The 115,343-nt window shown below is 65.9% G+C and carries 101 protein-coding genes, 10 tRNA genes and 1 pseudogene (2 of these 112 only partly in view); 29 read left to right on the forward strand and 83 right to left on the reverse strand.

The window, feature by feature from the left end; genetic code table 11:
* The 9 genes from clpP to BKE09_RS06745 form a co-directional block, all read right to left on the reverse strand.
* On the reverse strand, positions 1-273 hold the beginning of the coding sequence (gene clpP, locus BKE09_RS06705; protein WP_004146318.1) for an ATP-dependent Clp endopeptidase proteolytic subunit ClpP. 354 nt of this gene lie to the left of the window's left edge; 273 of the gene's 627 nt are visible here — the first part of the coding sequence; it begins with the start codon at positions 271-273; its stop codon lies off the left edge, out of view.
* 76 nt (positions 274-349) lie between these two features.
* Positions 350-1,645, reverse strand: a complete 1,296-nt coding sequence (tig, locus tag BKE09_RS06710) for a trigger factor (RefSeq protein WP_014036145.1) — start codon at positions 1,643-1,645, stop codon at positions 350-352.
* 189 nt (positions 1,646-1,834) lie between these two features.
* A tRNA-Leu gene (locus tag BKE09_RS06715) sits at positions 1,835-1,919 on the reverse strand.
* Between the two features lie 139 nt (positions 1,920-2,058).
* Positions 2,059-2,427 (reverse strand): hypothetical protein, encoded by a 369-nt coding sequence (locus tag BKE09_RS06720; protein ID WP_075675246.1) that lies wholly within the window; start codon positions 2,425-2,427, stop codon positions 2,059-2,061.
* A 415-nt stretch (positions 2,428-2,842) separates the two neighbouring features.
* Positions 2,843-2,918 (reverse strand) — tRNA-Lys (locus tag BKE09_RS06725).
* Between the two features lie 195 nt (positions 2,919-3,113).
* Positions 3,114-3,189, reverse strand: a tRNA-Lys gene (locus BKE09_RS06730).
* A 79-nt stretch (positions 3,190-3,268) separates the two neighbouring features.
* Positions 3,269-3,345 (reverse strand) — tRNA-His (locus tag BKE09_RS06735).
* A 173-nt stretch (positions 3,346-3,518) separates the two neighbouring features.
* A tRNA-Arg gene (locus tag BKE09_RS06740) sits at positions 3,519-3,595 on the reverse strand.
* A gap of 39 nt (positions 3,596-3,634) precedes the next feature.
* A tRNA-Pro gene (locus BKE09_RS06745) sits at positions 3,635-3,711 on the reverse strand.
* Between the two features lie 180 nt (positions 3,712-3,891).
* Here BKE09_RS06745 and BKE09_RS06750 point away from each other — a divergent pair.
* Positions 3,892-4,650: a Bax inhibitor-1/YccA family protein gene (locus tag BKE09_RS06750; protein ID WP_049446684.1), complete on the forward strand. Its 759-nt coding sequence runs from the start codon at positions 3,892-3,894 to the stop codon at positions 4,648-4,650.
* Between the two features lie 126 nt (positions 4,651-4,776).
* On the forward strand, positions 4,777-5,397 hold the full coding sequence (locus tag BKE09_RS06755) for a flavin reductase family protein (protein WP_075675247.1): 621 nt from the start codon (positions 4,777-4,779) through the stop codon (positions 5,395-5,397).
* Positions 5,398-5,414: 17 nt separating this feature from the next.
* On the opposite strand, the gene BKE09_RS06760 is transcribed toward BKE09_RS06755, so the two are convergent.
* The 6 genes from BKE09_RS06760 to grxC all read right to left on the reverse strand — a co-directional run bounded on the left by BKE09_RS06760 (position 5,415) and on the right by grxC (position 10,149).
* The gene (locus tag BKE09_RS06760) at positions 5,415-6,161 is read right to left on the reverse strand and encodes a sulfite exporter TauE/SafE family protein (protein ID WP_075675248.1); all 747 of its coding nucleotides are present in this window, start codon (positions 6,159-6,161) and stop codon (positions 5,415-5,417) included.
* Between the two features lie 25 nt (positions 6,162-6,186).
* A complete protein-coding gene (locus tag BKE09_RS06765) occupies positions 6,187-7,095 on the reverse strand; it encodes a LysR family transcriptional regulator (protein ID WP_075675249.1) in 909 nt (302 codons plus the stop codon).
* Between the two features lie 52 nt (positions 7,096-7,147).
* A complete protein-coding gene (locus BKE09_RS06770; protein ID WP_075675250.1) occupies positions 7,148-7,891 on the reverse strand; it encodes a cysteine hydrolase in 744 nt (247 codons plus the stop codon).
* Positions 7,892-8,145: 254 nt separating this feature from the next.
* Entirely contained in the window at positions 8,146-9,150 is a 1,005-nt protein-coding gene (locus BKE09_RS06775) for an isocitrate dehydrogenase (protein ID WP_014036138.1), read from the reverse strand.
* A 319-nt stretch (positions 9,151-9,469) separates the two neighbouring features.
* Positions 9,470-9,862, reverse strand: coding sequence for a carboxymuconolactone decarboxylase family protein (locus BKE09_RS06780; protein ID WP_075675251.1), 393 nt, complete (start codon positions 9,860-9,862; stop codon positions 9,470-9,472).
* Positions 9,859-10,149 (reverse strand): glutaredoxin 3, encoded by a 291-nt coding sequence (gene grxC, locus BKE09_RS06785; protein ID WP_004154541.1) that lies wholly within the window; start codon positions 10,147-10,149, stop codon positions 9,859-9,861. Before grxC ends, BKE09_RS06780 begins: the two co-directional genes overlap by 4 nt.
* Before the next feature lie 88 nt (positions 10,150-10,237).
* On the opposite strand from grxC, the gene BKE09_RS06790 reads away from it, so the two are divergent.
* The 9 genes from BKE09_RS06790 to lpxH all read left to right on the forward strand — a co-directional run bounded on the left by BKE09_RS06790 (position 10,238) and on the right by lpxH (position 24,061).
* Positions 10,238-11,938, forward strand: a complete 1,701-nt coding sequence (locus BKE09_RS06790) for a M48 family metalloprotease (protein ID WP_170871731.1) — start codon at positions 10,238-10,240, stop codon at positions 11,936-11,938.
* Between the two features lie 116 nt (positions 11,939-12,054).
* Positions 12,055-12,744: a phosphate regulon transcriptional regulator PhoB gene (gene phoB / locus BKE09_RS06795; protein ID WP_005408258.1), complete on the forward strand. Its 690-nt coding sequence runs from the start codon at positions 12,055-12,057 to the stop codon at positions 12,742-12,744.
* Positions 12,745-12,850: 106 nt separating this feature from the next.
* Complete coding sequence (gene phoR / locus BKE09_RS06800; RefSeq protein ID WP_005415460.1) at positions 12,851-14,182, forward strand: phosphate regulon sensor histidine kinase PhoR; 1,332 nt, start codon at positions 12,851-12,853, stop codon at positions 14,180-14,182.
* A 4-nt stretch (positions 14,183-14,186) separates the two neighbouring features.
* The gene (ppk1, locus tag BKE09_RS06805; RefSeq protein ID WP_075675253.1) at positions 14,187-16,274 is read left to right on the forward strand and encodes a polyphosphate kinase 1; all 2,088 of its coding nucleotides are present in this window, start codon (positions 14,187-14,189) and stop codon (positions 16,272-16,274) included.
* A 321-nt stretch (positions 16,275-16,595) separates the two neighbouring features.
* Positions 16,596-18,122, forward strand: coding sequence for an exopolyphosphatase (ppx, locus tag BKE09_RS06810; RefSeq protein WP_075675254.1), 1,527 nt, complete (start codon positions 16,596-16,598; stop codon positions 18,120-18,122).
* Positions 18,123-18,441: 319 nt separating this feature from the next.
* Positions 18,442-21,384 carry a TonB-dependent receptor gene (locus BKE09_RS06815; RefSeq protein WP_075675255.1) on the forward strand — a complete coding sequence of 981 codons (2,943 nt, stop codon included), beginning with the start codon at positions 18,442-18,444 and terminating at the stop codon, positions 21,382-21,384.
* A 171-nt stretch (positions 21,385-21,555) separates the two neighbouring features.
* Positions 21,556-22,701: a glycosyltransferase family 1 protein gene (locus BKE09_RS06820; RefSeq protein WP_075675256.1), complete on the forward strand. Its 1,146-nt coding sequence runs from the start codon at positions 21,556-21,558 to the stop codon at positions 22,699-22,701.
* Complete coding sequence (locus tag BKE09_RS06825) at positions 22,682-23,221, forward strand: phosphatase PAP2 family protein (RefSeq protein ID WP_075675257.1); 540 nt, start codon at positions 22,682-22,684, stop codon at positions 23,219-23,221. Before BKE09_RS06820 ends, BKE09_RS06825 begins: the two co-directional genes overlap by 20 nt.
* A gap of 93 nt (positions 23,222-23,314) precedes the next feature.
* On the forward strand, positions 23,315-24,061 hold the full coding sequence (lpxH, locus tag BKE09_RS06830) for a UDP-2,3-diacylglucosamine diphosphatase (protein ID WP_075675258.1): 747 nt from the start codon (positions 23,315-23,317) through the stop codon (positions 24,059-24,061).
* Between the two features lie 87 nt (positions 24,062-24,148).
* Here lpxH and BKE09_RS06835 read toward each other — a convergent pair whose 3' ends face one another.
* Positions 24,149-25,402, reverse strand: a complete 1,254-nt coding sequence (locus BKE09_RS06835) for a M12 family metallo-peptidase (RefSeq protein WP_075675259.1) — start codon at positions 25,400-25,402, stop codon at positions 24,149-24,151.
* A gap of 225 nt (positions 25,403-25,627) precedes the next feature.
* Between BKE09_RS06835 and BKE09_RS06840 the strand changes: the two genes are divergently transcribed.
* Entirely contained in the window at positions 25,628-27,085 is a 1,458-nt protein-coding gene (locus BKE09_RS06840) for a DUF2235 domain-containing protein (RefSeq protein WP_075675260.1), read from the forward strand.
* A gap of 69 nt (positions 27,086-27,154) precedes the next feature.
* Here BKE09_RS06840 and BKE09_RS06845 read toward each other — a convergent pair whose 3' ends face one another.
* From BKE09_RS06845 to BKE09_RS06875, 7 genes are all read right to left on the reverse strand, one after another.
* Positions 27,155-27,979 carry a ferritin-like domain-containing protein gene (locus BKE09_RS06845; RefSeq protein WP_075675261.1) on the reverse strand — a complete coding sequence of 275 codons (825 nt, stop codon included), beginning with the start codon at positions 27,977-27,979 and terminating at the stop codon, positions 27,155-27,157.
* Positions 27,980-27,988: 9 nt separating this feature from the next.
* Complete coding sequence (gene purF / locus BKE09_RS06850; protein WP_005408246.1) at positions 27,989-29,455, reverse strand: amidophosphoribosyltransferase; 1,467 nt, start codon at positions 29,453-29,455, stop codon at positions 27,989-27,991.
* A gap of 30 nt (positions 29,456-29,485) precedes the next feature.
* A complete protein-coding gene (locus BKE09_RS06855; RefSeq protein WP_049446716.1) occupies positions 29,486-30,265 on the reverse strand; it encodes a CvpA family protein in 780 nt (259 codons plus the stop codon).
* Positions 30,266-30,311: 46 nt separating this feature from the next.
* Positions 30,312-31,346 (reverse strand): SPOR domain-containing protein, encoded by a 1,035-nt coding sequence (locus tag BKE09_RS06860; protein WP_075675262.1) that lies wholly within the window; start codon positions 31,344-31,346, stop codon positions 30,312-30,314.
* Positions 31,347-31,426: 80 nt separating this feature from the next.
* Entirely contained in the window at positions 31,427-32,698 is a 1,272-nt protein-coding gene (gene folC, locus BKE09_RS06865) for a bifunctional tetrahydrofolate synthase/dihydrofolate synthase (RefSeq protein ID WP_075675263.1), read from the reverse strand.
* 41 nt (positions 32,699-32,739) lie between these two features.
* On the reverse strand, positions 32,740-33,384 hold the full coding sequence (locus tag BKE09_RS06870; RefSeq protein WP_010483945.1) for a histidine phosphatase family protein: 645 nt from the start codon (positions 33,382-33,384) through the stop codon (positions 32,740-32,742).
* Positions 33,385-33,584: 200 nt separating this feature from the next.
* Positions 33,585-35,750, reverse strand: coding sequence for a S46 family peptidase (locus BKE09_RS06875; protein WP_075675264.1), 2,166 nt, complete (start codon positions 35,748-35,750; stop codon positions 33,585-33,587).
* A gap of 399 nt (positions 35,751-36,149) precedes the next feature.
* Between BKE09_RS06875 and tdh the strand changes: the two genes are divergently transcribed.
* On the forward strand, positions 36,150-37,172 hold the full coding sequence (gene tdh, locus BKE09_RS06880) for an L-threonine 3-dehydrogenase (protein WP_032955954.1): 1,023 nt from the start codon (positions 36,150-36,152) through the stop codon (positions 37,170-37,172).
* A gap of 160 nt (positions 37,173-37,332) precedes the next feature.
* On the opposite strand, the pseudogene BKE09_RS23885 reads toward tdh, so the two are convergent.
* Positions 37,333-38,042: pseudogene (locus tag BKE09_RS23885) on the reverse strand (TorF family putative porin).
* Positions 38,043-38,242: 200 nt separating this feature from the next.
* Here BKE09_RS23885 and kbl point away from each other — a divergent pair.
* Entirely contained in the window at positions 38,243-39,451 is a 1,209-nt protein-coding gene (gene kbl, locus BKE09_RS06890; RefSeq protein WP_075675265.1) for a glycine C-acetyltransferase, read from the forward strand.
* Between the two features lie 84 nt (positions 39,452-39,535).
* On the opposite strand, the gene BKE09_RS06895 is transcribed toward kbl, so the two are convergent.
* The 4 genes from BKE09_RS06895 to BKE09_RS06910 form a co-directional block, all read right to left on the reverse strand.
* Positions 39,536-39,871: a hypothetical protein gene (locus BKE09_RS06895; RefSeq protein ID WP_049446728.1), complete on the reverse strand. Its 336-nt coding sequence runs from the start codon at positions 39,869-39,871 to the stop codon at positions 39,536-39,538.
* Between the two features lie 84 nt (positions 39,872-39,955).
* Entirely contained in the window at positions 39,956-40,762 is an 807-nt protein-coding gene (locus tag BKE09_RS06900; protein WP_310648430.1) for a pseudouridine synthase, read from the reverse strand.
* A 20-nt stretch (positions 40,763-40,782) separates the two neighbouring features.
* Positions 40,783-41,289, reverse strand: coding sequence for a hypothetical protein (locus tag BKE09_RS06905; protein WP_049468334.1), 507 nt, complete (start codon positions 41,287-41,289; stop codon positions 40,783-40,785).
* A gap of 218 nt (positions 41,290-41,507) precedes the next feature.
* The gene (locus BKE09_RS06910) at positions 41,508-42,599 is read right to left on the reverse strand and encodes an OmpA family protein (RefSeq protein WP_014036117.1); all 1,092 of its coding nucleotides are present in this window, start codon (positions 42,597-42,599) and stop codon (positions 41,508-41,510) included.
* Between the two features lie 357 nt (positions 42,600-42,956).
* Between BKE09_RS06910 and BKE09_RS06915 the strand changes: the two genes are divergently transcribed.
* From BKE09_RS06915 to BKE09_RS06935, 5 genes are all read left to right on the forward strand, one after another.
* Positions 42,957-43,976, forward strand: coding sequence for a zinc-binding alcohol dehydrogenase family protein (locus tag BKE09_RS06915; protein ID WP_075675266.1), 1,020 nt, complete (start codon positions 42,957-42,959; stop codon positions 43,974-43,976).
* A gap of 127 nt (positions 43,977-44,103) precedes the next feature.
* Positions 44,104-44,733, forward strand: coding sequence for a hypothetical protein (locus tag BKE09_RS06920; RefSeq protein ID WP_075675267.1), 630 nt, complete (start codon positions 44,104-44,106; stop codon positions 44,731-44,733).
* Positions 44,734-44,873: 140 nt separating this feature from the next.
* On the forward strand, positions 44,874-46,904 hold the full coding sequence (locus tag BKE09_RS06925; RefSeq protein WP_075675268.1) for an NADPH-dependent 2,4-dienoyl-CoA reductase: 2,031 nt from the start codon (positions 44,874-44,876) through the stop codon (positions 46,902-46,904).
* A gap of 297 nt (positions 46,905-47,201) precedes the next feature.
* The gene (locus BKE09_RS06930; protein ID WP_004154513.1) at positions 47,202-47,660 is read left to right on the forward strand and encodes a cell wall hydrolase; all 459 of its coding nucleotides are present in this window, start codon (positions 47,202-47,204) and stop codon (positions 47,658-47,660) included.
* An 84-nt stretch (positions 47,661-47,744) separates the two neighbouring features.
* The gene (locus BKE09_RS06935; protein ID WP_057497652.1) at positions 47,745-48,356 is read left to right on the forward strand and encodes a glutathione S-transferase N-terminal domain-containing protein; all 612 of its coding nucleotides are present in this window, start codon (positions 47,745-47,747) and stop codon (positions 48,354-48,356) included.
* Positions 48,357-48,478: 122 nt separating this feature from the next.
* On the opposite strand, the gene BKE09_RS06940 is transcribed toward BKE09_RS06935, so the two are convergent.
* The 6 genes from BKE09_RS06940 to BKE09_RS06970 all read right to left on the reverse strand — a co-directional run bounded on the left by BKE09_RS06940 (position 48,479) and on the right by BKE09_RS06970 (position 55,206).
* The gene (locus BKE09_RS06940) at positions 48,479-49,534 is read right to left on the reverse strand and encodes a suppressor of fused domain protein (RefSeq protein ID WP_075675269.1); all 1,056 of its coding nucleotides are present in this window, start codon (positions 49,532-49,534) and stop codon (positions 48,479-48,481) included.
* 46 nt (positions 49,535-49,580) lie between these two features.
* The gene (locus tag BKE09_RS06945) at positions 49,581-50,084 is read right to left on the reverse strand and encodes a hypothetical protein (protein ID WP_075675270.1); all 504 of its coding nucleotides are present in this window, start codon (positions 50,082-50,084) and stop codon (positions 49,581-49,583) included.
* A gap of 215 nt (positions 50,085-50,299) precedes the next feature.
* Complete coding sequence (gene prpE, locus BKE09_RS06950) at positions 50,300-52,180, reverse strand: propionate--CoA ligase (RefSeq protein WP_075675271.1); 1,881 nt, start codon at positions 52,178-52,180, stop codon at positions 50,300-50,302.
* A gap of 692 nt (positions 52,181-52,872) precedes the next feature.
* Entirely contained in the window at positions 52,873-53,487 is a 615-nt protein-coding gene (locus BKE09_RS06960) for an RluA family pseudouridine synthase (RefSeq protein WP_075675273.1), read from the reverse strand.
* Between the two features lie 123 nt (positions 53,488-53,610).
* Positions 53,611-54,597, reverse strand: coding sequence for a malate dehydrogenase (locus tag BKE09_RS06965; protein ID WP_004153634.1), 987 nt, complete (start codon positions 54,595-54,597; stop codon positions 53,611-53,613).
* Positions 54,598-54,714: 117 nt separating this feature from the next.
* Positions 54,715-55,206 (reverse strand): peptidylprolyl isomerase, encoded by a 492-nt coding sequence (locus BKE09_RS06970; RefSeq protein WP_004153629.1) that lies wholly within the window; start codon positions 55,204-55,206, stop codon positions 54,715-54,717.
* Positions 55,207-55,478: 272 nt separating this feature from the next.
* Here BKE09_RS06970 and typA point away from each other — a divergent pair, with 272 nt between their 5' ends.
* From typA to BKE09_RS06985, 3 genes are read left to right on the forward strand one after another with little or no spacing between them, the layout of a single operon-like run.
* Complete coding sequence (typA, locus tag BKE09_RS06975) at positions 55,479-57,326, forward strand: translational GTPase TypA (protein WP_042358544.1); 1,848 nt, start codon at positions 55,479-55,481, stop codon at positions 57,324-57,326.
* An 11-nt stretch (positions 57,327-57,337) separates the two neighbouring features.
* Positions 57,338-57,805, forward strand: a complete 468-nt coding sequence (locus BKE09_RS06980) for a DUF2127 domain-containing protein (RefSeq protein WP_005415426.1) — start codon at positions 57,338-57,340, stop codon at positions 57,803-57,805.
* A gap of 41 nt (positions 57,806-57,846) precedes the next feature.
* Positions 57,847-59,469, forward strand: a complete 1,623-nt coding sequence (locus tag BKE09_RS06985; protein ID WP_075675274.1) for an amidase — start codon at positions 57,847-57,849, stop codon at positions 59,467-59,469.
* A gap of 56 nt (positions 59,470-59,525) precedes the next feature.
* Here BKE09_RS06985 and BKE09_RS06990 read toward each other — a convergent pair whose 3' ends face one another.
* Positions 59,526-60,713, reverse strand: coding sequence for a mechanosensitive ion channel family protein (locus BKE09_RS06990; RefSeq protein WP_240502882.1), 1,188 nt, complete (start codon positions 60,711-60,713; stop codon positions 59,526-59,528).
* Positions 60,714-61,263: 550 nt separating this feature from the next.
* The gene (locus tag BKE09_RS06995) at positions 61,264-62,655 is read right to left on the reverse strand and encodes a 3-deoxy-7-phosphoheptulonate synthase class II (RefSeq protein WP_075675275.1); all 1,392 of its coding nucleotides are present in this window, start codon (positions 62,653-62,655) and stop codon (positions 61,264-61,266) included.
* 217 nt (positions 62,656-62,872) lie between these two features.
* Here BKE09_RS06995 and BKE09_RS07000 point away from each other — a divergent pair, with 217 nt between their 5' ends.
* The gene (locus BKE09_RS07000; RefSeq protein ID WP_075675276.1) at positions 62,873-64,993 is read left to right on the forward strand and encodes a TonB-dependent receptor; all 2,121 of its coding nucleotides are present in this window, start codon (positions 62,873-62,875) and stop codon (positions 64,991-64,993) included.
* A gap of 55 nt (positions 64,994-65,048) precedes the next feature.
* Here the strand turns inward: BKE09_RS07000 and BKE09_RS07005 are convergent, their stop codons facing one another.
* The 47 genes from BKE09_RS07005 to BKE09_RS07240 all read right to left on the reverse strand — a co-directional run bounded on the left by BKE09_RS07005 (position 65,049) and on the right by BKE09_RS07240 (position 101,648).
* Positions 65,049-65,555 (reverse strand): disulfide bond formation protein B, encoded by a 507-nt coding sequence (locus BKE09_RS07005; RefSeq protein ID WP_005415421.1) that lies wholly within the window; start codon positions 65,553-65,555, stop codon positions 65,049-65,051.
* Positions 65,556-65,796: 241 nt separating this feature from the next.
* A complete protein-coding gene (gene rplQ / locus BKE09_RS07010; protein ID WP_005408217.1) occupies positions 65,797-66,180 on the reverse strand; it encodes a 50S ribosomal protein L17 in 384 nt (127 codons plus the stop codon).
* Positions 66,181-66,371: 191 nt separating this feature from the next.
* Positions 66,372-67,370 carry a DNA-directed RNA polymerase subunit alpha gene (gene rpoA, locus BKE09_RS07015; protein WP_005408216.1) on the reverse strand — a complete coding sequence of 333 codons (999 nt, stop codon included), beginning with the start codon at positions 67,368-67,370 and terminating at the stop codon, positions 66,372-66,374.
* A 56-nt stretch (positions 67,371-67,426) separates the two neighbouring features.
* Complete coding sequence (gene rpsD / locus BKE09_RS07020) at positions 67,427-68,056, reverse strand: 30S ribosomal protein S4 (protein ID WP_004145446.1); 630 nt, start codon at positions 68,054-68,056, stop codon at positions 67,427-67,429.
* A gap of 15 nt (positions 68,057-68,071) precedes the next feature.
* Complete coding sequence (rpsK, locus tag BKE09_RS07025; RefSeq protein WP_004145443.1) at positions 68,072-68,461, reverse strand: 30S ribosomal protein S11; 390 nt, start codon at positions 68,459-68,461, stop codon at positions 68,072-68,074.
* 11 nt (positions 68,462-68,472) lie between these two features.
* Positions 68,473-68,829, reverse strand: coding sequence for a 30S ribosomal protein S13 (gene rpsM, locus BKE09_RS07030; RefSeq protein WP_004154500.1), 357 nt, complete (start codon positions 68,827-68,829; stop codon positions 68,473-68,475).
* 347 nt (positions 68,830-69,176) lie between these two features.
* The gene (secY, locus tag BKE09_RS07035) at positions 69,177-70,544 is read right to left on the reverse strand and encodes a preprotein translocase subunit SecY (protein WP_049446762.1); all 1,368 of its coding nucleotides are present in this window, start codon (positions 70,542-70,544) and stop codon (positions 69,177-69,179) included.
* Between the two features lie 7 nt (positions 70,545-70,551).
* Positions 70,552-70,995 carry a 50S ribosomal protein L15 gene (gene rplO, locus BKE09_RS07040; protein WP_004154498.1) on the reverse strand — a complete coding sequence of 148 codons (444 nt, stop codon included), beginning with the start codon at positions 70,993-70,995 and terminating at the stop codon, positions 70,552-70,554.
* Between the two features lie 6 nt (positions 70,996-71,001).
* Positions 71,002-71,193, reverse strand: a complete 192-nt coding sequence (rpmD, locus tag BKE09_RS07045; RefSeq protein ID WP_004154497.1) for a 50S ribosomal protein L30 — start codon at positions 71,191-71,193, stop codon at positions 71,002-71,004.
* Complete coding sequence (gene rpsE / locus BKE09_RS07050) at positions 71,186-71,728, reverse strand: 30S ribosomal protein S5 (protein ID WP_004154496.1); 543 nt, start codon at positions 71,726-71,728, stop codon at positions 71,186-71,188. Before rpsE ends, rpmD begins: the two co-directional genes overlap by 8 nt.
* Before the next feature lie 161 nt (positions 71,729-71,889).
* Positions 71,890-72,243 carry a 50S ribosomal protein L18 gene (rplR, locus tag BKE09_RS07055; protein ID WP_005408212.1) on the reverse strand — a complete coding sequence of 118 codons (354 nt, stop codon included), beginning with the start codon at positions 72,241-72,243 and terminating at the stop codon, positions 71,890-71,892.
* Between the two features lie 31 nt (positions 72,244-72,274).
* The gene (gene rplF / locus BKE09_RS07060; RefSeq protein WP_075675277.1) at positions 72,275-72,799 is read right to left on the reverse strand and encodes a 50S ribosomal protein L6; all 525 of its coding nucleotides are present in this window, start codon (positions 72,797-72,799) and stop codon (positions 72,275-72,277) included.
* 18 nt (positions 72,800-72,817) lie between these two features.
* Positions 72,818-73,216 carry a 30S ribosomal protein S8 gene (gene rpsH, locus BKE09_RS07065; protein ID WP_005408210.1) on the reverse strand — a complete coding sequence of 133 codons (399 nt, stop codon included), beginning with the start codon at positions 73,214-73,216 and terminating at the stop codon, positions 72,818-72,820.
* A 258-nt stretch (positions 73,217-73,474) separates the two neighbouring features.
* Entirely contained in the window at positions 73,475-73,780 is a 306-nt protein-coding gene (gene rpsN / locus BKE09_RS07070) for a 30S ribosomal protein S14 (RefSeq protein ID WP_075675278.1), read from the reverse strand.
* An 18-nt stretch (positions 73,781-73,798) separates the two neighbouring features.
* Complete coding sequence (rplE, locus tag BKE09_RS07075; RefSeq protein ID WP_004154491.1) at positions 73,799-74,341, reverse strand: 50S ribosomal protein L5; 543 nt, start codon at positions 74,339-74,341, stop codon at positions 73,799-73,801.
* An 11-nt stretch (positions 74,342-74,352) separates the two neighbouring features.
* Positions 74,353-74,670: a 50S ribosomal protein L24 gene (rplX, locus tag BKE09_RS07080; RefSeq protein WP_004154490.1), complete on the reverse strand. Its 318-nt coding sequence runs from the start codon at positions 74,668-74,670 to the stop codon at positions 74,353-74,355.
* A 16-nt stretch (positions 74,671-74,686) separates the two neighbouring features.
* Positions 74,687-75,055 (reverse strand): 50S ribosomal protein L14, encoded by a 369-nt coding sequence (gene rplN / locus BKE09_RS07085; protein ID WP_010483978.1) that lies wholly within the window; start codon positions 75,053-75,055, stop codon positions 74,687-74,689.
* 12 nt (positions 75,056-75,067) lie between these two features.
* Complete coding sequence (rpsQ, locus tag BKE09_RS07090) at positions 75,068-75,337, reverse strand: 30S ribosomal protein S17 (protein WP_004154489.1); 270 nt, start codon at positions 75,335-75,337, stop codon at positions 75,068-75,070.
* Between the two features lie 11 nt (positions 75,338-75,348).
* Complete coding sequence (rpmC, locus tag BKE09_RS07095; protein WP_004154487.1) at positions 75,349-75,534, reverse strand: 50S ribosomal protein L29; 186 nt, start codon at positions 75,532-75,534, stop codon at positions 75,349-75,351.
* Positions 75,534-75,947 carry a 50S ribosomal protein L16 gene (gene rplP, locus BKE09_RS07100; protein WP_004154486.1) on the reverse strand — a complete coding sequence of 138 codons (414 nt, stop codon included), beginning with the start codon at positions 75,945-75,947 and terminating at the stop codon, positions 75,534-75,536. The genes rpmC and rplP overlap by 1 nt, the downstream gene beginning before the upstream one ends.
* A gap of 5 nt (positions 75,948-75,952) precedes the next feature.
* On the reverse strand, positions 75,953-76,687 hold the full coding sequence (gene rpsC / locus BKE09_RS07105) for a 30S ribosomal protein S3 (protein WP_075675279.1): 735 nt from the start codon (positions 76,685-76,687) through the stop codon (positions 75,953-75,955).
* An 18-nt stretch (positions 76,688-76,705) separates the two neighbouring features.
* Positions 76,706-77,041, reverse strand: a complete 336-nt coding sequence (rplV, locus tag BKE09_RS07110) for a 50S ribosomal protein L22 (protein ID WP_004145348.1) — start codon at positions 77,039-77,041, stop codon at positions 76,706-76,708.
* A 12-nt stretch (positions 77,042-77,053) separates the two neighbouring features.
* The gene (gene rpsS, locus BKE09_RS07115) at positions 77,054-77,323 is read right to left on the reverse strand and encodes a 30S ribosomal protein S19 (protein WP_004154485.1); all 270 of its coding nucleotides are present in this window, start codon (positions 77,321-77,323) and stop codon (positions 77,054-77,056) included.
* 6 nt (positions 77,324-77,329) lie between these two features.
* Positions 77,330-78,157 (reverse strand): 50S ribosomal protein L2, encoded by an 828-nt coding sequence (gene rplB, locus BKE09_RS07120; protein WP_004145339.1) that lies wholly within the window; start codon positions 78,155-78,157, stop codon positions 77,330-77,332.
* A 10-nt stretch (positions 78,158-78,167) separates the two neighbouring features.
* Positions 78,168-78,467 carry a 50S ribosomal protein L23 gene (gene rplW / locus BKE09_RS07125; protein WP_004145338.1) on the reverse strand — a complete coding sequence of 100 codons (300 nt, stop codon included), beginning with the start codon at positions 78,465-78,467 and terminating at the stop codon, positions 78,168-78,170.
* Entirely contained in the window at positions 78,464-79,069 is a 606-nt protein-coding gene (rplD, locus tag BKE09_RS07130) for a 50S ribosomal protein L4 (RefSeq protein ID WP_004145337.1), read from the reverse strand. The genes rplW and rplD overlap by 4 nt, the downstream gene beginning before the upstream one ends.
* A 12-nt stretch (positions 79,070-79,081) precedes the next feature.
* On the reverse strand, positions 79,082-79,732 hold the full coding sequence (rplC, locus tag BKE09_RS07135; RefSeq protein WP_004145336.1) for a 50S ribosomal protein L3: 651 nt from the start codon (positions 79,730-79,732) through the stop codon (positions 79,082-79,084).
* Positions 79,733-79,743: 11 nt separating this feature from the next.
* A complete protein-coding gene (gene rpsJ / locus BKE09_RS07140) occupies positions 79,744-80,055 on the reverse strand; it encodes a 30S ribosomal protein S10 (protein ID WP_005408208.1) in 312 nt (103 codons plus the stop codon).
* Positions 80,056-80,387: 332 nt separating this feature from the next.
* Positions 80,388-81,578 (reverse strand): elongation factor Tu, encoded by a 1,191-nt coding sequence (gene tuf / locus BKE09_RS07145; RefSeq protein ID WP_004154360.1) that lies wholly within the window; start codon positions 81,576-81,578, stop codon positions 80,388-80,390.
* A 51-nt stretch (positions 81,579-81,629) separates the two neighbouring features.
* Positions 81,630-83,771, reverse strand: coding sequence for an elongation factor G (gene fusA / locus BKE09_RS07150; RefSeq protein ID WP_075675280.1), 2,142 nt, complete (start codon positions 83,769-83,771; stop codon positions 81,630-81,632).
* A gap of 141 nt (positions 83,772-83,912) precedes the next feature.
* Positions 83,913-84,386 carry a 30S ribosomal protein S7 gene (rpsG, locus tag BKE09_RS07155; protein ID WP_004145321.1) on the reverse strand — a complete coding sequence of 158 codons (474 nt, stop codon included), beginning with the start codon at positions 84,384-84,386 and terminating at the stop codon, positions 83,913-83,915.
* A 12-nt stretch (positions 84,387-84,398) separates the two neighbouring features.
* Complete coding sequence (rpsL, locus tag BKE09_RS07160) at positions 84,399-84,773, reverse strand: 30S ribosomal protein S12 (protein WP_004145320.1); 375 nt, start codon at positions 84,771-84,773, stop codon at positions 84,399-84,401.
* A gap of 284 nt (positions 84,774-85,057) precedes the next feature.
* Positions 85,058-89,281 (reverse strand): DNA-directed RNA polymerase subunit beta', encoded by a 4,224-nt coding sequence (gene rpoC / locus BKE09_RS07165; RefSeq protein WP_004154358.1) that lies wholly within the window; start codon positions 89,279-89,281, stop codon positions 85,058-85,060.
* A gap of 89 nt (positions 89,282-89,370) precedes the next feature.
* Entirely contained in the window at positions 89,371-93,525 is a 4,155-nt protein-coding gene (gene rpoB, locus BKE09_RS07170; RefSeq protein ID WP_075675281.1) for a DNA-directed RNA polymerase subunit beta, read from the reverse strand.
* Between the two features lie 329 nt (positions 93,526-93,854).
* Complete coding sequence (rplL, locus tag BKE09_RS07175; RefSeq protein WP_014036098.1) at positions 93,855-94,223, reverse strand: 50S ribosomal protein L7/L12; 369 nt, start codon at positions 94,221-94,223, stop codon at positions 93,855-93,857.
* 63 nt (positions 94,224-94,286) lie between these two features.
* The gene (rplJ, locus tag BKE09_RS07180) at positions 94,287-94,823 is read right to left on the reverse strand and encodes a 50S ribosomal protein L10 (protein WP_005408203.1); all 537 of its coding nucleotides are present in this window, start codon (positions 94,821-94,823) and stop codon (positions 94,287-94,289) included.
* A 386-nt stretch (positions 94,824-95,209) separates the two neighbouring features.
* Positions 95,210-95,908 (reverse strand): 50S ribosomal protein L1, encoded by a 699-nt coding sequence (rplA, locus tag BKE09_RS07190; protein ID WP_004154350.1) that lies wholly within the window; start codon positions 95,906-95,908, stop codon positions 95,210-95,212.
* Positions 95,909-95,912: 4 nt separating this feature from the next.
* Complete coding sequence (gene rplK / locus BKE09_RS07195) at positions 95,913-96,341, reverse strand: 50S ribosomal protein L11 (RefSeq protein WP_004145248.1); 429 nt, start codon at positions 96,339-96,341, stop codon at positions 95,913-95,915.
* Between the two features lie 258 nt (positions 96,342-96,599).
* The gene (nusG, locus tag BKE09_RS07200) at positions 96,600-97,160 is read right to left on the reverse strand and encodes a transcription termination/antitermination protein NusG (protein ID WP_004154362.1); all 561 of its coding nucleotides are present in this window, start codon (positions 97,158-97,160) and stop codon (positions 96,600-96,602) included.
* Between the two features lie 10 nt (positions 97,161-97,170).
* Complete coding sequence (gene secE / locus BKE09_RS07205; protein WP_075675282.1) at positions 97,171-97,584, reverse strand: preprotein translocase subunit SecE; 414 nt, start codon at positions 97,582-97,584, stop codon at positions 97,171-97,173.
* A 49-nt stretch (positions 97,585-97,633) separates the two neighbouring features.
* Positions 97,634-97,709: transfer RNA gene (locus BKE09_RS07210), tRNA-Trp, on the reverse strand.
* Positions 97,710-97,811: 102 nt separating this feature from the next.
* Entirely contained in the window at positions 97,812-99,002 is a 1,191-nt protein-coding gene (tuf, locus tag BKE09_RS07215) for an elongation factor Tu (protein WP_004154360.1), read from the reverse strand.
* Between the two features lie 41 nt (positions 99,003-99,043).
* A tRNA-Thr gene (locus BKE09_RS07220) sits at positions 99,044-99,119 on the reverse strand.
* Positions 99,120-99,168: 49 nt separating this feature from the next.
* Positions 99,169-99,242 (reverse strand) — tRNA-Gly (locus BKE09_RS07225).
* A gap of 24 nt (positions 99,243-99,266) precedes the next feature.
* Positions 99,267-99,352, reverse strand: a tRNA-Tyr gene (locus tag BKE09_RS07230).
* Positions 99,353-99,489: 137 nt separating this feature from the next.
* Positions 99,490-100,506 carry an isoaspartyl peptidase/L-asparaginase gene (locus tag BKE09_RS07235; protein WP_075675283.1) on the reverse strand — a complete coding sequence of 339 codons (1,017 nt, stop codon included), beginning with the start codon at positions 100,504-100,506 and terminating at the stop codon, positions 99,490-99,492.
* 122 nt (positions 100,507-100,628) lie between these two features.
* Positions 100,629-101,648, reverse strand: coding sequence for a cyanophycinase (locus BKE09_RS07240; RefSeq protein WP_075676618.1), 1,020 nt, complete (start codon positions 101,646-101,648; stop codon positions 100,629-100,631).
* 170 nt (positions 101,649-101,818) lie between these two features.
* On the opposite strand from BKE09_RS07240, the gene BKE09_RS07245 reads away from it, so the two are divergent.
* The 6 genes from BKE09_RS07245 to BKE09_RS07270 form a co-directional block, all read left to right on the forward strand.
* A complete protein-coding gene (locus tag BKE09_RS07245) occupies positions 101,819-104,557 on the forward strand; it encodes a TonB-dependent receptor (protein WP_075675284.1) in 2,739 nt (912 codons plus the stop codon).
* A 164-nt stretch (positions 104,558-104,721) separates the two neighbouring features.
* Positions 104,722-107,493, forward strand: a complete 2,772-nt coding sequence (locus BKE09_RS07250; protein ID WP_075675285.1) for a response regulator — start codon at positions 104,722-104,724, stop codon at positions 107,491-107,493.
* A complete protein-coding gene (locus tag BKE09_RS07255; protein WP_075675286.1) occupies positions 107,490-108,710 on the forward strand; it encodes an EAL domain-containing response regulator in 1,221 nt (406 codons plus the stop codon). The genes BKE09_RS07250 and BKE09_RS07255 overlap by 4 nt, the downstream gene beginning before the upstream one ends.
* A 124-nt stretch (positions 108,711-108,834) precedes the next feature.
* On the forward strand, positions 108,835-112,062 hold the full coding sequence (locus BKE09_RS07260) for a hybrid sensor histidine kinase/response regulator (RefSeq protein ID WP_075675287.1): 3,228 nt from the start codon (positions 108,835-108,837) through the stop codon (positions 112,060-112,062).
* Positions 112,059-112,700 (forward strand): response regulator, encoded by a 642-nt coding sequence (locus tag BKE09_RS07265; RefSeq protein ID WP_075675288.1) that lies wholly within the window; start codon positions 112,059-112,061, stop codon positions 112,698-112,700. The genes BKE09_RS07260 and BKE09_RS07265 overlap by 4 nt, the downstream gene beginning before the upstream one ends.
* A gap of 262 nt (positions 112,701-112,962) precedes the next feature.
* Positions 112,963-115,343, forward strand: the 5' portion of a protein-coding gene (locus BKE09_RS07270) for an autotransporter outer membrane beta-barrel domain-containing protein (protein WP_075675289.1). It continues 877 nt past the right edge of the window; the window shows 2,381 of its 3,258 coding nt (coding positions 1-2,381); the start codon lies at positions 112,963-112,965; the stop codon falls past the right edge of the window.

Raw genomic sequence — 115,343 nt, forward strand, 5'->3', positions numbered from 1 at the left:
GATGTACTGCATGGTGTCGTAGATCGCCATGCCGGCGGTGACCACGCCACCCGGCGAGTTGATGTAGATGTTGATGTCCTTTTCCGGGTTTTCCGATTCCAGGAACAGCAACTGCGCCACCACCACGTTGGCCATGTGATCGTCGATCGGGCCCACGAGGAAGATCAGGCGCTCCTTCAACAGGCGCGAATAGATGTCGTAGGCACGCTCGCCGCGGCTGGTCTGCTCGACCACCATCGGAACCAGGTTCAGGGCTTTGGTTCGGTTGTCCATTACGTGAGGTACCTATCTTGGGGGGCAACAACCCCGCGCCGGCAAAGGCGCGGGGCATCCGGTGATCCGCCCGGGATTACTGGCGGATCGCGTCCTGGAACGACAGCTTCTCTTCGGTGTGCTGGGCACGCTCGGCGATCCAGTCGATCACCTGCTCTTCCATCACGCGGTTCTGCAGGCCAGACATCAGCTGGGGGTCGTTGCGGTACATCTCAATGACCTGTTCCGGCTCTTCGTAGGTCGAAGCGATCAGACGCATCGTTTCGTTCAGGCGCTTGGCTTCCAGGCGCAGGTCGTTGATGCGGGCCACTTCACCGACCAGCAGGCCGACCAGCACGCGCTTGGCGGCGGCGTCCTTGAAGCCTTCATGGGCATCTGCCGGGATTTCGCCGACGTTCTGGCCATTGCGGCGGATCTGCTCGACCTGCTGGGCCAGCATGGCGCGGGCTTCGTTCTCGACCAGGCGCGGCGGCATTTCCACCGAGGCGTAGGCGGCGATCAGCTGCTCGCCCACTTCACGGCGCAGGCGGTTCATCAGCGCGCCCTTCAGCTCGCGCTCCAGGTTGGCGCGGATGTCGCTGCGGAACTGCTCGACGTCGCCGCCCTTCACGCCGAAGCTCTTGATGAAGGCTTCGTCGACCGCCGGCACGACCGGCTCGGACACTTCGGCGACCTTGACGGTGACCTGCACGGTCTTGCCGGCCAGCACCGGCACGCGCCAGTCAGCCGGGAACTCGACGTCCAGGGTCTTTTCTTCGCCCTTGGCCAGGCCGACCAGGCCCTTTTCGATGGTGTCGAACATCATGCCCTGGCCGAGCACGATCGACCCCTTCTCGGTGCCTTCGGCCGGCAGGCGCTCTTCGCCGGCCTGCGACCAGGTTTCCACCGCGACCAGGTCACCGTCCTGCGCGCCACGGCTGACCGGGGCCCAGGTACGACGCTGGTTCTGCAGGTTCTCGATCATCTGGTCGATGTCGGCGTCGGTGATCTCGGCGCTGTGGCGCACGACGGTCAGCTTGCTGACGTCGATGTCGCCGAAGTCCGGCACCACTTCCACGGTGGCCACGAAGGAGAACTCACCCTCGTCGCCCTTGTCGATGCGCGGGCTGCCGACGATGCGCAGGTCGTGCTCGCGCACGGCGGCATCGAAGGTCTCGCGCAGCAGTCCGTCCAGCGCCTCGCCACGGACCTGCGCGCCGAAGCGCTGCTCGATCACCTTGGCCGGCACCTTGCCCGGACGGAAACCCTTGATGCGGGTGGTGCGGGCGATTTCGCCCAGGCGGCCGACGATGTGGCTCTGCAGACGCTCTTCCGGCAGCGAGAAGCTCAGGCGGCGTTCCAGGTTGCCGGTGGATTCGATCGAAGCTTGCATGTTGACTCCTGCCACCGGTGGCCCAGGCCCCCGGCTCGATGATTGGGATGAAACGGTTGTAAGGACACGACGTCTGGGACGCGCCTGCTTGCCGCAGCCCTTTAGTTTCGCCCAATTCGGTCTGCACTGCCAGCGCGTGCCGGTCAAGGGGGCGCCGATGGCCCGATCAGGGCGGGGACAGGCCGGCACTGGTGCGAAAGGGGGGACTCGAACCCCCACGCCTTGCGGCACTGGAACCTAAATCCAGGGCGTCTACCAATTCCGCCACTTTCGCGTGGCCGGCACAGGTGTTCATTGTCGCAGGCGGCGACTGGAATCGGAAGGCCTGCACAAAGCTGAATCCACGACGCTCCGCGCCATCGCTGCGTCGCAGCCACCCCGGCGGGCGCGCGGCCCGCCGGGGCGGTTGCGGCTCACTGCTGCGGGACGGCGCGGGCCGGTGCCACGCCTGCGCCTGAGTCGACGGCCGCATCCACCTTCCGGACCTCCACGCCCCCATCGTCGGTACGACGCAGGGCCACCGACTCCGGCGCAGCCTTGCGCACATCCACCGAACCGTCCGCATTGCGCTGCATGTCCACCGCGTCGGGCAGAACCTCCCCCTCCGCGGGCTGGGCCGGCTTCATCTGCATGGCGTCACCGACCGGGCGCGCCGGAATGCTCTCCACGCCCGCATCGCGCTCGACGGTCTGCGCGGGATCATCGCCCGGCGTGCAGGCCGCCAGTGCCATCAACGCGAAGGGAACCCACAGCGTGCGGTGCAATCGAGTGATCTCAGCCATCAACATCTTCCTTCGTGCATGCGCCATCGGCGCGGAAGGTCCATTGGGTGCGATGCAGGACGCGTGCGGTGAGAAGCAGCGCACAGCATTGAAAACACTGATGACGCGTATGCCCCTGATTTCAGCACCGCTTCAGTAGATCCACGCCATGCGTGGATGACGCGCAACCCGGCGCGCAGACAAGAAAAAAGTCACTTGGCGAACCAAGTGGGAAGCTGCCGCGCATTCGCGCCGCAGCCCCACGCTCTGCGCGGCAAAGCGCGGGCCCCACTTCATCAGCCCCCACATCCCCGCGGCTTCGCCGCGCCCCCTTGACTCAAGGGGGCTCCACACCAGCCAGCGCACTGACATCCGCACGCGCAGCCCGGCGCGCAGGCAAGAAAAAAGCCACTTGGCGAACCAAGTGGCTTTCGTCTGGTGGGCTGTCAAGGATTCGAACCTTGGACCTATTGATTAAGAGTCAACTGCTCTACCAACTGAGCTAACAGCCCGAAATCGGGCGCGAATTATGACCCGATCCGCTCGGTGGGTGCAAGCACTTTCTTCAACATCGTTGAAACCAGCACTGCGATCCCGATACGTTGCAGATCCACGCCAGGCGGGGCCCTGCAACGTGTGACCCATCGAAACGAAAGGGTCACACTTATAAGAAAAAAGCCACCTGGCGTACCAGGTGGCTTCCATCTTGGTGGGCCGTCAAGGATTCGAACCTTGGACCTATTGATTAAGAGTCAACTGCTCTACCAACTGAGCTAACGGCCCGTGAAACTCAGACGCACATTGTAGCGTGCTTTCTGTTTATTGCAATACCGTTTCGGCTGCGCCGATGCGGTTGAATCAGTGGGGTGGCTGAGGGGATTCGAACCCCCGACCACCGGAATCACAATCCGGTACTCTAACCAACTGAGCTACAGCCACCACTGAAACTTTCGTTCCCCGCCGATGCCGCTGGCGATGGAACCTCAAACCTTTGCCTGGAGACTGTCACCGAAGTTCCGGTCCGCCGAAGCGAGTCCGATATTCTGGTGGAGTCTTTACGCTTTTGCAAGCACTTCTTCACATCCGCCGATGCGATCCCGCTGTCCCGCCGATGGCGCGCCCGACAGGAATCGAACCTGTAACCGCCGGCTTAGAAGGCCGGTGCTCTATCCAGTTGAGCTACGGGCGCCCGAACCGGAACGGTGTCCAATCCGACGTGACGTGGGATTGGTCGGGGTAGAGGGATTCGAACCCCCGACATCCTGCTCCCAAAGCAGGCGCGCTACCAGACTGCGCTATACCCCGGTCTTGCAATCCCCTCGGGCCAGGCCCGGGGAGTCGTTCATTGTCGCCAAGCACATCGCGAACTGTCAACGCGGGCGGCTCCAGCCTGAAGTCTGCCACAGCGCCGTGCGTGGTCATCGGCTATGCTCGCGGTCATCGGCCGGATGGCCGTCCCGACCTTCATTCGCACGGAGAACACGCATGCGCAGCGGCAACCCGGCTCTTTCCGAGTCGACCTTCCTCGACCTCGCCAGCGGTTCGGTGGTGACCAGCCCCGACCAGGTGATGACCCTCAACGGCACCGCCAACAAGACCGGCATCCTGCTGCTGTTGACCGTGCTGACCGCGGCGTTCGCCTGGAGCCAGTCGGTCGACGAGTACGGCCAGATTTCCGGCAGCGCGAGCCTGTACGCCATTGGTGGCGCGATCGGCGGCCTGGTGCTGGCGCTGATCACCATCTTCAAGAAGGAATGGTCGCCGGTCACCGCGCCGATGTACGCGCTGGTCGAAGGCCTGTTCCTGGGCGCCGTGTCGGCCCTGTTCAACATGAAGTACCCGGGCATCGTGTTCCAGGCCGTGCTGCTGACCTTCGGCACCCTGGCCGCACTGCTGTTCGCATACCGCAGCGGCGTGATCAAGGCCACCGAGAACTTCAAGATGGGCGTGGTCGCTGCCACCGGCGGCATTGCCCTGCTCTACCTGGCCTCGTTCGTGCTGGGCTTCTTCAACATCAATGTGCCGGTGATCCACGACTCCAGCTGGCTGGGCATCGCCTTCAGCCTGTTCGTGGTGGTCGTGGCGGCGCTGAACCTGGTGCTGGACTTCGACTTCATCGAAACCGGCGTGGCCCAGCGCGCGCCGAAGTACATGGAGTGGTATGGCGCATTCGGCCTGATGGTGACCCTGGTCTGGCTGTACGTGGAATTCCTGCGCCTGCTGTCGAAGATCCAGCAGCGCTGAGTCCAGCCACGCCGAAAACGACAAGCCGCGATCCGCAAGGGTCGCGGTTTTTTTTGTGGGCCGCGCCTGCTCGACTGTTTCAGGCGGTAGAGTCGAGCACGCTCGACGCTACGGAACACGCCCCCCATGACCAACACCTTCCACAGCTACCGCCCGGCTGAAGGCCACCGCCTGCCGCATGACCCGTTCAACGCCATCATCGGCCCACGCCCGATCGGCTGGATTTCCAGCTGCGACGCGCAGGGCACGTTGAACCTGGCGCCCTACAGCTTCTTCAACGCCTTCAACTACACCCCACCGATCATCGGTTTCTCCAGCCAGGGCCGCAAAGACTCGCTGCGCAACATTGAAGCGACTGGCGAGTTCGTCTGGAACCTGGCCACGTTCGACCTGGCCGTGGCCATGAACGAAAGCTGCCGCGCGGTCGCACCGGATGTCGACGAGTTCACCCTCGCCGGCCTGACGCCGCTGGCATCCACGCAGGTCGCACCCCCACGTGTTGCACAGAGCCCGGTGAGCATGGAATGCCGCTGCACCCAGATCGTGCGCCTGCGCGATGCCGCCGGCCAGGACACCAACGGCTGGCTGGTGCTGGGCGAAGTGGTGGCGGTGCATATCGATGCACGGTTGCTGGTCGATGGCATCTACGACACCGCGGCAGCGGCGCCGATCCTGCGCGGTGGCGGGCCCGCCGACTACTTCCGCATCGGCGCCGAACATCGCTTCCGCATGTTCCGCCCGGCCTGAAGCTCAACCGGTTACGGTCACGCGAGCAGCACCGGCAGCGACGACGCTAGCAATGCGATGCCCGAGGCGGTCAACAGGCTCAGCACGATCTGCCGGAAGCGCGCCTCGCTGATGCCGATGTAGACGCGCGCACCCAACAGGGTCGGCACCAGCATGGCCGGTGCCACGATGGCGAAGTACGGCAGCATCTGCCGGCTCACCAGGCCGCTGCCGACATAGGTGGCCATGGTCACTGCCAGCATTGCCAGATTGAAGTTCTGGATGACCGCGCGCTGCTCGTCCTTGCCGAAGCCACGCAGCGTGCTCCACAACGTCGGCACCGGTCCGGCGAAACCGCCGATGCCGCTGAGCACGCCACCTGCCATGCCGGCGATCGCGTCACCGATACGACCACCCACGCGGATCGGCGGCAATGATCGCGCCATCAGCATCACCGGGCACCACAGCGCAAGGAAGCCACCCAGCAGCGCCTTGAACCAGTCCATGTCCAGCTGCGGCAACACCATCACGCCCAGCGGAATGCCCGCCAGCCCACCCAGCACGAACGGCAGCAGCAGGCGCAGATTGAATCCACGCCGCACGGTGAACACTGCCACCAGCTGACCGACCAGCGCGCCGAACACCGACAGCGTAGCCGCCAGGCGCGGCTCCAGCCCCCACGCCCAGAACGACATCGCCACCATCCCGAAGGCGAAACCGGACAGGCCCTGCACGAATCCGGCGACGATCGCGCCGAGCGCGACCAGCAGATACACCGACTCCATCACCACCTCGGCTGCAACCGCGCGACTACCCTGCCGCGCTCACCTGTGCAGCGTAGTGCGCCGCGAGATGCTCGACCAGCGCACGCACCTTGGGCGCCAGCGCACGTGCATGCGGATACAGCGCGAAGTAGCGTCGCTGGCCGGCATGCCAGGCCGGCAGCACGCGGATCAAACGACCGGTGCGCAGGTCCTCCTGCACGGTCAGCGCGGTGAACAGGCTGATGCCCATGCCGGCCAGCGCGGCGGCGTACAGTGCGGGCGTGGCATCCACGCGCAGGCGCTGCCCGGCTTCGATGTTCACGGTTGCGCCGCGCGGCCCCTGCAACTGCCAGGGCGGCATTGACGCCTTGGGACTGAAACCCAGCAGCGTGTGCTGTGCCAGGTCCGCTGCCTGCCGCGGCAGGCCGTAGCGCGCCAGGTAGGCCGGTGCGGCGACCAGGATGCGCGGGCAGCTGGCCAGTTCGCGCGCGACCAGCTGGCTGTCCGGCAATGAAGCCGCGATGCGCAGGGCCAGGTCGAAACCACCACCCACCACATCGACCAGCTGATCATCCGCCGACAGGTCCAGCGTGACCTGCGGGTAACGCTGCAGGAACGACGGCAGCCAGTGCGGCAGCTCCTGGCTGGCCACTACCTGCGGCACGCTGATCCGTACGCTGCCGCTGGGTTGCGCCTGCCCGGCACGGGCACGATCGTCGGCTTCCTGCAGGCGGTCCAGCAGCGTTGCCGCCTCACGGTAGTAATCGCGCCCGGCCTCGGTCAACGACAGCCGACGGCTGTTGCGATCGAGCAGGCGCACCTGCAGGTGTTCTTCCAACTGCCGCAATTGCCGCGACATCGCCGAGTGGGTGGTCCCCAGGCGTTCGGCGGCCGCAGTGAAACTACCCGCGTCGACGATGGCGCGCAGCGCACGCAGGGCGGCGAAGTGATCCATCGGCGGGCAGCTCCAGTGGCGGGGCCCGCGGCATGCGGGCCCCGCCAGCTTATCAAGCGCCGTCGCCAGCCTTGCGCACCGGCAGTGCCAGGATCGCGTCAGTCGTCATGACATCGCCGAAAGTGTCCTCGATCTGGGCCAGAGAGGCTTCATGCAGCGCGCGATGGCCGATGCGCTGGCCGCCGGCCAGGTCCAGGTCACGGCTGGCGCTGGCATCGGACGAGACGATCACCCGGTAGCCACGTGGCGCGGCCGCCGCATCGCGCGCAGCGCCGGCCACGCAGGCATGGGTCTGCAGGCCGGTGACGATCAGGGTGTCGATGCCGGCGCTCTTCAGCACCTGGTCGAGCACGGCGGCGGACGCGCCGGCGAACACACTGACGTTGTCCTTCTGCACCACGGTCTCGCCCTGGCGCGGCTGCAGGTCGCGATGGAAGGCAGCATTGACGCTACCCTGCGCGAACAGGGGTGCGCCGGCCGGAAGCACGTGCTGCACATGGATCACGCGGATGCCGTGGGCGTCGGCAAATTCGACCACCCGCTTCGCCTGCCGCAGCGCGGCCACGCCATCGGGGATGACCATGCGGCCACCGGCAAAGCCCGGTGCGGCCTTGGCATCGAAGTACTCATTCTGGAAGTCGATCACCAGCACGGCGGTCTTCGCCGCATCCAGCGAGGTCGCGACCGGCGCGCCGGCCATGTGGCGGATGGTGGGATGGGCCGGCTCGGCGGCGGCGACCGGGGCGGTGGCGGCCATGCCGATCAGGCTGGCCAGACCAAAGGCGGTGAGGTTCATGTTCAAGCTTCTGTGCGGTGGAAAGTGGGCACATGATGCGGAGCGCATGACGCACGAACCAGCCGCCTAGCGGCACATGATCTGTGCGAATTCTGGACAGACCGACGTTGTAGAGTCGAGCCATGCTCGACTGCTTTTCACGGCTACCCCGATCGAAGAGCCGTCGAGCATGGCTCGACGCTACAAGGGCGGGAAAACGCAACGGGGCGCCCGAAGGCGCCCCGCTGTGGATCCAACCGAGGTCGGCCGGCCGCTTACAGGCGGCTGGCGATGGCCTGGGCAAAGCTCATGGTGGTGCCGGTGCCGCCCAGGTCGCCGGTCAGCGAATCCTTGGCTTCCATGGTCGCCACGATGGCCTTGCGCAGGCGCTCGGCGTTCTCCGGCTGGCCGACATGGTCCAGCATCTGCGCGGCTGCCAGCAGCAGCGCGCACGGATTGGCCTTGCCCTGCCCGGCGATGTCCGGCGCGGTGCCGTGCACGGCTTCGAAGATCGCCGCGTCCTTGCCGATGTTGGCACCCGGGGCCAGGCCCAGGCCGCCGACCAGACCGGCGCACAGATCGGAGATGATGTCGCCGAACAGGTTGGTGGTGACGATCACGTCGAACTGTTCCGGACGCATCACCAGCTGCATGCAGCAGTTGTCGACGATCATTTCCTGGAATTCGATTTCCGGGTACTGCGCGGCCACTTCACGGGCGACGTTCAGGAACAGGCCCGAGGTCGACTTGATGATGTTGGCCTTGTGCACGGCGGTGACCTTCTTGCGGCCGGTGCTCTTGGCCAGCTCGAAGGCGTAGCGCACGATGCGCTCGGAGCCCTTGCGGGTGATGCGGGTGCCGGAGAAGGCGGTCTCGCCGTCGGCCGACACTTCCTGGCCTTCGGCCAGGTAGGCACCTTCGGTGTTCTCACGAACGGTGATCAGGTCGACGTTGTCGAAACGCGACTTGGTGTTCGGGAAGGTGTGGGCCGGACGCACGTTGGCGTACAGGTCGAAGTGGCGGCGCAGGCTGACGTTGATCGAGGTGAAGCCACCACCGACCGGGGTGGTCAGCGGGCTCTTCAGCGCGACCTTGTTGCGCGCGATCGATTCCAGGGTCACCGCCGGCATCAGGTCGCCGTGCTTTTCCAGGGCCACCAGGCCGGCGTCGGCGTCTTCGTACTCCAGGCCAGTCTTGAGCTGGTCGAGCACGAACAGGGTGGCGTCCATGATTTCCGGGCCAATGCCGTCGCCGCGGATGACCGTAATTTTCTGCGTCATTGATCGATGTTCCGAACAGGGGGAAAAACGCCGTCCGGACGTGCCCGGAAACGCCGGCGCAAAGGAAGTTTCACCGGCAATTATGCCTTAGCCGGGGCCGGCTACCCAAGTAGACCATGGTCCTGACCCCGGCAAAGGCATAATTGCCCGCGCATTCTTCCTCTACCCCCGCCTGTCGGCGCGCCCCTTCAACAAGAAGGGGCTCCTGGGCTGTTGGATTGCGGGGAAAGCCTCTCGCACGTTCGGTAGTGCCGGCCGCTGGCCGGCAACCCCGGCCATGTCGGGTTCAGGGGATGCCGGCCAACGGCCGGCACTACCCTCAATGCGCGTGCGCTTCCGGGGCGGCGGCGCCACCTTCGAGCTGGTCGAGGAAGTCGACCGCGCGGCGCAGGTGCGGGATCACGATGGAACCGCCGACCACCAGGCCGACCGAGAAGGTCTCGAAGAATTCCTCGCGGGTCACGCCGGCCTCCTTGCACTGCGCCACGTGGTAGCTGATGCAGTCGTCGCAGCGCAGCACCATCGAGGCCACCAGGCCCAGCAGTTCCTTGGTCTTCACGTCCAGCGCGCCGGCCTGGTAGGTCTGCGTGTCCAGCGCGAAGAAGCGGCGCACCACCTGGTTCGGCTCACCCAGGATCCGCTCGTTCATGCGCTTGCGGAACTCGGTGAACTCGGCGATACGGTCCTTGCTGCCGTCGTCGGCCGCGCTCATGCCTGGCCCTGCCCGGCCAGCAGCGGCTCGAGCTTGCCTTCACGGTGCAGGGCCATCATGTCGTCGTAGCCGCCGACATGGACGTCGCCGACGAAGATCTGCGGCACGCTGGTGCGGCGGGTCAGCGCCATCATCTTTTCGCGCTCGGCCGGGTCCAGGTCGATGCGGACCTCGGTCCACTGCTGGCCCTTGCTCTTCAGGAAGTTCTTGGCGGCCACGCAGTACGGGCAGACGGCGGTGGAATAGATGGTGATGGCGGGGGCACCGCCGGCGGTCTGGGCTGTCACGGGAAACTCCACGATGGATCGACGGTCTACATATGGTACCGGTGCGCTGGAATTTCCACGCCACGGCCGCAACACTGTGGATTAACGAATGGTTGCCCCCTGCCCTGCCACGCTTGGCGCGCCCCGCCCGAGGAACCCCTGCTTGCGAGCCCTGCTGCTGACTACCGCCGTCACCCTGGCCCTGGCCATGCCGCTGGCCCAGGCCCAGGAGAAGCTGCCCGACATCGGCTCCTCGGCCGGCGAGCTGCTGACCCCGGCCCGCCAGGCCGAGTACGGCGCGATGATGCTGCGCGAGCTGCGCAACTACGGCTACCTGCTGGAGGATCCGCTGGTCAACGACTGGCTGCAGACCATGGGCACCCGGCTCGGCTCCAACAGTGACCAGCCGCGGCAGCCATACACCTTCTTCGTGATGAACGACCGCCAGATCAACGCGTTCGCCACGCTGGGCGGCTACATCGGGGTCAATGCCGGACTGGTGCTGACCGCCGAGCGCGAGGACGAGGTCGCTGCGGTGCTGTCCCACGAAATCGCCCACGTCACCCAGCAGCATGTGCTGCGCGGTGTCGAACGCGCCCAGCGTGACCAGATTCCGATCCTGCTGGGCATGCTGGCCGCGGTGGTGGCCGCCCAGGCCAGCAACAGCACGTCGTCCGGCAACGCGACGATGGCCGCGATCAGCTCGGGCATGGGCCTGATGCAGCAACGGCAGATCAACTACACCCGGTCCAACGAGTCCGAGGCCGACCGCCTCGGCATCCGCACCCTGTCGCGCAGCGGCTACGACGTGGATGCCATGGCCGGCTTCTTCGAACGGATGTCGGCGGCCATGCGTGGCAACGAGGGGGGCTACAGCGTGCCCGAGTTCCTGCGCACCCACCCGGTCAACATCACCCGCATCAGCGAGGCCAAGGCCCGCGCCGAGCAGATGAAGAAGGATACGGTGCTGCTGACCACCAGCACCCCCACCGGCGAGCGCAAGGAGCGGGTGGACCCGGCCGATCCCAGCCTCGGCGAGCCGCTGCTGCGCGGCAACAACCCGCTGCTGCCCAGCAGTGTGCTGCGCCTGCCGATCGGCCAGCTCAACCGTGGCGCCAGCGGCGACTTCGACTGGGCGCGTGAGCGCCTGCGCGTGCTCAGCGCGGATTCCACCCCCGAGCTGGAACGCGAGTATGCCGACCTGGCCAAGCGGCAGAAGGACGGTCTCAACGATGCGCAGCGTTATGGCCAGGCACTGGCCGTCATGCGCGGTGGCCGCGCCGGCGCCGGCCAGGCCCGGCAGACCCTGGCCGGCCTGCTCCAGACCCATCCCGGCAACCTGTGGCTGGCGCTGGGCCTGGGCGAAGCGGAGTCGCGGGCGGGCCAGACCGCCCAGGCCAACAGCCGCTTCGAGCAACTGCTGCGCGAACACCCCAACAGCCGCCCGGTGGCACTGACCTATGCCGAGATCCTGAACGAACAGGGCAACCGCGAGGCCGGCCAGCGCGCGCAGGCGATGCTGCGCCCCCTGTTGTCGCAAAGCGGTAACGATCCGGTCTTCCAGCAGCGCTTTGCCCGCGCCAGCGAGCTGGCCGGCGACAGCGTACGTGCCAGCGAGGCCTATGCCGAGGCGGCCTTCCTCAGCGGGCGGCCGGAACAGGCGCTGATGCAGCTGCAGGCGCTCAAGCGCAATCCGGCGCTGGATTACATCGGCCGCGCGCGGGTCGACGCCCGCATCGAATCGATCACCCCGACCGTGCTGGAGCTGCGCCGCCAGGGCGTGCAGGACCCGGACCTGGACCGCCGCTGAGCGCTGCATGACCGGCCGATGGCAATCCAGGCCGGTTCCGGCCGGGTAGTCACAAACATGTCATCAAACCGTAGTCTACTGGCACCACTCCAGTAACCGAGCCCTACGGTGTCCTCGTGCAGAAACGCATCCTGATCGTCGATGACGAGCCCGCGATCCGTGAAATGGTCGCCTTCGCCCTTCGCAAGGGCGATTACGAACCGGTCCACGCCGGCGATGCCCGGGAGGCCCAAACCGCGATCGCCGACCGCGTTCCGGACCTGATCCTGCTGGACTGGATGCTGCCCGGCACCAGCGGCCTGGACCTGGCCCGCCGCTGGCGCAAGGAAACGCTGACCCGCGAAGTGCCGATCATCATGCTGACCGCCCGTGGCGAAGAGAACGACCGCGTCGGTGGCCTTGAAGCCGGCGTCGACGACTACGTGGTCAAGCCGTTCTCGGCGCGCGAACTGCTGGCCCGCATCCGTGCGGTCATGCGCCGCGCCCGCGAGGATGACGAGGACGGCAGCGTGGCGGTCGGCCCGATCCGCATCGACGGTGCCGCGCACCGCGTGTTCGCCAACGACCAGCCGGTGCCGATCGGCCCTACCGAATACCGCCTGCTGCACTTCTTCATGACCCACCCGGAGCGCGTCTATACCCGCGCGCAGCTGCTGGACCATGTGTGGGGCGGCAGCGTGTACGTGGAGGAGCGCACCATCGACGTGCACATCCGCCGCCTGCGCAAGACGCTGGAACCGTTCAACGCCGAGAACATGGTGCAGACCGTGCGCGGCGCCGGGTACCGCTTCTCTACTGCCACCTGAGTCTCGTCGTGCCGGCACCGCGCACCTGCGGGTGCCGGTGCCGGCAACTCTGCTATAACCCTCGGTTCACCCCAGTGAACCGCCGCACCTCAACGACGAGACCGCAATGCCCCGCCACATCCGCTCTGCCTGGTTGAAGACCCTGGCCACCGTTGCCGCGGTACTGCTGTTCGCCGGACTGGTGGGGTGGTTCACGGGCCATCTGTGGTTGTGCATCGCGCTGGGCGCGCTGGCCACCCTGGCCTGGCATTACTGGCGCCTGCGCAGCGTGCTGCGCCGCCTGACCGCACGCCAGCGCTGGGACACCGCCGAAGAAGGCACCGGCGTCTGGAACGAACTGGACCGCCTGCTGTACCGCAACCAGGTGGAAATGCGCGTGCGCAAGCGCCGCCTGCTGGACATGCTGCGCAGCTACCGCGCAGCCGCCGCCGCACTGCCCGATGCGGTGGTGGTGCTGGACCGCAACAGCCAGCGCGTGCAGTGGTTCAACGAAGCGGCCACCGCCCTGCTCGGCCTGCACCATCCCGGCGACCTCGGCGAAGCCCTGGTCGAACGCCTGCAGCCGATGCCGCTGGCCCACTGGCTGGCCGGGGGCCGCAACGCCGAACCGATCCTGGACGTGCCTTCGCCGGTCGACCCGGCGATCCGCCTGAACCTGCGCCTGATTCCCTATTCGTCGGATTACTGGCTGCTGATCGCCCGCGACGTCAGCAAACTGCTGCGCCTGGAACAGGTGCGCCGCGACTTCGTGGCCAACGTTTCACACGAACTGCGCACGCCGCTCACCGTTGTCCACGGCTACCTGGACATGATGGACCCGGAGGATTTCCCGGGAACCGGACCGATGCTGGAAGAAATGCGCAAGCAGAGCCAGCGCATGGCCCAGCTGGTGGAAGACCTGCTGACGCTGTCGCGCCTCGAATCGCAGGAACACAGCGAGGAAGAGACCGTGGCCATGCAGCCGATGCTGGCGACGCTGCGCCGCGAGGCCGAGGCGCACAGCCAGGGCCGCCACCAGATCAGCATCGACGACCTCGCCGGTGTCGACCTGCAGGGTTCGACCAAGGAACTGCACAGCGCCTTCTCCAACCTGGTCACCAACGCGGTGCGCTACACCCCGGCCGGGGGCCGCATCGCGGTGGAGTTCCGCCGCGAAGGCGACGGCGCGGTGCTGGCGGTGCGCGATTCCGGCTACGGCATCCCGGCCACCCACCTGCCGCGCCTGACCGAACGTTTCTACCGCGTGTCCAGCAGCCGCTCGCGCGAGAGCGGCGGCACCGGGCTGGGCCTGTCCATCGTCAAGCACATCCTCGGCCTGCATCACGCACGGCTGGAGATTGAAAGCGAAGTCGGCAAGGGCTCGGTGTTCTCCTGCCATTTCGATGCCGACCACGTGCGCCCGCGCGAGTCCGCCCCCCTGACCTCCATCGAAGAATGACGCCATGAGCAGCCTCGGATCCCTCCCCCTCCCCGTGAGCCCGGACAACGATCCGTTGCGCGACCCGGCGCTGTACATCAACCGCGAGCTGTCGCAGCTGGATTTCAACTTCCGCGTGCTGGCGCAGGCGATGGACCCGCAGGTGCCGCTGCTGGAACGCCTGCGCTTCATGTGCATCTCCTGCACCAACCTCGACGAGTTCTTCGAGATCCGCGCCGCCGCCGTGCGCCACGCGCAGGAATTCGGCCTGCCGCCGGCGCCGGACGGCATGAGCCCGCAGACCATCCTCACCGCCATCCATGACCGCGCTGCGGAGCTGGTGGACCAGCAGTACCGCTGCTGGAACGAGACGCTGCGCCCGGCGCTGATGGATGCCGGCATCGGCGTGCTCGGCCGCCATTCCTGGACCGACCGCCAGAAGCGCTGGCTGCGCGCCTACTTCCGCAACGAGATCATGCCGGTGCTGTCGCCGCTGGGCCTGGACCCGGTGCACCCGTTCCCGAAGATCCTCAACAAGTCGCTGAACATCGTGGTGGTGCTGAAGGGCACCGACGCGTTCGGCCGCGCCGGCCACCTGGCCATCGTGCGTGCGCCGCGCTCGCTGCCGCGCATCATCCAGCTGCCGGAGAAGCTCGGCGGGCCGCAGAACTTCGTATTCCTGTCCTCGGTGCTGTCGACCTTCGTCGATGAGCTGTTCCCGGGCATGGAAGTCCAGGGCGCCTACCAGTTCCGCGTCACCCGCAACTCCGAACTGGTGGTGGACGAGGAGGAAGTGGAGAACCTGGCGCTGGCACTGCGTGACGAGCTGGTCGACCGCGGCTACCGGCCGGCGGTACGCCTGGAGATCGCCCACGACATGCCGCGCGAGATCGTGCGCACCCTGCTGCAGAATTTCGGCCTGACCGAGAACGCGGTGTATCGCATCGACGGCCCGGTCAACCTCAACCGCATCATCCAGCTGTACGACCTGATCGCGCAGCCGGACCTGAAGTACCCGCCGATGACCCCGCGCACGCTGCGCGACAGCGACGGCATCTTCGAGACCACGGCGCGCCAGGACCTGCTGCTGCACCACCCGTTCGATGCCTTCACCGCAGTGCTGGACCTGATCCGGCAGGCGGCGATCGACCCCAACGTGCTGGCGATCAAGCAGACCCTGTACCGCACCGGCAAGGATTCGCTGATCGTCGACGCACTGATCCAGGCCGCGCGCAACGGCAAGGACGTGACCGTGGTGGTCGAACTGCGCGCACGCTTCGACGAAGAAGCCAACCTCGGCCTGGCCGATCGCCTGCAGGAGGCCGGCGTGCAGGTGGTGTACGGCGTGGTCGGCTACAAGACCCACGCCAAGATGCTGCTGATCGTGCGCCGCGAAGGCCGCAAGCTGCGCCGCTACGTGCACCTGGGTACCGGCAACTACCACAGCGGTACCGCCCGCGCGTACACCGACATCAGCCTGATCACCGCCGATGCGGACATCGGCAACGACGTGCACCTGCTGTTCCAGCAGCTGTCCGGGCTGGCCTCGAAGATGAAGCTCAAGCGCCTGCTGCAGTCGCCCTTCACCCTGCACACCGGCATCCTCGGCCGCATCGAGCGCGAGACGCGCATCGCCGCCGCCGGCCGTCCGGCGCGGATCATCGCCAAGATGAACGCACTGAACGAACCGCAGGTGGTGCGCGCGCTGTATGCCGCGTCGCAGGCCGGCGTGCAGATCGACCTGATCATCCGCGGCGCCTGCACCCTGCGCCCGCGCGTGCCGGGTGTATCGGACAACATCCGCGTGCGCTCGATCGTCGGCCGCTTCCTGGAGCACAGCCGCGTCTACTGGTTCGGCAACGACGGCGCGCCGGAGATGTACTGCGCCAGCGCCGACTGGCTGGAACGCAACCTGCTGCGCCGGGTCGAGACCTGCTTCCCGATCCTCGACCCGGAACTGGCCAAGCGGGTGTACCGCGAGGTCCTGCAGAACTACCTGGACGACAACCTCAACGCCTGGGAACTGGACGCCGACGGCGTCTACCACAAGCGTGCACCGGCCCATGACGAGGCACCGCATTCGGCACAGATGGCGTTGATGCAGGGTCTGTAACCCGGTGTGTCGACCAAGGTCGACACCTACCAGGAGCGGTAGGCACCCACCATCAGGTCGCAGAGAACTGTCGAAGGCGGGGTGGGTCCGGTGGCAGGGGTGTGAGCCGCATGGATGCGGCGACCAAGCCCCCATGGACGGGTTCACGGCGTCCCCTGCCACCGGACCCGCCCCGCCATCCCACGGATAGCCCGCTGTTGCTGTTGCTGCTGTTGCCGTTGATTCGGCGGGTGCAGGGCGCAGCCCTGCCGCACTCCCCTCCTACAAAATGTGAAGGCCGCGCGGTGACGAGTACACCGCCCCTTCGGCTAACATTCGTCCATGCCGCATACCACCACGACTCCGCCCGCATTGCAGGATGGCGACCTGCTGGCCGCCATCGACCTTGGCTCCAACAGTTTCCACATGGTCATCGCGCGCTACACGCTTGGCCAGCTGCGGGTGATCGACCGCCTGCGCGAGACCGTGCGCATGGCCGATGGGCTGGATGGCAAGGGTGGACTCTCCGCCGCAGCCCGCCAGCGCGCACTGGAATGCCTGGCCCGCTTCGGCCAGCGCATCCGCAATGTGCCGCCGCACCGGGTGCGCGCCCTGGCCACCAACACCGTGCGCCAGCTGCGCTCGCCGCAATCGTTCCTGGTCCCGGCCGAAACCGCACTGGGGCATGCCATCGAAGTGGTCAGCGGCCGCGAAGAAGCGCGCCTGATCTACCTGGGCGTGGCCCACGCGCAACCGCCCAAGCCCGGCCAGCGCCGGCTGGTGATCGACATCGGTGGCGGCTCCACTGAATTCATCATCGGCATGGGCATGCAGACCCTGGAGCGCGAAAGCCTGCAGGCCGGTTGCATCGCCAGCACCCGGCGCTTCTTCCCCGGCGGCAAGCTGAGCAAGAAGCGCTGGAAGGACGCGCTGGCCGAGATCGGCCGCGAGTTCCAGCCCTTCGCCAGCAAGTACCGCGCGCTGGGCTGGCAGGAAGCGCTGGGCTCTTCGGGCACGCACAAGGCGATCAGCGAGATCTGCGCGACGATGAAGCTGAGCAAGGGCGCGATCACTGCCGAGGCCCTGCCGCAGCTGCGCGATGAACTGCTGAAGGCCAAGAAGATCGACGACATCCAGTTGCCGGGCCTGTCCAGCGACCGCCGCCCGATCATCGCCGGCGGCATCCTGGTGCTGGAAGCGGCGTTCCAGGCGCTGGGCCTGCAGAAGCTGCTGGTCAGCAAGGCGGCGATGCGCGAAGGCATCCTGTATGACATCGTCGGCCGCGCCGCCGAGAACGACCTGCGTGATGAATCGGTCGCTGCGCTCAGCCAGCGCTATGGCATCGATACGGTGCAGGCCGACCGCGTGCAGGACACCGCCCTGTCACTGCTGGAGCAGGTACAGGAACGCTGGCGGCTTGATGCCGACGATGCGCGCATGCTCGGCTGGGCCGCGCGCCTGCACGAGCTGGGCCTGATGATCGCGCACAGCGGCTACCACGTGCATGGCAGCTATGTGCTGGAACACTCGGATATCGCCGGCTTCTCGCGCCAGGAGCAGCAGATGCTGGCGGCACTGGTGCGCAGCCACCGCCGCAGCGTGACCAAGACCGCTTTCGACGCCCTGCCCGAACGCCTGCTGCTGACCGCACGCCGGCTGGCGGCCCTGCTGCGCCTTGCGGTGCTGCTCAACCGCGCGCATGAGGACGACCCGCTGCCGGTGCTGGAATTGACCGCCGACGACAACCGGCTGTCGCTGATCGTGCCGCAGGCCTTCATCGATGCCCGTCCGCTGCTGCGCGCCGACCTGATCGGCGAGACCGACGGGATCGCCGGGCTGGGCATCCAGTTCCGTCCGTTCGTGGCCTGAATACGCTGTCCCCTGTTGTCCACAGGACAGCAGGGGTGACGCACTTCGCACCCCTACTTTGCGCAGTCTGGCGGTTTTTTGTGCTGCTTCGCAACACAACGGCGCGGTACGGGGAGTCGCCACCATTACGTAAGCGCCTGCTTTTGTTCACGTTTCGTGAAGGGGAGCGGTGCGCTGTGACATAAATGGATACGAACCCTTTACAGAGCATTAACTAACGAGACTACTATCGGGTCACCGGCTCGGTCATCGACCCTGCTGGCTCCTTCGACGCCCACTTTGGCGTCCTTTGCACGACCTGAGAGAGAGAGAGCTCGCCATGACTTCACGCACCACCGCACTGGGGCAGGCCATCCGCTACGCCCTGGCTACCACCGCAGCGCTGGCCGCCCTGCCCGCGTTTGCCCAGGACGGCAGCAGCGCCACTCCCACCAACCTCGATCGCATCGAGATCACCGGCTCGCGCATCCGCCAGGTGGACGTGGAAACCGCCCAGCCGGTGTTCGCGATCACCCGTACGGCCATCGAGCAGCAGGGCTTCAGCTCGGTCGCCGACATCCTGCAGAACGTCACCGCGATGGGCAGCCCGGCGATCAGCCGCGCCAACGCGCTGACCGCCGGTGAGAACGCGGGTGGTTCGTACATCGACATGCGCAACCTGGGCACCCAGCGCACGCTGGTGCTGATCAACGGCAAGCGTCTGGGCATCAGCACCTCCGGTTACCAGGACATCTCCACGATCCCGGTCTCGGCGGTGGAGCGCATCGAAGTGCTGAAGGATGGCGCGTCGGCCATCTACGGTTCCGATGCCATGTCCGGCGTGGTGAACATCATCACCCGTTCCAATGTCACCGGTGTGACCGCCAACGTCTACCACGGCCAGTTCAGCCAGGGCGACGGCGCGCGCGACCGCTTCGACGTGGTGGCCGGCTGGAGCAATGACCGCATCTCGCTGACCGTCGCGGCCGAACATGCCGAAGAAAAGGCAGTGTGGGCCAAGGACCGCGGTTTCAGCGCCTACGGCCTGACCGACCGCCATGCCGACAACCTGACCAACTGGACCACCATCAGCCAGTACGGCCAGTTCACCGGCCTGAAGGGTCGCCCGGGCTGCACCAACGCGAAGGACGGCTGCAACTACTCGCTCAACCGTGGTGCCGACCCGACCAACCCGGCCAACTACCACATCACCGATCCGTCGGCGTTCACTGGCGATGTCAGCAACGCCAACGACCAGATGCACCTGAACTTCCCGCTCAAGCGTGATTCGGTGTACTTCGACGGCCGCTTCAAGATCACCGACAACGTCAACTTCCGCACCGAGCTGGGCTACAACAAGCGCAAGGCCGTGCGCCAGATCGCCGGCTACCCGCTGCAGTCCAGCACCGCTGGCGTGGGTTCGATGTCGATCGACAGCTACTTCAATCCGTTCGGCCGCCAGCACGGCTACGCCACCCCGACCGCCGTCGCCTGGAACCGCCGTACCTGGGAAGTGCCGCGCGTGACCACCAGCGAGCTGAAGACCTACCGCGCGGTGGCTTCGTTCGACGGTTCGTTCGAGATCGGCAGCCGCTTCTTCGACTGGGAAGCGGGCTACCAGTACAACCGCAACGAGCTGGAAACCATCGCCACCGGCAACCTGCACAAGGCGCGCGTCGCCGGCGGCGTCGGCCCGTCGTTCTACAATGCGGCCACCGGCAAGGTCCAGTGCGGCACCGCTGCCGCGCCGATCTCCTATGACGTGTGCAAGCCGTGGAACCCGCTGGTGCCGTACGGCACGATCGATCCGAACGGCATCGATGGCAACGCCGACCTGCAGGCCTGGCTGTTCCCGCCGGAAGTCACCACCGGCAAGACCACCAGCAAGAACTTCTTCGCCAACATCGCCGGTTCCATCGTGACCCTGCCGGCCGGCGACCTGGGCTTCGCGTTCGGTGTGGAAAGCCGCAAGGAAACCGGTGAATACCGTCCGGATCCGCTGGCGCAGGCCGGCGCCACCACCAACCTGGCCGCAGGCCCGACCGGTGGCGGCTACAAGGTCAACGAGGCGTACCTGGAAATCAACGTGCCGGTGCTGGCGGACCTGCCGGGCGCGAAGGAACTGACCTTCAACGGAGCCACCCGCTTCTCCGACTACGACACCTTCGGCAACACGCTCAACAGCAAGTTCGGCTTCAAGTGGAAGCCGTTCGACCAGCTGCTGGTCCGTGGTACCTGGGCCGAAGGCTTCCGCGCCCCGACCATCAGCGATCTGTACGGTGGTGGCTCGCAGACCTTCGCCCAGTTCAGCGACCCGTGCGATACCGTGTTCGGCTCCTCGCGCACCAGCGCCGAAGTCCGCGCCCGCTGCGCCCGTGACATCGCCAACGCTGCAACCTTCCGCCAGCTGCGCCAGGGCAACCAGCCGGTCGCCACCTCCGTCGATGCGACGCCGGTGCCGTTCGTGTCGGGCTCCAACCCGACCCTGACCCCGGAAACCTCGACCAGCAAGACGCTGGGCCTGGTCTGGAGCCCGAGCTTCATCAAGAACTTCAACGCCTCGCTGGACTGGTGGAAGATCCGCATCGACAACACCATCGTTGCCGACAGCCCGACCCAGATCCTGATCGACTGCTACGAGCAGGGCATCGACGCACGTTGCCAGCGCTTCACCCGTGACAAGTCGACCGGCCCGACCGCCGGCATCGTCGACACCCTGCAGTTCGGCAGCCGCAATGCCGGCTTCATGGAAACCGAAGGCTACGACCTGGACCTGAACTACCGCCTGGATACCAGTGTCGGCAAGTTCAACGCCGGCTGGGCCACCACCTATGTCAGCAAGAGCGAGTTCCGCTCGACCAACGACAGCACGGTGGTGCCGACCGTTTCCAACGGCATCGGCAGCAACTTCCGCGTCCGTTCGAACCTGGTGCTGGGCTGGGACCTGGGCAACTTCGGCGTCAGCTGGACCGCGCGTTACTACTCCGGCGTGAAGGAGCAGTGCGTGGACATCCGCGCCTATCCGGACGAGTGCTCCGATCCGGGCGTGTATGCCCCGTGGTACAAGGGCGCACGCAACTACAACGAGCGTGGTTCGGTCACCTTCCACGACGTGCAGTTCCGCTACTCGCTGCCGTGGGATGCCACCGTCTCGGTCGGTGCCAACAACGTGTTCGAGAAGACCGGCCCGATCATGTACACCAAGCCGAACTCGGCCTTCTCGTACTACGGTGGCTACGACATCGGCCGCTTCGTCTACATGAAGTACCAGCAGCGCTTCTGATCCATCGCGCTGTGACATGAAGCACCACGACCACGGCCCTTCGGGGCCGTGGTTTTTTTGTGGGTGCCGGCGTCCATACGGTGGCTGGCGCCGCCGTCATCTGATGGTCGCAAAGTGGTCATGTCGGCTACATCGCCAGGCCCGAGCATGCCGGAAACCCGGAGGCCCGCCATGCGCTATGCCATCGTCACCGAGACCTATCCGCCGGAAGTGAACGGCGTTGCCCTCACCGTGCAGGGCCTGGAACAGGGACTGCGCAATTCCGGTCATGAGATCGACCTGATCCGGCCGCGCCAGTCCAGCGAAGCGCTGGACTCCGCACCTGGCACCCTGCTGGTTCCCGGCGCCGCCCTGCCACGCTACCCCGGGCTGCGCTTCGGCCTGCCGGCACCGATCCGTCTCGGCCGCCATTGGCAGCAACAACGGCCAGATGCCGTGTATGTCGCCACCGAAGGTCCGTTGGGCTGGTCGGCCGTGCGCACCGCACGGCGTCTCGGCATTCCGGTCGCCAGTGGCTTCCACACCCGCTTCGACGAATACCTGCCCGACTACGGCGTGGCCTGGCTCCAGGCAGCCGCGATGCGCTGGATGCGCCGCTTCCACAACCAGGCCGATGCGACCCTGGTGCCCACCCGCGAGCTGCAGCAGTTCCTCGGCGAGCAGGGCTTCGAACGCGTGCGCCTGCTGGCACGTGCAGTCGACAGCCAGCAGTTCGATCCGGGCCGGCGCGATCCTGCGCTGCGCGAGGAATGGGGCGTGGATGGCAATGGCCTGGTGGCGATCTATGTCGGCCGCATTGCCGCTGAAAAGAATCTTGGCCTGGCAGTGAAGGCGTTCCGCCGGCTGCAGCAGATCCGGCCCAAGGCACGCTTCGTGTGGGTGGGAGATGGCCCGGCCCGCGAGAAACTGGCACATGAAAATCCCGACTTCATCTTCTGCGGCATCCAGCGCGGCGATGCGCTGGCCCGGCACTTCGCCAGCGGCGATCTGTTCCTGTTCCCCAGCCGCAGCGAGACTTTCGGCAACGTGACTCTGGAAAGCATGGCCAGCGGTGTAGCCACCGTGGCCTTCGACTATGGCGCCGCCCGTGAGTACCTGCGCAGCGGTGAGAATGGCGCGGCGGTGGACAGCGACGAGCAGTTCATCGAAGCCGCCGTGCAACTGGCGGCGGATGACGCGCAGCGGCAGATGCTGGGCGGCAACGCCGCGCGCGCGATGAAACGCCTGCATCCACAGCAGGTGGTGGCCGAGTTCGATGCCCTGCTGGCCGAACTGGCGCAGTCGCGGAGGAGCGGCCATGCGCACCACGCGGCTTGAGCTGCTGGCCGATCGCGAAGCACGCCTGTGCCGACGGGCCAACCACTACTGCCGGCGCCGTCGCGTGCGCCGCCTGTTCTCGGTCATCAGCCGGCTCGGCGATGGCGTGTTCTGGTATGTGCTGATGGGCGCGCTGGTGGTGCTGGACGGCTTCGGTGGCCTACGCGCCTCGGTGCACATGGCCGCCACCGGCCTGGCCGCGCTGCTGCTGTACAAGGGCCTCAAGCGCTGGACCCGGCGCCCGCGGCCCTATGCGGCCGACCTGCGCATCCGCGCCTGGGTGGCACCTCTGGACGAATTCAGCTTCCCCTCCGGGCACACCCTGCATGCGGTGTCGTTCACCATCGTCGCACTGGCCTACTACCCTTGGCTGGCGCCGCTGCTGGTGCCGTTCACCGCCGGCGTCGCGCTGTCGCGGGTGGTCCTGGGCCTGCACTACCCCAGCGACGTATTGGCCGCGACGGGCATCGCGGTGCTGCTGGCGTCGGCCAGCCTGGCCTGGCTGCCGTTGCCGGTGTAGCCCGGGGTCAGATCCCTTTTCCTGCGGAACAGGGATCTGTCCCCCACAATGCCGGCGGCGCTACCGTCATCGTTGATGGCCTAGAATGCGGGCATGACCACGCTGTTCATTTCCGACCTGCATCTGGACCCCAGCCGTCCGGAGATCACCGACCTGTTCCTGCGCTTCCTGCGCGAGCAGGCGCCCGGCGCCGATGCGCTGTACATCCTCGGCGACCTGTTCGAGGCCTGGATCGGCGACGACACGCCCTCGCCCGCCGCCGATGCGGTGGCCGATGCGTTGAAGGTGCTCTCCGACAGCGGCGTTCCGGTGTACTTCATCCGCGGCAACCGTGACTTCCTGCTCGGTGAGGACTACGCGCGCCGTGCCGGCCTGCGCATCCTGCCCGACCCGTGCATGATCGAACTGTACGGCCGCCCGGTGCTGCTGCAGCACGGTGACCTGCTGTGCACCGATGACATTCCTTACCAGCAGTTCCGTGCACAGACGCGCGACCCGGTTTTCCAGGCGCAGTTCCTGTCGCAGCCGCTGGCCGCACGCATCGCCTTCGCGCAGAAGGCGCGCGAAGCCAGCCAGGCGCGCCAGACCGAGATGAAGCAGGACGATCGCGCGCAGTTCGAGTCGGTGACCGACGTGGCCCCTGCCGAAGTCGATGCCACCTTCGTGCGCCATGGCGTGGACACCATGATCCATGGCCATACCCATCGGCCGGCGATCCACACGCTGCAGGCCGGTGGACGCGAGCGCACCCGCATCGTGCTGGGTGACTGGTACGAACAGGGTTCGGTGCTGCGCGTGGATGCCAGCGGCTGGACACTGGATACCCTGCCGCGCGAATAATGGATCGCAAGGTGCCAACCAAGGTTGGCATCTACCAGAGCAGGTGCATCCGCCCGGGTAGACGCCGCCCTTGGTCGGCGCTTGGACTCAGCGGAAGGCCGCGATGGTGGCCTTGGTGTTGACCAGCACGCGCTGGTTGTCGGCGGTGCTGGCATTGCCCATCGGGATGCCGTTGTAGCTGATGTTCGGGTTGGACCAGTAGTTCAGGCGCGGGCAGCTGCGGGTGCAGTTGTAGGCCATGATCGTGCGCCAGCCGGTGCCGGTGGCCGGCTCGTAGCGGTAGCCGTGGCCATAGGCATACGGCGAGGTGCTCGAGTCGGTGGCGATGTCATGCCGCGCACTCTGCAGATGGCCGATCTCGTGCGCGAACGAGTAGTAGCCGGTCGCGCAATCCCAGTACACCGCCGCGAACGCGGTCGACGCCGTCGAGCCGATGCCCGAGGCCAGGCCGCAGTAGGCGGTGTTGTTGATCAGCAGCACGCCGACGTCGGCGGCGGTGTTGTTGCGGCTGGTATGGATGCTGTCCATGTAGCCATCGCTGGTGCCACGGAAGCGCGCCAGGTCGGTGTCGAAGCTGCCCGACTCGGTGTAGCTGGTGGTCTCGTAGCCGGCCAACTGCATGGTGATGCCAACGTTGCTGTTGACATAGCCCTGGTTGGATTCGGCCACCGCCAGCTGCACCAGCGACTGCATGTTGCCGCCATAGGCCGCGACGGCGGCATTGGTCGCCACCACCAGCACGCGGATGGTGGCCGGCGTGCCGGACGAAGCCTGGGCGATACCGAGGCGATCGTTGTTGCCCATCGGGATCTTCGGCAGCTGGTTGTAATCGGCCGGATGGTCGGCCGGCATCCGCGACTCATCTACTTCCACCAGCACGTGGCGGTTGCCCAGCGGGCGCAGGCGGTACAGCTTTCCATCCTTGCGGATCGAGCCGGTGATGGTATCGCCCGAGCGCACCAGGATCAGCGAATTGCCGGGATCGTCCTGGCCGTTGGAGGTGGCCGCGGTCAGCTTGTCCGAGGGCGAACGGAACTGGCCGTACCAGATGCTGCCGCCATCGGGCAGCGCCTGGACCTTGCTGCGCACCGCCTGCACGCGCTGGCCGAGCAGTTCGAATTCCAGCTGCGGCTGTGCAGTGGCGGCTGCATCGACACGCACTTCCTGTACCGTCGCCGTGGACGGGGTGGCCAGCAGCTTGCCGAGTGCGGGCTCACTGCTTGCCGATGCGCGGCTGATGACCGTCACCGGCTCGAACAACGGTGCCGCCTGCGCGGCCGCTGCCACCGACAAACCCAACACCAGGCCACCTGCCGCTTTACCAATCGATCTGGACAACATTGCGTCGCTCCTTGAATGATGTGAACAGCGTTGATGCAGCACGACCCGGTTTGCCGGGTTTGGCCATATGGCCTGCGCGGGTCGTGTGAATTCAATAGGCGAGTGGAATGAAAGTCAGGATTTGTGATCGACCGCATCTACGTTCAGTCAGGTCAAAAGCGTCACTACACTTCGCCAATACACCGCTTTCGCGCTACCGTGACGCAGCCACGACGGGGAATGCACATGGCACCATCGCAGGACACGGACGAAGATGTCGGCTTGCTGCGGATCGGCCTGTTCTTCGATGGCACCCGCAACAACGCACGCAACCTGGCGCGTGGTCGACCACAGCTGCCGCAGCCGCGCCCGGCGCAGCTGCGTGCCGATGATGATTCGACCTACCAGAGCCGGCTGACCAGCAGCTACGACAACGGCCTGACCAACATCGCGCGCCTGCAGCAGCTGTACCCGGACAGCCGCCGCGATGCGATGGCCGCGCCTTCGCTGTCGATCTATGTGGAAGGCGTGGGCACCCGCGATGATGCCGATGATGATCTGATCGGCCTGGCCTTCGGCATCGGTGCCAGCGGCGTCCGCGCAAAGGTGCAGCGTGCGCTGCAGGTGCTGCTGCCGGCTGCGCTTGCAGAACTGTCCACGCGTTGGCGGCAACCCCTGCGTCGCGTGCAGCTGGATCTGTTCGGGTTTTCGCGAGGCGCTGCCGCGGCACGTGATATCGCCAACCAGCTGCAGGGCTGGGATGCCGCTCGCTGGCGGCAACTGCTGCAGTCGTCCGGCCTGGCCTGCGCGGCGGAATTCGCTCCTGTCCTGCCGGGGCTGCGTTTCATCGGCCTGTTCGATACCGTGGTTGCGGTCAGCGGTGGCCGCTCCGACGAACAACCGCAGCTTGCCCTGCGCAGCGGCATCGCCGCACGCGTGGTGCAGCTGACCGCGCGCGACGAACATCGCCAGCACTATCCGCTGACCACGGTGGCACCCCCGTTCACCGAGATCGCCCTGCCCGGCGTGCACGCCAACATCGGCGGCGGCTACAACCAGCTGGAGGAAGGCCCCAAGCTGCTCAGCCGCCCACGCCGCCAGCAGCTGCGCCGCCCCGCCGTTGCCGACTACCAGATTCCCCCGCTGGCGATGCTGCAGGCCACCACCGCCTACGCTGAAACGCAGGCCGATGCCGAACGCTGGCGGCAGCAGCTGGGCGTGGACGAAAAAGAAGTCTGGGTGGATGTCTGGCACCAGTGGCAGCAGCAGCGCCGCGCCGGCAGCCGCAGCGTGCTGCTGTCGCCGGTGCTGTACGTCACCGCCGCCGTGGTGCTGCGCCGGCGCATCGATTGGCGCTACCAGTTGATCGCGCTGCAGGTGATGCAGCAACACGCACGCGATGCCGGCGTGCAATGGCGCACCGACGCCGCCGGGGTTCCCGGCTGGGAGCTGCCCGCCACCCTGCAGCCGATCGCACGGCGGCTGGTGGCCGGACAGGCGCTGACCCAGACCCAGGAGGCGCTGCTGCGCCGACGCTACCTGATGCAGTCGGCGCACTGGAATTTCGATGCACTGGGCGATACCGCACTGACCTACGCCGCCGATGCCGGCGTCAGCGAACTGCCCTACCGGCCCGGTCCCGGCCTGTTCTACATCAACCGGCCCACCGTGGATGGCAAGCGCGTGGTGTTGCCGAACGCATGAAAGAAGGGGACGGAGGGGATCAAGTCGTTCATGCATGAACGACTTGATCCCCTCCGCCCCCTTTTTCTGTCAGCCGGCCTGTTCGACCAGGCTGGCGAGCTCGTCGGCATCGAAGCCGGCCAGCAGGCGCGCTTCGATGTTGAACGGCCCATGCAGGTAGCCGCCGGCGTATTCCACCAGCAGTTCCTTGAAGCGCGCACGCGGCTCGACGCCGGCGCGATCGCAGTACCAGCGGTACCAGCGCGAACCGGCGGCAACGTGCGCCACTTCCTCGCGCAGGATCACTTCCAGTACGTCGGCGGTTTCGCCATCGCCGACATTGCGCAGCTTCTCGATCATGCCCGGTGTCACGTCCAGGCCGCGCGCCTCCAGCACGCGCGGCACCAGTGCCATGCGCGCCAGACCGTCATGCGCCGTCTTTTCGCACATTTCCCACAGGCCGTTGTGCGCGGGGAAATCGGCGTAGTCGTGGCCGTGCACCAGCAGCCGCTCGCGCAGCAGCATGAAGTGCCGTGATTCGTCGTCGGCACAACTGACCCAATCGGCATGGAACGCCGGCGGCAGGCCGCGGAAGCGGTATACCGCATCCCAGGCCAGGTCGATCGCGTTGAGTTCGATGTGGGCGATGGCGTGGATGAAGGCGGCGCGTCCTTCCACGCCGCCCAGGCCGCGCCGAGGAACTTCGCGCGGATGCACCAGCACCAGCCGAGCCGGCCGGCCCGGCATGCGGATCGGTTCCGGCGGCGGCGCATCGGCGGCCACCTTCAGGCGACCGGCACGGAACGCGGCCGCATACGCCTGGGTCAGCGCGACCTTGCGCAGCGGGTCGGCTTCGGCCAGGCACTGCTGCGCCGCGCGCAGCAGGTCGCCTCCAACATCGGGCACCGCAACCACGCCTGGACCTCAGGCGCGGCGCTTGTGCTTGGCGTCGTCCGAGCGCAGCTGCTGGATGCGCTCGAAGTAGCCCGGCTCGATACCCGTCGGGTAGTGGCCGTTGAAGCAGGACGAATCGAAGTTGCGCAGCGCCGGGTTGCCCTCGCTCACCGCCGCTTCCATGTCTTCCAGGTCCTGGTAGATCAGCCAGTCGCAGCCCAGGTGGGCCTCGATCTCTTCCACGGTGCGGTTGTGCGCAACCAGCTCTTCGGCCGCCGGCATGTCGATGCCGTAGATGTTCGGGTAGCGCACCGGCGGTGCCGCGCTGGCCAGATAGACCTTGCGCGCGCCCGCATCACGGGCCATCTGCACGATCTGCTGGCTGGTGGTGCCACGCACGATCGAGTCGTCCACCAGCAGCACCACGCGGTTGCGGAACTCCAGGTGGATCGGGTTGAGCTTGCGGCGCACCGACTTCACGCGTTCGCCCTGGCCCGGCATGATGAAGGTGCGGCCGATGTAGCGGTTCTTGATGAAGCCTTCGCGGTACTTCACCCCGAGCACGTTGGAGATCTCCAGCGCGGCATCGCGCGAGGTATCCGGGATCGGGATGATGGTGTCGATATCGTGGTCCGGGCGCAGGCGCAGGATCTTCTCGCCCAGCTTGATGCCCATGCGCATGCGCGCCTTGTGCACCGAGACGTTGTCGATCATCGAATCCGGGCGCGCGAAGTACACGTATTCGAAGATGCACGGGGTGTGCTCGGCCGGCTCGGCGCAGATTTCCGAGAACAGCTCGCCGCGCGCGGTGATCACCAGCGCTTCGCCCGGCTGCACGTCGCGCACGCGCTGGAAGCCCAGCACGTCCAGCGCGGCCGATTCAGAGGCCACGATGTACTCGTCGCCCTCGGCATGGCTACGCTTGCCCAGCACCAGCGGACGGATGCCATGCGGATCGCGGAAGGCGACCAGGCCCAGGCCCAGCACCACGCTGACCACCGCATAGCCGCCCTTGCAGCGGCGGTGCACGCCGGCCACCGCGCGGATCGCGGCTTCCGGGCTGAGCTGGCGCTGCTGTTCCAGCTCATAGGCGAACACATTCAGCAGCACTTCGCTGTCCGAATCGGTGTTGACGTTGCGGCGGTCCTGCTCGAACACCTGCTGGCGCAGCGCCTCGGTGTTGATCAGGTTGCCGTTGTGGGCCAGCGCGATGCCGTACGGCGAGTTCACGTAGAACGGCTGCGCCTCGTCCATGCCTTCCGAGCCGGCGGTCGGGTAGCGCACATGGGCGATGCCGACGCTGCCTTCCAGGGTGGACATGGTGCGTGCATCGAACACATCGCGGACCAGGCCGGTGGCCTTCTGCACCCGCAGGCGGCTGCCATTGGCCGTGGCGATGCCCGCCGCATCCTGGCCGCGATGCTGGAGAACGGTCAAGCCGTCATACAACTGCCCGGCGACGTTCTGGTTGCCGACGATTCCGACGATGCCACACATGGTGCGAGGTCTCCGCTGGGCTGTGCCCAGTTACAAGGAAGGTGGCCGTACCTGGCCGCGGTGGTCGCCGCGCCTGCGGTCGACATTGGCCGGATCGCCCGGCTCGATACTGTCTGGCAGTGCTGGGGCGTCCGGGCGCACTTCGGCCGGATCGTATGCGTCGCCCTGTTCCGCTTTCGCGGGCCGCAGCCATCCGCCGCCCGCCACTACCTGGTTGAGGATGCCATTATCGCCTGCCGCGCCCGGCTTTCCCAAATCGGCGCCTGCGCTCTTTCCCAGCTCCATCAATGCAGATGGGGACAGCATGTCGGTCGGCAAGGTCTTGGGCAGCAGGTCGGCGCCGGGCACCTGCCAGTGCGGCAGCTTCCCGTTCATCCAGGCCACGGCCGGGTTCAGCACCGGGCGGACCGCCGAGCGCTTCCAGGAGGGTTCGGCGGTCAGCGGGGTGAAGCTGGCCAGCAGCACCAGGATCGCCGCGATCAGGCCGCCACGCACGGCTCCCAGCACGCCGCCCAGCAACCGGTCCAGGCTGGTCAGCATGCTGCGGTGGATCATCGCCTTGATGACCATGCCGATCACCGCGACCACGATCATCACGCCAATGCCGACGCCCAGGTAGCCGCCGACGAAGTGCTCGCCGCCGGGCGCGGCCGGGGCCGCCCACCAGCGTGCCGCATCGTTGCCGAAGGCGAAGGCCGCCCACGCGGCCAGCAGCCACGACAGCGTGCCGATGACGATTCCAACAAAGCCACGCAGCATCCCGAGCAGGGTCGAGGCGGCGATCACGATCAGCAGCACCACGTCGATCATGGCGCCCCGCTCCTTCGGCGGCGCTGGCAACGGGCCTGCGCGTGGGTCATGGGTGCGGTCGGACCATGCCGGCCACGCCGACCTTGGCGGCGACCTGCGCCTTCAGCTGCTCGGCGTCAGCGCGGTTGGCCACCGGTCCGACGCGGACGCGATGCAGGGTGCCCTTTTCCGTGCGTACCTGCTCGACGAAAGCACTGAAGCCGGCGGCACGGACCTTGTCGCGCAGCGCATCGGCATCGTTGGCCTGGCCGAACGCGCCCAACTGCACGGCGAAGCCGACGCCACTGGCCGCCGGTGCGGCCGGCGTGGCCGGGGCCGTCGCCGGCTTGCTGGCAGTAGCCTCCGGCTTCGGCTCGGGCTTGGCCTCCGGCTTCGGGGTCTCGGGCTTCGGCGCCGGCTTGGGCGGCTCCGGCCTGGTGGTCGCCGTCGGCGTGCTTGGCGGCAGGCTTTCGCTGCGCACCGGGTTGCTGGTGGCCGACGGCGTGGTGGCCGCGGCCGGGGTGCTGGTGGTCGGCGCCGGCGTGGCAGCGACCGCCGCAGTGCTGCCTGCCGCCGCGTCCAGCGTGATGACCTCGGCCTTCACATCGGCGCGGATCTTCACCGCCTGCAGCCGGGCAGCCTCGGCCTGGGCACGGTCGGCATACGGCCCGACGCGCACTCGCCAAGCCTGGCGCCCGCTGATGGTGGTGGTTTCGGCGAAGCCCGGCATCTGCGAGCGCTTCAGGTAGGCGATCACCGCATCGGCGTCGGCCTTGCTGCCGTAGGCGCCGAACGTGACGGCGTAGTTGCCGGCGGCAACCGCCGGAGACGTGTCCACGGTCGGCGGCGTGGCCGGCGCGGCGGCCTCCTGCAGTGGCTTTGCCTGCCCGGTCTGCAGGCCGGTGGCACCACCGGCCGGAGCAACCAGCGGCAGCTCACGGGTTTCGAACTGGCCATCGGCCGGTGCGTCCGGCGCGGCGATCGGCACCGAGGCCACACCGCTGTCCGGCGCCGGTCCCTTGACCAGCATCGGCAGGAAAATCACGGCCAGCGCCACCAGCACGATGGCACCAATCAGACGCTGTTTCAGAGGCGTATCCACGTGAGGCGGCAACTGTCCGGAGGTTGCGGTCGATTATACGGGTGCCGGACCGGACGGCGTCGGCATTGGCTGAACGCGGATCAGGCGGCGCCCTGCAACCACTGCAGCGCGGCCGCAGCGGTATGGAAGGAGCCGAACACCAGTACGCGGTCACCGCGCCCGGCCTGGGCCAGGACCTGTGCCAGTGCCTGTTCGACGGTATCAGCCCGCTGGGCCTTGGCCGCCGCCGTGCCGGCCAGGCGTTCCTGCAACTGGGCAGCGCTCTGCCCGCGCGGGCCGTCCAGGCCAGCCAGGGTCCACTCGCCGACCACGTCCTGCAGTGCCTGCACCACGCCCACCGCGTCCTTGTCCTGTAGCGCGGCGTACACCGCCAGGGTGCGCCCGGCCGACGCTTCGGACTTCAGCGCGCGCGCCAGCTGGCCCGCCGCCTGCGGGTTGTGGCCTACGTCGACGCGGATCTGCACACCGTCACGCTCGAACGCCTGCAGGCGGCCGGAGATGCGCGCCGCCGCGATACCGGCAGCCCACGCCGCACGCGGCACCGGCTTGTCCAGCGCGCGCAGCGCAGCAATGGCGGCACCCGCGTTGGCCAGCTGGATCGGGCCGGCCAGCGCCGGTGTCGGCAGTTCCATGCGCAGGCCGACGTCGCGCCAGCGCCAGCGCTGGGCATCGATCGGCTCGTAGAAATAATCGCTGCCGCCCCGGATCGCATTGGCACCGACCAGGTAGGCACGTGCGAGCACGCTCGACGGCGGATCGGTCTCGCCCAGGATCACCGGCTTCCAGCCACGGATGATGCCGGCCTTCTCGGTGCCGATCGCTTCGCGGTCCTCGCCCAGCCATTCGGCATGGTCGATGTCCACGGTGGTAATCACCGCCACATCGGCATCGATGATGTTGACCGCATCCAGTCGACCGCCCAGGCCCACTTCCAGTACCGCCAGGTCCAGCCCGGCGTCGGCGAACAGCTGCAGCGCGGCCAGCGTGCCGTACTCGAAATAGGTCAGCGTGATGTCGCCGCGTGCGGCTTCAATGGCGTTGAACGCAGCGACCAGCGCAGCATCGTCCACGTCCTGGCCGTCGATGCGCACGCGCTCGTTGTAGCGCAGCAGGTGCGGCGAGGTGTAGGCGCCAACCTTCCAACCCGCAGCACGGCCGATGGCCTCGATGAAGGCCACGGTCGAGCCCTTGCCGTTGGTACCACCGACCACGATGGTGCGCTGGGCCGGCGTACCCAGGCCCATCGCTGCAGCCACGGCGCGCACGCGCTCCAGGCCCATGTCGATGGTCGCCGGGTGCTGGCGTTCAATGTAGTCCAGCCAGTCGGCCAGGGTGGTCGGGGTGTTCGTCACGGCAGCAGTTCCAGCAGAAGCAGTTGATGCGAGGGGATGGATCAGAGAGCGCGGTGCTTGGCTTCGCCGAAGAACGGCGTGTGGTGGGCGCAGTCGTTCAGGCGCACCACTTCCAGGCTGTCCAGGTCGGCGCCTTCGAGCAGGTTGAGCGTGGTCGGTGCCTGGCGGAAGGTCCACAGGCGGGAAATCGGCAGGCCCAGCACCTTGCACAGGATCACGCGGTTGACCGCGTCGTGGGCGACCACCAGCAGGGTGTCGTGCTCGCCAAGGCCTTCGGTTGCGCGGGCCAGGCCGCGCCAGCTGCGCTCCAGCACCAGGCGCAGCGATTCGCCGCCGGGCATCAGCACGGTATCCGGCTCCTCGCGCCAGGCCTGCAGGCGCGACGGATCCTTTTCATTGATTTCGCTGGCCAGCAGGCCTTCCCACTCACCGTGGGCGATTTCCTGCAGCTCCGGCTCGGTCAGCAGCATGTCGGCACGGGCGGCGCCGAGCGCCAGCTGCGCGGTGCGCTGCGCGCGCGACAGCGGCGAGGCGACGGCACGGGTGATGTCCACCGAGGCCAGGCGGGCACCCAGTGCCTGGGCCTGGGCTTCACCGATCGGCGAAAGCGGAATATCGATCTGGCCCTGGTAGCGGCCTTCGGCGTTCCACGGCGTTTCGCCGTGGCGGGCAAGCAGGATGCGCATGCGTGCAAGGGGTCCTGGGGGGAGGAGGTTTCCGCGTTTCGTTCACATCCTGTGAAGTACGCGGAACAGGGATGATACCTGTTCGGCGCACCCGGCCGGGCCGGGCATGAAAAAACCCCGCGACCTGCGTCGCGGGGCTCCGGAGTTTCCAGCCATCGGGTCGAGGTTGCCGGCCAGCGGCCGGCACTGCCGCAACCGGGTTACTTGGCCAGGTTCAGTTCCTTCAGCAGCTGCGGCGCCGGTGCCACTTCCTGCATGATCCACTGCATGTAGCGGCTGTCGACCGCGATCATGCGGGTCATCACCGGGTCGAACACCCAGTTGGAGCTGACCGATTCCCAGTTGCCATCGAAGGCCAGGCCGACCAGCTTGCCGTTGGCATCCAGCACCGGCGAACCCGAGTTGCCGCCGGTGATGTCCAGGTTGGACAGGAAGTTCACCGGTACCGAGCCGACGCGTTTGTCTTCCAGGCCGCCGTAGCGCTTGGCCTTGACCGCGTCGAGCAGGGCCTTGGGCGCATCGAACGGATCGACGCCGGTGTCCTTGGCGACGATGCCTTCCAGCGTGGTGAACGGGGTGTAGGCCACGCCGTCCTTGGGCTCATAGCCCATCACGTTGCCGAAGGTGATGCGCAGCGACAGGTTGGCATCCGGGTACACGAACTCACCCTGGCTCTTCTTGTAGTCAGCCAGTGCCTGCAGGTACAGCGGACGTGCGGTCAGCGACTCGCCTTCGCGGATCTTCTTCTGCTCTTCCTGCTTCAGCAGCGACGGCATGATCGCCACCGCGTACTGGATGGCCGGGTCGGTGCTGGCTTCGAACGCGGCGCGGTCGGCCGTGAACCACTTCAGGCGTGCATCCAGGCTGCCCAGCTCGGTGCCCGACAGCTTGCTCACCAGCGCCTTGACGGCGTTGGCATCGCTGCCGCCCAGCCATTTATTCAGCACCTCGTTGTTGCGCTGCGCGGCCGGCAGCGCGACGTACTGGTCCAGCCAGTAGGTCTGCAGCTGCTGGTCCATCTTCGCCACATAACGGCGATCCATCTGCTTCAGGCCGCCTTCCAGGGTCGGCAGGTCGCGCTGCTGGTAGCCGACCTCACGCTCGGCGTCCGGCTTGGCACGCTCGATCGACAGGCGGTACAGACCGATGGCGGCGTTGACTGCCGAAGTGTTGTTGAACTGGCCGACGAACAGGTCGCGCTCGCGGGTCGCCTTGCTGGTGTCCAGGTGCTTGACCAGCTGCGCGTGCGCTGCCAGGGCCGGCTTGCCGGTGGCGCCCTGCTTCTTCAGCCAGGCCAGCACGGCGGCTTCTTCAGCCTGCTTCTGGCCAGCAGCGTCGATGCGCTTGAAGCCTTCCAGCTGGCCGGCGTAGTTCTTGGCCACGTTGTTCATGCTGGCCGCGGTGGCGGCGTACTTCACCTTGACGTCGGCGTCGGCCTTGCCCGCCTCATCGATCATCTTCAGCACTGCGTTGTAGTGCTTGGCGATGGTCGGGTAGGTCCAGCTGGCGGTTTCGTTGAACTCGCCGGCCAGTGCGTAGCGGTTGGTGCGGCCCGGATAGCCGGCCACCATCACGAAGTCTCCGGCGCCCAGCGGCTGGTCGGTGAACTTCAGGAAGTGCTTGGGCTGGTACGGCACGTTGTCGGCCGAGAAGGCGGCCGGCTTGCCGTCCTTGCCGACGTAGGCGCGGTAGAACGAGAAGTCACCGGTGTGGCGCGGCCACATCCAGTTGTCGACGTCGCCGCCGTACTTGCCGACGCTGCCCGGGGGCGCGTAGACCAGGCGCACGTCCTTGATTTCCATGTTGCGGAACAGGCGGTAGGTATTACCGCCGGAGAACGTGTACAGGCGGCAGCGGAAGCCGTCCTCGGCTTCACACGCGGCGACCTGGGCCTTGTCGAAGGCGTCCAGCGCGCGGCTGCGGGCCAGCGGGTCGTTGCCGGCGGCGGCAATGGCGGCCTTGGCCTGAGCGGTGACGTCGGTGATCTGGTCGAGCACGTAGACGCGGGCGTTCGGGCCGGCACTCAGTTCATCGCTGTGCTTCGGCGCGTTGAAGCCGTCCTTGATCAGGTTCTTCTCGGCGGTCGAATTCAGCTGGATCGCACCGTAGGCGCAGTGGTGGTTGGTGACCACCAGGCCCTGCGGCGACACGAAGCTGGCGGTGCAGCCACCGAGGGCTACGACCGCGCCCATCGGGTCGCCGGTGAGGTTGGACAGCTGCTCCGGGGACAGCTTCAGGCCAGCCTTCTGCAGCGGACCGGCGATTTCCGGCAGCTGCTGCGGCACCCACATGCCTTCAGCGGCATGGGCGACCTGGGCCAGCCCGAGGCTGGCGACGATGGAGAATGCAAGCAGGTTCGAGCGCATGGAGCGGCCCCTGGTAGTGGAACCCTCGATTGTAGCCCGCCGCCCTGCCCCGGCCCGAACCCCGGAAGTCATGGGCCTGCTTCTTGCTCTGCCACGCGCACGTCGGCCGCGCACACGGAAATCGTCCAGAGGGGGCGTGGTCACCCTGGACGGGACCGTTGGCGCCATGGATGGCGCCATCGAGCACCATGGATGGGCTTTTGCGTGTCCCGGCCAGGGTGACCACGCCCCCTTTCCCGGATCAGGGAGGCGCCGCTGTTCGCAGTACGTTCGAAACGCCCGCCGGCGCACGCCTTTCGTTCCGCCACTGCACCCGCAGCGCAACATGGGAAATCCGCGCGGCACCCTATAATCCGCGCTTTCCCCCTGACGAGTTCCACCCCGATGGCGCAGCAAACGATGAAGGCCCTGGTCAAGCGCGAAGCGGCCAAGGGCATCTGGCTGGAAGAAGTTCCGGTTCCGACCCCGGGCCCGAACGAGGTCCTGATCAAGCTGGAAAAGACCGCGATCTGCGGCACCGACCTGCACATCTACCTGTGGGACGAGTGGAGCCAGCGCACCATCAAGCCGGGCCTGACCATCGGCCACGAGTTCGTCGGCCGCATCGCCGCGCTCGGCTCGGCGGTGACCGGCTATGAGATCGGCCAGCGCGTCTCGGCCGAAGGCCATATCGTCTGCGGCCACTGCCGCAACTGCCGTGGCGGCCGCCCCCACCTGTGCCCGAACACCGTCGGCATCGGCGTCAACGTCAACGGCGCCTTCGCCGAATACATGGTGATGCCGGCCAGCAACCTGTGGCCGATCCCGGACCAGATCCCGTCGGAACTGGCCGCGTTCTTCGACCCGTACGGCAACGCCGCACACTGCGCGCTGGAATTCGACGTGATCGGCGAAGACGTGCTGATCACCGGCGCCGGTCCGATCGGCATCATCGCCGCCGGCATCTGCAAGCACATCGGTGCGCGCAACGTGGTGGTGACCGACGTCAACGACTTCCGCCTGAAGCTGGCCGCCGACATGGGCGCGACGCGCGTGGTCAACGTCGCCAACCAGTCGCTGAAGGACGTGATGAAGGAACTGCACATGGAGGGCTTCGACGTGGGCCTGGAAATGAGCGGCAACCCGCGCGCGTTCAACGACATGCTCGACTGCATGTACCACGGTGGCAAGATCGCCATGCTCGGCATCATGCCCAAGGGCGCCGGCTGCGACTGGGACAAGATCATCTTCAAGGGCCTGACCGTGCAGGGCATCTACGGCCGCAAGATGTACGAGACCTGGTACAAGATGACCCAGCTGGTGCTGTCCGGCTTCCCGCTCGGCAAGGTGATGACCCACCAGCTGCCGATCGACGAGTTCCAGAAGGGCTTCGACCTGATGGAGGAAGGCAAGGCCGGCAAGGTGGTATTGAGCTGGAATTGACCCTTCGGGTCAATTCCCCCGCAGGTTTCCTTATCCCCGCGCCGTCGGCGCGCCCCCTTGAACAACAAGGGGGCTCTCCCCCAGCCGGGGTAAGGCATGCTGCTGGAATTGAAAAAGGCGCCCATTGGGCGCCTTTTTCGTGGACATCAGCGAAGGCGCATCAGTTACCGATGGCCACGGTCAGCAGCACGCGGCTGTGTGCCAGCTTGCCCGAGTTCTCGCGGCCATTGCCGTCGGTACCGTAGTAACCCAGGCCGACGTTGAACAGGCCGAACTGGCGGCTGACGCCGACGTTCCAGTCGGTGTAGTCCTTGGCCAGGCCCTTCTCGAAGCTGCTGCGGCCGACGTTGGCGTTCAGCATGAAGTCCTGCGGCAGGCCCCACTGGCCGCCGACGCCGTAGTACCAGCCATCGGTGCCGCTGTTCCACTGGTCGTTGGTGTAGGCCACGGTCAGCTTGTAGGTGTCGTCGAGTAGGTGTCGTCGAGCGTGGTGGTGGTCACCAGCTCGTTGTAGTTCTGGTGGCTGGCACCGATGTAGGTGTAGCGGTTCAGCAGCACGTCGAAGTTGACGCGCGAAGTGACGTCCACGCCGTAGCCGATCTGGTAGTCGATCTCGGTGTTCGGATCACCCGGACCGAAGTCCACGCCCGAACCCCAGACACCGGCGTACAGGCCCACCGGCGAGGTGTAGGTGAAGCCCGCCTGCAGGGTCGGCTTCTCGTCGGTCTGCGACACGCCACGGAACAGGTAGTCGGAAACGGCGGTGACATTCCAGCTGTACGGCGATTCGTTCTCCTGCGCGCTGGCGGCGAACGGGGCGGCCAGGGTCAGGGCAGCGGCAATGGCGAGGCAGGCACGGGCGTGCTTCATGAGCGTCTCCGGTGGGGGCGGTGGCGTGGCGTGGAAGGCGGGTGCGGCCGGAGCGCGACAGCTCCGGTTCACGAATTCTTAACCACTTTGCTATTGCGATGCAACATGTGCCGGCCGTGGCGATGCCCCATCCGGCCCGGTTGGTGACCGACGATGCCCGGTAGAATCAGCGGTTTCCCGTTCAGAGCCGTGCCCACGCCATGACCGACGCCTCCTCCGCCCTGACCCGCCACTACGCCGAGGAACTGGACGCCATCCGCGCCCAGGGCCTGTTCAAGTCCGAGCGGATCATCACCAGCCCGCAGTCAGCCGAGATCACCCTCGACGACGGCCGCAAGGTGCTGAACTTCTGTGCCAACAACTACCTGGGCCTGGCCGACCATCCGGACCTGATCCAGGCCGCCAAGGACGCACTGGATACCCACGGCTTCGGCATGGCCTCGGTGCGCTTCATCTGCGGCACCCAGGACCTGCACAAGCAGCTGGAGAAGCAGATCGCCGATTTCTTCGGCAAGCAGGACACCATCCTGTACGCGGCCTGCTTCGATGCCAACGGTGGCCTGTTCGAGCCGCTGCTCGGCGAGAACGACGCGATCATTTCCGACGCGCTGAACCATGCTTCGATCATCGACGGCGTGCGCCTGTGCAAGGCCAAGCGCTTCCGCTACGCCAACTGCGACATGGCCGATCTGGAAGCCCAGCTGCAGGCCGCCGATGCCGCCGGCTGCAAGACCAAGCTGATCACCACCGACGGCGTGTTCTCGATGGACGGCTTCATCGCGCCGCTGGACGAGATCACCGCGCTGGCGAAGAAGTACAACGCGCTGGTGCACATCGACGAATGCCACGCCACCGGCTTCCTTGGCACCACCGGCCGTGGTTCGGCCGAGGTCAAGGGCGTGCTGGAGAAGATCGACATCATCACCGGCACCCTGGGCAAGGCCATGGGCGGCGCACTGGGCGGCTTCACCTGCGCCAGCGCCGAAGTGATCGAACTGCTGCGCCAGCGCTCGCGCCCGTACCTGTTCTCCAACTCGCTGCCGCCGCATGTGGTGGCCGCCGGCATCAAGGCGTTCGAAATGCTGGCTGCCGCCGACGACCTGCGCAGCACCCTGGCCGAGAACACCGCCTACTTCCGCGAGAAGATGACCGCCGCCGGTTTCGACGTGAAGCCGGGCGTGCATCCGATCAGCCCGGTGATGCTGTATGACGCACCGTTGGCGCAGAAGTTCGCCGAGCGCCTGCTGGAAGAAGGCATCTACGCGATCGGCTTCTTCTTCCCGGTGGTGCCCAAGGGCCAGGCCCGCATCCGTACGCAGATCAGTGCCGCGCACAGCCGCGAGCACCTGGACCGCGCGATCGATGCCTTCACCCGCATCGGTGTCGAGCTGGGCGTGGTCAAGGGCTGATCATGGCCGGGGTCGGAGCCCTTTCCTGCGGAAAGGGGTCCGACCCTATCAAAGCGTGCCGACCAAGGTCGGCACCCACGGGCGTCACTTCTTTTTCTTCTTGCCCTTCGGCTCTTCCTTGCTGGCCACCACCACCGGCTTGGCGGCAGCGTCCTGGCCGTTGCCCTTGGCAACGCGGATGCCGTTTGCCTTCATCCAGGCATCGAACTCATCGGCGGTCATTTTCTTGTCGCCGTCGCTCATCAGGAAGCGGTAGCTGCCGCGACCATCCAGCTCCGGGGTCTTCACTTCCACCACCGGGGTCTCGGCAGGCGTTTCCGCCTTGGCCACCTTCTTGTGGCCGCCACAGGCGGTCAGCAGCACCATCGGCAGCAGCAGGCCTGCACAGCGCAGGGTTTGGTTGAGGGTCGGGTGGTACATGGCAGGCTCCGTTCGGGAAATTCAACAACCAGGCGCCCCCTACGCCTGGAACGGTGGCCGGCAACTGCCGGCCGCGGGCGATGATCAGCCCGGTGCAGCGGCCCCCAGCCGCTGCTGGTCGCTGACCTCCAGCACCCGCCATTGCCCCTTGCCGAGATCGCCGAGCAGCAGCCCACCGATCGCGACCCGGACCAGGCGCAGCACCTGCAGGTCGAAGGCCGCCAACAGGCGGCGGATATGACGGTTGCGGCCCTCGTCGAGGACCACCTCCAGCCATGCGGTCTTGTCGCCACTGCGCAGCACGCGCACGGCCTGGGCGACGAGGAACTCGCCCTCGTCCTCGACACCGGCGCGCAGCGCAGCCAGGGTGTCCTCGTCGGGCAGGCGATCCACCTGCACGTGATAGGTCTTCTGCGGGCCGGTCTCTGGATCGGTCAGGCGCGCCGCCCACTGCGGATCATTGCTGAACAACAGCAACCCTTCGCTGGCCTTGTCCAGGCGCCCGACCGGCGCGATCCACGGCAGGCCGGCACCATCAAAGCAGCGATACACGGTATCTCGGCCACGCTCATCCTGCGCGGTGGTCACCACCCCACGCGGTTTGTTGAGCATCAGGTACAGGCGCTGCGGCGCGCCCATGGGCTGGCCGTCGACCTCGATCGGCGGCGCCGGCTGGCCAATCGGGAATTCGGGATCACGGACGATGCGGCCGGACACGCGCACGCGGCCCTCGGCAATCCAGCGCGCGGCCTCGCTGCGCGAGCACACGCCGGCCTTGGACAGCACGCGTGCCAAGCCATGGCGCACGCCACTGGAGACATTCGGAACCGCACGCCCACGCGGTGCGTGGGAGCGGGCGGCGGGGGCGGCAGGTGGGCGGCGCGTGCGCAAGCCTCTGCTCCCCGCAGCGCTTACTTCTTGTCGACCGGCTTGGTCTCAGCCGGTGCTTCGGCCGCAGCCGGAGTAGCGGCCGGAGCCGGACGCGCCTTGACCACGCGCACACCGCGCGCCTTCATCCAGGCGTCGAATTCTTCAGCGGTCATGCGCTTGCCGTTCTGGCTCATGTCGAAGCGCCACGGCGTGTTGTCGAACTCGGTCTGCGGCTTGTAGGCCGCCGGATCGTTCGGCTTCACTGCCGGCGCGCTCGGGATGGCCTTGGCGATGTTCTGGCAGCCATCGATGCGCAGGCGCTGCAGCACCTGGTCCAGCGACTGCGACGGATCGTAGTTGCTGCTCAACACGCCAGCCGGCATGCCCAGCTGGTTGCCACGGATGTACAGCTCGTCGGCCACCGGTGCGATGGTCGTGGCGGGCAACGGCAGCGGCGACGCGCTGGTGTTGACCGAGCAATCGACCGCAGCGTGGGCGGCGGGAACCAGGGCCAGCGCCAGGACGGCGGCCGATGCAGAGCGCAGCATGAGGGGCATCCACGGAAGGAAGTGACGCGGCGAGTTTAGCAATGCCGCGTCAGCTTTCAAGCGCCACTTTCAATGAATACGGCAACTCATTGGTTTTACGGGCAAAATCCTGACGAACGGTTACCCTTGCGCATGAATCGCCGGCTTCCGGGCCGCAGAAACAACAAGACCCGGCCGAAGCCGGGTCCTGCTGTGTCCTACTGGCGGAGCGTCAGAACTTAGTTCTGGACGTTCAGCTCGGTACGACGGTTCTTGGCGCGACCTTCCGGGTTGTCCGAACCATCCGGGTTGGTGTTCGGAGCAATCGGACGGCTCTCGCCGTAGCCGATCGGGCCGACCAGACGACCGGCGTCAACGCCGTTCTTGGTCAGGTAGTTGTACACGGCGGTAGCGCGACGCTCCGACAGCTTCTGGTTGTAAGCGTCGGTACCCTTCGAGTCGGTGTGACCGGCAACTTCAACGCGCAGATCCGGGTAACGCTTCAGGATCTCGGTGGCTTCGCTCAGGATCGCCACGGCGTCCGGACGCAGGTTCGACTTGTCGAAGTCGAAGTTGACGCCCTTCAGGTCGATGGAGACCGGAACCGGGCAACCGTCCGGACCGATGGTCTGACCCGGCTGCGAGTTCGGGCACTTGTCGTCGCAGTTGTTGACGCCGTCACCGTCGTCGTCCAGGTCGGCGCAGCTCGGGGCAACCGGAGCCGGAGCCGGAGCAGCCGCGACCGGAGCCGGGCCCAGCGGGATCACGACGCCGACCGAAGCCAGCACGTCGCCGAACCAGCTTTCGTCCTTGGCGGCGATGCTCTGGTCGTCGAAGTCAGCGCGGTAGGCCACTTCGGCGCGGACAGCAACACGCTTCTCGAAGGTGGTCTGCAGGCCGACGCCCAGCTTGGCGGCAACGTTGCCGTCCTTACGCTTGCGCGGACCGTTGTTGTCCAGGGCAGCGTACTGCTCTTCCGACTTCTGGTAGCCCAGGCCACCGACGATGTACGGGTTCCAGCCGCGGCCTTCCTTGATGAAGTGGCGACGCAGGTCCAGCGAGACGCCGTACTGCGACCAGTTCAGGTCCTGGTTGCTGTCGAAGTTCGGGTTCTGGTAGTTCAGCTCACCGTCCAGCGACCAGTTCGGGCTGATGAACTTACCCAGGCCCAGGGTCACGAACGGAGCGTCATTGGTCAGACGGTCGCTGTCCTGGAAGTTGAAGCCGGCCGAACCGGTCAGGTACCAGCGGTCATCGAACTCCTGCGCCGAAGCTGCCTGGGCAAAAGCCAGGCCGCCCAGCAGCGCGGCAGTAAGGATCTTCTTGTTCATTGAGTACAGCTCCTATTTCGGGGGTATGAAACCGGTAGAGGCATGGGCCAGCACTAGTGCGTCGATGTACGACAGCCGATTCAGCACGCCACCGCCGCGAACATTATGCTCAGGCGGGTGAAGGCCATGTTAACAGTCCCGTAACATGTGAAGTGTTGCGCCCGACCGTCCACCGGTCCGACGTTGAAACCCTATACAGGATGATGAAAATCCGCAAGACCCACACGCTGCAAGGGTTTGACGGGGTTTAAGCGGCAAAAACGACATATTGCGCAACACACTGCATCACGCGGTTCAGCAGGTTTGCGGAAACGTGAGGAACCTTATGATGGGATCACGAACCCAGCCGGAGCCGTGATGAAAGCCGTCGCCCTGAGTCGTGAATACGCACCTGCCCTGCGTGATGTCCTGCTGCCGCCGCCGCTGCCACCACGCGGCCGCGACCTGCTGGTCCGGATCGAAGCGGTATCGGTCAACCCCGTCGACGGCAAGCAGCGGGCCGCCACCGATCCGACCACCCTCGAGGTTCCCCGGGTGCTGGGCTGGGACGCCGCCGGTGTGGTCGAAGCCATCGGTGACGAGGCCAGCCTGTTCGCCTCCGGTGACGAGGTCTACTTCGCCGGCGACGTTACCCGGCCGGGCTGCAACGCCCAGTACCAGTGGGTGGACGAGCGCCTGGTCGCCCGCAAGCCGACCACGCTCGATTTCGCGGAAGCCGCCGCGCTGCCCCTGACCACGCTGACCGCCTGGGAGCTGCTGTTCCAGCGCATGCCGCTGCACCTGGATGATCGCCGCCATGGCGGCCAGCACCTGCTGGTGATCGGCGGCGCGGGCGGCGTGGGCTCGATGGCGATCCAGCTGGCCCGCCATGCCGGCTTCGAGGTGATCGCCACCGCCTCGCGCGAGGCCTCGATCGACTGGTGCCGGCAGATGGGGGCCACGCATGTGATCGACCATCGGCAGCCGCTGCAGCCCCAGCTGCAGGCGCTGGGCATCGATACGGTGCAGGTGGCGCTCAATCTGGCCGACACCGATCACTACTGGGACGAGCTGGGCCAGCTGCTGGCACCGCAGGGCCATGTCGGCCTGATCGTGGAGCCGCGTGGCGCACTGCGCATCGGCGATCCGTACAAGGCCAAATGCATCGGCATCCACTGGGAATTCATGTTCGCGCGCTCGCGCTTCGCCACTGCCGACCGCATCGAGCAGCACCGCATTCTCAGCCGCACCGCCAGCATGATCGATGCCGGCCAGCTGCGTGGCACGCTCAGTGAAACGCTGGGCGCGATCAATGCGGCCAACCTGGACATCGCGCATGAACGCCTGGCCAGCGGGCGCACGGTGGGGAAGCTGGCGCTGGTGGGCTGGGACGACTGACGCTTCATGTAGCGCCCCACGTGCAGGATCGGCGCTGCCTGTACCGGCGGATTGACCGGCATCTGTATCTATGGATGAAGCGAAAACGGGGATACGGTGGAAACAGATTCCCTCCCCTGTGCCCGCCATGCCTACCGCCCTGCCCCTGCGCCTGCTGCAACTGATCACCGGCCTGTTCCTGTATGGCTTCGGTGCCTCGCTGATGATCCGTGCCGCCATCGGCGTGGCACCCTGGGACGTGTTGTCACAGGGCATCGCCGCACAGACGCCGCTGTCCTTCGGCCTGGCGACCAATGTCATCGGTGCGCTGGTGCTGTTGCTGTGGTGGCCACTGCGCCAGAAGCCGGGCGTCGGCACCGTGCTCAACGTGATGCTGATCGGTCCCTCCGCACAGTTCGGGCTGTGGCTGCTGCCGCCGGCCGTCGGCGTGGGCTGGCAGCTGGCGATGTTCTGTGCCGGCATGCTGCTGGTCGCGCTGGCCACCGGCCTGTACATCGGCGCCCGCCTCGGCCCGGGACCACGCGATGGCCTGATGACCGGCCTGCATGCCCGCACCGGCTGGCCGATCTGGAAGGTGCGCAGCCTGATCGAAGGCAGCGTATTGCTGCTGGGCTGGTGGCTGGGCGGCAATGTCGGCCTCGGCACCCTCGCCTTTGCCCTGCTGATCGGCCCGCTGTGCGGGGTCACGCTGGGCTGGTTCGGCATCGGCCGCACCCCGGTAGTGCCGGCCGCTGGCCGGCAGCCGCAGTCGCCCTGAGCTGGCCGCCATGCCGGCCAGCGGCCGGCACTACCGCCCCCCGGAGTTCGGGGGCAGCGCCGCAGGCGCGATCCAGCGGCCCTTGCCCCGGCCGCCGTTTCGCGGCACGCTTCGCGCTTCCGTACGCAAGCGTATCGACCATGTCGCCAGCCAACGAAAGCGCCTATCCCCATCTGTTCGCCCCGCTGGACCTGGGCTTCACCCAGCTGCGCAACCGCGTATTGATGGGCTCGATGCACACCGGCCTGGAAGATCGCGCCCGCGATTTCCCGCGGCTGGCGGCCTACTTCGCCGAGCGCGCCGAGGGCGGCGTCGGCCTGATCGTCACCGGCGGCTTCGCGCCGAACGTGGTCGGCTGGCTGAAGCCGTTCGGCGGCAAGCTGTCCTGGCCCTGGGAAGTGCGGCCGCACCGCCAGCTCACCGCCGCCGCGCACCAGCACGGCGCGAAGATCTGCCTGCAGCTGCTGCACGCTGGCCGTTACGCCTACCACCCGCTGTCGGTGGCGCCGTCGAAGCTGAAGGCACCGATCAACCCGTTCACCCCGCGCGCGTTGTCGGCCAGCGGCGTCGAGCGCCATATCGCCGACTACGCACGCAGCGCGAAGCTGGCCCGCGAGGCCGGCTACGACGGCGTCGAAGTGATGGGCTCGGAGGGCTACCTCATCAACGAGTTCATCGCCCCACGCACCAACAAGCGCACCGACCGCTGGGGCGGTGACGCCAGCCAGCGCATGCGCTTCGCGGTCGAGATCGTGCGCCGCATCCGCGAGGCCTGCGGCCCGGACTTCATCATCATCTATCGCCTGTCGCTGGTGGATCTGGTCGACGACGGCAGCAACTGGGAAGAGATCGTGCAGCAGGCGCAGGCAATCGAGGCGGCCGGCGCGACGATCATCAATTCCGGTATCGGCTGGCATGAAGCGCGCATCCCGACCATCGCCACCTCGGTGCCGCGTGCTGCATTCGCCGGGGTCACCGCCAAGCTCAAGCCGCATGTGAAGGTGCCGCTGGTGGCGACCAACCGCATCAACATGCCCGAGGTCGCCGAACGCATCCTCGCCGATGGCGGCGCCGACATGGTGTCGCTGGCGCGCCCGCTGCTGGCCGACCCGCAATGGCCGAACAAGGCCCGTGCCGGCCGCGCCGAGGCGATCAACACCTGCATCGCCTGCAACCAGGCCTGCCTGGACCACGTGTTCGAGAACAAGCTGGCCAGCTGCCTGGTCAACCCGCGCGCCGCGCACGAAACCGAGCTGGTCTATCGCCCCACCGCCACGCCGAAGAAGGTTGCCGTGGTCGGTGCCGGCCCCGCCGGCCTGGCCTGTGCCACTGTCGCTGCCCAGCGTGGTCACCAGGTCACCCTGTTCGATGCCAACGAGGAGATCGGCGGCCAGTTCAACGTAGCCAAGCGCATCCCCGGCAAGGAAGAGTTCCACGAGACCCTGCGCTACTTCCGCCACACGCTGGCCGAAACCGGCGTGCAGCTGCGCCTCGGCACCCGCGCCGACGCCGCCACCCTGGCCGGCTTCGACGAGGTGGTGCTGGCCACCGGCATCACTCCGCGCAAGGTCGACTTCCCCGGTGCCGACCACGACAAGGTGGTCAGCTACCTGGACGTGCTGCTGGGCCGGGTCGAAGTGGGTAGCAATGCGGCGATCATCGGCGCCGGTGGCATCGGCTTCGATGTCGGCGAGTTCCTCAGCCATGCCGGTGAGTCACCCTCCCTCGACCCGCAGCGCTGGATGGCCGAATGGGGCGTGGACAGCACCTTCGAGGCCCGCGGCTCACTGGCCAGGCCCGAGGTTGAAACCTCGCCGCGCCGGCTGTGGCTGCTGCAGCGCAGCCCGGGCAAGCCCGGCGCGCGCCTGGGCAAGACTACTGGCTGGATCCATCGCGCCACGCTGAAGGCCAAGGGCGTGCGCATGCTCGGCGGCGTCGAGTACCTCGGCGTGGATGACGAAGGCCTGCGCATCCGCGTGGACGGCAGCGAACAGCTGCTGCCGGTCGACCATGTGGTGATCTGCGCCGGGCAGGAACCGAACCGCATGCTGCAGGCCGAATTGCAGGCGGCCGGCATCAACGCGCAGCTGATCGGCGGTGCCGATGTGGCCGCAGAACTCGATGCAAAACGCGCCATCGACCAGGGCAGCCGGGTCGCTGCCGCGCTCTGATGAGCGCCTGAATGGGGAACGGAATGTGATTTCCGTCACCCCCGTTGAACCTGAATGTCAAGCCGAGCGGTTCACGATGCGTTCGGCTATGCCCCCCTACCTTGCGCCATCTTTCCGCTCACCAGCCAGTTTCCGGTGAGCCGGCGCAGCCCCCTCGATCGGTACTGATCGTTTCTTTTGGGGCTGCCCACGGGGCGGCCCCGATGGCCGCCTCCCCATGACGCCAAGTCGTCCCCCGCCTCCTGTCGCCCCGCGGCCGGAACCGGAGGGTGCGGCCCATACGGAGCAAGGAGTTATATGAAACTGGCCTGGATTCTCTGGCTGTCGCAGTTGTTGCCGCAGCCGGCCGCTGATTCACTGTGTCTGAGCACCACCGTTTACCTGGAAGCCCGCGACCAGACCCTGCGCGGCCAGCAGGCCGTCGCCGAGGTCGCACTGCGCCGTCTCGACAGTGGCCTGTGGGGCGACTCGATGTGCCAGGTGGTCACCGCACGCAAGCAGTTCGCACCGACCATCGTCTCCCCCGGCACCCAGCTGGGCAACGACGCGGCGTGGAGCGAGGCGATGAACGTGGCCTTCGACGCCGAGCGCAACTGGGCGCTGCCGGCCGGCGAGCGCCGCGAGATCGTACCCGGTGCCAGCCATTTCGCTGCGCTGTCCATCGCCAGCCCGAACTGGCGCAATGCCTACCAGGTGGCCACCATCGGCGATCACACCTTCTATAAGGTGCAGAACCTCAAGCCGCGGCAGTCGTAACGATCCGTGCTGGCGGCAGCGTTGCCGCCCGCCGCCAGGCTCTGGGATAGTGGGTGCTTCCCGCCCGCATCACCTGGAGTTCCCATGAAGCTGTACAGCAAGCCCGGTGCCTGTTCCACCGCCGACCACATCGCCCTGCAGTGGACCGGCCAGCCGTTCGAGGTTGAACTGCTGAACAAGGACACCCTGAAGGGTCCGGAATTCCTCAAGATCAATCCGGCCGGCGCCGTTCCCGCACTGGTCGACGGCGACTTCGTGCTGCTGCAGAACGCCGCGATCATGGGCTACATCGCCGACAGTTTCCCGCAGGCCGGCCTCGGCGGCGACGGCAGCCCGCGCCAGCGCGCCGAAGCCACCCGCTGGCTGGCCTTCGTCAATTCGGACGTGCATCCGGCCTTCTCGCCGCTGTTCGCGCCGGGCAAGTTCATTGCCGACGAAGGCCAGTACGACGCGATCCGCGCCGCCGCACACAAGCGCCTGCGTGGCCTGTTCGAGACCGCCGACAAGCAGCTGGCCGACAAGCCCTGGCTGGCCGGCTTCCGCAGCTTCGCCGACCCGTACTTCTACATCACCCTGCGCTGGGCCGCCGGCACCAAGGTCGACCTGTCCGGCCTGGACAACCTGGCCGCCTACAAGGCGCGCATGGACGCCGATGCCGGCGTGCAGGCCGCACTGAAGGCTGAAGGCCTGGCCTGAGGCTTACCCGGGCTCAGAGCCGTTCGCGTGGCGAACGGATCCGACCCCACCGCCCCGAGGCGTCGGGGTCGGATCCGCCTGCGCAGCAGGCGGCTCTGACCCCCTCGGCTCCAACCGGGTGATCAACCGATCTGGCGGATCACTTCACCCTTGGCATCGCGCAGGTAGGTCGGCACCACTTCGATGCGCAGCGCCCCGGCCACCGGATAGATCCCGCGCTCGGCACGCACGCCTGCCAGGGCCTGCAGGCCCGTCTCGTCCAATGCCCAGCGCGCGCTGTCGGCCGATACCTCGCCGGTTTCACCGCGCGCGGCCGGAATGAACTCCCACTGCCGCTCGCGGCTGACCAGTTCCAGCGATTTGCCGTGGCGCAGGCGCAGCGGCAGCAGTTCGCACACGCTGGCGACCTGGCCGGCGCCGAGCACCAGCGTGGTGACGCCCGCCTCCTGGCGCCAGTCCAGGGTCTCGATGAACAGCATGCCGGTGCTGGAGCCCTCGCGCTCGCTGCCGGCCTGCACCTGTGCGGCCAGTGCCGGATCGTCCAGCAGATTGCCGCGATGCAGATCGCTGATCCACAGCGGCATCGCCGGCAGGAGCGCCTGCAGCACGCCACGCGTCGACCAGCGCTTGACCGCCTCCATCTCCTCATCGGTCAAGCCGACCAGCTGCAGGAACTGCAGATGGCCGTTGGCCGTGTCCCGTGCCGGCAGCTGCGGGTCGGCAATGAAGGCCAGATGGCACAGCCGCGTGCCGGTCTCCAGCGCGATCGGGCCGTTGGCGTTGAGGTGATGGCCATCCTCGAACACGTTGCCACTGCCGAACACGTAGCGCGCGAGGTTCTGCAGCAGGTTCATCGGCCACACGGGTGGCGCGCTGCCGGCGTTCTCACCGGCTTCGGCGGCGAGGCGGAAGGTCAGCTCGAAACCATAGCCGCTGGCGGTCGCATCACTGCTCTCCTTGGCGTACAGCTCGGAGAAACCGTAGGTGATGTAGTGCCAATGCGATACCGGCGCATCTGCCCAGTACACGCTGATGCCATCCAGCGGATCCTGGCCACCCAGCGTATAGGGAAGCGCGGTGCCGAAGTGGCGCGGCTCCTGGCCGGCATACAGCGGCGCCAGCGCCGCATTGATCGCGTCCCAGCCTGGGGTGTCGGTGTCGTCGTGGTCGTCCTGCACGCGGGACTCCTTGTGGGGAAGTGAACCGATCACTTTACGCGGTGGCTCAGGCCTGCACGACCTCACTGCCAGCGTTCACTACGGCCGCCTGGGTTTCCTGCCACCAGCGCTGCGCCAATGCCGGGCTGCGAGCCTTCCCCACCGCCGCCAGCAGTTCCGGGCACAGGCGCTCCAGCGCCAGCGCATCGGTGCAGCGTTCGATCTTCAACTGCATGAAGTAGCCCTTCAGGCCCAGGTGGCGGCGCACCGCCTCGCTCATCGCGTCGTACAACTGCTGGTACAGCGCCGGATCCTGTTCGCGGCCGGTGCTGATGCCGCGCGCCGGTGCGGTTTCGGCACTTCCGCCGATCACTTCAATCAGGCCCTGCGCTGACAATTGCTCCAGTGCGTCCGGTGGTGCGCGCAGGCCTTCGAACAGGCCACGCAGTTCGGTGTCGTCGCGATGGCCATCGACCATCAGCAGGATTGAACGCAGTGCCGCCGGCAGGCGCCGGCTACGGTCTTCGATTTCCTGACGGCCAGCAGCCGTCTTGGCGTGCAGCAATGCCATTGCCTCCCCCTCCCTTGATGCGCAATGCCAGCGCCCCCTCACGGGCACGCCCCCCTGGGTGCCATCCCCGGGCGGCACGCGCGTTCCCCGGCGCGCGCCGCGTGTTGCAGGTCGATGACAGGCCGAGCTTAGCGCAAGTGTGCAGGGTAGTGCCGGTCGCTGGCCGGCAACCTGCGGATTGATGGGGGTGCCGGCCAGCGGCCGGCACTACCAGGTCAACGGCCCAGCGCCCGGCGGATCTCCTCCAGCGCGCTGGGGTCGTCCAGCGTCGACAGGTCACCCGGGTCGCGCTGCTCGGCCAGCGCCTGCAACGAGCGCCGCAGCAGCTTGCCGGATCGGGTCTTGGGCAGCGCATTGACCACGTGCACGTGCGCCGGGCGCGCGACCGCACCGAGCGAGGTGGTCACCGTGGCCATCATCTCGGCCACCACCGGTGCCGGATCCTCGCCATCCAGCCCCTGCTTGAGGGTGACGAATACCAGCGGCACCTGTCCCTTCAGTTCATCCTTGACCCCGATCACCGCCGCCTCGGCCACGCGCGGATGGCTGGAGATGGCCTCCTCGATCTCGCGCGTGCCCAGCCGATGCCCGGCCACGTTGATCACATCGTCGGTGCGGCCGAGGATGAAGGTGTAGCCATCGTCGTCGCGGATCGCCCAGTCCAGCGAGCTGTACAGCAGTTCCTTGAAGTGGCTGAAGTAGCTCTGCAGGAATCGGCTGTCGTCGTTCCATACCGTGCTCATGCAGCCCGGCGGCAGCGGTGGCGACACCACCAGTACGCCCTTCTGCCCCGGCGCTACTTCCTCGCCGGTGTTCTCGTCGATCACCTTCATCCGGTAACCAAGGTTGGGGAAGCCCGGTGAACCGAAACGCACCGGCTTCATCTCCAGGCCCGGCAGCAGGGTCAGCGCCGGCCAACCGGTTTCGGTCTGCCAGTAGTTGTCGATGATCGGCTTGCCGAGCGCTTCGCTGATCCAGTGCGCGGTAGGTTCGTCCAGCGGCTCGCCGGCCAGGAACAGGTACTTCAGCGCGCGCAGGTCATGGCGATGGATGAAGTCCGCGTCGTGCTTCTTCAGCACGCGGATGGCGGTGGGCGACGAGAACATCGTGCGCACGTTGTACTGCTCGCACAACGCCCACCAGATGCCCGGGTCCGGGTTGGTCGGCAGCCCTTCGTACAGCAGCGAGGTGCAGCCGCCGATCAGCGGGCCGTACACATTGTAGGAATGGCCTACCGCCCAGCCGACATCGGACGTGGAGAACATCACCTGTCCCGGCCTGCAGTCGAACACGGTCTCCATCGACTGTGCCATCGCCACGGCGTAGCCGCCGACATCGCGCTGCACGCCCTTCGGCTTGCCGGTGGTGCCGGAGGTATACAACAGGTAGCTCGGCTCGCTCGCTTCCAGCCACTGCACCGGCACGTCGACCTCACCGATCTGCGCACGCAGCTCGGCGTACTCCACATCGCGGCCTGTCACACGTGGTTCGGCGGCATCCAGTCCGCGCGACACGATCAGCACGTGCGGCGGTGGCGAGGTGGCTTCTGCGCAGGCGGCGTCGACCATCGGCTTGTAAGGAATCAACTTGCCACCGCGCATGCCGGCATCGGCCGCGATCAGCAGCTTGGGCTTGGCATCGTCGATGCGCAGCGCCAGGTTGTGCGCGGCAAAGCCACCGAACACGACTGAATGCACGGCGCCGATGCGCGCACAGGCCAGCATCGCGAATACCGCCTCGGCCATGTTCGGCATGTAGATCACCACCCGGTCGCCGTGGCCGACACCCAGGTGCTTGAGCACGGCGGCGAAGTCATTCACCTCGCGATACAGCTGGCGGTAGGTGATCTCGCGGGTGCTGTTGGTCTCGGTGGAAATGGCAACCAGCGCGAGCTGGTCGGCGCGTTCGGCCAGATGGCGGTCGACGGCGTTGTAGCAGAGATTGGTTTCGCCGCCGACGAACCAGCGCCGGAACGGCGGATTGCTGTAGTCGAGCACCTGCTGCGGCGGTTTGTGCCAATGGATGCGCTTGGCTTCCTCGCCCCAGAAGGCCTCCGGCTCGTCGATCGAGCGACGGTAGGTTTCCTCGTAGTTCATGACGCAGCCCTCCCAGACAAAGTCATGGGTTCGAGGATAGTCCGGCGCTGCCGCGCGGGCCGCCCTACCTTGGTAGGGGGTGGGTTTGTTCTGCAGGGCTTGCAGCCCTGCACCTGCCCAAGCCGAAGCAACAGCAGAAGCGGGTTTCCTGAGGGTTGGCGGGGCGGGTCCGGTTGCGGGGGACGCCGCAAGTACGTCCCTGTAGGCTCGGTCGCGCCATCCATGGCGCTCACGCCCCCGCAACCGGACCCACCCCGCCTTCGACAGTTTCCTGCGAGCTGTCTGAACAACGTAGTGCCCTGGTGGGTGTCGACCTTGGTCGACACGGTAGATCCACGCCATGCGTGGATGCATTTCGATTTCAATTCGAAATATTCGATTCCGATTGAGATTCATCCACGCATGGCGTGGATCTACTGGCCGCCGGCCAACTGTCGAAGGTGGGGCACTGTGGGTTTGCGGGGTGTGAGCCGCATGGGCCCGAGGCATGCCTCGGGCGGGTTGGGCAGGACGCCCAACCCCGGTCTTGCCGTGTGCGCAGGACTGCGCACACGAGCAAGCGGCGACCAAGCCCCCATGGACGGGTTTACGGCGTCCCTGCAAACCCACAGTGCCCCGCCATCCCACGGATAGCCCGCTTTTGACGTTGACGTTGATTCTGCAGGTGCAGGGCTGCAAGCCCTGCCGAACCCCTAGAACGGAGTCGCGGACTCGAACGCGAGCGCCGCGCCCGTCACCGGATGGGTGAACCGCAGGCTGCGCGCATGCAGATGCACACGCTGCGCCGGCGCGGCGTCATACAGCACGTCACCGACGATGGGATGGCCCAGGCTGGCCATGTGCAGGCGCAGCTGATGGCTGCGGCCCGTGATCGGTTCCAGCTCCACACGGGTGCGCTGCGCTTCAACATCACGCGCCATTACGCGCCAGCGCGTCAGCGCCGGCTTGCCGCGTTCGTGATCGATCATCTGCTTCGGCCGGTTCGGCCAGTCCACGATCAACGGCAGGTCCACTTCGCCGGCATCGCCCGCGAGCAGCCCCTGCACCACCGCTTCATACCGCTTGCCGACCTGGCGCTGCTCGAACTGCATCGACAACGCCGCCTGCATGTCCTTGCCACGCGCATGCAGCAGCAGCCCGGAGGTCACCTGGTCCAGGCGGTGCACGGTCAACGCATCCGGATACAGCGCCTGCAGGCGCGCGACCACGCAGTCCTGGTTCTCGGCGCTGCGGCCGGGCACGGACAGCAGGCCGGCCGGCTTCTCGGCCACCAGCAGCGCGTCGTCGATGTAGTGCAGATGGATCATGCGGTTCCGTATCCGTCCAAACAAAAACGGGGAAGCCGAAGCTTCCCCGTTTTCTGCGTACCGACCAACGGTCGGTACCTACCTTGATGGAAGACGTACCGACCGGAGCCGGTACCGCCTGCATCAGCCCAGCAGGTGGGCGACGCCGGCGCGCTCTTCTTCCAGCTCGGCCAGGGTCTTGTCGATGTACTTCTGGCTGAAGTCGTCGATCGGCAGGTCCTTCACCAGGGTGTACTTGCCGTTCTCGGTGGTCACCGCGAAACCGAAGATCACGCCTTCCGGAATGCCGTAGGAACCGTCGGACGGCACGCCCATGGTGACCCACTTGCCGTTGCTGCCCAGCACCCAGTCACGCACGTGGTCGATCGCTGCGTTGGCGGCCGAAGCAGCCGAGGACGAGCCGCGGGCTTCGATGATCGCCGCGCCGCGCTTGCCGACGGTCGGGATGAAGGTGTTGGCGTTCCATTCCTGGTCGTTGATCGCATCGGCGATCGACGCACCGTCGGCGGTGGCGAAACGGTAGTCCGGGTACATGGTCGGGCTATGGTTGCCCCACACGACCAGCTTCTCCATGCCACCGACCGGCTTGCCGAGCTTGGTCGACAGCTGGCTCAGCGCGCGGTTGTGGTCCAGGCGCAGCATGGCGGTGAAGTTTTCCGGCTTCAGGTCCGGGGCCGACTTCATGGCGATGTAGGCGTTGGTGTTGGCCGGGTTGCCGACCACCAGCACCTTCACGTCACGGCTGGCGACCTTGTTCAGCGCCGCGCCCTGGGCGGTGAAGATCTTGGCGTTTTCCAGCAGCAGGTCCTTGCGCTCCATGCCCGGGCCACGCGGACGTGCGCCAACCAGCAGGGCGATGTCGGCGTCCTTGAACGCGACTTCGGCGTCATCGGTGCCGACCATGCCGGCCAGCAGCGGGAAGGCGCAGTCTTCCAGCTCCATCATCACGCCCTTCAGGGCGGCCTGGGCCTTGTCGACCGGCAGTTCCAGCAGCTGCAGGATGACCGGCTGGTCCTTGCCCAGCATTTCGCCGGAGGCGATGCGGAACAGCAGGGCATAACCGATCTGGCCGGCGGCGCCGGTCACGGCAACACGAACGGGTGCTTTCATGGGGGTTTCCTCTTGCTTGCAAGCGTTTGATGGGACGCCGCGGGCATGGCCACGCAGGCCGGGCGGGCGGCGGGGAACAGGGAAACGGCCACCCGTGGGTGGCCGTTTCGAAGGGGATCAGGCGGCGAGGTGCTTGTTCCACTCCGCGACGCGCTCGGCCTGGGCGGCCAGCACGGCGTCGACGTCGCCTTCCAGGGTGATCGAATGGATCACGTCGCCCTGCTTGACCGAATCGACGATGGCCTGGCCTTCCAGGACCTTGCCGAAGACGGTGTGGCGGCCGTCCAGCCAATCGGTCTTGATGTGGGTGATGAAGAACTGGCTGCCGTTGGTGTTCGGGCCGGCGTTGGCCATCGACAGCGAGCCGACCTCGTGCTTCACGCCATTCTTCTCGTCTTCGAACTTGTAGCCCGGGCCGCCGGTGCCACGACCCTGCGGGCAGCCGCCCTGGATCATGAAGTCGGCGATCACGCGGTGGAAGATCAGGCCGTCATAGAAGCCGTGCTTGACCAGGTTCACGAAGTTGGCCACGGTCAGCGGCGCCTTGTCGGCGAACAGCTCGACCTTGATCGGGCCCTGGGTGGTGTCGAAAGTGGCGATGAGGGACATGAAGATCCTTGATGCAAAGGGGAATGCGTCTAGCCACCTAGTTTACACCTGCCTCGTGGCAGCGGCGGCTTCGACCATCGGCGCAGAGCCCGGCTTCAGCCGCCGGAAGGGAGCCCCGCCGACCGGCGCTGGCGACCTCGGCCGGCGCGGCGGACAGCCAGCTGAATGGGCCCCGTGTCCGGCGTGAAATCGACCTTTTCGCGAATCGTCAAGTTCGACGTATAATGTTGGACTTCTTTTTCCAAATCCGGCGCCGACTGGCCCCCTTTCGTATGTCCATCGAAAATCTTCGCAACATCGCCATCGTCGCCCACGTCGACCATGGCAAGACCACCCTGGTCGACCAGCTGCTGAAGCAGTCCGGCACCCTGTCCGAGCGCACCGTCCTCGCCGAGCGCGTGATGGACAGCAACGACCAGGAAAAGGAACGCGGCATCACCATCCTGGCCAAGAACACCGCCATCACCTGGGAAGACAAGAAGACCGGTATCAAGAACCGGATCAACATCGTCGACACCCCCGGCCACGCCGACTTCGGCGGTGAGGTCGAGCGCGTGCTGTCGATGGTCGACACCGTGCTGATCCTGGTCGATGCGATGGACGGCCCGATGCCGCAGACCCGCTTCGTGACCCAGAAGGCCTTCGCGATGGGCTTCAAGCCGATCGTCGTGGTCAACAAGGTCGACCGCCCGGGCTCGCGTCCGGAGTGGGTGATCGACCAGGTCTTCGACCTGTTCGACAAGCTCGGCGCCACCAATGAGCAGCTGGACTTCCCGATCGTCTACGCCTCGGCCCTGAACGGCTACGCCGGCCTGGAAGACACGGTGCGCGACGGCGACATGACCCCGCTGTACGAAGCGATCATGCAGCACGCCCCGCGTCCGGAAGTGGACCCGGAAGGCCCGTTCCAGATGCGCATCAGCCAGCTGGACTACAACAACTTCGTGGGCGTGATCGGCATCGGCCGCATCCAGCGCGGCACCCTGAAGAAGAACATGCAGGTCGCCGTCATCGACCGTGAAGGCAAGAAGCGCAACGGCAAGGTCGCCCAGGTGCTGGGCTTCCTGGGCCTGGAGCGCATCGAGCAGGACACGGCCGAGGCCGGTGACATCGTGGCCATCTCCGGCATTCCGGAGCTGACCATCTCCGACACCCTGTGCCATCCGGAAAATCCGGAAGCCCTGCCGGCACTGACCGTCGACGAGCCGACCATCTCGATGACCTTCCAGGTCAACAACTCGCCGTTCGCCGGCAACAAGGACCTGTCCGGTGGCAAGTTCCTGACCAGCCGCCAGATCAAGGACCGCCTGGACCGCGAACAGGTCCACAACGTGGCCCTGAAGGTCGAACAGCTGGAAGACGCCGACAAGTTCCTGGTCTCCGGCCGTGGCGAACTGCACCTGTCGGTGCTGATCGAGAACATGCGTCGCGAGGGTTACGAGCTGGCCGTGTCGCGCCCGGAAGTGATCATCAAGGAAATCGACGGCCAGATGATGGAGCCGATCGAGCAGCTGGTGGTGGACATCGAAGAAGTCCACCAGGGCGGCGTGATGGAAAAGCTGGGCACCCGCAAGGGCCAGCTGAAGAACATGGAACCGGACGGCAAGGGCCGTGTGCGCCTGGAGTACCAGATCCCGGCCCGTGGCCTGATCGGTTTCCAGAACGAGTTCAAGACCCTGACCCAGGGCTCGGGCCTGCTGTTCCACGTGTTCGACCATTACGGCCCGAAGGAACAGGGCGCCATCGCCAAGCGCATCAACGGCGTGATGATCGCGAACGCCCCGGGCACCACCCCGGCTTACTCGCTGGGCCCGCTGCAGGAGCGCGGCAAGCTCTTCGCTGCTGAAGGCGACAACGTGTATGAAGGTCAGCTGGTCGGCATCCACTCCAAGGACAACGACCTGACCGTCAACGCGATCAAGACCAAGCCGCTGACCAACATGCGCGCTTCGGGCAAGGACGATGCGATCCAGCTGACCCCGGCGATCAAGTACTCGCTGGAACAGGCCCTGGACTTCATCGAAGACGACGAGCTGGTCGAGATCACCCCGAAGGAGATCCGTCTGCGCAAGAAGTTCCTGACCGAAAGCGACCGCAAGAAGGCTTCGCGCGGCGGCTGAGCCAGCACCTCGTGAACCAGAGCGGCTACAACCCGGATCCGCACCGGCATCCGGGTCTCCACGTCATCGCCCTGCTCGAAGCGAGCAAGGCGATGCTGGCGCTGTTGGCCGCCACCGGGCTGGAAGTGCTCGGACCGCAGCCGCTGCGGCACGGCATCATGGTCCTGATCCGGCGTTTCAGCCTGGATCCGGACCATGGCACCCTGCCCTCGCTGCTGCACATGATCAGCCCCGACGCGGTGCACCTGGCCGCGGCGGGGATGATCGGCTACGGCCTGCTGCACCTGGTCGAAGCCTGGGGCCTGTGGCGGGCCAAGGCCTGGGCCTCCTGGCTGGGCTGCCTGACTGCCTCGCTGTACCTGCCCTTCGACATCTTCGCGATCATCCGTCACCCCGGCTGGCCGTCGTGGACGATCCTGGCGATCAACCTGATCGTGGTCTACGTCCTCGCCCGCGACCTGCGCAAGCGCCACCGCTGAGCACCGGCTACACTGGGGATTGGAGCCGACCAAGCCGCCCCATGCGCCCGTCCTTGCCGCCTCTGCTGACCTGCCTGCTTGCCGCGCTGCCTGCGCTGCTTTCGGCTGGCTGCAGCCCGGCCACGTCCAGCGCGCATGCGGCCGAACCCGCGAGCCGCAACGTGCCGTTCCCGTACGCCGAAACCGATGTCGCCGACCTGCAGGCGCGGATGACCGCCGGCGAGCTGGACAGCACCACCCTGACCCAGGCCTACCTGCAGCGCATCGCCACTCTGGACCGCACCGGGCCGCGCCTGCGCGCGGTGATCGAGCTCAACCCGGATGCACTGAAGGAAGCCGCTGCGCGCGACCGCGAGCGCCGTGATGGACGCCTGCGCGGCCCGCTGCACGGCATTCCGGTACTGCTGAAGGACAACATCAACGCCGCCCCGATGGCCACCAGCGCCGGCTCGCTGGCCCTGCAGGGGTTCCGCCCGGACGACGCCTACCTGGTGCGCCGGCTGCGCGACGCCGGTGCGGTGGTGCTGGGCAAGACCAATCTCAGCGAGTGGGCCAATTTCCGCGGCAACGATTCGGTGTCCGGCTGGAGCGCACGAGGTGGGCAGACCCGCAACCCCTATCGCCTCAGCCACTCGCCCTGCGGCTCCAGCAGCGGCAGCGCAGTGGCGATCGCCGCCAACCTGGCCAGCGTAGCGATCGGCACCGAAACCGACGGCAGCATCGTCTGCCCTGCGGCGATCAATGGCATCGTCGGCCTCAAGCCGACCGTCGGCCTGGTCAGCCGCGAAGGCATCATCCCGATTTCCTTCAGCCAGGACACCGCGGGGCCGATGACACGCAGCGTCGCCGACGCTGCAGCCGTACTGACTGCGATCGCCGGCCGCGACGATGCCGACCCGGCCACGGCCACCATGCCCGGCCGCGCGGTGTACGACTACACCGCGCGCCTGGACCCGCAGGGCCTGCGTGGCAAGCGCATCGGCCTGCTGCAGACACCGCTGCTGAAGTACCGCGGCATGCCGCCGCTGATCGAACAGGCGGCCACCGAGCTGCGTCGGGCCGGTGCCATCGTGGTGCCAGTGGAGCTGCCCAACCAGGGCGCGTGGGCCGGGGCCGAACGCACGGTGCTGCTGTACGAATTCAAGGCCGGGCTGGAGCGCTACTTCAGCACCCATCGCGCGCCACTGCGCAGCCTGGCCGACCTGATCGCCTTCAATCAGGCGCACAGCAAGCAGGAACTGGGCCTGTTCGGCCAGGAGCTACTGGTGGAGGCCGACGCTACCGCAGGACTGGCCGACCCCGCCTATATCCGCGCACGCAGCGATGCACGCCGGCTGGCCGGCCCGGAAGGCATCGATGCCGCCCTCGCCGCCCACCAGCTCGATGCCCTGGTGGCGCCGACCACCGGTGTGGCATGGCCGATCCGCAGCGAAGGCGACGACTTCCCCGGCGAGAGCTACGGCGCCGCCGCCGTCGCCGGCTATCCCAGCCTCAGCGTGCCGATGGGCCAGATCGATGGCCTGCCGGTCGGCCTGCTGTTCATGGGCACCGCATGGAGCGAACCGAAGCTGATCGAAATGGCCTACGCCTATGAACAGCGCACCCGCGCGCGGCGCCCACCGCACTTCGACACCGACACCCTGATCGACGCCGGCGAGCCGTGATCCGGTAGTGCCGGCCGCTGGCCGGCAGATCCGGGGTCGCCGGCCAGCGGCCGGCGCTACCGTTCGGGTTCCGGCTCCACCGGCACGATTGCCGCCTCACCATCTTCCGCCCCCGGCGAACGCACATCTGCAGTGCGTGCACGTGGACCGCGCGGCATGTCCAGTTCGTCTGCATGCTGCAGCCGCGCACGCACCTGCGGCAGCGACTGCGGATGCTCGCGCGCCAGGAAATCAAGCATGCGTTCGCGTACCAGGCAGCGCAGATCGAAGGCATCGCCTGAGCTGCGCGCACTGACCAGCAGGCGCACCCGGATCGCACGCTCGCTGGTCTCGGTCACCTGGGTCACGCAGACCCGGCCATCCCACAGCGCTTCGCCACGGCAGATGCGCTCCAGCTCAGCGCGGATCGCCGCAATCGGGGCACGATAGTCCAGCCACAGAAACGCCGTGCCGAGCAGGTCAGCACTGCGTCGCGTCCAGTTCTGGAAGGGGTTCTCGATGAACCAAGTCAGCGGCACCACCATCCGCCGCTCATCCCAGATGCGCACCACCACATAGCTGCTGCCGATCTCCTCGACACGCCCCCACTCACCTTCGACGATCACCACGTCATCCAGCCGGATCGGCTGCGTCACCGCGATCTGCAAACCAGCGATCAGGTTGCCGAACACCGGCTTGGCCGCGATACCCGCCACCAGGCCGATCAGACCGGCCGAGGCCAGCAGCGCGGTACCGATCTTCTGCACCATCGGGAAGGTCAGCAACACCAGCGATGCGCCCAGCACGATGATGGCGCCCATCAGCACGCGGCTGAGCACCCGTGTCTGGGTCTGGATGCGGCGCGCCTCCAGGTTGTCGGAGACATCGATGGGATGGCTGCGCAGGATTGCCCGCTCACCCGCCGCCACCGCCCGCACCAGCAGCCAGATGAAACAGGCGGTCAGCGCGATGTGCAGCACGTGCTGCAGGTTGCCCAGCAGCGGATCCTGCAGCGGTGTGGCCTGCAATGCAGGGATCAACAGCAGCAGCGGCCATGCGGTGGCCATCGGCAGCCCGAGCACACGGCCGATGCGCGCGCGCCGGCGATCACGCCCTTTCAGCCGATGGTAGATCCACAGGATCAGCCACGCGCCGATGCCGCCCACCACTACGGCCAATCCCAACGGCCATGCGTATGCCTGTGCGCTTTGCCAGTGCACCGTTGCCACCTCCACTTGAACAGCCAAGCGGACAGCCTCGCGCATGGCGCATGAGCGTCACGTCAGTCGTTCGTAAGGAGGGTGTTGCTCGGCAGGGCTTGCAGCCCTGCACCCTGCGGTAGTGCCGGCCGCTGGCCGGCAATCTCAACATCAACAGCAAGAACAACAGCAACAGCGTGCATTCCGTGGGATGGCGGGGTGGGTCCGGTTGCGGGAGACGCCGTAAACCCGTCCATGGGGGCTTGGCCGCGGCATCCATGCCGCGGACACTCCCGCAACCGGACCCACCCCGCCTTCGACAGTTTCCCGCGATCTGCTGGAACAGATCTGACCCCATTTGTGTGTATCGATATCTGACAGATGTGCCGACCAACGGTCGGCACCCACCGACAGATCGCAGCAATCTGTCAGAGGTGGGGCGGTGTCGGAGTGCGGGGTGTCAGCCGCATGGATGCGGCTGCCAAGCCCCCAGGGACGGGTTCACGGCGTCCCCGCACTCCGACACCGCCCCACCAAACCACGGAATGCCGCTGCAGCTTTTGACGTTGCCGTTGATTGCAGCAGGTGCAGGGCTGCAAGCCCTGCCGAAAAACCCTTACCGCACTTGTTCCTGCTTGCGCACGATCGCCATCGCGATCTCCAGCGACTGCTCGTAGTTCAACCGCGGGTCCACGGTCGAACGGTATGCACGCTCCAGGTCGCGCTCGGTCAGTTCGCGCGCGCCGCCGGTGCATTCGGTCACGTCTTCGCCGGTCAGTTCCAGGTGCACACCGCCCAGTCGCGTGCCTGCGGCCGCATGCAGATCGAACGACAGCTCCACTTCGCCACGCACGTTGTCGAAGCGGCGCGTCTTGAAGCCATTGGCGGTGCTTTCGGTATTGCCATGCATCGCGTCGCACACCCACAGCACGCGGCGGCCATCGCGCTTGACGGCATCCAGCAGCGGCGGCAGCTTCTCGGCAATCTGCGCTGCACCCATGCGATGGATGAAGCTCAGTCGACCCGGCTCGTCATGCGGGTTCAGCACATCGATCAGGCGCAGCAGCTGATCCGGCGTCACCGACGGGCCCACCTTGATCGCAATCGGGTTGCGCACGCCACGCAGGTATTCCACGTGCGCGCCATCGAGCGCGGCCGTACGCATGCCGATCCACGGGTAATGCGTGCTCAGGTTCAACCAGCCCTGCTGGCGCGGCACCTGCCGGGTCAGCGCCTGCTCGTAGGGCAACAGCAGCGCTTCATGCGAGGTGTAGAAGTCGATGCGGTTGAGGTTGTGCACGCGAGCCCCGGCCAGGGTTTCCATGAAGTGCACCGCATCACCGATCGACGCCACCATCTTCTGGTACTCGGCGGCCAGCGGCGAATGCCGCACCCACTCCAGGTTCCAGTACTCCGGATGGTGCAGGTCGGCGAAGCCGCCATCGATCAGCGCACGCACGAAGTTCATGGTCATCGCCGAATGTGCATGCGCCTGCAGCATCCGCTTCGGGTCCGGCAGGCGCGCCGCCTCGGTGAACGCCGGCGCATTGATCACATCGCCGCGGTAGCTGGGCAGGGTCACGCCGTCGCGGGTCTCGGTATCGGCCGAACGCGGCTTGGCGTACTGGCCGGCAAAGCGCCCAACGCGGATCACTGGCTGGCGCAGGCCGTGCACCAGCACCAGGCTCATCTGCAGCAGCACCTTCAACCGGTTGGAAATGGTGCCCGATTCGCAGTCGCTGAAGTTCTCGGCGCAATCGCCGCCCTGCAGCAGGAAGCGCTTGCCTTCCTGGGCCTCGGCCAGCTGCTGCTTCAGCGCCAGGATCTCCCACGAGGTGACCAGCGGCGGCAGCCGCTTCAGCTCGTGCAGGGCAGCGTCCAGCGCCACCGGGTCCGGGTAGGTCGGCATCTGCAGCGCGGTCTTGCCACGCCAGCTCTCCGGCGACCAGGCAGCGCCAGCGGCGGTCGCGGCAGGATCGGGGACAGGCGAAACGGCGGACAGGCTCATTGCAGGCTTCCGGAGGTGGGGGACGATCATGGTCGCAGAGCCGACCGCTGTCGCAAAGGGCCGGGCGTCGTCTGCACATGGCTGAACGCCGGGAAAAGCGCATCGCGATCGGCCACAAACCGCATGGCCACGCCCGCCCGGACAGGCGCATGATTCGCCACGCACTGTTACGAAGTAACACTCCATCCCTACCGGCCCCTTCCACAGCCCATCCGCCATGAAGCCTTCCCTGCTCGCTACCGGCATCACCTTCGCCCTGACCCTGGCCAGCCTGCCCTCCCTCGCCGCGGCTGCCGATGCCACCCCGGTGAAGGACCTCGACACGGTCACCGTCAGCGCCCAGCTCGACCAGGCCCGCAACGCGCTGTCGCCGGACATCGGCAGCAGCCAGTACCAGATCACCGCCGAGGACATCCAGAAACAGCCGCTGGGAGCCTCTGCACCGCTCAGCCAGGTACTGCTGCAGGCGCCCGGCGTGGTCCAGGATTCCTATGGCGGCGTGCACGTGCGCGGCGACCACGCAAATCTGCAGTACCGCATCAACGGCGTATTGCTGCCCGAATCGATCTCCGGCTTCGGTCAGACCCTGGACACCCGCACCATCAAGAGCATCCGCCTGATGGATGGCGCACTGCCGGCCCAGTTCGGTGAGCGCACCGCGGCGGTGGTCGACATCACCACCCGCAGTGGTGCCGAGCTCGGCAATGGCGGCAGCGCCGGACTGACCGCGGGCTCGTTCGGCAAGATCAATCCGAATGCCTCGTGGTGGGGCAACCAGGGACGCTGGAGCTGGTTCCTGACCGGCAACTACGACCAGAACGAGGTCGGCCTGGAGAATCCGACCAGTTCGCGCAAGCCGCTGCATGACGACACCCACCAGGGCAAGGCCTTCGCCGACCTGACCTATCTGGTCAACGAGAACACCCGCCTGAGCGTGTTCGCCGGCTTCGCCAACAACCGCTTCCAGATCCCGGTCAACCCCGGGCAGACCCCGCAGTTCGGTTACCTGGACACCACCACCTTCGACTCCAGCCAGCTGGATGAAACCCAGCGCGAAACCACCCGTTTCGGCATGCTGGTGCTGCAGGGCACGCTGGGCAGCACCGCCTACCAGCTGTCCGCCGGGCAGCGCTACAGCGATGTAGCGTTCAACCCGGATGTCATCGGCGATCTGGTGTTCAGTGGCGTCGCCTCGCAGGTCCAGCGCAGCAACCGCGCCAACACCCTGCAGGCCGACTTCTCCACCCCTCTGGGCAACGACCACACATTGCGCTACGGCCTGTACGGCAACTACGAGAACGCGCGGGCCAGCAACAGCAGCTGGGTGTTCCCGGTCGATGACGCCGGCCAGCAGTCCAGCACCACGCCGCTGCTGATTCCCGACCGCAGCGCCTTCCATGCCAGCACGCTGGCGTTGTACGTGCAGGATGAATGGAAGATCGGCGACGACTGGACCGTGAACTACGGCCTGCGTGGTGATCGCTACAAGGCCTTCGGCCACACCGAGGGCCAGCTCAGCCCGCGCGTGGGCGTGGTCTGGAATGCGAGCGAAAGCACCACCGTTCACGCCGGCTATTCGCGTTACTTCACGCCACCGGCCAGTGAGCTGATCGCCAGCAGCGATATCGCCCTGTATGACGGCACCACCAACCAGCAGCCCAGTGGCGGCAACAACACCCCACTGGCCGAACGCAGCGACTACTACGACATCGGCATCTCGCAGCAGCTGGGTGACCACCTGACCCTGGGCCTGGACGCGTACGACCGCCGCGTTACGCGCCTGCAGGACGAAGGCCAGTTCGGCGCCGCCTACATCTACTCGACGTTCAACTACCGCCGCGGCCATATCCGTGGCCTGGAGTTCAGTGCCGACTACAGCAACGGTCCGTTCAGCGCCTACTTCAACGCGGCGTACAACAAGGCCATCGGCACCCAGGTCATCACCAGCCAGTACAACCTCGATCCGGACGCGCTGGCCTATGTGGCCGACCACTGGATCCACCTGGACCACGACCAGAAGCTGACGTCGTCGGGGGGCGTCAGCTACGCCTTCGCCGGGCACAACCGGATCGGTGCCAACTACGTGTTCGGCAGCGGCCTGCGTTCGGACATCGAGGGCGTGCCCAACGGTGGTGAGCTGCCGTCCTACCTGCAGGTGAACCTCAGCGCCGGCCACGATTTCAATGCCGACAGTGGCCATCCGCTGCACGTGCAGCTGGCGGTGATCAATGCATTGGATCGCAGCTACCAGCTGCGAGATGGCGGCGGTGTCGGCGTGTTCGCCCCGCAATGGGGACCGCGTCGCGGTGCCTACCTGAGCCTGCAGCAGGATTTCTGAGGAGACAGGGGTCGGATCCCTTTGCGATGCAAAGGGATCCGACCCCGTTTCGCTCTCAGCGCTTGACCTTGCGCAGCGACACCACCAGCGCCCACAGCGCCAGCAGCACGAACCACACGCCCGACCACATCGGCATGGTCAGGCCCAGGAACGTCCAGTCGATGTTGCCGCAGTTGCCGGTGCCGGTCAGCACCGTGCGGAACACTTCCAGCGGCCCCATGGTCTCGCGCAGGAAGCTCAGCGGCGGGCCGCAGGTCGCGCCCATCTCCGGCGGCAGCATCTGCACGTAGACGTGGCGCGCAGCAATGCCAACGCCCACTGCGGCGGCAATGAAGGCCAGCACGCCGTAGGTCGCGCGGCCGGGGCGGTTGGACGGCCCATGCAACGCACCGATCAGGAACAGCAGGCCCAGCGCAGCGAACGCCAGGCGCTGGAAGATGCACAGCGGACACGGCTCCAGGCCCATCTTCAGCTGCAGGAAGATCGCGTAGCCGAGCAGGCCCGCGCAGATCAGGAAGCCCAGGAAGAACTGGGCGCGGAAGGGCCAGCGCAGTGGATTCATCGTCAACGCTCGAATGGATCAAGGCGCCAAGCGTAACCGAGAGTGCGCGCCATTCGAACCGCTACAGGTGACGCCTGTCGGAACGGTGCGGGTCAGATCCCTTTGCGCACGCATAGGGCTCTGACCCGCGATACCCCCTGCATGGGGTCAGAGCCCTGTCCTGCGGAAAGGGATCCGACCCCGAAAATGCAAAAGCCCGGCAGAGGCCGGGCTTTCGCTGTGTCGCGTTGGAGCGGTCCGATTACTCGGCCACTTCCTCGGCCACGACCGGACGGTCAACCAGCTCGACGTAGGCCATCGGCGCGTTGTCGCCGGCGCGGAAGCCGCACTTCAGCAGGCGCAGGTAGCCGCCCGGACGGTTCGCGTAGCGCGGGCCCAGGATGGTGAACAGGTTGCCCACGGCTTCGTTGTCGCGCAGGCGGGCGAAGGCCAGACGGCGGTTGGCGACGGAGTCGACCTTGGCCAGGGTGATCAGCGGCTCGGCAACGCGGCGCAGTTCCTTGGCCTTCGGCAGGGTGGTCTTGATCAGCTCGTGCTTGAACAGCGAGGCGGCCATGTTCTTGAACATCGCTTCGCGGTGGGCGCTGGTACGGCTGAACTTACGGCCAGACTTCTGGTGACGCATGGTGATATTCCTTGGTTAATGATGAGGCTGTGCGGATCGTTGTCGCCATCCTGGCGTTGCTGCGCGGACTGCGGATGGTCCTGGCCGTCCGTCCTGGACGACCTGCCCCGCGAACCTGCGGTTCGTCGTGGCATGGTGTGGTGCGTTGAAGGCCCCACCGCGAACGGTGGAGCCTCCAGGCATTACCGATATCAGCCCAGCATGCCGTGGCTGGCGACGCCGGCCGGCGGCCAGTTCTCCAGCTTCATGCCGAGGGACAGGCCGCGCTGAGCCAGCACTTCCTTGATCTCGGTGAGCGACTTCTTGCCCAGGTTCGGGGTCTTCAGCAGCTCCACTTCGGTCTTCTGGATCAGATCGCCGATGTAATAGATGCTTTCAGCCTTCAGGCAGTTGGCCGAACGCACGGTCAGCTCCAGATCGTCGATCGGGCGCAGCAGCACCGGATCCACGCCGTTGTTGGCCGGCTTGGCCGCACCGCGGTCGCGGTGGGTGAAGTCACCGAACACCGACAGCTGGTCGCTGAGGATGTCGGCGGCGGTGCGCACGGCTTCCTCGGCGTCGATGGTGCCGTTGGTCTCGATATCGATGACCAGCTTGTCCAGGTCGGTACGCTGTTCGACGCGGGCCGCTTCCACGGCATAGGCGACGCGGCGGACCGGCGAGAACGAGGCATCCAGGACCAGGCGGCCGATGGCACGGGTTTCTTCGTCCGGACGACGACGCGCGGCGGCCGGCTGGTAGCCGAAACCACGTTCGATCTTCAGACGCATGTTGATCGCCGTATCCTTGGTCAGGTGGCAGATCACATGGTCGCCGTTCAGGATCTCCACATTGTGGTCGACCTTGATGTCGGCAGCGGTGACAACGCCCGGGCCCTGCTTGGACAGGGACAGGGTGGCGCTGTCGCCGGAGTGCATACGGATTGCCACGTCCTTCAGGTTCAGCAGGACTTCGAGCACGTCCTCCTGCAGACCCTCGACCGTGGTGTACTCATGCAACACGCCGTCGATTTCGACTTCCGTGATGGCGAAGCCCGGGATGGACGACAGCAGCACGCGACGCAGGGCATTACCCAGCGTATGCCCGTAACCCCGCTCCAAAGGTTCGATAACGACCTTTGCACGGGTGTCGGTAAGGCGTTCGATCTGCGGACCGCGAGGACGCAGAACCTGGTTGGCGGTAACCGTCATGTTGCGGGTTCTCCTAGTGAACCCCCGGCCGTCGCCGGGGGCTCTCCAATGATGAATTACTTCGAATACAGCTCGACGATCAGCGCTTCGTTGATGTCCGCAGGCAGATCCGAACGATCCGGAACAGCCTTGAAGATGCCGGTGAACTTGCCGGAATCCACTTCAACCCACGACGGGCTCAGGTCATGCTGGGCGGCGACGGTCAGGGCTTCCTGGACGCGCAGCTGCTTGGCAGCCTTTTCAGACAGGGCGATGGCGTCGCCAGCCTTGACCTGGTACGAAGCCAGGTTGACCGACTTGCCATTCACGGTGACGCCGCGGTGCGACACCAGCTGACGGGCAGCCGGACGGGTCACGGCGAAGCCCATGCGGTAGACGACGTTGTCCAGGCGGGTTTCCAGCAGCTGCAGCAGGTTCTCGCCGGTGTTGCCCTTCTTGGTCGAGGCCTTCTTGTAGTAGTTGCGGAACTGACGCTCCAGCAGGCCGTAGATACGCTTGACCTTCTGCTTTTCACGCAGCTGGGTGGCGTAGTCGGACAGCTTGCCCTTGCGGGCAGTGGCGCCGTGCTGGCCGGGCTTCTGCTCCAGCTTGCACTTCGAGTCCAGCGCACGCGCCGGGCTCTTCAGGGACAGGTCGGCGCCTTCGCGACGGGCGAGCTTACAGGTAGGACCGATATAACGAGCCATTTCTTATCGCTCCCTTTAGACGCGACGCTTCTTCGGCGGACGGCACCCGTTGTGCGGGATAGGCGTCACGTCGATGATGTTGGTGATCTTGTAGCCGACGTTGTTCAACGAACGCACGGCCGACTCACGGCCCGGACCCGGGCCCTTGATGCGGACTTCCAGCGACTTCACGCCGTAGTCCAGCGCAGCACGACCGGCCTTTTCAGCAGCCACCTGGGCAGCGAACGGGGTCGACTTGCGCGAACCGCGGAAGCCAGCGCCACCGGAGGTCGCCCACGACAGAGCGTTGCCCTGGCGGTCGGTGATGGTGACGATGGTGTTGTTGAACGAAGCGTGGACGTGGGCAACGCCGTCGGTGACGACGCGCTTGATCTTCTTCTTGGTCTTAGCAGCGGGCTTAGCCATTTCTCAGTCCCTTACTTCTTGATCGCCTTGCGCGGACCCTTGCGGGTGCGGGCGTTGGTACGGGTGCGCTGGCCACGCAGCGGGAGGCCACGACGGTGACGCAGGCCGCGGTAGCAGCCCAGGTCCATCAGGCGCTTGATCGCGATACCGATTTCACGGCGCAGATCGCCTTCCACGATGTACTTGCCGACTTCGGCGCGCAGGCGCTCGATTTCCGGCTCCGACAGATCGCGGATCTTGGTGGTCGAAGCAACGCCTGCGACTTCGCAGACCTTCTTCGAACGAGTACGGCCGATGCCGTAAATGCTTTGCAACCCGACCCAGACGTGCTTCTGGGCTGGCAGGTTGACGCCTGCAATACGCGCCATGACGCGGTTCTCCAGCTGAGTGATGGCCGACAGCGCGCCTCGGGCACGCCAATCCGGCAGGATGGATCAAAAAAGTGAACTAGCGATACTAACAAGGTTCCGGTTTACATGGAAGCCCGTGAAACCATTGGTTTCATGAACCCGGCCTGGGGAGTGTGCCCAGGCTCCGGCGCCGGATGGGGTTGGACCAGGGGGTTCCCCCGGGGCCGCCCGCGCTACTCCAGCGCGGGACCACCTCATCACACCCCCACCCGGAACCGCTGCGGGGGCCGCCCTTCGTTTGTGTGGCCGGAGTCCGCGAAGCGGAGGGACCATCACGTCAGGAAGACGAAAGTATAACAGACCTATCAGCCGCGGGCAAAACCGCCGCGGTTGCCACCCTTCAGGTTGGCCTTCTTCAGCAGGCTCTCGTACTGGTGGGACATCAGGTGCGCCTGCACCTGGGCGATGAAATCCATCACCACCACCACCACGATCAGCAGCGAAGTACCACCGAAGTAGAACGAGGCGTTCAGCTGCGTGCGCATCAGTTCCGGCAGCAGGCAGACGATCACCAGGTACGCCGAGCCAGCCGCGGTCAGGCGGGTCAGCACGCCGTCGATGTAGTCGGCGGTCGCCTTGCCCGGACGGATGCCCGGAATCAGCGCGCCGGACTTCTTCAGGTTGTCGGCGGTTTCCTGCGAGTTGAACACCAGCGCGGTATAGAAGAACGCGAAACCGGTAATCAGCGCAGCGAACACGATCATGTGCAGCGGCTCGCCCGGGCCCAGGGCGTTGGCGACCTTCTGCAGGATCTGGCCGAAACTGCTCTGGTTGGCGGCCTGGCCGGACCACATGGCCAGGGTGGCCGGGAAGGCCAGCAGGCTCGAGGCGAAGATCGCAGGGATGACGCCGGCCATGTTGAGCTTCAGCGGCAGGAACGAGGTCTGGTTCATGTACGCGTTGCGACCGCCCTGGCGGCGCGCGTAATTCACCGTGATCCGGCGCTGGCCACGCTCGACGAACACCACGAAGAAGGTGAAGGCGAGCACGACGATGGCGATCAGCAGCAGCTGGATGAACTGGATGTTGCCGTCGCGGTAGGCGTCGAAGGTGTGGATGACCGCACCCGGCAGGCCCGCCACGATACCGGCGAAGATGATCAGCGACACGCCGTTGCCGATGCCGCGCTCGGTGACCTGCTCACCGACCCACATCAGGAACATGGTGCCGGCGGTCAGTGCGACCACGGCAGTGAGCACGAAGCCCATGCCCGGCGCATACACGACCGGAGCGCCCGACGGCGAGACCTGGCCCTGCAGGGCCAGCGCGATCGAGCCGCCCTGCACCACTGCCAGCAGCACGGCGCCGATGCGCGAATACTGGGTGATCTTGCGGCGACCGGACTCACCTTCCTTCTGCATCGCCTTCAGGGCGGGGAAGATGTGCACGGCCAGCTGCATCACGATCGATGCCGAGATGTACGGCATCACGTTCAGCGCGAAGATGCTGAAACGGTGCAGGGCGCCGCCCGAGAACATGTTGAACATGTCCACGATGCCGCCGCCCTGCGTTTGCATCATGGCAAGCATGGCATCGGGATTGACGCCCGGCACCGGCACGTAGCAGCCGATGCGATAGACGATCAAAGCCCCGACGACGAACAGCAAACGTTGGCGAAGTTCAGTGAACTTGCCCATTCCGCCCGCGAGGTTACCGATGCCAGCTTGCGCCATGATTTTCTTACTCCGTTACGCTGCCGCCGGCAGCTTCGATCGCGGCCTTGGCACCAGCCGTGGCAGCAATACCCTTCAGGGTGAACGCCTTGGTCACTTCGCCCTTGACGACGACCTTGGCCTTCTTGGCAGTGCTCGGGACCAGCTTGGCAGCACGCAGGGCGGCGAAGTCGATCTCACCGGCCGGCAGCTTGTCCAGCGCGTACAGCAGCACTTCAGCGGTGTCCTTGGCGATCGGCGAACGGAAGCCGATCTTCGGCAGACGACGCTGCATGGGGGTCTGGCCGCCTTCGAAGCCAGCCTTGATCTTGCCGCCACCCTTACGGGCGAACGAACCCTTGTGGCCGCGGCCGGCAGTCTTGCCCAGGCCCGAGCCGATACCGCGACCGACGCGGGTGCGCTCGGTGCGGGCGCCCGGTGCCGGGCTCAGTTCATTGAGACGCAGAGTCATGATCGATTACTCCTCAACCTTGACGAGGTAGTGAACGGTGTTGATCAGACCGCGAACCTGCGGGCTGTCCTTCAGTTCACGCACATCGTTGAGCTTGTTCAGGCCCAGAGCACGCACCGACAGGCGGTGACGCGACTGAGTACCACGCAGGCCACGCACCAGGCGGACCTTCACAGTCTTGTTGGACTCATTAGCCATGGTTGAGTTCCTCCACCTTCTTGCCGCGCTTGGCCGCGATGCGAGCCGGCGACTGCGCAGCAGCCAGGCCCTTCACGGTGGCACGCACCAGGTTGATCGGGTTGCGCGAACCGGTGGCCTTGGCCAGCACGTTCTTCACGCCAACGGCTTCCAGCACGGCGCGCATGGCACCGCCGGCGATGACGCCGGTACCTTCCGAAGCCGGCTGCATGAACACGCGGGCTGCGCCGTGACCATCCTTGATGGTGTGCCACAGGGTGCCGTTGTTCAGGTCAACGCTGACCAGGTTCTTGCGGGCCTGTTCCATCGACTTCTGGATGGCGACCGGCACTTCGCGGGCCTTGCCATAACCGAAACCGACCTTGCCTTCGCCGTCGCCGACAACGGTCAGGGCGGTGAAGGTGAACTGGCGGCCACCCTTGACGGTCTTGCTGACGCGGTTGACCGCGACCAGCTTTTCGATCATGCCGTCGTCGATCTTCTCTTCGCGGTTACGGTCGCGATCGCGACCCCGCTGCTGACGCTCTTCTGCCATGTTGATTCCTTGGTTGTTTGGGTATGTACGGCTCGGGGCCGCTTATGGTTGTGGAGTGACGCGTCGTTCCGGTGGACCGCTGCAGAAGAGCGGCGCCGTCCAGCCTCACTCAGGCTGGCGAGCAGGCGGGCAGGAGGCCATCGGCCCCCTGCCCTTATCCCTTAGAACTGCAGGCCGGCTTCGCGGGCGGCTTCTGCCAGGGCCTTGATGCGGCCGTGGTAGCGGTAACCCGAACGATCGAAGGCAACCTTCTCGACGCCGGCGGCCTTGGCGCGCTCAGCGACGATGCGGCCAACCTTGGCAGCGGCATCGGCGTTCTTGCCGTTCTTCAGGCCTTCCATGACGTCGGTCTGGGTGGTGTTGGCAGCAGCCAGCACCTTGGAACCGTCGGCGGTGAAGACCTGGGCGTACAGGTGCTGGCCGGTGCGCAGCACCGACAGGCGGGCGACGCCGAGCTCACGGATGTGGGCGCGGGTCGACTTGGCGCGACGCAGGCGGGCGATGTTCTTGTTCATGATGTTTTTCCCTTGAAAGCGGAAGCGCCTATTAGGCCTTCTTGGCTTCCTTACGGATGATGACTTCGTCGGAGTACTTCACGCCCTTGCCCTTGTACGGCTCCGGCTTGCGGAACGCACGGATCTTGGCGGCAACTTCACCGACGACCTGCTTGTCAGCGCCCTGGACCAGGATCTCGGTCTGGGTCGGGGTGGTGATGGTGATGCCTTCCGGCGCCACGAACACGACCGGGTGCGAGAAACCGAGCGACAGGCTCAGGTCCTTGCCCTGCATGGCAGCACGGTAACCCACGCCGACCAGCTCCAGCTTGCGCTCGAAGCCTTCGGACACGCCCTTGACCATGTTGGCCAGGATCGCACGCACGGTACCGGTCAGCGCGACCAGGTCGGCGCTCTCGGTGCTCAGGGTGGCAACGCCGCTGTCGACGTTGATGGCAATACCGGCCGGCTTGACCAGCGACAGGGTGCCCTTCGGGCCCTTGACGGTGATGCTTTCCGACTGGACGTTCAGTTCGACCTTACCCAGGGTGACGGGCTTCTTGGCTACGCGGGACATAGTTCTACTCCTTTCGCCTTAGGCCACGAAGCACAGGACTTCGCCGCCGACGCCCAGCTGGCGCGCCTGCGCATCAGTCATGATGCCCTTGGAGGTGGAAATGATGGAGATACCCAGGCCATTCATGACCTTCGGCAGCTCGCTCTTGCCGCGGTACTGGCGCAGGCCCGAACGCGAGAAGCGCTTCAGGGTCGCGATGACCGGCTTGCCTTCGAAATACTTCAGCACGATTTCCAGCTCGGACTTGTTGTTTTCCAGCTGGGTCACGCGCAGGTCGGTGATGTAACCCTCGTCCTTCAGGACCTGGGCGATCGCAACCTTGATCTTGGACGACGGGGCTTTCACCGTCTGCTTGCCAACCGCGGCCGCATTCTTGATGCGGACCAGCAGGTCGGCGATGGGATCAGTCATGCTCATATGAGTACCTTTGAGTGCACCGATATCCGCTTTCGCGAAAATCTGTTGTCTCCTGGAAACGGGCCAGGTCCCTTGATGCAGCGGGCCGAGGGCCCACTCCTACAACCCCGTCTGCACAGGGCAAGACGCGGGAGTATACGCCAAAAGAGCCCGACTTGCGTCGGGCTCTTCGGGTTTTTTCACAGAAAGGAAGCTGAACGCCCCCCTCCCCGGTTCAGCGGCCCCCACAGGGGCTGCTGATCGCAGGGCCGGCTGGGATTACCAGCTGGCCTTGCGCAGACCCGGGACGTCGCCACGCATGGTGGCTTCGCGCAGCTTGTTACGGCCGAGGCCGAACTTGCTGTAGACGCCACGCGGACGACCCGACAGTTCGCAACGGTTGCGCTGGCGGCTCGGCGACGAATCGCGCGGCAGCTTGGACAGCTTGGTTGCGGCGTCGATCTTCTCTTCGTAGGTCGCGTCCACGGAGGACACGATCTTCTTCAGAGCCGCACGCTTTTCAGCGTACTTCTTTGCCAGCTTTTCCCGCTTGATGTCGCGGTTGACCATGGAGGTCTTTGCCATTTCGGTTTCCTCGACAGATCAGTTACGGAACGGGAACTTGAACGCTGCCAGCAGCGCCTTCGCTTCCGCGTCGGTCTTCGCAGTGGTGGTGATGGCGATATCCATACCGCGGATCGCGTCGACGGCGTCGAAGTCGATTTCCGGGAAGATGATCTGCTCCTTCACACCCATGTTGAAGTTGCCGCGGCCGTCGAAGGAACGACCGGAAACACCACGGAAGTCGCGCACGCGCGGCAGCGAGATGTTGATCAGGCGATCCAGGAACTCGTACATCTTGTGGCGACGCAGCGTGGTCTTGCAGCCGATCGGCCAACCATCGCGGATCTTGAACGACGCAACCGACACACGCGACTTGGTGACAACCGGCTTCTGGCCGGAAATCTTGGTCATGTCGCCGACGGCGTTTTCCAGGATCTTCTTGTTGGTGGCCGCTTCGCCGACACCCATGTTCAGGGTGACCTTGACCAGCTTCGGCACTTCCATCGGATTGGTGTAGCCGAACTGCTTCATCAGCGCCGGCACCACTTCGTCCTTGTAGAACTTTTCGAGACGGGAACTCATCTTCTCATTCCTCAGGCGTCGAGCGCCTCACCGCTGGAGCGGAACACACGCAGTTTGCGTCCATCCTCCAGCACCTTGAAGCCAACGCGTTCGCCCTTGCCCGAAGCCGGGTTCAGAACATTCACGTTGGAGATATGGATCGAAGCTTCGCGCTCGACCACGCCGCCGGCAACACCTGCCTGCGGGTTCGGCTTGGTGTGGCGCTTGACGATGTTCACGTTGGCGACGACCACGCGGTCGCCATCGACGCGGACGACTTCGCCCTGCTTGCCCTTGTCCTTGCCAGCGTTGACGACAACCTGGTCGCCCTTCTTGATACGGTTAGCCATGATTATCTCCTGTCGCTCACAGCACTTCGGGAGCGAGCGAGACGATCTTCATGAACTTCTCCGAACGAAGTTCACGGGTCACCGGCCCGAAGATACGGGTACCGATCGGCTCCTGCTTGTTGTTCAGCAGGACGGCAGCGTTGCCGTCGAAGCGGATCAGCGAACCGTCGGCGCGACGCACACCCTTGCGGGTACGCACCACGACGGCGTCATACACTTCACCCTTCTTGACCTTGCCGCGCGGAATCGCATCCTTCACGGTGACCTTGATGATGTCGCCGATGCCGGCGTAACGGCGCTTGGAACCACCCAGCACCTTGAAGCACATCACCTGCTTGGCACCCGAATTGTCCGCGACGTCAAGGTAGCTCTGCATCTGGATCATGATTCAGACTCCTTATTCAGCCGCACGCGTGATGACTTCCACCACGCGCCAGTTCTTGGTCTTGGACATCGGAGCAATCTCGGTCACGCGGACGACATCGCCTTCCTTGCAGGCGTTGTCGGCATCGTGGGCGTGCAGCTTCGTCGAGCGCTTGATGTACTTGCCGTACAGCGCGTGCTTGACCTGACGCTCAACCAGGACGGTAACCGTCTTGTCCATCTTGTTGCTGACGACACGGCCTTCGACCGTGCGCAGCGTCTTCTTTTCAGTATTGTCGCTCATAGCGGCCATCCTTACTTCGTGCTGCCGAGCAGGGTCTTGACGCGAGCAATCTCGCGACGGACCCGGCGAATGTCGTGGGTCTTCGGCAGCTGGCCGGTGACCTGCTGCATACGGACAGAGAACTGTTCCTTACGCAGGTCGATCAGGTGGGCCTTGAGTTCGTCAGCCGACTTTTCACGGAGAGTTTTGATATCCATCAGCGCACCGTACGGGTCACGAAAGTGGTGGTGACCGAGAGCTTGGCGGCGGCCAGGCGGAACGCCTCGCGAGCCACTTCCTCGGAAACACCCTCGATTTCATAGATCATGCGGCCGGGCTGGATCTGGGCCACCCAGTATTCCACGTTACCCTTACCAGAACCCATTCGGACTTCGATGGGCTTCTTGGTGATGGGCTTGTCGGGGAACACGCGGATCCACATCTTGCCGCCGCGCTTGACGTAGCGGCTGATCGAGCGGCGGGCCGCTTCGATCTGACGCGCGGTCAGCTGACCGTGTGCGGTTGCCTTCAGGCCGTATTCGCCGAAGCTGACAGCGTTGGCGCTCCAGCTCAGGCCATCGTTACGGCCCTTGTGTACCTTGCGGTACTTGGTTCGCTTGGGTTGCAACATTGTCGTTACCTCGCTTCACGGGCCGGGCGCTGACGGTCACCACGGTCGCCGCGATCGTGACGATCGTTGCGCGACGGGGTGTCGTCCTGCTTTTCCTGGCCAACCTGGGAGAAATCGAAGACCTCGCCCTTGTAGATCCAGACCTTGATGCCGATGATGCCGTAGGTCGTCTTGGCTTCAGCGAAGCCATAGTCGATGTCGGCACGCAGGGTGTGCAGCGGCACGCGGCCTTCGCGGTACCACTCCGAACGGGCGATTTCTGCACCGTTGAGGCGGCCACCAACGTTGACCTTGATGCCCAGGGCACCCAGGCGCATCGCGTTGCCGACCGAGCGCTTCATTGCGCGGCGGAACATGATGCGACGCTCCAGCTGCTGGGCGATCGACTCGGCAACGAGCTGCGCGTCCAGTTCCGGCTTGCGCACTTCGGTGACGTTGATGTGCGCCGGGACGCCCATCATCTCGCTCACTTCCTTGCGCAGCTTCTCGATGTCCTCACCGCGCTTGCCGATCACCACGCCCGGACGGGCGGTGTGGATCGTCACGCGAGCGGTCTTGGCCGGACGCTCGATCAGGATCTTGCTGATGCCGGCCTGAGCCAGCTTCTTGCGCAGCATTTCGCGCACTTTCAGGTCGGCTGCCAGGTAACCAGCGAACTCGGCCTTGTTGGCGTACCACTTGGAGTTCCAGCCCTTGGAAATGCCGAGGCGGATACCAATCGGATGAACTTTATGACCCATGGTCTTTTCCTTATCCGCTTACTTGGCGGCGCCCACAACCACAGTGATGTGGCTGGTGCGCTTGAGGATGCGGGTACCGCGGCCTTTCGCCCGCGCCATGAAACGCTTCAGGGTCGGACCTTCATCAACCATGATGGTCTGAACCTTCAGCTCGTCGACGTCAGCGCCCTGGTTGTTCTCGGCGTTGGCAATTGCCGACTCCACCACCTTCTTGATCAGGTGGGCAGCCTTCTTGTCCGAGAACTTCAGCAGGTTGACCGCACGCTCGGCCGGCAGACCGCGCACCTGGTCAGCGACCAGACGAGCCTTCTGCGGGGAGATGCGCGCAGTGCGCAGGATGGCTTTCGCTTCCATTGTCATCTCTCCTTACTTGCCCGACTTCTTGTCACCACCGTGACCCTTGAAGGTCCGGGTGATGGCAAATTCGCCGAGCTTGTGGCCGACCATGTTCTCGTTGACGAGAACCGGGATGTGGTTCTTGCCGTTATGCACGGCAATGGTGACGCCTACCATGTCAGGCAGGATCATCGAACGGCGCGACCAGGTCTTGATCGGCTTCTTGCTGCCCGCAGCGGCCTCCACCTTCTTGACGAGGTGGTGATCGACGAACGGGCCCTTCTTGAGTGAACGTGCCATGGTCGATTAGCCCCTACGATCGCGGACGATGAACTGCTGAGTGCGCTTGTTATGGCGCGTCTTGTAACCCTTGGTCGGGACACCCCACGGGGTGACCGGATGCGGATTACCCTGGCCGGCCTTCGCCTCACCACCACCGTGCGGGTGGTCAACCGGGTTCATGGCAGCACCACGAACGGTCGGGCGGACGCCGCGCCAACGCTTGGCACCGGCCTTGCCCAGCTTTTCCAGGCTGTGCTCGTCGTTGCCGACTTCGCCGATGGTGGCGCAGCACTCGACCGGAACCTTACGCATTTCACCCGAGCGCAGGCGCAGGGTGGCGTAGATGCCTTCGCGAGCCACCAGCTGCACGGCCGCACCAGCGGCGCGAGCGATCTGAGCGCCCTTGCCCGGCTTCAGTTCGATGCAGTGAATGGTGGTGCCGACCGGGATGTTGCGCAGCGGCAGGGTGTTGCCGGCCTTGATCGGGGCGTCCGAACCAGCGATCACCTGATCACCAGCCTTCAGGCCCTTCGGGGCGATGATGTAGCGACGCTCACCGTCGACGTAGCACAGCAGAGCGATGTGGGCGGTGCGGTTCGGATCGTATTCGATGCGTTCCACGCGCGCCGGAATGCCCAGCTTGTTGCGCTTGAAGTCGATGATGCGGTAGTGCTGCTTGGCACCACCACCGACGTGACGCACGGTGATGCGGCCATGGTGGTTACGACCACCCGAGCGGCTCTGCGACTCGACCAGTGCGGCGTGCGGAGCACCCTTGTGCAGGTCGGGGGTGACCACGCGCACGGCCGAACGGCGGCCGGGGGAGGTGGGCTTGAATTTCATCAATGGCATGGGATGTACCTCAGGCCTTGGCCGTTACATCGATCGACTGGCCGTCGGCCAGGCGAACGTACGCCTTGCGCCAATCGCCGCGGCGGCCAGCACGGTTACGGAAGGACTTGTTCTTGCCCTTGACGTTGACCACGTTGACGGCTTCGACCTTGACGTCGAACAGCTGCTCAACCGCGGCCTTTACATCGGCCTTGGTGGCTTCGTTCGAAACTTCGAAGACATACTGATTGGAGAGTTCCTGCAGGCGCGCGGTCTTTTCGGAGACACGCGGGGCACGCAGCACGCTGAAGATTTTTTCGTTGCTGTTCATGCCAGCCACTCCTCGACCTTCTTGACCGCGTCAGCGGTGATGACGACCGTGTCGGCACCAACCAGCGAGACCGGATCCAGACCCTGGACGTCACGCACCTGCACGTACGGCAGATTGCGGGCGGACAGGTACAGGTGCTCGGACGCTTCTTCGGTGACGATCAGCGGGCGCTTGCCCACTTCCAGGCCGGCCAGCTTGGCGATCAGACCCTTCGTGTTGGTCACTTCGACATCGAAGGACTCCACGATGGTCAGACGGCCCTGACGGTTCAGCTCGGACAGGATCGCGCACATGGCGGCACGGTACTGCTTACGATTGACCTTCTGCTCGAAGCTGCGCGGCTTGGCCGCGAAGGTGACACCGCCGCCGACGAAGATCGGAGCCGTCAGTGCGCCATGACGCGCGCCGCCGCCCTTCTGCTTCTTCGACTTCTTGGTGGTACCAGCCACTTCGGAGCGAGTCTTCTGTGCCTTGGTGCCGGCGCGACCGGCGTTGCGGTAGGCAACGACGACCTGGTGGACCAGATCTTCGCTGAAATCACGACCGAACACGGCGTCGGAGACCGAGACCTTGTTGTTGCTACCCGTGATAACGAGTTCCATCGTCATCTCTCCTTATGCCTTGCTCGCCGGACGGACGATCACGTCGCCACCCGCCGCGCCCGGAACGGCGCCGCGAACGGCGATCAGACCGCGCTCGACGTCGACCTTGACCACTTCCAGGTTCTGGGTGCTCTGCTGCACCGCGCCCATGTGGCCCGACATCTTCTTGCCCGGGAAAACGCGACCCGGGGTCTGGCGCTGACCCAGCGAACCCGGCGCGCGATGCGACAGCGAGTTACCGTGGGTTGCATCGCCCATACGGAAGTTGTGGCGCTTGATGGTGCCCTGGAAGCCCTTACCCTTGGTGACACCCTGGACGTCGACGATCTGGCCGACTTCGAAGATGTCCGCCTTGACTTCGCCGCCGACGGCGAAATCGCCGAGCTGCGCGTCTTCAACGCGGAATTCCCACAGGCCACGACCCGCTTCCACCTTCGCCTTGGCGAAGTGGCCGGCTTCCGGCTTGTTGACCAGGGCAGCGCGACGCGCGCCGACGGTCACCTGCACGGCGCTGTAGCCGTCGGTTTCGACGGTCTTGATCTGCGCGATGCGGTTCGGGGTTGCTTCGATCAGGGTCACCGGGATGGAGCGGCCATCTTCAGTGAACACGCGGCTCATGCCAGCCTTGCGGCCCACGAAGCCCAACGAATACTTCTTCGTCATGGTCGTAGTCCTCAGGTCAGCTTGATCTGAACGTCGACGCCGGCAGCCAGTTCGAGCTTCATCAGCGCGTCCACGGTCTTGTCATTCGGGTCAACGATATCGAGCACGCGCTTGTGCGTGCGGGTCTCGTACTGGTCACGCGCGTCCTTGTCGACGTGCGGGGAGACGAGAACGGTGTAACGCTCGATCTTGGTCGGCAGCGGGATCGGGCCACGCACTTGCGCGCCGGTCCGCTTTGCCGTTTCAACGATCTCGCTGGCCGAACGGTCGATCAGACGATGATCGAACGCTTTCAGCCGGATCCGGATCTTTTGGTCCGCCATGGCGGTAGGTTCCTTCGTTAAAAGAGCGACAGACAAAGCCTCTGGGTTGCTTTGTCCCATGAAATTCCTGAATACAGACGGCCCGCACTCCTGCAGGCCGCCAAGGTCAATCCATAGACCTCAAAAACGTAGGCAGACCAGTTTCCCGGCCTGCCCAGACGTAGAAGCATAATGGCACGCAAGGCAGCTGTCAACAGTCGCCTGTTGACGCCGCCTGAATGGCATTGACCCTTCCTGGTCCGGGGAACACAAGGCACATCCTGTGCCTGCTTTCCCATTTGATACGCCCCGATGCCCTACCCAGGCAACATCGGGGCGCAGATACTACCAGATTACTCGATGATCTTCGAGACCACGCCGGCGCCGACGGTACGGCCGCCTTCGCGGATGGCGAAGCGCAGGCCTTCGTCCATTGCCACCGGGTTGATCAGGGTGACGACCATCTTGACGTTGTCACCCGGCATCACCATTTCGACGCCTTCCGGCAGAGCAGCTGCGCCGGTGATGTCGGTGGTGCGGAAGTAGAACTGCGGACGGTAGCCGTTGAAGAACGGGGTGTGGCGGCCGCCCTCGTCCTTCGACAGGACGTAGACTTCGCCTTCGAACTTGGTGTGCGGCTTGATCGAACCCGGCTTGGCCAGCACCTGGCCACGCTCGACGTCGTCACGCTTGGTGCCGCGCAGCAGCAGGCCAGCGTTGTCGCCTGCCTGACCCTGGTCCAGCAGCTTGCGGAACATTTCAACGCCGGTCACGGTGGTCTTCTGCACCGGACGGATGCCGACGATTTCGATTTCGTCGCCAACCTTGATCACGCCACGCTCGATACGACCGGTCACCACGGTGCCGCGGCCCGAGATCGAGAACACGTCTTCCACCGGCATCAGGAACGGCTTGTCGATCGCACGCTCCGGCTCCGGGATCCAGCTGTCCAGGGCGTCGACCAGCTTCAGGATGGCCGGCACGCCGATGTCGCTCTGGTCGCCTTCCAGCGCCAGACGGGCCGAACCGGCGATGATCGGGGTGTCGTCGCCCGGGAAGTCGTACTTGCTCAGCAGCTCGCGCACTTCCATCTCGACCAGCTCGAGCAGCTCGGCGTCGTCAACCATGTCGGCCTTGTTCAGGAACACGACGATGTACGGCACGCCGACCTGACGCGACAGCAGGATGTGCTCACGGGTCTGCGGCATCGGGCCGTCAGCGGCCGAGCACACCAGGATCGCGCCGTCCATCTGGGCGGCACCGGTGATCATGTTCTTGACGTAGTCAGCGTGGCCCGGGCAATCGACATGGGCGTAGTGACGGACCGGGGATTCGTATTCGACGTGCGCGGTCGAGATCGTGATACCACGAGCCTTTTCTTCCGGCGCGGCGTCGATCGAGGAGTAGTCCTTGAACTCGCCACCGAAGCGCTCGGCACCGATCTTGGTCAGTGCGGCGGTCAGCGTGGTCTTGCCGTGATCGACGTGACCGATGGTGCCGACGTTGACGTGCGGCTTGGTGCGCTCGAACTTACCCTTTGCCATTGTTCTATACCTTGATTTTGTAAGTGGTTTTCAGGAGAGGCTGAGCGAGGCTCAGCCCTTCTTCATGACGGCTTCGGCGATGTTGTTCGGCGCCGGCTCGTAGTGGTCGAATTCCATGGTGAAGGTGGCACGGCCCTGGGTCTGCGAACGCAGCGCAGTGGCGTAGCCGAACATTTCACCCAGCGGGATCATCGCGTTGATGATCGAAGCGGAGCCGTCACCGGTGGTGTCGGAACCCTGCAGCACGCCGCGACGACGGCTGACGTCGCCCATCACGTCACCCTGGTAATCCTCCGGGGTCACGATCTCGACCTTCATGATCGGCTCCAGCAGCACCGGCTTGGCCTTGGCGAAGCCCTGCTTGAAGGCCATCGACGAAGCCAGCTTGAACGCCATTTCCGAGGAGTCGACGTCGTGGTACGAACCGAACACCAGCTTCACCTTGACGTCCACGACCGGGAAGCCAGCCAGCGGACCGCTGGTGATGGTTTCGCGCAGGCCCTTTTCAACCGACGGAATGAATTCCTTCGGGATCACGCCGCCGGTGATGTCGTTGATGAACAGGAAGTCGTCCTTGATGGCCGGAGCCAGCTTCGGATCGGCACGGTCTTCAGCGGTGATCGGCGACAGCTCGATCACGACGTGACCGTACTGACCCTTACCACCGGACTGCTTGGCGTGCTTGTAGTCCGACTTGACGTCAGCCAGGGTGATGGTTTCGCGGTACGCAACCTGCGGCGCGCCGACGTTGGCTTCAACGTTGAACTCGCGCTTCAGGCGGTCGACGATGATGTCCAGGTGCAGCTCGCCCATGCCCGAGATGATGGTCTGGCCGGATTCTTCGTCGGTCTTGACGCGGAACGACGGATCTTCCTGCGCCAGGCGACCCAGGGCCAGACCCATCTTTTCCTGGTCCGACTTGGTCTTCGGTTCGACGGCCATCGAGATCACCGGCTCCGGGAACGTCATGCGCTCCAGGATGATCGGCTGGTCGATCGAGCACAGGGTGTCACCGGTGGTGGTGTCCTTCAGGCCCACGGCAGCGGCGATGTCACCGGCCAGAACTTCCTTGATTTCTTCACGGTTGTTCGAGTGCATCTGCAGGATGCGGCCGATGCGCTCCTTCTTGCCCTTCACCGAGTTCAGCACGGTGTCACCACCGTTCAGGGTGCCCGAGTAGACACGGAAGAAGGTCAGCGCGCCGACGAACGGATCGGTGATGATCTTGAAGGCCAGCGACGAGAACGGGGCCTTGTCGTCGGACTTGCGGGTCATGGCGACGTTTTCGTCGTCCACGTCGGTACCGGTCACGTCCGGCACATCGACCGGCGACGGCAGCAGCTGGATCACGCCGTCCAGCATGGCCTGCACGCCCTTGTTCTTGAACGCCGAACCGCAGTACATCGGAACGATTTCGGTGGCCAGGGTGCGGGTACGCAGCGCGTTGATGATTTCAGCCTCGGCCAGCTCTTCGCCGCCCAGGTACTTTTCCATCAGCTCTTCGCTGGCTTCAGCCGCGGTTTCGATCATGTAGGTACGGGCTTCTTCAGCCTTTTCCTGCAGGTCGGCCGGGATTTCGCCGTACTCGAACTTCATGCCCTGCGAGGCTTCATCCCAATGGATGGCCTTCATCTTCAGCAGGTCGACGACGCCCTTGAAGCCGTCTTCGGCGCCGATCGGCAGCTGCATCGGCACGGCGACGGCGCCGAGCTTGGCCTTCAGCTGGTCACGGACCTTGTAGAAGTTGGCACCGGTGCGGTCCATCTTGTTGACGAACGCAATGCGCGGCACCTTGTAGCGGTTGGCCTGGCGCCACACGGTTTCCGACTGCGGCTGCACGCCACCGACGGCACACAGGACGAAGACGGCACCGTCGAGCACGCGCAGCGAGCGCTCCACTTCGATGGTGAAGTCGACGTGCCCGGGGGTGTCGATGATGTTGAAGCGGTGCTCCGGCAGGGACTTGTCCATGCCCTTCCAGAACGCGGTGGTGGCAGCGGACTGGATCGTGATGCCACGCTCCTGCTCCTGCTCCATCCAGTCCATGGTGGCGGCGCCGTCGTGCACTTCACCGATCTTGTGGCTCTTGCCGGTGTAGAACAGGATGCGCTCGGACGTGGTGGTCTTGCCGGCATCGATGTGAGCCATGATGCCGAAGTTACGGTAACGCTCGATGGGAGTGGAACGGGCCACGGGAGCCTCTCAGATTTCTTGGATTTCGGATGGCCGAACGCCGCCTTTCGGCGGCCTTCGGATTGGCGCAGTCCTTCTGGGACCGCGAGGCAGCACGCACCGAAGTGGTGCTGCCCTGCCTGTTTTACAAGGCCGTCAAACTCACCAGCGGTAGTGGGCGAATGCCTTGTTGGCTTCGGCCATGCGGTGGGTTTCTTCGCGCTTCTTGATGGCGCCACCACGGTTTTCCGAGGCGTCGATCAGTTCAGCAGCCAGCTTCTTCGGCATGGTGTTCTCACCACGCTTGCGCGCGGAGTCGATCAGCCAGCGCATGGCCAGAGCCATCTTGCGCGACGAACGCACTTCGACCGGCACCTGGTAGGTGGCACCACCGACGCGGCGTGACTTGACTTCGACCGCCGGAGCGACGTTGTCCAGAGCCTTCTGCACCAGTTCAATGGCGTTGGCGCTGCTGTTCTTCTCGGTGATCACGTCCATGGCGCCGTACACGATCTTTTCGGCGACGGACTTCTTGCCGCTCTGCATGACCATGTTGATGAAGCGGGCGATGGTTTCGCTTCCGTGCTTCGGATCGGGCAGGACGGAACGCTGCGGAGTATTACCCTTACGCGACATAGTGCTCTCTCCTTATGCCTTCGGACGCTTGGCGCCGTACTTGGAACGGGCCTGGCGACGCTTGGCAACGCCGGCGGCGTCGAGCGAGCCACGAACGGTGTGGTAACGCACACCCGGCAGGTCCTTGACGCGACCGCCGCGGATCAGGACCACGGAGTGCTCCTGCAGGTTGTGGCCTTCACCACCGATGTAGGAAATCACTTCTTCCTGGTTGGTCAGGCGGACCTTGGCAACCTTGCGCAGAGCCGAGTTCGGCTTCTTCGGAGTGGTGGTGTAGACACGGGTGCAGACGCCACGGCGCTGCGGGCACTTGTCGAGCGCCGGCGAGGCACTCTTGTAGGTGGTCGCTTGCCGCGGCTTGCGGACCAGCTGGTTGATCGTCGCCATCAGTAGGTTCTTCTGATTGGTGGCCGGAAAATCCGACCAGAGATGCGGAAATGTTAAAGCAGGCCGAAATTTTGGCCTGCTGAGACAGACGATTGTAGCAACCTGCCAGGAAAGCAGTCAAACGCCTCCTGTCAAGCCCGTCCCTGATCCCGGGACGTTACTGGGGGGCCTCCATGTACCCCGTTCAGGTTGACAGGGTCGATCGCGGACGATCTCCCCTGCCCTTTCCCAATCCCATCGATGGACCGATGGGGTGGTCCGGCCTTGCGGCCGGACCGGATACCTCATTCTTCGCCCGACGCCTGTTCAGCTTCGGCTTCAACCACCGGCGCCTCGACCGCAGCCGGGGTACCGGCCAGAGTCTGCATTTCCGACTCGGTGAGACCGGAAGCGCCGCGGCGGCGGTTGCTGTGGTACGCCAGGCCGGTACCGGCCGGAATCAGGCGACCCACGATGACGTTTTCCTTCAGGCCACGCAGGTTGTCCGAGGTGCCGCGGACGGCCGCTTCGGTCAGCACGCGGGTGGTTTCCTGGAACGAAGCGGCCGAGATGAACGACTCGGTCGCCAGCGACGCCTTGGTGATACCCAGCAGGACCGGATCGAAGTGCGCCGGCAGCTCGTTGCGGGTCGACAGGCGCGCATTTTCCTCGATAACGCGCTGACGCTCCACCTGTTCGCCGTTCAGGAACTTGCTGCTGCCCTGGTCGGTGATCTCGACCTTGCGCAGCATCTGGCGGGTGATCACCTCGATGTGCTTGTCGTTGATCTTCACGCCCTGCAGGCGGTACACGTCCTGGATTTCCTTCACCAGGTAGGCCGCCAGCGGTTCGACACCCAGCAGACGCAGGATGTCCTGCGGGCTCGGCTCGCCGTCCACGATGGTTTCACCCTTGGTGACATGCTCGCCTTCGAACACGATGACCTGGCGGTACTTCGGGATCAGCTCTTCGTGCTCCGAACCATCGGTGTCCTTGATGATCAGGCGCTGCTTGCCCTTGGTGTCCTTGCCGAAGCTGATGATGCCCGAACGCTCGGCCAGCACCGCCGGATCCTTCGGCTTGCGCGCTTCGAACAGGTCGGCCACGCGCGGCAGACCACCGGTGATGTCGCGGGTCTTCGACGCTTCCTGCGGGATCTTGGCGACGACGTCGCCCACGCCCACCGGGGCGCCGTCCTGCAGGTTGACGATCGAACGCGGCGGCAGCAGGTACTGCGCCGGCAGGTCGGTGCCCGGGATCGACAGGTCGTTGCCCTTGGCGTCGACGATGCGCACGATCGGGCGCAGGTCCTTGGCCTGGGTACCACGACGCTTCGGATCGGTGATTTCGCGCGAAGCGAGGCCGGTCAGCTCGTCGGTCTTCTCGATGACGGTGATGCCGTCGACGAAGTCGATGAAGCGGATGAAGCCGGCCACTTCCGACACGATCGGGTGGTTATGCGGATCCCAGTTGGCCACGGTCTGGCCAGCCTTGATCGCATCACCGTCCTTGGACGTGATGGTCGCACCGTACGGCAGCTTGTAACGCTCACGCTCACGGCCGTGGGCATCGAGCACCGAGATTTCGCCCGAGCGCGACACTGCCACCAGCGAGCCGTTGGCGTGCTCGACCGACTTGAGGTTGCTGAACTTCACCGAGCCGGTGGTCTTGACGGTGATGTTGTCGACCGCAGCAGCTCGCGACGCCGCACCACCGATGTGGAACGTACGCATGGTCAGCTGGGTACCCGGCTCACCGATGGACTGGGCGGCGATGACGCCGACCGCTTCACCGATGTTGACCAGGTGGCCACGGGCCAGATCGCGGCCGTAGCAGCGACCGCAGACACCGAAGGCCGATTCGCACGAGATCGTCGAGCGCACCTTGATGCTCTGCACGCCGGCGTCTTCCAGCTTGGCGACCCAGGCTTCGTCCAGCAGGGTGTTGCGGGTGACGATCGGATCTTCGTCGTTGCCCGGCAGGAACACGTCCTCGGCAACCACGCGACCCAGCACGCGATCCTTCAGCGGCTCGACCACGTCGCCGCCTTCCACGATCGGGGTCATGATCAGGCCTTCGGTGGTACCGCAATCCACCTCGGTGATCACCACGTCCTGCGCGACGTCGACCAGACGACGGGTCAGGTAACCCGAGTTTGCGGTCTTCAGCGCGGTATCGGCCAGACCCTTACGGGCACCGTGGGTGGAGTTGAAGTACTCCTGCACGTTCAGGCCTTCGCGGAAGTTCGCCTTGATGGGCGTCTCGATGATCGAGCCGTCCGGGCGGGCCATCAGGCCACGCATGCCGGCCAGCTGACGGATCTGCGCCTGCGAACCACGCGCACCGGAGTCGGCCATGATGTACAGCGAGTTCATCGACTTCTGGTCGATGGTCTCACCCTTGGCATTGACCACCTTCTCGGTACCGATGGTGTCCATCATCGCCTTGGCGATGCGCTCGTTGGTGCGCGACCAGATGTCGACCACCTTGTTGTAGCGCTCGCCGGCGGTGACCAGACCCGACTGGTACTGCTCCTGGATTTCCAGCACTTCGGCTTCGGCCTCGGTGAGGATGCCCTTCTTCTCGTCCGGGATCAGCATGTCGTCGATGCCGATCGAAACGCCGGCGCGGGTCGCGTAGGCGAAGCCGGTGTACATCAGCTTGTCGGCGAACACGACCGTGTCCTTCAGACCCAGCTGGCGGTAGCTGGAGTTGATCAGGCGGCTGATGTTCTTCTTGGTCAGCTCGGTGTTGGCCAGCGCGAACGGCAGGCCTTCCGGCAGGATTTCAGCCAGCAGGGCGCGGCCGATCGTGGTGTCCACGATCGAGGTCTTGTTCTGCTTGACGCCGTCTTCGTCGGTCACCACCTCGGTGATGCGGACCTTGACGCGCGCGTGCAGTTCCACCACGCGGTTGTCGTAGGCACGCTTCACTTCGGCGATGTTGGCGAAGGCCATGCCCTCGCCCTTCTTGTTTTCCAGCGAGCGGGTCATGTAGTACAGACCCAGCACGACGTCCTGCGACGGCACGATGATCGGCTCGCCGTTGGCCGGCGACAGGATGTTGTTGGTCGACATCATCAGCGCACGCGCTTCCAGCTGGGCTTCCAGCGAGAGCGGCACGTGGACGGCCATCTGGTCACCGTCGAAGTCGGCGTTGAACGCGGTGCAGACCAGCGGGTGCAGCTGGATGGCCTTGCCTTCGATCAGCACCGGCTCGAACGCCTGGATGCCCAGACGGTGCAGGGTCGGTGCACGGTTCAGCATCACCGGATGCTCGCGGATGACCTCTTCCAGGATGTCCCAGACTTCGGCTTCTTCGCGCTCGACCAGCTTCTTGGCGGCCTTGATGGTGGTGGCCAGGCCACGACGCTGCAGCTTGGCGAAGACGAACGGCTTGAACAGCTCCAGCGCCATCTTCTTCGGCAGGCCGCACTGGTGCAGGCGCAGGTACGGGCCGACCACGATGACCGAACGGCCCGAGTAGTCGACGCGCTTGCCGAGCAGGTTCTGGCGGAAGCGACCCTGCTTGCCCTTGATCATGTCGGCCAGCGACTTCAGCGGGCGCTTGTTGGTGCCGGTGATGGCACGGCCACGACGGCCGTTGTCCAGCAGCGCATCGACCGATTCCTGCAGCATGCGCTTTTCATTGCGCACGATGATGTCCGGCGCGCTCAGTTCGAGCAGGCGGCGCAGGCGGTTGTTGCGGTTGATGACGCGGCGGTACAGGTCGTTCAGGTCGGAGGTCGCGAAGCGGCCGCCATCCAGCGGGACCAGCGGGCGCAGGTCCGGCGGCAGCACCGGCAGCACGGTCATGACCATCCATTCCGGACGGTTGCCCGACTCCAGGAAGGCTTCGATCAGCTTGATGCGCTTGGTGAGGCGCTTGAGCTTGGTTTCCGAACCGGTAGCGGCGATTTCCTCGCGCAGGCGGGTCATTTCCGACTGCAGGTCGATCGTGCGCAGCAGTTCGTACACGGCCTCGGCGCCCATGGCGGCGTCGAAGTCGTCACCGTGCTCCTGGCGGGCCTGCAGGTACTGTTCTTCGGTCAGCAGCTGGCGGCGCTCCAGGGCGGTCAGGCCCGGCTCGGTCACCACGTAGGCTTCGAAGTACAGTACGCGCTCGATGTCGCGCAGGGTCATGTCCAGCATCAGGCCGATGCGCGACGGCAGCGACTTCAGGAACCAGATGTGCGCGACCGGCGACGCCAGGTCGATGTGGCCCATGCGCTCACGACGCACCTTGGCCAGGGTCACTTCGGTGCCGCACTTTTCGCAGACCACGCCGCGGTGCTTCATGCGCTTGTACTTGCCGCACAGGCACTCGTAGTCCTTCACCGGGCCGAAGATGGCGGCGCAGAACAGGCCGTCGCGTTCCGGCTTGAAGGTACGGTAGTTGATGGTTTCCGGCTTCTTCACTTCGCCGAAGGACCACGAACGGATCAGGTCCGGCGAGGCCAGCGCGATCTTGATCGCGTCGAAGTCCAGCGTCTGGCGCTGCTGGTTGAAGAGGTTGAGCAGGTCTTTCATGGTGTTCTCCAGAAGGAGGAATGCTGTGTCGATGGGCTTTCAGTTGACTGCCAGCGGCGCGGCGGCGGAGGCCGCCGCGCCGGCATGGATCAGTTGTCTTCCAGTTCCATGTTGATGGCCAGCGAGCGGATTTCCTTCACGAGCACGTTGAAGGATTCCGGCATGCCCGCGACCATCTCGTGCTCACCGTCGACGATGTTCTTGTACATCTGGTTGCGGCCCTGCACGTCATCGGACTTCACCGTCAGCATTTCCTGCAGGGTGTAGGCCGCGCCGTAGGCTTCCAGCGCCCAGACTTCCATTTCACCGAAGCGCTGGCCGCCGAACTGCGCCTTGCCGCCCAGCGGCTGCTGGGTGACGAGCGAGTACGGACCGGTCGAACGGGCGTGCATCTTGTCGTCGACCAGGTGGTTCAGCTTCAGGTAGTGCATGTAGCCAACGGTGGTGTGGCGATCGAAGGCTTCACCGGTGCGGCCGTCGTACAGCTGGGTCTGGCCACTGCTCGGCAGGTCGGCCAGTTCCAGCATGCGCTTGATTTCCGCTTCGGTGGCGCCGTCGAACACCGGGGTGGCCATCGGCACGCCGTCGGTCAGGTTGCGGGCCAGGCGCAGCAGTTCCTCGTCGCTGAACTGCGACAGGTCGACACGGTTGGCCACGTTGGTGTCGTCGTGGTTGTAGATGTCGTCCAGGAACTTGCGCAGGTCGGCAACCGCCGCCTGGGCTTCCATCATCGCCTGGATCTTGCGACCCAGACCCTTGGCGGCCCAGCCCAGGTGCACTTCCAGGATCTGGCCGATGTTCATACGCGACGGCACGCCCAGCGGGTTCAGCACGATGTCCACGGTTTCGCCCGAGGCCATGTACGGCATGTCCTCGACCGGCACCACGTTGGAGACCACACCCTTGTTGCCGTGGCGGCCTGCCATCTTGTCGCCCGGCTGGATGCGGCGCTTCACGGCCAGGAACACCTTGACCATCTTCAGCACGCCCGGGGCGAGGTCGTCGCCAGCGGTGATCTTGCCGCGCTTGTCGGCGAAGCGACGCTCGAATTCCTTCTCGTGCGCCTGGATCTGCTTCTGGGCGCGCTCGATGGCTTCCGAAGCGTCCTCGTCCTTCATGCGCAGGGCGAACCAGTCAGCCTTCTTCAGGCCATCCAGGAAGGCGTCGGTGATCACGTCACCCTTCTTCAGGCCAGCACCACCGTTGACCACCTTGCCCACGATCTGCGAACGCAGACGCATGTAGATGGCGGCTTCCAGGATGCGGAACTGGTCGTCGAAGTCCTTCTTGACGCGCTTGATTTCAGACTCTTCGATCTGGCGGGCGCGCTTGTCCTTCTCGATGCCGTCGCGGGTGAAGACCTGCACGTCGATGACGGTGCCGTCCATGCCCGGCGGAACGCGCAGCGAGCTGTCCTTAACGTCCGAAGCCTTCTCGCCGAAGATCGCGCGCAGCAGCTTCTCTTCCGGGGTCAGCTGGCTTTCGCCCTTCGGGGTGACCTTGCCGACCATGATGTCGCCGGCGCGGACTTCCGCACCGATGTACACCACGCCGCTCTCGTCCAGGCGGTTCAGCGCCTGCTCGGAGACGTTCGGGATGTCGGCGGAGATTTCCTCCGGCCCCAGCTTGGTGTCACGCGCGACGCAGGTCAGCTCTTCGATGTGGATCGTGGTGTAACGATCCTCTTCCACCACGCGCTCGGAGAGCAGGATGGAGTCTTCGAAGTTGTAGCCGTTCCACGGCATGAACGCGATCAGCATGTTCTGGCCCAGGGCCAGTTCGCCGATGTCGGTGGACGGACCGTCGGCCAGCACGTCGCCGCGGGCGATGACGTCACCCACCTGGACCAGCGGACGCTGGTTGATGCAGGTGTTCTGGTTCGAACGGGTGTACTTGACCAGGTTGTAGATGTCCACGCCTGCGTCGGTGGCGCCAACGATCTCTTCCTCGTTGACCTTGACCACGATGCGGGCCGCGTCGATCTGCACGATCTCGCCACCACGACGGGCGTTCACGGTCACACCGGAGTCACGCGCCACGGCGCGCTCGATGCCGGTACCGACCAGCGGCTTCTGCGCACGCAGGGTCGGCACGGCCTGACGCTGCATGTTGGCGCCCATCAGTGCGCGGTTGGCGTCATCGTGCTCCAGGAACGGAACCAGCGCGGCCGCGATCGACACGGTCTGCATCGGCGAGACGTCCATGAAGTGGACTTCCGCCGGCGGCTTCAGCAGCGATTCGCCCTGGAAGCGGCACGGAACGAACTGCTCGGTCAGCACGCTGTCGGCATTGGTCAGGGCGTTGGCCTGCGCAATGACGTACTCGTTTTCTTCGATCGCCGACAGGAACTCGACTTCGTCAAAGACCTTGCCGTCCACGACCTTGCGGTACGGGGTCTCGAGGAAACCGTACTGGTTGGTGCGGGCGTACACGGCCAGCGAGTTGATCAGGCCGATGTTCGGGCCTTCCGGGGTTTCGATGGTGCAGACGCGGCCGTAATGGGTCGGGTGCACGTCGCGCACTTCGAAGCCGGCGCGCTCACGGGTCAGACCACCCGGGCCCAGGGCCGAGACGCGACGCTTGTGCGTCACTTCCGACAGCGGGTTGTTCTGGTCCATGAACTGCGACAGCTGCGAGGAGCCGAAGAACTCCTTGATGGCAGCGGCGACCGGCTTGGCGTTGATCAGCTCCTGCGGGGTCAGGCCTTCCGACTCGGCCATCGACAGGCGCTCCTTGACCGCGCGCTCGACGCGGACCAGGCCGACGCGGAACACGTTCTCGGCCATTTCGCCGACCGAACGCACGCGACGGTTGCCCAGGTGATCGATGTCATCGACCACGCCGCGACCGTTGCGGATCTCGGTCAGGACCTTGATCACGTCCAGGATGTCGGAGCTGTCGCCGTGGGCAGCGACCAGGCGCTTGGACTCTTCGTCGTTGCGCTCACCGAAGTACTTGCTGTCGTACAGCACGGCTTCGCCGGTGGTTTCCTTGCGGCCCACGCGACGGTTGAACTTCATGCGGCCGACCGCGGACAGGTCGTAGCGCTCGAAGGTGAAGAACAGGTTGTGGAACAGGTTCTGCGCGGCATCCTTGGTCGGCGGCTCGCCCGGACGCATCATGCGGTAGATTTCGACCAGGGCTTCCAGCTGGGTCTTGGTCGGATCGATGCGCAGGGTGTTGGACAGGTACGGGCCACGATCCAGGTCGTTCACCCACAGGGTGCCGACCGCATCGACGCCAGCCTTGCGGAAGTTCTGCAGCTGCTCGTCGCTGATCTCGTCGTTGGCCTGGGCCAGCAGTTCGCCGGTCGAGGCGTCGACCACGTCGTGCGACAGGATGCGGCCGACGATGTAGTCGTCCGGCACGGCCAGGGCGGCGATGCCCGAGGCTTCCAGCTGCTTGATGTGGCGCGCGGTGATGCGCTTGCCGGCTTCCACGATGACCTTGTCGCCGTCGGCGAGGTCGAAGCCCAGGGTTTCGCCACGCAGGCGCTCCGGCACCAGCTCCAGCTGGACGCCTTCATCCGGGTTGATGTGGAAGGTGTTGATCTCGAAGAACTCGGCCAGCATCTCTTCGTTGCTGTAGCCAAGCGCGCGCAGCAGGATCGACACCGGCAGCTTGCGGCGGCGGTCGATACGGGTGAACAGCGCGTCCTTCGGGTCGAACTCGAAGTCCAGCCAGGAACCGCGGTAAGGAATGATGCGGGCGCTGTACAGCAGCTTGCCCGAGCTGTGGGTCTTGCCGCGGTCGTGGTCGAAGAACACGCCCGGCGAGCGGTGCAGCTGCGAGACGATGACGCGCTCGGTGCCGTTGACGATGAAGGTGCCGTTTTCGGTCATCAGCGGGATTTCGCCCAGATAGACCTCCTGCTCCTTCACGTACTTGATGGCCTTGGTCGACGACTCACGGTCGTAGATCACCAGGCGCACGGTCACGCGCAGCGGGGCGCCGTAGCTCATGCCACGCTGGCGGCACTCACGCTCGTCGAAGACCGGTTCGCCCAGCTTGTAGCCGACGTATTCCAGGGCGGCATTGCCGCTGTAGCTGGCGATCGGGAAGACCGACTTCAGCGCAGCGTGCAGGCCGTGGTCCGTGCGCTTGGCCGGATCGACGTTTTCCTGCAGGAATTCACGATAGGAATCCACCTGGATGGCGAGCAGGAACGGCACTTCGAGAATCGAGCGCTGCTTGCCGAAATCCTTGCGGATACGCTTTTTTTCGGTGAACGAATAGGACGTCATGAGGTCTTCCACCTTGTTGTGCGGATCGTGCGCCCACGATCCGAAGGGAACTTGAAATTGTCAGTTGGAAGTCGCTGGTATTGCCGGCACCAGCACGCCTTCTCCCGCTACTTCCAACTGCCAACTCGTCTGCTACCACTCCCCCGCTGCCGCGCCGTGCGCTGGCCTGCCGGGGTTTGACTGCAGCCCGTGTTGGGCTTTTTCCTGCTTTTGAAACAGTCGACTAACAGTCGACCCTACCGGTACTGCAACAACGACCAAAGGCCGGGGGCTTACGCCCCCAGCCTTGGCTGCATCGCCGTGAATCGGTGACGATGCAAGGTAACTGCTTACTTGACTTCGACAGTCGCGCCAGCAGCTTCCAGGTCCTTCTTCATCTTCTCGGCTTCGTCCTTCGAAGCGTTGTCCTTCAGGACGCCGCCGGCTTCGGCCAGGTCCTTCGCTTCCTTCAGGCCCAGGCCGGTGATGGCGCGGACGGCCTTGATGACTTCGACCTTCTTCTCGCCGGCAGTCTTCAGGGTGACGACGAATTCGGTCTGCTCTTCAACAGCAGCAGCCGGGCCAGCGGCAGCAGCCACGGCGACCGGAGCAGCGGCGGAGACGCCGAACTTCTCTTCGATGGCCTTGACCAGCTCCATCACTTCCATCAGGGACTTCTCGGCGATGGCGTCGACGATCTGTTCGTTGGTAAGGGACATGATTAATACCTTTGGATGATTTTCTGGGTTGAGGTTCCGTCAGGAACCACGGTAAGTCGAAACTCAGGCGGTCTCGGCGGCCGGCTCGGCAGCGTCGGCGGCGACATCGCCACCACCCTGCTTCTCGCCAACGGCCTTGATGGCGCGGGCAAACATCGTGACCGGCTCGGTCAGGACGCGGGCCAGCATGGCCAGGGCCTGGTCGCGGGTCGGCAGCGATGCCAGCACGTCGACGTGGCTCGCCGGGAACACTTCACCACCGATGGCGACGACCTTAGCCTTCAGCTTGTCGTTGCCCTTGGCGGCTTCCTTGATCAGGCGACCGGCAGCGCCGGGCTCCTCGAGCGAGAACGCGTACAGCAGCGGACCAACCATCTGGTCCTGTGCGACTGCGAACTCGGTGCCTTCAACGGCGCGCGAAGCCAGGGTGTTCTTGACAACCTTCAAGAAAACACCGGTTTCACGAGCCTGCTTGCGCATCGCGGTCATCTGGGCGACCGTGGTGCCAGCGTATTCGGCTGCGATCAAGGAGTGGGCCTTGGCGGCGACGTCTGCCAGCTCGGCGACTACTTCTTGCTTCTGGGACAGATTGAGAGCCATTGCACTCCTCCTATTGAACTCCGCTTACGGCTCCTGCCGTGTGCGGTCCTGTGCGGCATCCGTCCTGGACGCCGGGAACATCGGGATGATGTTCCGGGGGTGGGCCGTTCTAGACCTGGAGTGGGCCAACCTGGGAAACCCAGACGTGCGTGAACCAGAAAAACTCCAGAAGGGCACCATCTACGCAGGGTGATTCCGGGGAATCGATTAAGCGCTCATGACTGCTCCGGCGGCGACTCCTTGCCAGATCGAGCTTCCGTGCCCGTCGCCGGTATTGCCACGACCGCGCCTGCGGTCTTTGACGGCTACCGCGGGCGATGCACTGCCAGCGATGCCTTCAAATGTCACGGTCACGGCACCGAAGGCACCGTGACCGCTTGAAACAATTACTTCAGGGTCAGCGACGACTGGTCGACGGTGACGCCCGGGCCCATCGTCGAGCTAACCGAAACCTTCTGCAGGTAGGTGCCCTTCGAGGTGGCCGGCTTGGCCTTGATCAGGTCCAGCAGCAGTGCGGTCAGGTTCGACTTCAGCGCGTCTTCGGCGAAGTCGGCCTTGCCGATGGTGCAGTGGATGATGCCGGCCTTGTCGGTGCGGTAACGGACCTGACCCGACTTGGCGTTCTTCACGGCTTCACCCGGGTTCGGGGAAACGGTGCCGACCTTCGGGTTCGGCATCAGGCCGCGCGGGCCCAGCACGGTGCCCAGCTTACCGACGACGCGCATGGCGTCCGGGGTCGCGATGACGACGTCGTAGTTCAGATCGCCGGCCTGCATCTTCTCGGCCAGATCGTCCATACCGACGGCTTCGGCGCCAGCGGCCAGGGCTTCGTCAGCCTTGGCACCGGCCGGAGCGAACACGGCGACGCGGACCGACTTGCCGGTACCAGCCGGCAGCACGGTGGAGCCACGGACCTGCTGGTCGGACTTCTTCGCATCGACGCCCAGGCGCACGGCAACGTCGATCGACTCGACGAACTTGGCCTTGGTGGCGCTCTTCAGGATGTTGATCGCGTCCTCGAAGGCGTACGCCTTGCCCGGAACGACGGCGGCCTTGATGGCCTTCTCACGCTTGGTCTGTGCCATCTTATTAACCCTCCACCACGAGGCCCATGGAACGGGCAGAGCCAGCGATGGTACGCACGGCGGCGTCCAGGTCGGCGGCAGTCAGATCCGGTTCCTTCGCCTTGGCGATCTCTTCCAGCTGCTTACGGGTGACCTTGCCGACCTTCTCGGTATTCGGGCGCTTGGAGCCCGACGAGATGCCAGCGGCCTTCTTCAGCAGGGTGGTAGCCGGGGTGCTCTTGGTGATGAAGGTGAACGTACGGTCCGAGTAGGCCGTGATGATCACCGGAACCGGCAGACCCGGCTCGAGCTTCTGCGTGGCAGCGTTGAACGCCTTGCAGAATTCCATGATGTTCAGACCACGCTGACCCAGCGCAGGACCGACCGGCGGCGAGGGGTTGGCCTGACCGGCCTTCACCTGCAGCTTGATGTAACCGACAACTTTCTTTGCCATGTGAGTGCTCTCCGGGTGCTAGCGCCTTTCGACAACAGGCTCCCCATCGGACCGGGAATCACGCGTCCCGGCATCGCGTTTTGAAATCATGCTGAAGGCCACCTTGCGGCGGCCTCGTCCTGCTGGCTTTCCCAGCGGGGAGCCGCGCACTATAACAGGTTTTTTCTTCACATGCCTGAAGCGGCAGGTATACGAACGAAACCGGGCCGGGCCCGGTTTCTGGTCCGGAGTCGAGCATGGCTCGACTCTACAGACGGGTCAGACGGCCTTTTCGACCTGCCCGAACTCGAGCTCGACCGGGGTGGCACGACCGAAGATCAGCACCGAGACGCGCAGGCGGCTCTTCTCGTAGTTGACTTCTTCGACGACGCCATTGAAATCGTTGAACGGACCGTCGGTGACGCGGACCATCTGGCCCGGCTCGAACAACACCTTCGGACGCGGCTTCTCGACACCTTCCTGAACGCGGTTCAGGATGGCCTCGGCCTCGGAATCGGCGATCGGCAACGGACGATCGGCAGTGCCGCCGATGAAGCCCATCACGCGCGGGGTTTCCTTGACCAGGTGCCAGCTTTCGTTGTCGATGCGCGGGATACCGGCTTCTTCGTGGGTCTCGATCTGGACCAGCACGTAACCCGGGAAGAACTTGCGCTCGGAACGGCGCTTCTGGCCAGCGCGCATCTCGACCACTTCTTCGGTCGGGACCAGGACGTCGCCGAAGCGCTCTTCCATGCCGTCACGGACGATGCGATCGCGCAGAGCCTGCGCCACCGACTTCTCGAAGCCCGAATAGGCGTGAACGACGTACCAACGCTTCATGCAATTCTCCTTAGCGGCTCAGGAACCACTGAGTCAGTTTCTGGATCAGGAAGTCGAAGCCACCCAACAGCAGGCTGAGGATGAGCACCACGACGATCACGACCCACGTCATGCGGATGGCTTCCTGGCGCGTCGGCCAGACCACCTTGCGCAGTTCGAAGCGCGACTCGGAGAGGAATTCGCGGGTGTCGCGCCCCTTGCCGGTCAGCATGAACACGCCGATACCGCCAACCAGACCGACCACGACCGCCAACGCACGCAGCTGACCTGCCCACGCACCCAGCTGGGCGGCGCGACCAGAGTCGGCGGAGAACCAGAACCAGACGAACAGACCGGCCAGCACCAGCAGCGATGCGGCGACATACTTGACGATATCCCCACCGTGGGTGGAGTTGTCCTTGGAGTGTTCGATCTTGCTATTCATCCGGCTGTGTCTGCTTTAGCGGCCCAGGCCGCTGGATAAGGTGGGCAGATGGCACGCCAGGAGGGACTCGAACCCCCAACCTGCGGTTTTGGAGACCGCTGCTCTGCCAATTGAGCTACTGGCGTACGTTGAAAACTTGCCTTCCCTTAGACGGCGAAGGCGGACCGAGGTTCCCGGCCCGCCATTCGCGTAACCGGCGGCGCTATGCAACCACCGGTACTGCAGGCTTACTCGATGATCTTCGAGACCACGCCGGCGCCGACGGTACGGCCGCCTTCGCGGATGGCGAAGCGCAGGCCTTCGTCCATTGCCACCGGGTTGATCAGGGTGACGACCATCTTGACGTTGTCACCCGGCATCACCATTTCGACGCCTTCCGGCAGAGCAGCTGCGCCGGTGATGTCGGTGGTGCGGAAGTAGAACTGCGGACGGTAGCCGTTGAAGAACGGGGTGTGGCGGCCGCCCTCGTCCTTCGACAGGACGTAGACTTCGCCTTCGAACTTGGTGTGCGGCTTGATCGAACCCGGCTTGGCCAGCACCTGGCCACGCTCGACGTCGTCACGCTTGGTGCCGCGCAGCAGCAGGCCAGCGTTGTCGCCTGCCTGACCCTGGTCCAGCAGCTTGCGGAACATTTCAACGCCGGTCACGGTGGTCTTCTGCACCGGACGGATGCCGACGATTTCGATTTCGTCGCCAACCTTGATCACGCCACGCTCGATACGACCGGTCACCACGGTGCCGCGGCCCGAGATCGAGAACACGTCTTCCACCGGCATCAGGAACGGCTTGTCGATCGCACGCTCCGGCTCCGGGATCCAGCTGTCCAGGGCGTCGACCAGCTTCAGGATGGCCGGCACGCCGATGTCGCTCTGGTCGCCTTCCAGCGCCAGACGGGCCGAACCGGCGATGATCGGGGTGTCGTCGCCCGGGAAGTCGTACTTGCTCAGCAGCTCGCGCACTTCCATCTCGACCAGCTCGAGCAGCTCGGCATCGTCAACCATGTCGGCCTTGTTCAGGAACACGACGATGTACGGCACGCCGACCTGACGCGACAGCAGGATGTGCTCACGGGTCTGCGGCATCGGGCCGTCAGCGGCCGAGCACACCAGGATCGCGCCGTCCATCTGGGCGGCACCGGTGATCATGTTCTTGACGTAGTCAGCGTGGCCCGGGCAATCGACGTGGGCGTAGTGACGGACCGGGGACTCGTATTCGACGTGCGCGGTCGAGATCGTGATACCACGAGCCTTTTCTTCCGGCGCGGCGTCGATCGAGGAGTAGTCCTTGAACTCGCCACCGAAGCGCTCGGCACCGATCTTGGTCAGTGCGGCGGTCAGCGTGGTCTTGCCGTGGTCGACGTGACCGATGGTGCCGACATTGACGTGCGGCTTGGTGCGCTCGAACTTACCCTTGGCCATGGCTGCTTATCTCGAATTCGTCTGAGAGGTGATGCTTAAGATGGTGCTCACGAAAGGAATCGAACCTTCGACCTCTTCCTTACCAAGGAAGTGCTCTACCGACTGAGCTACGTGAGCCGAGTTTTGCATTATGACATGAACTCGATAAGATTCAAAGTTCATTCAATGGAGCGGGAGACGGGAATCGAACCCGCACCATCAGCTTGGAAGGCTGAGGTTCTACCATTGAACTACTCCCGCGCCGGGAATGTCACAACGTGAAACTGGTGGAGGGAGGTGGATTCGAACCACCGAAGGCGTAAGCCAGCAGATTTACAGTCTGCCCCCGTTGGCCGCTTGGGTATCCCTCCTTACCACCCCATTCCGTTGCCGCCGAAGCGTTGCGGTGTGTGGTGGTGAGCCGCTTATTCTGCTGATGGGACGGGGGGCTGTCAACGCTTTTTTCCATCTTTTTCACACGTTGTCGCAAACCCATTGATACGCAAGGTTATTGCCCGGGGACCGGCAGGGTCTCGCTGGCGAAAATTGCGACATGAGGGACACCGTCGGCGCCGATCCAGCCCCGATACATGCCCTGGGTGTTGAACGGCGTGGCCATTTTGCCGTCTGCGGCGAGCACGATCGCACCGCCGTCACCGCCCATCTGCGGAATCGTGTCGTTGATGACGCCCTTGCCGGCCTGCTCCGGGGTCTGCCCCTGGTAGCGCATGCGCGCACAGATCTCGTGCGCGGCCGCGGTGCGGATGTAGTACTCGCCCCAACCGGTGCCCGATACCGCACAGCGCGCATCGGCCCAGGTGCCGGCGCCGATGATCGGCGAGTCACCCACCCGGCCATAGCGCTTGTTGGTCATGCCGCCCGTGGAAGTACCGGCGGCCAGCTGCCCCTGCGCATCCAGCGCGACGGCACCGACGGTACCGAAGTGCTTTGCGGTCTCCAGGTCGGCATGCGCCTGGCCATTGGCCTCTTCCTTCAGCGCACGCTGCAGCTGCTGCCAGCGCTTCTCCGTGCGGAAGTAGGAGGGATCAACCAGAGGAATGCCCTGCTCCACCGCGAAGGCTTCGGCGCCCTGCCCGACCATCATCACGTGCCTGGACTTCTGCATCACGGTCTGCGCCAGCAGGATCGGGTTGCGCACCCGCTGCACGCCGGCCACCGCACCTGCCGCCTGGGTGGCGCCGTCCATCACTGCGGCATCCAGCTCGTTGTGGCCGTCATGGGTGAACACCGCGCCCTTGCCGGCGTTGAAGGTCGGATCGTCCTCCAGCACGGTGATCGCCGCAGTGACTGCTGCAAGCGCCGGGCGACCGGCCGCCAGTTCGGCATGGCCCTTCAGCAGTGCGGCGCGCAACGCTTCGCGCGCGGCCTTTTCTTCTGCCGGCGACAGGTCCTTGCGCTCGACGCCGGCGCCGCCATGGATGACCAGCAGCGGCAACGTGGCCGGTGCGGCCTGGGCGAGCAATGGCAGGGACAGCAGCGCGGACAGCGCCAGGCGCAGTTTCATCGGGTACGTCTCCAGCAGGTGTAGTGAAGGGATTGCACGGGTGGCGCCGGCCGCTGGCCGGCACCGGTCGCATCAGGGAAGGTGAGTTGCCGGCCAGCGGCCGGCACTACCGGGAGGGAAGATCACTGGCGCACGACTTCAATCTCGCCGTCACTGACGTCGGCCACGGCCTGGTAGTCGGCCTCGGCCTGGAAGTCATCCAGGCGCATGCGGCTGCCGCTGGCGACCACGGTCACCGGAACGGCATGGAAGCGCAATGGTTCGCCCTCGACCAGGCGGTCGGCATCACGACCGGGGCTGACCACCCAGACCTTGCCTTCGCCATCAGCGCTGTAGACCTGCGCCTGGCCATCGGGCTCCACGCACAGGGCAGTGTCCTCATCAACGCCAATGCCGACGATGTCGGGGTCGCCGCTGTCCTGCGCAGCGCGTGCCACGAACACGATGAGGCGGCCAAGGCGGTCACGCTTGTCGAAATGGGTGTCGGTGACCACGCGCTGCAGGTAGGGCATCTGCAGGAAGCCACTGTCCATGGTGACTGCGCTGCCCATCGGGTCGGCCAGCGCACCGGCCGAGCTGATGCTGCCGCCATCCATGGCGCCATAGGCATAGCCGCCGAGGATGGCCAGGCCAGCGCTGGTACCGGCAATCGGCTTGCCGGCGCGCACATGGGCGTTGAGCGCGCGGTTGAGTGCGGTGCCCTTCCAGAAGCGGATGTAGCGCGACTGGTCGCCGCCGGCGATGAAGATGGCATCAGCCGCAGCGACCACGCGCAGCACGGCTGGATCATCGGCGCCGCGGCGGCTGTCGAAGACCAGGGTCTGTACCGCGGTGGTGCCGCCGATCTCGCGGTACAGGCGGTCCTGCAGTTCATCGCCGCCGGAGGCGCGCAGGATCAGCACACGGCCATTGCCGGCCTGCTTCAACCACCACTGGAAAGCATCTGGCACCCACTCGCCACCGCCCATCAGCATCATCGCGGGCGCACGTGGGCCGGGGCGTGGGGCCTCCAGGTCGCCGACTTCGTAGTAGGCGAAGCCGGGGCCCTGCAGGTCCTGCGCGGGCGTGGCCAATGGCCAGGCCAGCACCAGCAGCGCCAACCAGGCAACGGGGGTACGCAGGGTCCGGTGAAGGCGTCGCATCTTGATCTCCCTGAACAAAATCGACTTGCAAGCGTTTTCACTCTTTGCCAGATAGGGACCCAGTAGTCAAGGACATAAAAAAGGCGTTAAATGCGCGCGCCCATTCCGGAAATCTGAATGGGGGACAGGGCCCCTCCTCTGCGGGCCGGCTTCATTTCCGAGAATTCCTCATGCGTAGAAAGGCGATGGCGTGGTCGATCCAGCTGGCGTTGATGGGTGTGGCTGCTTCCGCGGCCGCCCAGGCTCCGGCTTCCTCTTCGGTACAACAACTGGACGCGGTGCAGGTCACCGGTTCGCGCATTCCGCGCGCCCAGGTGGAAGGCCCCGCCCCGATCACGGTGATCAACGCCGAACAGATCCGCTCCAGTGGCTTCACCAGCGTGCCGGACGTGCTGCGTGCGATGACCCAGAACGGCGGTGAGACACAGAGCCAGCAGTCTTCCAGTGGCGCCGACTTCTCGCCGGGCGCCCAGCAGGTGGACCTGCGCGGCCTCGGCCCGAACCACACGCTGGTGCTGGTCAATGGCCGCCGTATCGCCGACTTCCCGATGCCGTTCAAGGGCCGCAGCAACTTCACCGATGTCTCCAACATTCCGCTGGGGATGATCGAGCGCATTGAAGTGCTGACCGGCAGCGCCTCAGCCATCTATGGTTCGGACGCGATTGCCGGCGTGGTCAACTTCATCCTGAAGAAGAAGGCCGACGGCACCACCATCGACATGCGCATGGGGACCACCACCGAAGGCGGTGGCGAGTCGTTCGACATGAGCATCGCCAGCGGTTTCAGCCGTGGCAACTTCAACGCGGTGTACAGCGTCGAACTGCAGTCGCAGACCCCGCTGTGGGCCTATGAGCGCGACATCCAGGACTCGACCCAGGACGGCCCCACCGAGGGTTCACGCATCGCGCGCCGTGCCTACCTGCGCACCGACTACAACGATGACTACCTGGACCCGGGCGCCGCCACCTGCGAAGCGCTGGCCGGGCAGAACCAGGGCAGCACCTACCGCGCCTATCGCCCGAAGTACGGCTACTACTGCGGCAGCGACAGCTCGATCGGCTACGGCACCATCCTCAGCAAGCGCCGCGGTGCCAACGGCTACGCGTCGCTGAGCTACGACTTCGACAATGGCCAGCAGTGGTTCGCCGACGTGCAGCTGGGCTACCACACGATGTCGCTGATGCGCGACGTCACCAAGTGGGGCCGCATGGATGCCAACGGCGATGAGTCGGGCTACTTCAACAACGAAGCCACCGGCGAGATCGAGTTCTGGCAGCGCCAGTTCTCGCCCGAGGAAATGGGTGGCCTGCGCAACGCCATGGTGCGCAGCACGCAGAAGACCTTCAGCGTGACCACCGGCTTCAAGGGCAACCTGGCCGGCAACTGGGATTACGAAGCGGCGCTGAGCCATTCGCAGTACCAGTCGCGGATCAGCTGGGCCCAGATCATCGCCGCCAAGGCCAATGACCTGTTCCTCGGCCCGCAGCTGGGCGTGGATGACGACGGTTTCCCGATCTACAACGCCGACCCGTCACGCCTGTACCGGCCGCTGACCCGCGCCGAGTACGATTCGATCGCCGCGCGCACCACCTACACCCCGAAGTCGCGCACGGAGACCGCCGCCTTCACCCTGACCAATTCGGCGCTGTTCGGCCTTCCGGGGGGCGACGCCGGGTTTGCCGCGACCGTGGAAGTGGGCCAGCAGGCCTACTCGCTGAACCCCGATCCGCTGGCGACCGAGTACTACTACTACAGCTGGAAGGATTCGGACGGCAAGGGCTCGCGCAACCGCTGGGCGACCGCTGCGGAGCTGCGCATGCCGCTGCACGAGACGGTCAACCTGAGCGTGGCCGGCCGCTACGACCAGTACCGCTATTCCGGCCACACCATCGGCAAGGCGACCTGGAGCGGTGGCCTGGAATGGCGCCCGATCGACACGCTGCTGGTCCGCGGTTCGTACGGCACCGCGTTCCGTGCGCCGGACCTGCACTACGTGTTCGCCGGCCCGGGCAACGATGAGACCACCGCCGAAGACCTGTACAGCTGCCGCGCCGACGGCGCCACCGATTGCGCCGACTACGAACGCAACCTGATCCGCAGCCGCACCGGCAACCGCCAACTCGACCCGGAAACCAGCACGTCGTGGAGTGCCGGCTTCGTCTGGTCGCCGGCGATCGGCCTGGACCTGTCGGTGGACTGGTTCGACATCGACATGCGCAACCAGGTGCAGGACATGGACGTGCGCACGATCCTGGCCAACGAAGCGAACTGCCGCCTGGGCAGCGCCGACATCACCTCGCCGACCTGCGTGGATGCGCTCGCCCGCATCACCCGCAGCAACGACGGGCGCCTGTATGGCGTGCGCGTGGAGCCGATCAACGTCGCCCGCGAGTCCACCTCCGGCATCGACGTCGGCCTGCGCTACCGCCTGCAGACGGGCATCGGCGACTTCATCTTCAACGGCACCCACACCTGGGTGAAGAAGCATGATTTCCAGCGCTACCCGGGTGACCGTACCGAAGACCAGTTCGCAGTGAACAGCGGCTTCGACATCCCGCGCACCAAGACCAGCCTGAGCGTGACCTGGGAGAAGGATGCGTGGTCGGCAACGGTGTACGGCTCGCGCCTGGGCAAGCTGCCGACCTCGGACAGCTACGACCAGGTGTTCGACTGGGACAGCGGCGACAGCCCGTACGTGAAGGCAACGTATCGCTACAACGCCTCGCTGCAGTACCGCTTCGACGACCACTCGCGCCTGTCGCTGTCGGTGGTCAACGTGTTCAACAAGATGCCGCCGAAGGACCGTACCTACACCGCCTACCCGTACTACGACGTGTCCTGGTTCGACAGCGTCGGCCGCACGATCAACCTGCAGTACACGCACAAGTTCGGTGGCAGCGCGCTGTAAGCGCCCGGCCAGCGCCGATACAGGAGACCCCCCGCTTCGGCGGGGGTTCTTTTTTTCCGCCGCCTGAACGGTTTCCAGGCAGGAGCGGCCGCCTGGCCGGTCCACGTCGGCTTTTTAGGAAACGGCTGATTCCGCGCCATCCGCGCCGCTCCCTAGCATGTTGCATGTTCCGCTTCCCCCGCCCTTCGCTGCAGCAGGCCGTGCCACCGACCACCGCGTCGGTGCTGCTGCGCTGCCTGACCGTATGCGTCTTCATCTGCCTGGCCGCCGCGGCCGGCTTCTACCTGCTCACGGCATTCACCGAAGACATCTCGACCCATCGCCGCGAAATGAATGCAGCGGCCTACAGGGCACAGATCTATTTCGACCAGCGCGAAGCGATGCTGCGCTACCTGGGCGATTCGGTGGTGACGGGCAACCCGGATGCACCTACGACGGACAGCGAAGGCATGCGCCAGGTGCCGCTGGATGGAGCTGGCGGCCAACCGGGCCAGCGGCTGCTGCTGTCAGCGCGCGCCGAGCACACGCTGCAGGCGCTGCAGACGCACCTGCTGCTGGTCGACGCACGGGGCGCGCATTGGCTGGCCGGTGGCGAGGTCGATGTCGACCTGGCGCGCCTGCCATCGCTGCGTGTGCTGCAGGCGCGCAACGGCGGCGTGGAGGGGGCCGACCCGGTGTACTGGCTGCGCCCGGGTGACAGTGGCGTTGCATTGGCCCAGCCGGTACAGGCGGGGCCCCATCCGACGCAGTGGCTGGTGCTGTTGCTCGATGGCGCGGCGGCGGCGAGCATGATCGACGGCCAGGGCATCGGCGGCTATGCGCTGCTCGACCGTGCGGGGCAGCCCGCCTTGTCGAGCCAGGCGCCGCGGCTGGATGGTGCGGGCTGGAAGACCCTGCGGGAGCGCCAGGACGACAGCTTCGGCACGCTGTGGAGCGGCGGGCTTCCGCGCGGCGTAGCGCTGGTGAAGGGGGTTGGCAATGATGGCTGGCGGCTGGTCTACCACCTGCCGCCGCAGCTGCTGCTGGGCGACCTGGCGGTGCCCCTGCTGATCTGCGTGCTGTTGCTGCTGCTGGCCGGCCTCGCGCTGCGCCTGCTGCGGCATCGGGTGGACCTCCAGCTGATCCAGCCGGCCCTGCAGCAACACCGCCGGCTGCTGGAGAACCTGGATTTCAGTTCGACGGTGATCGACATGGCGCCGGTCGGCATCTGCGTCCTGCGCCGCAGCGACCGCGCGCTGCTGCTCTCCAACCAGCTGCTGCGCGACTGGCTTGGCGAAGAAGGCGAACACAGCGACTGGCAGGCGCCATGGCGCGGACATGCCGGCGAGCGCGGGCGTGGACTGGAATTCACCACCCGCGATGGTCGTCAGCTGCAGGTGCTGCACGCGGCCTGCCGCTACCAGGGCGACGACGTGCTGCTGTGCGTGTTCCATGACATTTCCCGGCATCGCCAGGCACAGGCCGCGCTGTCGTCGGCACGCCAGGCCGCGGATGCGGCCAACCAGGCCAAGAGCGCGTTCCTGGCCACCATGAGCCATGAAATCCGTACTCCGCTCTACGGCGTGCTGGGCACGCTGGAGCTGCTCGGGCACACCTCGCTGGACGCCCGGCAGTCACAGTACCTGCGCACCATCGAGAGTTCCTCGTCGGTGCTGCTGCAGTTGATCAGCGATGTGCTGGATGTTTCCAAGATCGAGTCCGGGCAGCTCAGCCTGGAGCCGGCGGCGTTCTCGCCGCGCGAGCTGACCGAGAGCGTGCTGCGCAGCTTCGCCGCATCGGCCACCTGCAAGGGCCTGCAGATCCTGGTCTGTACCGATCCGCGCCTGCCGACGCGGGTGCTCGGTGATGCCGACCGCATCCGCCAGGTGCTGGGCAACCTGCTCAGCAACGCGATCAAGTTCACCGAGCATGGTCGGGTGGTACTGCGCGTGCGCCAGGTGCAGCGCGAAGGTGAATCGAGCGTGCTGGCCTGGCAGGTCACCGACACCGGCGTGGGCATCGCTGCGGAGGAACAGGCGCGGTTGTTCGAACCGTTCCGCCAGGTCCGTGGCGCGGCCAGTGCGCAGGGCACCGGGCTGGGCCTGTCCATCAGCGACCGCCTGGTACGCCTGATGAGCGGCGAGCTGCAGGTGGTGAGCGAACCCGGCCTGGGCAGCAGCTTCAGCGTGCGCCTGCCCTTGCCGGTGCTGGCCGCCGCCGAGGATGGCCCGACCCTGCAGCCGGAGCCGCCGATCCTGGTGCGCGGCCGTGATCGCGAACTGGTCGAAAGTGCCTGCGGCTGGCTGCGTCGCTGGGGCGCCAACGCGCAGCCCCTGCAAGGCGACCCTGCACTGCTGGACCACGACGGCGCGATCCTGATGGACGGCGAGGCCGGGATGCCGCTGGCCTGGGCAGGCCCCCGCGTGGTGGCATCGATCGACGGCGGTGACCAGCCCACCGTTGCCGCCGATGGCAGCCTGGTAGTGACCCTGCACGGGATGACCGCGATCGGCAATGCATTGGCCAACGTGCAGCAGCAACGTGCGGCGCTGCCGGAAACATCGCGCGCGGCAACGCCGATGCCGCTGGGCCTGCACGTGCTGGCCGTCGAAGACAACCCGATCAACCGGGTGATCCTGGCCGAGCAGCTGCGCACCCTCGGCTGCGACGTGGAGCTGGCACAGGACGGCGTGGAAGCCCTGCAGCGATGCCGCGAGCAGTCTTTCGACCTGGTGGTGACCGACATCAACATGCCGCGCATGGACGGCCACGCGCTGGCCCGCCAGCTGCGCGATGACGGCAACCCGGTGCCGGTGATCGGCGCCACCGCCAATGCCACCGCCGAGGAGCGCGAGCGCTGCCTGGCCGGTGGCATGCAGGGCTACCTGAGCAAACCCATCGACATCGCCCGCCTGCGCAAGGCGCTCAACGCCCTGCGCCAAGGAGACCCCGCATGACCCAGCGTGTCCTGATCCTGGAAGACCAGCCCTTCCAGCGTGGCTTCCTGGCCAACCTGTTCGGCAGCCGCGCCGGCGTGCAGGTCGACGCCTGCGAGGACGTGGATGCGGCCATCGCGCTGTGTGCGTGCCAGCCCTACGACCTGGTGGTCAGTGACCTGCTGATGCCCGGGCAGGACGGCATCCAGTTCATCCAGGCGCTGGCGGCACAGCCGCGCCCACCCCGTCTTGCGGTGGTCAGCGCCGCACCGCGCCGGATGATGACCTCGGCACGGCTGATGGCCGAATCGCTGGGGCTGGATGTGATCGGCCTGCTGCCCAAGCCGGTGGCGGCCGCCGATGTGGACGCCCTGTTCGAGGCCCTGGCGCAGGCGCGTCCGGCCGCCGGCGAGGCCCCCACGCGCGCGGCAGCTGCGCCCGAACCGGATGCATCGCAGCTGCGCCAAGCCATGGCCGATGGCAGCCTGACAGCCTGGTTCCAACCGAAGAAGTCACTGCAGTCAGGACGGGTCGTGGCGGCCGAGGCACTGGTGCGTTGGCGCCACCCGCAGCTGGGCACGCTGGCCGCTGGCAGCTTCCTGCCGGCAATCTGCCGCTACGGGCTGGAGGGCGATCTGCTGCGGATGATGCTCAAGGCCAGCATCAGCGCACAGGCACGCTGGCGCAAACAAGGCTTCCGGGTACCGGTATCGATCAACCTGCCCCCTCACCTGCTGGAGCAGTCGGACCTGCCCGACGAGCTGCTGGCGCTGACCCTGGCCAACGGCGGTACGCCCAGTGAATTGTGCTTCGAACTGATGGAAAACAGCACCACGCGGCACGTCAGCGACTTCTATGCCGGCGCCTGCCGTCTGCGCATGAAGGGCTTCGGCCTGGCCCAGGATGATTTCGGGCAGGGCCTGAGCTCGGTCCACAACCTGGTCAATACCCCCTTCACCGAGGTCAAGATCGACCGCGCCCTGGTCAGCGGATGCGCGCGCGACCCAGCCCTGCACCTGACCCTGTCGACGGTGATCGCGCTGGCCAACCAGCTGGGCCTGACCATCGTGGCCGAAGGCGTGGAAAGCGATGCCGACCTGGCCGCACTGCGGCAGCTGGGGTGCAGCCAGGTGCAGGGTTTCCTGATCTCGCAGGCGCTGCCGTCGGATGAATTCACCCGCCTGCTGGACGAGGAAGCGCCCCAGTTGGACGAGTCGCCGCGGGCCGCCCTGCGCTGACACGGATTCCACGTCGGCTTCACGAAATCATCAAGTGGCATTGACGATCCTGTCTGTGCAGTGGTGGCGGACTTTGCGCTGCCGCCACCGGTGCCGCTGACCGCCCCCTGCTCCGAGACCTGCCATGCCGGCCGAGGCCGCTCCTGTACGCCGACTCGCTCGCCGCTCGCTGCGCGTCCACGCCCTGCTGATCGGCGTGGTGGTGCTGGCGACCCTGCAGGCTGGACTGCTGCTGTCGGCCGGCTCGCAGCTGGTGAACGAAGAGCGCAGCAAGATCGAATACCACTTCCGCCGCCTGGACGGCACGCTGCGCGAGCAGGAGCGCTTCCTGCGCCAGTGGCGGCTGCATGATGTCGGCACGCGGGGGCAGCCGGTGGCCGATGCCAGCGTGGAGCTGCAGCGCGGGCCGTTGTTCGCCAACTTCGCAGTGATCGGGAGCGACGGGGCCAGCCTTTCGCCACCGACCGAACTGGGCGACCGCTTCCTGCGCTTCTACGGCACGTTCTGGTCGGCCTCGCGCTATCCACCGCCACAATGTCTGCTGGTCGATGGCCAAGGCACGCGCGGGCTGCTGGCACCGGTACAGATCGCCGGTACCGATGCGAACCAGAACAGCCCGCATCACCTGCGCCCGGCGATCACCGGCATCCATCAGGTCATGGGTACGCGGCCGGCGCTGCAGCGCGGTGGCATCGTCTGGGTGGGCGTGCCATGGCGCGACCGGCAGACCTGGCTGCTGGCCATCGCCCACGCCCCGCAGGATGCGCGCCTGTGGGGTGAGGACGACAAGGATTCGCAGGCGGCGTTGGCCTGCCTGCTCGATCCCGGCCGTGTCGATGACTATCGGCAGGTGCTGGGCGTCCCGGTGTTCCAGCGGCTGTCGCTGTTCGATGCCAATGGCCAGCGCCTGCTGGGCGATGCGGCCGATGCCAGCGACGCCGGCACCTCCTGGCAGGCCGGTCTCGATGGCCTGCAGTTCCGCATGCGCAGCGAGCGCGGCTGGCTGGCGGTCTACCACGTCGGCTGGCGGCAGGTGTTCCAGCACCCGCAGGGGCCCTTGCTGGGCGCGACCGTGGTCGCCCTGCTGCTGGCATTGGGTGGCACGCTGGTGCTGCGCGCGTACCGGCGTTCGGTCATCGAGCCGCTGCGCAGCAACCACGCGCGCCTGCTGGAAAGCGAAGCCTTCAGTCGCACGATCCTGGACAACGCGCCGATCGGGCTGTGCCTGCTGCGCCGTACCGATGGCAATGTGCTGCTGGACAACGCCCTCGCTCGCCGCTGGCTGGGCGAGGACTACCATGCCGGTGGCTGGCATGGCCCGTGGCGGCGCAGCGTACTGGCTGCCGGCGGCACCACGCTGGGCGATGGCCTGGCCTACGCCACGCCCGAAGGCCGCCACCTGCTGGTAACCGCGACACCGGCGCGCTATCGCGGCGAGCCGGCGGTGCTGTGCCTGTTCATTGACCTGAGCAGCCAGCATGAAGCCGAGCAGGTGCTGCAGCAGGCGCGCCGCGCCGCCGACCAGGCCAACCGCGCGAAGAGCCAGTTCCTGGCCACCATGAGCCATGAGATCCGCACGCCGCTGTACGGCGTGCTCGGCACGCTTGAACTGCTGGGGCTGACGCCACTGGATGCGCGGCAGCAGGACTACCTTGCAACGATCCAGCGTTCGTCCTCGACCCTGATGCAGCTGATCAGCGACATCCTGGATGTCAGCAAGGCCGAGGCCGGGCAACTGAGCCTGGAACCCAGCCCGTTCGATCCGGTGCGGCTGACCGAAGACGCGCTCGACTCGTATGCTGCCGCGGCCGCCAACAAGGGGCTGCAGTTCTACGCCTGCATCGATGCCGACGTGCCCCCCATGGTGTGTGGAGATGCCGCACGGATCCGCCAGGTGCTCAACAACCTGATCAGCAATGCGCTGAAGTTCACCGACAGCGGGCGCGTGGTGGTCCGCGTTTCGGCACGTTGGCAGGAGCAACGCTGCTGGCTGCAATGGCAGGTGGCCGACACCGGTATCGGCATTGCCAGCGAACACCAGGCGCATCTGTTCGAGCCGTTCTTCCAGGCCAACCCGGGCACCGATGCGATGCGGGGCACCGGCCTGGGCCTGGCCATCTGCGCGCACCTTGTGGCGTTGATGGAGGGGCAGCTGCGCGTGGTCAGCGAGAGCGGCCTGGGCAGCAGTTTCAGCGTCGAACTGCCGCTGCCATCGGCGCCGGCGGATCCGCAACAATCCCCCCCGCCGCAGCTGCCCGCCGGCCTGCAGGTACAGGTGCGGGGCAACGTGCGCGAACTGGTGCAATCGCTGTGCGAGCGCCTGCAGCAGCGCGGTGCACAGGCCAGCGTGTACCGGCAGGACAGCGCAGCAGGCCTGCCATCGTCCGCCGTGCTGCTCGAGCTGGTCCTGGACGACTCGCTGCCCGCGCGGACCGGTGGACCGCGCGTGGTCGCCTGCCGCGAAGGCGGCGTGCGGCCACGGCAGGTCGATGGCGCCTGGCAGGTCGGCCTGCATCGGTTCGACGCGATCGTGCTCGCCCTGGCCGCGGCCAGCGGCCAACCGCTGGCCGCCAGCGCCGAAGGGCGCCTGCCGGCGACGCGCCATTTCGGCCTGCAGGTGCTGGTCGCCGAGGACAACCCGATCAACCAGGCGATCCTGCGCGACCAGCTGGAACAGCTCGGCTGCCGCGCCGTGGTCGCCAGCGATGGCAACGAAGCGCTGGGCTACTGGCAACAAGGGGCGTTCGCGCTGGTGCTGACCGACCTGAACATGCCCGGGCTGGATGGCTACGGCCTGGCCCGCGCCTTGCGGGCACGTGGTGTCAGCGTGCCGATCCACGGCGCCACCGCCAATGCCGACCCGGCCGAACGCCAACGCTGCCAGGAATCCGGCATGCAGGGCGTACTGGTCAAGCCGATCACGCTGGAAGCCCTGCAGCGCCTGCTGACCCGGATCACCGACGGCGATGCGCCGGCCCCTGCGATGCAGGAGCGCCCTGCCTCCACCGCGTCGCACGACAAGGATCCCCCGCTGCAGGTCCCGGCGAAGATGCAGTCGCTGTTCGTACAGACCATGCAGGCCGACCTGGACAGCCTGCGCCAGGCGATCACCGCTGCCGATCCCGACCGCGTGGCGCAGGTTCTGCACCGCATCCGCGGCGCACTGGTGATCGTCGGTGCACCTGCGCTGGTGGACAGTGGCCTGCAGATCGAACAGTGCCTTGCCGGCGGTGATGACCTGGCCACCCAGGCGGCCGCTCTTGCCGGCTTCCAGCAACGCCTCGAACAGCTGCTGCATCCGCTGCTCGACGCTGCATCCCCTTCCCTTCCTGACGACCCGACCCTGCCATGACCACACGGATCCTCATCGCCGACGACCACCCGATCGTGCTTGCCGGCATCCGCGACGTACTGGCCGGGGAACTGGACCTGGACATCGTGGGCGAGGCGGCCGATCCGGCTACGCTGATCGAGCTGATGACCCGGACCCGGCCACAGGCGGTGATCACCGACTACAGCATGCCGGGGGGCGACCGCTTCGGGGACGGCATCAAGCTGATCTCGTTCCTGCGCCGCAGCTTCCCGGAGACGCGCCTGCTGGTACTGACGATGGTGTCCAATCCGTCGTTGGTTGCGGCGATGTATGCCGCCGGCGCGGGCGGCGTGGTGCTCAAGAGCCATGGATTGGGCAGCCTGGTACAGGCCCTGCGCGTAGTGCTGGCCGACCGCGTCTACCGCCCCCCGGGGCTGCTGCCGGTAGCCGCGAGCGAACCGGCCGATGCCGATGCGGTCCGTGCGCGCCTGTCGCCGCGCGAGCTGGAGGTGATCCGCCTGTTCACCAGAGGCATGAGCGTGGGCGACATCGCACGCCAGCTGCAGCGCAGCGCCAAGACGGTCAGTACGCAGAAGATCAGTGCGATGCGCAAGCTCGGCGTGGACAGCGACCAGGCGCTGATCGAGTACTGCCTGCAGGCCTCGCTGTTCGGCTGAGGCCCACTCCCGGCTGAACCCTGCGGCCCTGCGACGGGGCCTGCAATGGCTTTAGGAAACGCCTGATTCCATCGGACAGTGCCGATTTCTAGGCTGGAGACATCCCGCCAAGGTGCACCTGCTGGCTGTTGCCGCATCGCCGTGGGGGACGGAAGTCCGATGGCGCCTGCAGGCGCCGTCGCGTGGGACTTCCGCAGCGACGCGGCCCTGCCGCGTCAGTCCGCGCAGCCTCGCTGCGCCCTGCCACAGGAAGTCCATCAGCATGAACGCCTCCCCCACACGGCATCGCCGTGCGTACGGGCGCGCGCGCGCCACGCGTGTGCCCCTCATTCCCAGCCTGCTGGCCACTGCCCTGTGGGCAGCCCTGCCGGCGCATGCCGCAGACCTCACCGGCCCGCTGCTGGTCAACGACGGCGACAGCCTGCAGCTGGGTGCCGACGATGTCCTCAACCACAGCGCGGGCAGCTTCGCACTTACGGTCACCGGTACCGGCAGCAATGCGCTGATCGACGGCAGCCGCATCCACGTGACCGGCAATGGCAGCGGCGTGTCAGCCGCCAATGGTGGCCAGGTGCAGCTGCGCGGCGCAACGCTGTCGATCGCACCGGCGACCGGCACGGGCTTCTATGCGCTGTATGCCAATGGCGCCGGCAGCGTGATCGACGCACGCGATGTCGACATCGATACCACCCGCAACGGCAGCGGCTATGCCAGCGTGCAGGCATCCAACGGTGGCGTGATCCGCTACACCGGAGGCCGCATTGCGATGACCGGCGGCGTCGGCACCCTGGCCGGCGCCTCCGGCAAGGGCAGTGAGGTGCATCTGGATACCCTGCAGATGAGCGCCGACAGTGGCGCACGCCTGCGCGCCGAGAGCGCCGGCCTGCTGACGATCCGCAACAGCCGGATCACCCTGGCGCCCGGTGGCATCCTCGCCGGCGTCGCCGTCGATGGCGCGGGCAGCCGCGCCGAGTTGTACGACACCTACCTGGACGGCGGCTGGTTCGACATCGGCAGCGGCGGCAGCGTGCTGCTGGAGAACGTGGAAGCACACTCCGTGGGTGGCAGCATGCGCCTGCTCGGCAGCAGCATCAGCAAGACCTATTCCAGCGCGGTGATCAACGGCGGCAGCTTCTACACCGTTGGCGGCTATGGCGTGAACATCAACAACTGGGGCCAGCTGACCGCCCGCGATGCGGCGTTCGATGTCCGCGATGGCTACTCCGGATTCTGGCTTGCCAGCGATGAGTCGCGCCTGCAGCTGACCAACAGCACCATTGATACCTGGACCGACACCTATGGCTATGGCGTGGAGATCGCCGGCGGCGTCGCCACCGTGCAGGGTGGCCGGATCACCACGCATGGTGATGCGACCTACGGCGTGCGCGTGACCGGCTCCACCGGCAGCACCGCCAGCCGCATCGAAGCCAACGGCAGCGTGATCGACGTGCGCGGCAACGGCGGCGGCGGCGTGTTCATCGGCGGCTCCACCGCCACCGCGCTGCTCGACAACGTTGCGATCCGCAGCGACGGCGAGAACGTGTTCGGCATCGTGCACATGAACACCGCGCGGCTGACCCAGGCCGACCGCCTGGACATCCGCATGACCGGCAGCAACAGCGGCGGCTACCGCTCCTACCTGACCGCGTTCGGCCCGTACTGGAACCGTGCCACCCTCAACGACAGCCACATCGAGACCGCCAGTGGCGCCGCGTTCTGGCTGCAGGGCAGCAATCACGCGCTGACCGTCAATGGCAGCGACGTGACCGCAGGCAACGGCACCGGCCGCTTGCTGCGGGTCAGCGACACCGTGTTCACCGACGGCAGCAGCGTGGCGACCAGCCGCATCGACTTCAGTGCCGACGCCAGCACGCTGCGTGGTGACGTGGTGGTCGACAGCGCAACGGCCGACGTGCACATGCTGCTGGGCAACGGCACCACGTTCAGCGGTGCCCTGCGCAACGACTCCGGCTACCAGGTCGCACAGCTGGCGCTGGATGGCAGCAGCCAGTGGAACGTACGCGCCAGTTCCAGCGTCGGCACGCTGGAACACGCCGGCACCATCGCCTTCGATGCGCCGGCGGCGGACGGCTTCAAGACGGTCACTGTCAGCGGCGACTACGTGGGCAACGGTGGCCACTGGATCTTCAACCGCGCCCTGGGTGACGACACATCGGCGGGCGACCAGCTGGTGATCAACGGCAACAGCAGCGGCACCGCCAGCGTGAGCGTGCGCAATGCCGGCGGCGCCGGTGCGCTGACCCAGGAAGGCATCCGCCTGATCACCGTGGCCGGCCAGTCGGATGCACAGTTCAGCCTGCAGGGCCGCGCGGTCGCCGGTGCCTACGACTACTTCCTGTTCAAGGGCGGCGTGTCGACCCCGGATGATGGCAACTGGTACCTGCGCTCGGAATACGTGCCGCCGGTCGATCCGCCGCAGCCGCCGGATCCTCCGGTCGACCCGCCGCAGCCGCCGGAACCGCCGGAACCGCCGGTCGACCCGCCGTCGCCGCCGGGACCGCCGATCGATCCGCCGTTGCCGTCGGAGCCGCCGATCGATCCGCCACGCCCGCAGGTGGAACGCCCGGAACCGGCGGCCTACCTGGCCAACCGCAGCGCCGCGCTGGGCATGTTCCGGCACAG

This window comes from Stenotrophomonas sp. TD3, assembly GCF_001939825.1.
Classification (GTDB): domain Bacteria; phylum Pseudomonadota; class Gammaproteobacteria; order Xanthomonadales; family Xanthomonadaceae; genus Stenotrophomonas.

Excerpts from the sequence above, each read along its gene's own strand:
- tig (WP_014036145.1), bottom strand. The coding sequence starts at position 1,645 with ATGCAAGCTTCGATCGAATCCACCGGCAACCTGGAACGCCGCCTGAGC.
- BKE09_RS06720 (WP_075675246.1), bottom strand. The coding sequence starts at position 2,427 with ATGGCTGAGATCACTCGATTGCACCGCACGCTGTGGGTTCCCTTCGCG.
- BKE09_RS06750 (WP_049446684.1), top strand. The coding sequence starts at position 3,892 with ATGCGCAGCGGCAACCCGGCTCTTTCCGAGTCGACCTTCCTCGACCTC.
- BKE09_RS06755 (WP_075675247.1), top strand. The coding sequence starts at position 4,777 with ATGACCAACACCTTCCACAGCTACCGCCCGGCTGAAGGCCACCGCCTG.
- BKE09_RS06760 (WP_075675248.1), bottom strand. The coding sequence starts at position 6,161 with ATGGAGTCGGTGTATCTGCTGGTCGCGCTCGGCGCGATCGTCGCCGGA.
- BKE09_RS06765 (WP_075675249.1), bottom strand. The coding sequence starts at position 7,095 with ATGGATCACTTCGCCGCCCTGCGTGCGCTGCGCGCCATCGTCGACGCG.
- BKE09_RS06770 (WP_075675250.1), bottom strand. The coding sequence starts at position 7,891 with ATGAACCTCACCGCCTTTGGTCTGGCCAGCCTGATCGGCATGGCCGCC.
- BKE09_RS06775 (WP_014036138.1), bottom strand. The coding sequence starts at position 9,150 with ATGACGCAGAAAATTACGGTCATCCGCGGCGACGGCATTGGCCCGGAA.
- BKE09_RS06780 (WP_075675251.1), bottom strand. The coding sequence starts at position 9,862 with ATGAGCGCGGCCGACGACGGCAGCAAGGACCGTATCGCCGAGTTCACC.
- BKE09_RS06790 (WP_170871731.1), top strand. The coding sequence starts at position 10,238 with ATGGTTGCCCCCTGCCCTGCCACGCTTGGCGCGCCCCGCCCGAGGAAC.
- phoR (WP_005415460.1), top strand. The coding sequence starts at position 12,851 with ATGCCCCGCCACATCCGCTCTGCCTGGTTGAAGACCCTGGCCACCGTT.
- ppk1 (WP_075675253.1), top strand. The coding sequence starts at position 14,187 with ATGAGCAGCCTCGGATCCCTCCCCCTCCCCGTGAGCCCGGACAACGAT.
- ppx (WP_075675254.1), top strand. The coding sequence starts at position 16,596 with ATGCCGCATACCACCACGACTCCGCCCGCATTGCAGGATGGCGACCTG.
- BKE09_RS06815 (WP_075675255.1), top strand. The coding sequence starts at position 18,442 with ATGACTTCACGCACCACCGCACTGGGGCAGGCCATCCGCTACGCCCTG.
- BKE09_RS06820 (WP_075675256.1), top strand. The coding sequence starts at position 21,556 with ATGCGCTATGCCATCGTCACCGAGACCTATCCGCCGGAAGTGAACGGC.
- BKE09_RS06825 (WP_075675257.1), top strand. The coding sequence starts at position 22,682 with ATGCGCACCACGCGGCTTGAGCTGCTGGCCGATCGCGAAGCACGCCTG.
- lpxH (WP_075675258.1), top strand. The coding sequence starts at position 23,315 with ATGACCACGCTGTTCATTTCCGACCTGCATCTGGACCCCAGCCGTCCG.
- BKE09_RS06835 (WP_075675259.1), bottom strand. The coding sequence starts at position 25,402 with ATGTTGTCCAGATCGATTGGTAAAGCGGCAGGTGGCCTGGTGTTGGGT.
- BKE09_RS06840 (WP_075675260.1), top strand. The coding sequence starts at position 25,628 with ATGGCACCATCGCAGGACACGGACGAAGATGTCGGCTTGCTGCGGATC.
- purF (WP_005408246.1), bottom strand. The coding sequence starts at position 29,455 with ATGTGTGGCATCGTCGGAATCGTCGGCAACCAGAACGTCGCCGGGCAG.
- BKE09_RS06855 (WP_049446716.1), bottom strand. The coding sequence starts at position 30,265 with ATGATCGACGTGGTGCTGCTGATCGTGATCGCCGCCTCGACCCTGCTC.
- BKE09_RS06870 (WP_010483945.1), bottom strand. The coding sequence starts at position 33,384 with ATGCGCATCCTGCTTGCCCGCCACGGCGAAACGCCGTGGAACGCCGAA.
- BKE09_RS06875 (WP_075675264.1), bottom strand. The coding sequence starts at position 35,750 with ATGCGCTCGAACCTGCTTGCATTCTCCATCGTCGCCAGCCTCGGGCTG.
- tdh (WP_032955954.1), top strand. The coding sequence starts at position 36,150 with ATGAAGGCCCTGGTCAAGCGCGAAGCGGCCAAGGGCATCTGGCTGGAA.
- kbl (WP_075675265.1), top strand. The coding sequence starts at position 38,243 with ATGACCGACGCCTCCTCCGCCCTGACCCGCCACTACGCCGAGGAACTG.
- BKE09_RS06895 (WP_049446728.1), bottom strand. The coding sequence starts at position 39,871 with ATGTACCACCCGACCCTCAACCAAACCCTGCGCTGTGCAGGCCTGCTG.
- BKE09_RS06905 (WP_049468334.1), bottom strand. The coding sequence starts at position 41,289 with ATGCTGCGCTCTGCATCGGCCGCCGTCCTGGCGCTGGCCCTGGTTCCC.
- BKE09_RS06910 (WP_014036117.1), bottom strand. The coding sequence starts at position 42,599 with ATGAACAAGAAGATCCTTACTGCCGCGCTGCTGGGCGGCCTGGCTTTT.
- BKE09_RS06915 (WP_075675266.1), top strand. The coding sequence starts at position 42,957 with ATGAAAGCCGTCGCCCTGAGTCGTGAATACGCACCTGCCCTGCGTGAT.
- BKE09_RS06920 (WP_075675267.1), top strand. The coding sequence starts at position 44,104 with ATGCCTACCGCCCTGCCCCTGCGCCTGCTGCAACTGATCACCGGCCTG.
- BKE09_RS06925 (WP_075675268.1), top strand. The coding sequence starts at position 44,874 with ATGTCGCCAGCCAACGAAAGCGCCTATCCCCATCTGTTCGCCCCGCTG.
- BKE09_RS06930 (WP_004154513.1), top strand. The coding sequence starts at position 47,202 with ATGAAACTGGCCTGGATTCTCTGGCTGTCGCAGTTGTTGCCGCAGCCG.
- BKE09_RS06935 (WP_057497652.1), top strand. The coding sequence starts at position 47,745 with ATGAAGCTGTACAGCAAGCCCGGTGCCTGTTCCACCGCCGACCACATC.
- BKE09_RS06945 (WP_075675270.1), bottom strand. The coding sequence starts at position 50,084 with ATGGCATTGCTGCACGCCAAGACGGCTGCTGGCCGTCAGGAAATCGAA.
- prpE (WP_075675271.1), bottom strand. The coding sequence starts at position 52,180 with ATGAACTACGAGGAAACCTACCGTCGCTCGATCGACGAGCCGGAGGCC.
- BKE09_RS06960 (WP_075675273.1), bottom strand. The coding sequence starts at position 53,487 with ATGATCCATCTGCACTACATCGACGACGCGCTGCTGGTGGCCGAGAAG.
- BKE09_RS06965 (WP_004153634.1), bottom strand. The coding sequence starts at position 54,597 with ATGAAAGCACCCGTTCGTGTTGCCGTGACCGGCGCCGCCGGCCAGATC.
- BKE09_RS06970 (WP_004153629.1), bottom strand. The coding sequence starts at position 55,206 with ATGTCCCTCATCGCCACTTTCGACACCACCCAGGGCCCGATCAAGGTC.
- typA (WP_042358544.1), top strand. The coding sequence starts at position 55,479 with ATGTCCATCGAAAATCTTCGCAACATCGCCATCGTCGCCCACGTCGAC.
- BKE09_RS06985 (WP_075675274.1), top strand. The coding sequence starts at position 57,847 with ATGCGCCCGTCCTTGCCGCCTCTGCTGACCTGCCTGCTTGCCGCGCTG.
- BKE09_RS06990 (WP_240502882.1), bottom strand. The coding sequence starts at position 60,713 with ATGCGCGAGGCTGTCCGCTTGGCTGTTCAAGTGGAGGTGGCAACGGTG.
- BKE09_RS06995 (WP_075675275.1), bottom strand. The coding sequence starts at position 62,655 with ATGAGCCTGTCCGCCGTTTCGCCTGTCCCCGATCCTGCCGCGACCGCC.
- BKE09_RS07000 (WP_075675276.1), top strand. The coding sequence starts at position 62,873 with ATGAAGCCTTCCCTGCTCGCTACCGGCATCACCTTCGCCCTGACCCTG.
- BKE09_RS07005 (WP_005415421.1), bottom strand. The coding sequence starts at position 65,555 with ATGAATCCACTGCGCTGGCCCTTCCGCGCCCAGTTCTTCCTGGGCTTC.
- rplQ (WP_005408217.1), bottom strand. The coding sequence starts at position 66,180 with ATGCGTCACCAGAAGTCTGGCCGTAAGTTCAGCCGTACCAGCGCCCAC.
- rpoA (WP_005408216.1), bottom strand. The coding sequence starts at position 67,370 with ATGACGGTTACCGCCAACCAGGTTCTGCGTCCTCGCGGTCCGCAGATC.
- rpsD (WP_004145446.1), bottom strand. The coding sequence starts at position 68,056 with ATGGCTCGTTATATCGGTCCTACCTGTAAGCTCGCCCGTCGCGAAGGC.
- rpsK (WP_004145443.1), bottom strand. The coding sequence starts at position 68,461 with ATGGCTAAGCCCGCTGCTAAGACCAAGAAGAAGATCAAGCGCGTCGTC.
- rpsM (WP_004154500.1), bottom strand. The coding sequence starts at position 68,829 with ATGGCGCGTATTGCAGGCGTCAACCTGCCAGCCCAGAAGCACGTCTGG.
- secY (WP_049446762.1), bottom strand. The coding sequence starts at position 70,544 with ATGGCGCAAGCTGGCATCGGTAACCTCGCGGGCGGAATGGGCAAGTTC.
- rplO (WP_004154498.1), bottom strand. The coding sequence starts at position 70,995 with ATGACTCTGCGTCTCAATGAACTGAGCCCGGCACCGGGCGCCCGCACC.
- rpmD (WP_004154497.1), bottom strand. The coding sequence starts at position 71,193 with ATGGCTAATGAGTCCAACAAGACTGTGAAGGTCCGCCTGGTGCGTGGC.
- rpsE (WP_004154496.1), bottom strand. The coding sequence starts at position 71,728 with ATGGCAGAAGAGCGTCAGCAGCGGGGTCGCGATCGCGACCGTAACCGC.
- rplR (WP_005408212.1), bottom strand. The coding sequence starts at position 72,243 with ATGAACAAGAACATCGCCCGCCTGCGTCGCGCCAAGTCGACCCGCGCC.
- rplF (WP_075675277.1), bottom strand. The coding sequence starts at position 72,799 with ATGTCCCGCGTAGCCAAGAAGCCCGTCACCCTGGGTAAGGTCGAACTG.
- rpsH (WP_005408210.1), bottom strand. The coding sequence starts at position 73,216 with ATGAGCATGACTGATCCCATCGCCGACCTGCTGGTCCGCATCAAGAAT.
- rpsN (WP_075675278.1), bottom strand. The coding sequence starts at position 73,780 with ATGGCAAAGACCTCCATGGTCAACCGCGACATCAAGCGGGAAAAGCTG.
- rplE (WP_004154491.1), bottom strand. The coding sequence starts at position 74,341 with ATGAGTTCCCGTCTCGAAAAGTTCTACAAGGACGAAGTGGTGCCGGCG.
- rplX (WP_004154490.1), bottom strand. The coding sequence starts at position 74,670 with ATGGCTAACCGTATCAAGAAGGGCGACCAGGTTGTCGTCAACGCTGGC.
- rplN (WP_010483978.1), bottom strand. The coding sequence starts at position 75,055 with ATGATCCAGATGCAGAGCTACCTTGACGTCGCGGACAATTCGGGTGCC.
- rpsQ (WP_004154489.1), bottom strand. The coding sequence starts at position 75,337 with ATGAGCGACAATACTGAAAAGAAGACGCTGCGCACGGTCGAAGGCCGT.
- rpmC (WP_004154487.1), bottom strand. The coding sequence starts at position 75,534 with ATGGATATCAAAACTCTCCGTGAAAAGTCGGCTGACGAACTCAAGGCC.
- rplP (WP_004154486.1), bottom strand. The coding sequence starts at position 75,947 with ATGTTGCAACCCAAGCGAACCAAGTACCGCAAGGTACACAAGGGCCGT.
- rpsC (WP_075675279.1), bottom strand. The coding sequence starts at position 76,687 with ATGGGTCATAAAGTTCATCCGATTGGTATCCGCCTCGGCATTTCCAAG.
- rplV (WP_004145348.1), bottom strand. The coding sequence starts at position 77,041 with ATGGAAGCGAAAGCCATCCTGCGCACTGCGCGCATCTCCCCGCAGAAG.
- rpsS (WP_004154485.1), bottom strand. The coding sequence starts at position 77,323 with ATGGCACGTTCACTCAAGAAGGGCCCGTTCGTCGATCACCACCTCGTC.
- rplB (WP_004145339.1), bottom strand. The coding sequence starts at position 78,157 with ATGCCATTGATGAAATTCAAGCCCACCTCCCCCGGCCGCCGTTCGGCC.
- rplW (WP_004145338.1), bottom strand. The coding sequence starts at position 78,467 with ATGAACAGCAACGAAAAAATCTTCAGCGTGCTGCGTGCCCCGCGTGTC.
- rplD (WP_004145337.1), bottom strand. The coding sequence starts at position 79,069 with ATGGAACTCGTTATCACGGGTAGCAACAACAAGGTCTCGGTCTCCGAC.
- rplC (WP_004145336.1), bottom strand. The coding sequence starts at position 79,732 with ATGACGAAGAAGTATTCGTTGGGCTTCGTGGGCCGCAAGGCTGGCATG.
- rpsJ (WP_005408208.1), bottom strand. The coding sequence starts at position 80,055 with ATGGCGGACCAAAAGATCCGGATCCGGCTGAAAGCGTTCGATCATCGT.
- tuf (WP_004154360.1), bottom strand. The coding sequence starts at position 81,578 with ATGGCAAAGGGTAAGTTCGAGCGCACCAAGCCGCACGTCAACGTCGGC.
- rpsG (WP_004145321.1), bottom strand. The coding sequence starts at position 84,386 with ATGTCGCGTAAGGGTAATACTCCGCAGCGTTCCGTCCTGCCCGATCCG.
- rpsL (WP_004145320.1), bottom strand. The coding sequence starts at position 84,773 with ATGGCGACGATCAACCAGCTGGTCCGCAAGCCGCGGCAAGCGACCACC.
- rpoC (WP_004154358.1), bottom strand. The coding sequence starts at position 89,281 with ATGAAAGACCTGCTCAACCTCTTCAACCAGCAGCGCCAGACGCTGGAC.
- rpoB (WP_075675281.1), bottom strand. The coding sequence starts at position 93,525 with ATGACGTCCTATTCGTTCACCGAAAAAAAGCGTATCCGCAAGGATTTC.
- rplL (WP_014036098.1), bottom strand. The coding sequence starts at position 94,223 with ATGTCCCTTACCAACGAACAGATCGTCGACGCCATCGCCGAGAAGTCC.
- rplJ (WP_005408203.1), bottom strand. The coding sequence starts at position 94,823 with ATGGCTCTCAATCTGTCCCAGAAGCAAGAAGTAGTCGCCGAGCTGGCA.
- rplA (WP_004154350.1), bottom strand. The coding sequence starts at position 95,908 with ATGGCACAGACCAAGCGTGAGAAGGCCATCAAGGCCGCCGTCGTTCCG.
- rplK (WP_004145248.1), bottom strand. The coding sequence starts at position 96,341 with ATGGCAAAGAAAGTTGTCGGTTACATCAAGCTGCAGGTGAAGGCCGGT.
- nusG (WP_004154362.1), bottom strand. The coding sequence starts at position 97,160 with ATGAAGCGTTGGTACGTCGTTCACGCCTATTCGGGCTTCGAGAAGTCG.
- secE (WP_075675282.1), bottom strand. The coding sequence starts at position 97,584 with ATGAATAGCAAGATCGAACACTCCAAGGACAACTCCACCCACGGTGGG.
- tuf (WP_004154360.1), bottom strand. The coding sequence starts at position 99,002 with ATGGCCAAGGGTAAGTTCGAGCGCACCAAGCCGCACGTCAATGTCGGC.
- BKE09_RS07235 (WP_075675283.1), bottom strand. The coding sequence starts at position 100,506 with ATGAAACTGCGCCTGGCGCTGTCCGCGCTGCTGTCCCTGCCATTGCTC.
- BKE09_RS07240 (WP_075676618.1), bottom strand. The coding sequence starts at position 101,648 with ATGCGACGCCTTCACCGGACCCTGCGTACCCCCGTTGCCTGGTTGGCG.
- BKE09_RS07245 (WP_075675284.1), top strand. The coding sequence starts at position 101,819 with ATGCGTAGAAAGGCGATGGCGTGGTCGATCCAGCTGGCGTTGATGGGT.
- BKE09_RS07250 (WP_075675285.1), top strand. The coding sequence starts at position 104,722 with ATGTTCCGCTTCCCCCGCCCTTCGCTGCAGCAGGCCGTGCCACCGACC.
- BKE09_RS07255 (WP_075675286.1), top strand. The coding sequence starts at position 107,490 with ATGACCCAGCGTGTCCTGATCCTGGAAGACCAGCCCTTCCAGCGTGGC.
- BKE09_RS07260 (WP_075675287.1), top strand. The coding sequence starts at position 108,835 with ATGCCGGCCGAGGCCGCTCCTGTACGCCGACTCGCTCGCCGCTCGCTG.
- BKE09_RS07265 (WP_075675288.1), top strand. The coding sequence starts at position 112,059 with ATGACCACACGGATCCTCATCGCCGACGACCACCCGATCGTGCTTGCC.